The sequence below is a fragment of the Rhodococcus sp. NJ-530 genome, from assembly GCF_003860625.1.
In the GTDB taxonomy this organism is placed as follows: domain Bacteria; phylum Actinomycetota; class Actinomycetes; order Mycobacteriales; family Mycobacteriaceae; genus Rhodococcus_F; species Rhodococcus_F qingshengii.
Window position 1 is genome coordinate 763015 of record NZ_CP034152.1, and the last position, 115343, is coordinate 878357.

At 62.1% G+C, this 115343-nt stretch carries 109 protein-coding genes and 2 pseudogenes (2 of these 111 only partly in view); 60 read left to right on the plus strand and 51 right to left on the minus strand.

Annotation, left to right across the window (positions count from 1 at the left end; all coding sequences use genetic code 11):
• A protein-coding gene (locus tag EHW12_RS03540) for an ABC transporter permease (RefSeq protein ID WP_241199090.1) crosses the window boundary here: on the minus strand, positions 1-54 show its 5' end (the start). Its footprint begins 849 nt before the window's first position; only the first 54 of its 903 coding nucleotides appear in the window; it begins with the start codon at positions 52-54; the stop codon falls past the left edge of the window.
• A 179-nt stretch (positions 55-233) separates the two neighbouring features.
• Here EHW12_RS03540 and EHW12_RS03545 point away from each other — a divergent pair, with 179 nt between their 5' ends.
• Together EHW12_RS03545 and EHW12_RS03550 are read left to right on the plus strand one after the other, a co-directional pair.
• Positions 234-872: a carbonic anhydrase gene (locus EHW12_RS03545; RefSeq protein WP_003945421.1), complete on the plus strand. Its 639-nt coding sequence runs from the start codon at positions 234-236 to the stop codon at positions 870-872.
• 97 nt (positions 873-969) lie between these two features.
• On the plus strand, positions 970-1713 hold the full coding sequence (locus tag EHW12_RS03550) for a DUF4232 domain-containing protein (RefSeq protein ID WP_125050292.1): 744 nt from the start codon (positions 970-972) through the stop codon (positions 1711-1713).
• A 25-nt stretch (positions 1714-1738) separates the two neighbouring features.
• Here EHW12_RS03550 and disA read toward each other — a convergent pair whose 3' ends face one another.
• Positions 1739-2824 carry a DNA integrity scanning diadenylate cyclase DisA gene (gene disA, locus EHW12_RS03555; protein ID WP_024487741.1) on the minus strand — a complete coding sequence of 362 codons (1086 nt, stop codon included), beginning with the start codon at positions 2822-2824 and terminating at the stop codon, positions 1739-1741.
• 96 nt (positions 2825-2920) lie between these two features.
• Between disA and EHW12_RS03560 the strand changes: the two genes are divergently transcribed.
• Positions 2921-3481: a PaaI family thioesterase gene (locus EHW12_RS03560; RefSeq protein WP_003945494.1), complete on the plus strand. Its 561-nt coding sequence runs from the start codon at positions 2921-2923 to the stop codon at positions 3479-3481.
• A 23-nt stretch (positions 3482-3504) separates the two neighbouring features.
• Here EHW12_RS03560 and radA read toward each other — a convergent pair whose 3' ends face one another.
• Both radA and EHW12_RS03570 read right to left on the minus strand, forming a co-directional pair.
• On the minus strand, positions 3505-4938 hold the full coding sequence (radA, locus tag EHW12_RS03565; RefSeq protein WP_003945739.1) for a DNA repair protein RadA: 1434 nt from the start codon (positions 4936-4938) through the stop codon (positions 3505-3507).
• Between the two features lie 98 nt (positions 4939-5036).
• Positions 5037-5672, minus strand: a complete 636-nt coding sequence (locus EHW12_RS03570) for a lipoprotein (protein ID WP_007726888.1) — start codon at positions 5670-5672, stop codon at positions 5037-5039.
• Positions 5673-5937: 265 nt separating this feature from the next.
• On the opposite strand from EHW12_RS03570, the gene carD reads away from it, so the two are divergent.
• The 5 genes from carD to rlmB are packed head-to-tail and all read left to right on the plus strand — an operon-like array spanning position 5938 to position 10004.
• Positions 5938-6426 carry an RNA polymerase-binding transcription factor CarD gene (gene carD, locus EHW12_RS03575; RefSeq protein WP_003945666.1) on the plus strand — a complete coding sequence of 163 codons (489 nt, stop codon included), beginning with the start codon at positions 5938-5940 and terminating at the stop codon, positions 6424-6426.
• A gap of 22 nt (positions 6427-6448) precedes the next feature.
• A complete protein-coding gene (gene ispD, locus EHW12_RS03580; protein ID WP_039972758.1) occupies positions 6449-7147 on the plus strand; it encodes a 2-C-methyl-D-erythritol 4-phosphate cytidylyltransferase in 699 nt (232 codons plus the stop codon).
• The gene (gene ispF / locus EHW12_RS03585) at positions 7148-7624 is read left to right on the plus strand and encodes a 2-C-methyl-D-erythritol 2,4-cyclodiphosphate synthase (RefSeq protein ID WP_047269647.1); all 477 of its coding nucleotides are present in this window, start codon (positions 7148-7150) and stop codon (positions 7622-7624) included.
• 11 nt (positions 7625-7635) lie between these two features.
• Positions 7636-9030 carry a cysteine--tRNA ligase gene (gene cysS / locus EHW12_RS03590; protein WP_003945830.1) on the plus strand — a complete coding sequence of 465 codons (1395 nt, stop codon included), beginning with the start codon at positions 7636-7638 and terminating at the stop codon, positions 9028-9030.
• A 2-nt stretch (positions 9031-9032) separates the two neighbouring features.
• Complete coding sequence (gene rlmB / locus EHW12_RS03595; RefSeq protein ID WP_125050293.1) at positions 9033-10004, plus strand: 23S rRNA (guanosine(2251)-2'-O)-methyltransferase RlmB; 972 nt, start codon at positions 9033-9035, stop codon at positions 10002-10004.
• A 34-nt stretch (positions 10005-10038) separates the two neighbouring features.
• Here rlmB and EHW12_RS03600 read toward each other — a convergent pair whose 3' ends face one another.
• Both EHW12_RS03600 and EHW12_RS03605 read right to left on the minus strand, forming a co-directional pair.
• A complete protein-coding gene (locus EHW12_RS03600) occupies positions 10039-11820 on the minus strand; it encodes an ABC transporter ATP-binding protein (protein WP_058227259.1) in 1782 nt (593 codons plus the stop codon).
• Positions 11817-13445, minus strand: a complete 1629-nt coding sequence (locus EHW12_RS03605) for an ABC transporter ATP-binding protein (protein WP_125050294.1) — start codon at positions 13443-13445, stop codon at positions 11817-11819. The genes EHW12_RS03600 and EHW12_RS03605 overlap by 4 nt, the downstream gene beginning before the upstream one ends.
• Positions 13446-13645: 200 nt before the next feature.
• On the opposite strand from EHW12_RS03605, the gene EHW12_RS03610 reads away from it, so the two are divergent.
• Positions 13646-14635: an iron-siderophore ABC transporter substrate-binding protein gene (locus EHW12_RS03610; protein WP_003945426.1), complete on the plus strand. Its 990-nt coding sequence runs from the start codon at positions 13646-13648 to the stop codon at positions 14633-14635.
• 4 nt (positions 14636-14639) lie between these two features.
• Here EHW12_RS03610 and EHW12_RS03615 read toward each other — a convergent pair whose 3' ends face one another.
• On the minus strand, positions 14640-15437 hold the full coding sequence (locus EHW12_RS03615; RefSeq protein ID WP_125050295.1) for an AraC family transcriptional regulator: 798 nt from the start codon (positions 15435-15437) through the stop codon (positions 14640-14642).
• Between the two features lie 180 nt (positions 15438-15617).
• Positions 15618-16337, minus strand: a complete 720-nt coding sequence (locus EHW12_RS03620) for a hypothetical protein (protein WP_003945935.1) — start codon at positions 16335-16337, stop codon at positions 15618-15620.
• Positions 16338-16702: 365 nt separating this feature from the next.
• Between EHW12_RS03620 and EHW12_RS03625 the strand changes: the two genes are divergently transcribed.
• Positions 16703-17362, plus strand: a complete 660-nt coding sequence (locus EHW12_RS03625) for a hypothetical protein (protein ID WP_125050296.1) — start codon at positions 16703-16705, stop codon at positions 17360-17362.
• A gap of 88 nt (positions 17363-17450) precedes the next feature.
• Here EHW12_RS03625 and EHW12_RS03630 read toward each other — a convergent pair whose 3' ends face one another.
• From EHW12_RS03630 to EHW12_RS03660, 7 genes are all read right to left on the minus strand, one after another.
• Complete coding sequence (locus EHW12_RS03630; protein WP_039973380.1) at positions 17451-18143, minus strand: LpqN/LpqT family lipoprotein; 693 nt, start codon at positions 18141-18143, stop codon at positions 17451-17453.
• Between the two features lie 77 nt (positions 18144-18220).
• On the minus strand, positions 18221-19093 hold the full coding sequence (locus EHW12_RS03635) for a biotin-dependent carboxyltransferase family protein (protein WP_054826809.1): 873 nt from the start codon (positions 19091-19093) through the stop codon (positions 18221-18223).
• A 57-nt stretch (positions 19094-19150) separates the two neighbouring features.
• A complete protein-coding gene (gene pxpB, locus EHW12_RS03640; RefSeq protein WP_125050297.1) occupies positions 19151-19768 on the minus strand; it encodes a 5-oxoprolinase subunit PxpB in 618 nt (205 codons plus the stop codon).
• A complete protein-coding gene (locus EHW12_RS03645; protein ID WP_063315052.1) occupies positions 19765-20526 on the minus strand; it encodes a 5-oxoprolinase subunit PxpA in 762 nt (253 codons plus the stop codon). Before EHW12_RS03645 ends, pxpB begins: the two co-directional genes overlap by 4 nt.
• Before the next feature lie 34 nt (positions 20527-20560).
• The gene (locus EHW12_RS03650; RefSeq protein WP_003945811.1) at positions 20561-21442 is read right to left on the minus strand and encodes a metal ABC transporter permease; all 882 of its coding nucleotides are present in this window, start codon (positions 21440-21442) and stop codon (positions 20561-20563) included.
• Positions 21439-22317, minus strand: coding sequence for a metal ABC transporter ATP-binding protein (locus EHW12_RS03655; RefSeq protein WP_050657006.1), 879 nt, complete (start codon positions 22315-22317; stop codon positions 21439-21441). Before EHW12_RS03655 ends, EHW12_RS03650 begins: the two co-directional genes overlap by 4 nt.
• 102 nt (positions 22318-22419) lie before the next feature.
• A complete protein-coding gene (locus EHW12_RS03660) occupies positions 22420-23370 on the minus strand; it encodes a zinc ABC transporter substrate-binding protein (protein WP_042920537.1) in 951 nt (316 codons plus the stop codon).
• A gap of 139 nt (positions 23371-23509) precedes the next feature.
• On the opposite strand from EHW12_RS03660, the gene EHW12_RS03665 reads away from it, so the two are divergent.
• On the plus strand, positions 23510-24598 hold the full coding sequence (locus tag EHW12_RS03665; protein ID WP_003945452.1) for a LacI family DNA-binding transcriptional regulator: 1089 nt from the start codon (positions 23510-23512) through the stop codon (positions 24596-24598).
• 3 nt (positions 24599-24601) lie between these two features.
• On the opposite strand, the gene otsB is transcribed toward EHW12_RS03665, so the two are convergent.
• Together otsB and kstR are read right to left on the minus strand one after the other, a co-directional pair.
• Positions 24602-27142, minus strand: coding sequence for a trehalose-phosphatase (gene otsB, locus EHW12_RS03670; RefSeq protein ID WP_003945932.1), 2541 nt, complete (start codon positions 27140-27142; stop codon positions 24602-24604).
• Positions 27143-27229: 87 nt separating this feature from the next.
• Complete coding sequence (gene kstR, locus EHW12_RS03675; protein ID WP_003945752.1) at positions 27230-27868, minus strand: cholesterol catabolism transcriptional regulator KstR; 639 nt, start codon at positions 27866-27868, stop codon at positions 27230-27232.
• Positions 27869-27962: 94 nt separating this feature from the next.
• Between kstR and EHW12_RS03680 the strand changes: the two genes are divergently transcribed.
• The 6 genes from EHW12_RS03680 to EHW12_RS03705 all read left to right on the plus strand — a co-directional run bounded on the left by EHW12_RS03680 (position 27963) and on the right by EHW12_RS03705 (position 35003).
• Entirely contained in the window at positions 27963-30125 is a 2163-nt protein-coding gene (locus tag EHW12_RS03680) for an acyl-CoA dehydrogenase (protein ID WP_007734000.1), read from the plus strand.
• Between the two features lie 83 nt (positions 30126-30208).
• A complete protein-coding gene (locus EHW12_RS03685; RefSeq protein ID WP_042920532.1) occupies positions 30209-31249 on the plus strand; it encodes an acyl-CoA dehydrogenase family protein in 1041 nt (346 codons plus the stop codon).
• Positions 31234-32385: an acyl-CoA dehydrogenase family protein gene (locus tag EHW12_RS03690; protein ID WP_058227266.1), complete on the plus strand. Its 1152-nt coding sequence runs from the start codon at positions 31234-31236 to the stop codon at positions 32383-32385. Before EHW12_RS03685 ends, EHW12_RS03690 begins: the two co-directional genes overlap by 16 nt.
• Before the next feature lie 7 nt (positions 32386-32392).
• Positions 32393-33394, plus strand: coding sequence for a bifunctional MaoC family dehydratase N-terminal/OB-fold nucleic acid binding domain-containing protein (locus tag EHW12_RS03695; RefSeq protein ID WP_164490611.1), 1002 nt, complete (start codon positions 32393-32395; stop codon positions 33392-33394).
• 2 nt (positions 33395-33396) lie between these two features.
• Entirely contained in the window at positions 33397-33837 is a 441-nt protein-coding gene (locus EHW12_RS03700; RefSeq protein ID WP_020968404.1) for a MaoC family dehydratase, read from the plus strand.
• Complete coding sequence (locus tag EHW12_RS03705) at positions 33834-35003, plus strand: lipid-transfer protein (RefSeq protein WP_003945661.1); 1170 nt, start codon at positions 33834-33836, stop codon at positions 35001-35003. The genes EHW12_RS03700 and EHW12_RS03705 overlap by 4 nt, the downstream gene beginning before the upstream one ends.
• Before the next feature lie 111 nt (positions 35004-35114).
• Here the strand turns inward: EHW12_RS03705 and EHW12_RS03710 are convergent, their stop codons facing one another.
• On the minus strand, positions 35115-36419 hold the full coding sequence (locus EHW12_RS03710; RefSeq protein ID WP_125050299.1) for an HNH endonuclease signature motif containing protein: 1305 nt from the start codon (positions 36417-36419) through the stop codon (positions 35115-35117).
• Between the two features lie 85 nt (positions 36420-36504).
• Between EHW12_RS03710 and EHW12_RS03715 the strand changes: the two genes are divergently transcribed.
• From EHW12_RS03715 to EHW12_RS03740, 6 genes are all read left to right on the plus strand, one after another.
• Complete coding sequence (locus EHW12_RS03715) at positions 36505-37071, plus strand: GNAT family N-acetyltransferase (RefSeq protein ID WP_125050300.1); 567 nt, start codon at positions 36505-36507, stop codon at positions 37069-37071.
• A 31-nt stretch (positions 37072-37102) separates the two neighbouring features.
• Entirely contained in the window at positions 37103-38104 is a 1002-nt protein-coding gene (locus EHW12_RS03720) for a helix-turn-helix domain-containing protein (protein ID WP_007734026.1), read from the plus strand.
• A gap of 134 nt (positions 38105-38238) precedes the next feature.
• Positions 38239-38649: a VOC family protein gene (locus EHW12_RS03725; protein ID WP_007734029.1), complete on the plus strand. Its 411-nt coding sequence runs from the start codon at positions 38239-38241 to the stop codon at positions 38647-38649.
• 180 nt (positions 38650-38829) lie between these two features.
• On the plus strand, positions 38830-39969 hold the full coding sequence (locus tag EHW12_RS03730; protein WP_180279557.1) for a serine hydrolase domain-containing protein: 1140 nt from the start codon (positions 38830-38832) through the stop codon (positions 39967-39969).
• A 103-nt stretch (positions 39970-40072) separates the two neighbouring features.
• Positions 40073-40921: a mycofactocin-coupled SDR family oxidoreductase gene (locus EHW12_RS03735; protein WP_003945658.1), complete on the plus strand. Its 849-nt coding sequence runs from the start codon at positions 40073-40075 to the stop codon at positions 40919-40921.
• Positions 40918-42378 (plus strand): MFS transporter, encoded by a 1461-nt coding sequence (locus tag EHW12_RS03740; protein WP_007734043.1) that lies wholly within the window; start codon positions 40918-40920, stop codon positions 42376-42378. Before EHW12_RS03735 ends, EHW12_RS03740 begins: the two co-directional genes overlap by 4 nt.
• A gap of 30 nt (positions 42379-42408) precedes the next feature.
• Here EHW12_RS03740 and EHW12_RS03745 read toward each other — a convergent pair.
• A pseudogene (locus EHW12_RS03745) lies at positions 42409-43512 on the minus strand (glycoside hydrolase family 71 protein); the annotation flags it as partial.
• 722 nt (positions 43513-44234) lie between these two features.
• Here EHW12_RS03745 and EHW12_RS03750 point away from each other — a divergent pair.
• From EHW12_RS03750 to EHW12_RS03760, 3 genes are read left to right on the plus strand one after another with little or no spacing between them, the layout of a single operon-like run.
• On the plus strand, positions 44235-45191 hold the full coding sequence (locus tag EHW12_RS03750; protein ID WP_003945489.1) for a daunorubicin resistance protein DrrA family ABC transporter ATP-binding protein: 957 nt from the start codon (positions 44235-44237) through the stop codon (positions 45189-45191).
• Entirely contained in the window at positions 45188-45988 is an 801-nt protein-coding gene (locus EHW12_RS03755) for an ABC transporter permease (RefSeq protein WP_003945537.1), read from the plus strand. The genes EHW12_RS03750 and EHW12_RS03755 overlap by 4 nt, the downstream gene beginning before the upstream one ends.
• Before the next feature lie 30 nt (positions 45989-46018).
• Positions 46019-46648, plus strand: coding sequence for a TetR/AcrR family transcriptional regulator (locus EHW12_RS03760; protein ID WP_042449375.1), 630 nt, complete (start codon positions 46019-46021; stop codon positions 46646-46648).
• On the opposite strand, the gene EHW12_RS03765 is transcribed toward EHW12_RS03760, so the two are convergent.
• A complete protein-coding gene (locus tag EHW12_RS03765; RefSeq protein WP_116057275.1) occupies positions 46639-47433 on the minus strand; it encodes a putative protein N(5)-glutamine methyltransferase in 795 nt (264 codons plus the stop codon). The genes EHW12_RS03760 and EHW12_RS03765 overlap by 10 nt on opposite strands.
• Positions 47434-47642: 209 nt before the next feature.
• Between EHW12_RS03765 and EHW12_RS03770 the strand changes: the two genes are divergently transcribed.
• Positions 47643-48803 (plus strand): lipase family protein, encoded by a 1161-nt coding sequence (locus EHW12_RS03770; RefSeq protein WP_047269627.1) that lies wholly within the window; start codon positions 47643-47645, stop codon positions 48801-48803.
• 10 nt (positions 48804-48813) lie between these two features.
• Here the strand turns inward: EHW12_RS03770 and EHW12_RS03775 are convergent, their stop codons facing one another.
• Positions 48814-49380 carry a TetR family transcriptional regulator gene (locus EHW12_RS03775; RefSeq protein ID WP_007734055.1) on the minus strand — a complete coding sequence of 189 codons (567 nt, stop codon included), beginning with the start codon at positions 49378-49380 and terminating at the stop codon, positions 48814-48816.
• Positions 49381-49491: 111 nt separating this feature from the next.
• Here EHW12_RS03775 and zapE point away from each other — a divergent pair, with 111 nt between their 5' ends.
• On the plus strand, positions 49492-50439 hold the full coding sequence (zapE, locus tag EHW12_RS03780; protein ID WP_116057274.1) for a cell division protein ZapE: 948 nt from the start codon (positions 49492-49494) through the stop codon (positions 50437-50439).
• 9 nt (positions 50440-50448) lie between these two features.
• On the opposite strand, the gene EHW12_RS03785 is transcribed toward zapE, so the two are convergent.
• A complete protein-coding gene (locus EHW12_RS03785; protein WP_125050301.1) occupies positions 50449-51198 on the minus strand; it encodes an AraC family transcriptional regulator in 750 nt (249 codons plus the stop codon).
• On the opposite strand from EHW12_RS03785, the gene EHW12_RS03790 reads away from it, so the two are divergent.
• Positions 51173-52018: an ABC transporter ATP-binding protein gene (locus EHW12_RS03790; RefSeq protein ID WP_019746872.1), complete on the plus strand. Its 846-nt coding sequence runs from the start codon at positions 51173-51175 to the stop codon at positions 52016-52018. The genes EHW12_RS03785 and EHW12_RS03790 overlap by 26 nt on opposite strands.
• Positions 52015-53322 carry an FtsX-like permease family protein gene (locus EHW12_RS03795; RefSeq protein ID WP_125050302.1) on the plus strand — a complete coding sequence of 436 codons (1308 nt, stop codon included), beginning with the start codon at positions 52015-52017 and terminating at the stop codon, positions 53320-53322. Before EHW12_RS03790 ends, EHW12_RS03795 begins: the two co-directional genes overlap by 4 nt.
• Positions 53323-53340: 18 nt before the next feature.
• Here EHW12_RS03795 and EHW12_RS03800 read toward each other — a convergent pair whose 3' ends face one another.
• From EHW12_RS03800 to EHW12_RS03815, 4 genes are all read right to left on the minus strand, one after another.
• On the minus strand, positions 53341-54189 hold the full coding sequence (locus EHW12_RS03800; protein ID WP_070160493.1) for a sterol desaturase family protein: 849 nt from the start codon (positions 54187-54189) through the stop codon (positions 53341-53343).
• An 82-nt stretch (positions 54190-54271) separates the two neighbouring features.
• Positions 54272-55081, minus strand: coding sequence for a PE-PPE domain-containing protein (locus tag EHW12_RS03805; protein WP_125050303.1), 810 nt, complete (start codon positions 55079-55081; stop codon positions 54272-54274).
• 188 nt (positions 55082-55269) lie between these two features.
• Positions 55270-56457 (minus strand): serine hydrolase domain-containing protein, encoded by a 1188-nt coding sequence (locus EHW12_RS03810; protein ID WP_206434817.1) that lies wholly within the window; start codon positions 56455-56457, stop codon positions 55270-55272.
• A gap of 133 nt (positions 56458-56590) precedes the next feature.
• Positions 56591-56878 (minus strand): MerR family transcriptional regulator, encoded by a 288-nt coding sequence (locus tag EHW12_RS03815; protein WP_003945791.1) that lies wholly within the window; start codon positions 56876-56878, stop codon positions 56591-56593.
• Positions 56879-57363: 485 nt separating this feature from the next.
• On the opposite strand from EHW12_RS03815, the gene EHW12_RS03820 reads away from it, so the two are divergent.
• Positions 57364-57600 (plus strand): hypothetical protein, encoded by a 237-nt coding sequence (locus tag EHW12_RS03820; RefSeq protein ID WP_125050305.1) that lies wholly within the window; start codon positions 57364-57366, stop codon positions 57598-57600.
• A 136-nt stretch (positions 57601-57736) separates the two neighbouring features.
• On the opposite strand, the gene EHW12_RS03825 is transcribed toward EHW12_RS03820, so the two are convergent.
• The 5 genes and pseudogenes from EHW12_RS03825 to EHW12_RS35080 all read right to left on the minus strand — a co-directional run bounded on the left by EHW12_RS03825 (position 57737) and on the right by EHW12_RS35080 (position 62139).
• Entirely contained in the window at positions 57737-59500 is a 1764-nt protein-coding gene (locus tag EHW12_RS03825) for a cholesterol oxidase substrate-binding domain-containing protein (protein ID WP_007734073.1), read from the minus strand.
• Positions 59501-59569: 69 nt separating this feature from the next.
• On the minus strand, positions 59570-60427 hold the full coding sequence (locus EHW12_RS03830) for a MaoC/PaaZ C-terminal domain-containing protein (protein ID WP_003945880.1): 858 nt from the start codon (positions 60425-60427) through the stop codon (positions 59570-59572).
• Complete coding sequence (locus EHW12_RS36020) at positions 60417-61007, minus strand: FAD-binding protein (RefSeq protein WP_346774227.1); 591 nt, start codon at positions 61005-61007, stop codon at positions 60417-60419. The genes EHW12_RS03830 and EHW12_RS36020 overlap by 11 nt, the downstream gene beginning before the upstream one ends.
• A gap of 41 nt (positions 61008-61048) precedes the next feature.
• A pseudogene (locus EHW12_RS36025) lies at positions 61049-61618 on the minus strand (FAD-binding protein); the annotation flags it as partial.
• Positions 61618-62139 carry an FAD-dependent oxidoreductase gene (locus EHW12_RS35080; RefSeq protein ID WP_241199092.1) on the minus strand — a complete coding sequence of 174 codons (522 nt, stop codon included), beginning with the start codon at positions 62137-62139 and terminating at the stop codon, positions 61618-61620. The pseudogene EHW12_RS36025 and the gene EHW12_RS35080, both read right to left, overlap by 1 nt.
• A 115-nt stretch (positions 62140-62254) precedes the next feature.
• Between EHW12_RS35080 and EHW12_RS03840 the strand changes: the two genes are divergently transcribed.
• The 6 genes from EHW12_RS03840 to EHW12_RS03865 are packed head-to-tail and all read left to right on the plus strand — an operon-like array spanning position 62255 to position 67834.
• Positions 62255-63853: an FAD-binding protein gene (locus tag EHW12_RS03840; protein WP_125050306.1), complete on the plus strand. Its 1599-nt coding sequence runs from the start codon at positions 62255-62257 to the stop codon at positions 63851-63853.
• 3 nt (positions 63854-63856) lie between these two features.
• Positions 63857-64642 carry a 2-keto-4-pentenoate hydratase gene (locus EHW12_RS03845; RefSeq protein WP_003945480.1) on the plus strand — a complete coding sequence of 262 codons (786 nt, stop codon included), beginning with the start codon at positions 63857-63859 and terminating at the stop codon, positions 64640-64642.
• An 8-nt stretch (positions 64643-64650) separates the two neighbouring features.
• Positions 64651-65553, plus strand: coding sequence for an acetaldehyde dehydrogenase (acetylating) (locus EHW12_RS03850; RefSeq protein ID WP_125050307.1), 903 nt, complete (start codon positions 64651-64653; stop codon positions 65551-65553).
• Entirely contained in the window at positions 65550-66593 is a 1044-nt protein-coding gene (dmpG, locus tag EHW12_RS03855; RefSeq protein WP_007734084.1) for a 4-hydroxy-2-oxovalerate aldolase, read from the plus strand. The genes EHW12_RS03850 and dmpG overlap by 4 nt, the downstream gene beginning before the upstream one ends.
• Positions 66594-66596: 3 nt before the next feature.
• On the plus strand, positions 66597-67349 hold the full coding sequence (locus tag EHW12_RS03860) for an SDR family oxidoreductase (protein ID WP_019746895.1): 753 nt from the start codon (positions 66597-66599) through the stop codon (positions 67347-67349).
• Complete coding sequence (locus tag EHW12_RS03865) at positions 67346-67834, plus strand: VOC family protein (RefSeq protein WP_125050308.1); 489 nt, start codon at positions 67346-67348, stop codon at positions 67832-67834. The genes EHW12_RS03860 and EHW12_RS03865 overlap by 4 nt, the downstream gene beginning before the upstream one ends.
• On the opposite strand, the gene EHW12_RS03870 is transcribed toward EHW12_RS03865, so the two are convergent.
• Positions 67821-69428, minus strand: a complete 1608-nt coding sequence (locus tag EHW12_RS03870; RefSeq protein ID WP_125052522.1) for an FAD-dependent monooxygenase — start codon at positions 69426-69428, stop codon at positions 67821-67823. The two genes, EHW12_RS03865 and EHW12_RS03870, sit on opposite strands and share 14 nt — an antisense overlap.
• 140 nt (positions 69429-69568) lie before the next feature.
• Between EHW12_RS03870 and EHW12_RS03875 the strand changes: the two genes are divergently transcribed.
• The 7 genes from EHW12_RS03875 to EHW12_RS03905 all read left to right on the plus strand — a co-directional run bounded on the left by EHW12_RS03875 (position 69569) and on the right by EHW12_RS03905 (position 74769).
• Positions 69569-70045, plus strand: a complete 477-nt coding sequence (locus EHW12_RS03875; protein ID WP_007734089.1) for an HIT family protein — start codon at positions 69569-69571, stop codon at positions 70043-70045.
• 171 nt (positions 70046-70216) lie between these two features.
• Positions 70217-71392 carry an alkane 1-monooxygenase gene (locus EHW12_RS03880; protein WP_003945652.1) on the plus strand — a complete coding sequence of 392 codons (1176 nt, stop codon included), beginning with the start codon at positions 70217-70219 and terminating at the stop codon, positions 71390-71392.
• Positions 71389-71559, plus strand: coding sequence for a rubredoxin (locus EHW12_RS03885; protein WP_007734092.1), 171 nt, complete (start codon positions 71389-71391; stop codon positions 71557-71559). Before EHW12_RS03880 ends, EHW12_RS03885 begins: the two co-directional genes overlap by 4 nt.
• A 30-nt stretch (positions 71560-71589) precedes the next feature.
• A complete protein-coding gene (locus EHW12_RS03890; RefSeq protein WP_007734094.1) occupies positions 71590-71781 on the plus strand; it encodes a rubredoxin in 192 nt (63 codons plus the stop codon).
• Complete coding sequence (locus tag EHW12_RS03895) at positions 71781-73037, plus strand: FAD-dependent oxidoreductase (RefSeq protein ID WP_007734096.1); 1257 nt, start codon at positions 71781-71783, stop codon at positions 73035-73037. The genes EHW12_RS03890 and EHW12_RS03895 overlap by 1 nt, the downstream gene beginning before the upstream one ends.
• Before the next feature lie 74 nt (positions 73038-73111).
• A complete protein-coding gene (locus EHW12_RS03900) occupies positions 73112-73738 on the plus strand; it encodes a TetR/AcrR family transcriptional regulator (RefSeq protein ID WP_007734097.1) in 627 nt (208 codons plus the stop codon).
• A gap of 197 nt (positions 73739-73935) precedes the next feature.
• Positions 73936-74769 carry a hypothetical protein gene (locus EHW12_RS03905; RefSeq protein WP_003945441.1) on the plus strand — a complete coding sequence of 278 codons (834 nt, stop codon included), beginning with the start codon at positions 73936-73938 and terminating at the stop codon, positions 74767-74769.
• Positions 74770-74839: 70 nt separating this feature from the next.
• Here the strand turns inward: EHW12_RS03905 and EHW12_RS03910 are convergent, their stop codons facing one another.
• Positions 74840-75211, minus strand: a complete 372-nt coding sequence (locus EHW12_RS03910) for a hypothetical protein (protein ID WP_003945499.1) — start codon at positions 75209-75211, stop codon at positions 74840-74842.
• 2 nt (positions 75212-75213) lie between these two features.
• Positions 75214-76374, minus strand: a complete 1161-nt coding sequence (locus EHW12_RS03915) for a Rieske 2Fe-2S domain-containing protein (RefSeq protein WP_003945847.1) — start codon at positions 76372-76374, stop codon at positions 75214-75216.
• Between the two features lie 195 nt (positions 76375-76569).
• Here EHW12_RS03915 and hsaA point away from each other — a divergent pair, with 195 nt between their 5' ends.
• Genes hsaA through hsaB form a run of 4 tightly spaced genes read left to right on the plus strand, consistent with a single transcriptional unit; the run spans position 76570 to position 80117 of the window.
• Positions 76570-77745 (plus strand): 3-hydroxy-9,10-secoandrosta-1,3,5(10)-triene-9,17-dione monooxygenase oxygenase subunit, encoded by a 1176-nt coding sequence (gene hsaA, locus EHW12_RS03920; RefSeq protein WP_039973406.1) that lies wholly within the window; start codon positions 76570-76572, stop codon positions 77743-77745.
• A gap of 10 nt (positions 77746-77755) precedes the next feature.
• Positions 77756-78634 carry a 4,5:9,10-diseco-3-hydroxy-5,9,17-trioxoandrosta-1(10),2-diene-4-oate hydrolase gene (gene hsaD / locus EHW12_RS03925; protein WP_003945808.1) on the plus strand — a complete coding sequence of 293 codons (879 nt, stop codon included), beginning with the start codon at positions 77756-77758 and terminating at the stop codon, positions 78632-78634.
• Entirely contained in the window at positions 78634-79536 is a 903-nt protein-coding gene (gene hsaC, locus EHW12_RS03930; RefSeq protein ID WP_003945585.1) for an iron-dependent extradiol dioxygenase HsaC, read from the plus strand. Before hsaD ends, hsaC begins: the two co-directional genes overlap by 1 nt.
• The gene (gene hsaB, locus EHW12_RS03935; RefSeq protein WP_003945677.1) at positions 79533-80117 is read left to right on the plus strand and encodes a 3-hydroxy-9,10-secoandrosta-1,3,5(10)-triene-9,17-dione monooxygenase reductase subunit; all 585 of its coding nucleotides are present in this window, start codon (positions 79533-79535) and stop codon (positions 80115-80117) included. The genes hsaC and hsaB overlap by 4 nt, the downstream gene beginning before the upstream one ends.
• A gap of 67 nt (positions 80118-80184) precedes the next feature.
• Here hsaB and EHW12_RS35085 read toward each other — a convergent pair whose 3' ends face one another.
• Both EHW12_RS35085 and EHW12_RS03945 read right to left on the minus strand, forming a co-directional pair.
• A complete protein-coding gene (locus tag EHW12_RS35085; protein WP_007734103.1) occupies positions 80185-81009 on the minus strand; it encodes an Abi-alpha family protein in 825 nt (274 codons plus the stop codon).
• Positions 81010-81011: 2 nt separating this feature from the next.
• Positions 81012-82286, minus strand: a complete 1275-nt coding sequence (locus tag EHW12_RS03945; RefSeq protein WP_007734105.1) for a hypothetical protein — start codon at positions 82284-82286, stop codon at positions 81012-81014.
• Between the two features lie 330 nt (positions 82287-82616).
• Between EHW12_RS03945 and thrS the strand changes: the two genes are divergently transcribed.
• Positions 82617-83837, plus strand: coding sequence for a threonine--tRNA ligase (gene thrS / locus EHW12_RS03950; protein WP_054188053.1), 1221 nt, complete (start codon positions 82617-82619; stop codon positions 83835-83837).
• On the opposite strand, the gene EHW12_RS03955 is transcribed toward thrS, so the two are convergent.
• Positions 83834-84280, minus strand: coding sequence for a MarR family transcriptional regulator (locus tag EHW12_RS03955; protein ID WP_003945852.1), 447 nt, complete (start codon positions 84278-84280; stop codon positions 83834-83836). The two genes, thrS and EHW12_RS03955, sit on opposite strands and share 4 nt — an antisense overlap.
• A gap of 143 nt (positions 84281-84423) precedes the next feature.
• Here EHW12_RS03955 and EHW12_RS03960 point away from each other — a divergent pair, with 143 nt between their 5' ends.
• Entirely contained in the window at positions 84424-85620 is a 1197-nt protein-coding gene (locus EHW12_RS03960) for an MFS transporter (protein WP_125050309.1), read from the plus strand.
• A gap of 81 nt (positions 85621-85701) precedes the next feature.
• Here the strand turns inward: EHW12_RS03960 and EHW12_RS03965 are convergent, their stop codons facing one another.
• The 3 genes from EHW12_RS03965 to EHW12_RS03975 all read right to left on the minus strand — a co-directional run bounded on the left by EHW12_RS03965 (position 85702) and on the right by EHW12_RS03975 (position 89440).
• Positions 85702-87759, minus strand: a complete 2058-nt coding sequence (locus EHW12_RS03965; protein ID WP_125050310.1) for a neutral/alkaline ceramidase — start codon at positions 87757-87759, stop codon at positions 85702-85704.
• 95 nt (positions 87760-87854) lie between these two features.
• Positions 87855-88583 (minus strand): acetoacetate decarboxylase family protein, encoded by a 729-nt coding sequence (locus tag EHW12_RS03970; protein ID WP_042920495.1) that lies wholly within the window; start codon positions 88581-88583, stop codon positions 87855-87857.
• Positions 88580-89440: an SDR family oxidoreductase gene (locus EHW12_RS03975; RefSeq protein ID WP_064112429.1), complete on the minus strand. Its 861-nt coding sequence runs from the start codon at positions 89438-89440 to the stop codon at positions 88580-88582. The genes EHW12_RS03970 and EHW12_RS03975 overlap by 4 nt, the downstream gene beginning before the upstream one ends.
• A gap of 139 nt (positions 89441-89579) precedes the next feature.
• On the opposite strand from EHW12_RS03975, the gene EHW12_RS03980 reads away from it, so the two are divergent.
• On the plus strand, positions 89580-90785 hold the full coding sequence (locus tag EHW12_RS03980) for a cytochrome P450 (protein WP_064112430.1): 1206 nt from the start codon (positions 89580-89582) through the stop codon (positions 90783-90785).
• On the opposite strand, the gene EHW12_RS03985 is transcribed toward EHW12_RS03980, so the two are convergent.
• On the minus strand, positions 90774-91208 hold the full coding sequence (locus tag EHW12_RS03985) for a cupin (protein ID WP_003945598.1): 435 nt from the start codon (positions 91206-91208) through the stop codon (positions 90774-90776). The two genes, EHW12_RS03980 and EHW12_RS03985, sit on opposite strands and share 12 nt — an antisense overlap.
• Before the next feature lie 174 nt (positions 91209-91382).
• On the opposite strand from EHW12_RS03985, the gene EHW12_RS03990 reads away from it, so the two are divergent.
• Positions 91383-91688: a hypothetical protein gene (locus EHW12_RS03990; RefSeq protein WP_007734126.1), complete on the plus strand. Its 306-nt coding sequence runs from the start codon at positions 91383-91385 to the stop codon at positions 91686-91688.
• Positions 91689-91705: 17 nt separating this feature from the next.
• Here the strand turns inward: EHW12_RS03990 and EHW12_RS03995 are convergent, their stop codons facing one another.
• Positions 91706-92650 carry an alpha/beta fold hydrolase gene (locus EHW12_RS03995; protein WP_039973382.1) on the minus strand — a complete coding sequence of 315 codons (945 nt, stop codon included), beginning with the start codon at positions 92648-92650 and terminating at the stop codon, positions 91706-91708.
• Between the two features lie 118 nt (positions 92651-92768).
• On the opposite strand from EHW12_RS03995, the gene EHW12_RS04000 reads away from it, so the two are divergent.
• Positions 92769-93368 (plus strand): TetR/AcrR family transcriptional regulator, encoded by a 600-nt coding sequence (locus tag EHW12_RS04000; protein WP_007734129.1) that lies wholly within the window; start codon positions 92769-92771, stop codon positions 93366-93368.
• A gap of 10 nt (positions 93369-93378) precedes the next feature.
• Here the strand turns inward: EHW12_RS04000 and EHW12_RS04005 are convergent, their stop codons facing one another.
• The 4 genes from EHW12_RS04005 to EHW12_RS04020 all read right to left on the minus strand — a co-directional run bounded on the left by EHW12_RS04005 (position 93379) and on the right by EHW12_RS04020 (position 96994).
• Positions 93379-94461, minus strand: a complete 1083-nt coding sequence (locus tag EHW12_RS04005; protein WP_042449795.1) for an ABC transporter substrate-binding protein — start codon at positions 94459-94461, stop codon at positions 93379-93381.
• Positions 94462-94539: 78 nt separating this feature from the next.
• Positions 94540-95337: an ABC transporter permease subunit gene (locus EHW12_RS04010; protein ID WP_042449420.1), complete on the minus strand. Its 798-nt coding sequence runs from the start codon at positions 95335-95337 to the stop codon at positions 94540-94542.
• Entirely contained in the window at positions 95334-96164 is an 831-nt protein-coding gene (locus EHW12_RS04015) for an ABC transporter permease subunit (protein ID WP_003945560.1), read from the minus strand. The genes EHW12_RS04010 and EHW12_RS04015 overlap by 4 nt, the downstream gene beginning before the upstream one ends.
• Complete coding sequence (locus EHW12_RS04020; RefSeq protein ID WP_003945415.1) at positions 96161-96994, minus strand: ABC transporter ATP-binding protein; 834 nt, start codon at positions 96992-96994, stop codon at positions 96161-96163. The genes EHW12_RS04015 and EHW12_RS04020 overlap by 4 nt, the downstream gene beginning before the upstream one ends.
• A gap of 97 nt (positions 96995-97091) precedes the next feature.
• Here EHW12_RS04020 and recC point away from each other — a divergent pair, with 97 nt between their 5' ends.
• Genes recC through recD form a run of 3 tightly spaced genes read left to right on the plus strand, consistent with a single transcriptional unit; the run spans position 97092 to position 105559 of the window.
• Positions 97092-100373 (plus strand): exodeoxyribonuclease V subunit gamma, encoded by a 3282-nt coding sequence (gene recC, locus EHW12_RS04025; protein WP_064112441.1) that lies wholly within the window; start codon positions 97092-97094, stop codon positions 100371-100373.
• A 3-nt stretch (positions 100374-100376) separates the two neighbouring features.
• Positions 100377-103694 carry a UvrD-helicase domain-containing protein gene (locus EHW12_RS04030; RefSeq protein WP_064112442.1) on the plus strand — a complete coding sequence of 1106 codons (3318 nt, stop codon included), beginning with the start codon at positions 100377-100379 and terminating at the stop codon, positions 103692-103694.
• Positions 103691-105559, plus strand: a complete 1869-nt coding sequence (gene recD / locus EHW12_RS04035) for an exodeoxyribonuclease V subunit alpha (protein ID WP_125050311.1) — start codon at positions 103691-103693, stop codon at positions 105557-105559. The genes EHW12_RS04030 and recD overlap by 4 nt, the downstream gene beginning before the upstream one ends.
• Before the next feature lie 26 nt (positions 105560-105585).
• Here the strand turns inward: recD and EHW12_RS04040 are convergent, their stop codons facing one another.
• Together EHW12_RS04040 and EHW12_RS04045 are read right to left on the minus strand one after the other, a co-directional pair.
• Positions 105586-105954 (minus strand): cupin domain-containing protein, encoded by a 369-nt coding sequence (locus EHW12_RS04040; protein ID WP_064112446.1) that lies wholly within the window; start codon positions 105952-105954, stop codon positions 105586-105588.
• 250 nt (positions 105955-106204) lie between these two features.
• Positions 106205-106768, minus strand: a complete 564-nt coding sequence (locus tag EHW12_RS04045) for a TetR/AcrR family transcriptional regulator (protein WP_064112444.1) — start codon at positions 106766-106768, stop codon at positions 106205-106207.
• Positions 106769-106865: 97 nt separating this feature from the next.
• Here EHW12_RS04045 and EHW12_RS04050 point away from each other — a divergent pair, with 97 nt between their 5' ends.
• From EHW12_RS04050 to EHW12_RS04055, 3 genes are read left to right on the plus strand one after another with little or no spacing between them, the layout of a single operon-like run.
• Entirely contained in the window at positions 106866-108092 is a 1227-nt protein-coding gene (locus EHW12_RS04050; RefSeq protein WP_241199093.1) for an amidohydrolase family protein, read from the plus strand.
• Positions 108089-108220, plus strand: coding sequence for a hypothetical protein (locus EHW12_RS35785; protein ID WP_277426205.1), 132 nt, complete (start codon positions 108089-108091; stop codon positions 108218-108220). Before EHW12_RS04050 ends, EHW12_RS35785 begins: the two co-directional genes overlap by 4 nt.
• Entirely contained in the window at positions 108202-108960 is a 759-nt protein-coding gene (locus tag EHW12_RS04055) for an alpha/beta hydrolase-fold protein (protein WP_241199094.1), read from the plus strand. The genes EHW12_RS35785 and EHW12_RS04055 overlap by 19 nt, the downstream gene beginning before the upstream one ends.
• 165 nt (positions 108961-109125) lie before the next feature.
• Here EHW12_RS04055 and EHW12_RS04060 read toward each other — a convergent pair whose 3' ends face one another.
• Both EHW12_RS04060 and EHW12_RS04065 read right to left on the minus strand, forming a co-directional pair.
• Entirely contained in the window at positions 109126-110436 is a 1311-nt protein-coding gene (locus EHW12_RS04060; RefSeq protein ID WP_003945449.1) for an FAD-dependent oxidoreductase, read from the minus strand.
• A 257-nt stretch (positions 110437-110693) separates the two neighbouring features.
• On the minus strand, positions 110694-112034 hold the full coding sequence (locus EHW12_RS04065) for an MFS transporter (protein WP_058039219.1): 1341 nt from the start codon (positions 112032-112034) through the stop codon (positions 110694-110696).
• Between the two features lie 401 nt (positions 112035-112435).
• Here EHW12_RS04065 and EHW12_RS04070 point away from each other — a divergent pair, with 401 nt between their 5' ends.
• Entirely contained in the window at positions 112436-113653 is a 1218-nt protein-coding gene (locus EHW12_RS04070) for a helix-turn-helix domain-containing protein (protein ID WP_041814672.1), read from the plus strand.
• 642 nt (positions 113654-114295) lie between these two features.
• Here the strand turns inward: EHW12_RS04070 and EHW12_RS04075 are convergent.
• Positions 114296-115343: the 3' portion of a PQQ-binding-like beta-propeller repeat protein gene (locus EHW12_RS04075; protein WP_125050312.1), read on the minus strand. The gene runs 377 nt beyond the window's last position; only the last 1048 of its 1425 coding nucleotides appear in the window; its start codon lies off the right edge, out of view — the gene reads right to left on this strand; the stop codon is at positions 114296-114298.

Here is a 115343-nt window from a genome sequence, read left to right on the forward strand (position 1 = left end):
CTCACGCCATCCCCCTCTCCGGCCGAATCGTTCTGGTCGGGTTTCTTCGATCACACTCGGGAGCTCGAAGTGCTCCAGGTCACGTTCGGAGACGGTATCAGGAAACTGACTCTGAAGTAAGTTCCATTTCGGCCACTTCATCACCGGGCGCGAATGTCGACGCGGAACTTTCGTTTGCGTCCACGCAACCTTCCCGGCGAGAGCCCGAAATGCGGCGGGTGCACAATGAGTGAATGCCACGATCAAGCCCCATTTCCGCTTGGAAGTCCCTTCGCGAAGGCAACGAGCGATTTGTCAACGACGCGTCCATTCACCCCAGCCAGGGAATCGCGGACCGCGCGAAACTCGTCGATGGGCAGCACCCCACAGCGGTGCTGTTCGGTTGCGGTGATTCGCGCGTAGCCGCCGAGATCATCTTCGACCAGGGTCTCGGCGACATGTTCGTCGTGCGCACTGCAGGTCACGTGCTCGACGATTCGGTGCTCGGTTCCATCGAGTACGCGGTTCACGTGCTCAACGTGCCGCTCATCGTCGTCCTCGGGCACGACGGTTGCGGTGCCGTGAAGGCAACGCTCGACGCCCTGGACGAGGGCGCAGTTCCCGACGGATTCATCCGCAGTGTGGTCGAGCGTGTTGCTCCGTCCATCCTGATGGGCCGCAACGAGGGCTTGTCCACCGTGGACGAACTCGAAGGCCGTCACGTCGTGGAGACCGGCTCGCTGATCATGCAGAGGTCCCGGATCATCGCCGACAAGGTGGACAAGGGTGCGTGCGCGATCGTCGGCGTCACGTACACGTTGTCCGACGGTCACATGCGAGTTCAGGGCGCAGTCGGCGACATCGGCGAGAGCGTCGAGACCGTCGAGGGTTAGATCTTCCGGGGCAGTGGTACCTGGCAGCAGACAATGGGTACCGACACGCCGCCTCAGCTGACGGTTAGTGGACCCTGCGCCAACTACCGTTGAGTCCGTGTTGGAACCTAATGGACCACTGCCCCCCGAGATCTACTGGCGTCGCCGGGCGCTGGCCATTGGTGCCGCCGTCATTGCGCTGGCGTTGATCATCTGGGCGGCGTCCGCCCTCTTCGGCGATGGAAGTGATACCCCGGAGGCCGATTCGGCCGCTGCGAGTTCCTCGCTGACGACGGACGTCTCCTTCACCCCCAACCCTTCCGGCTCCAACGCGCCGGACGGTGGCGGTGGCTCGGGTGGCGGCGCTGCCGGTGGATCAGGTGGCTCGGGCACGCAGGCTTCGGGATCGTCTTCGTCTTCGTCTTCGTCTTCGACCACCGGGGCTCCGGTCCCGGCCGGTCAGTGCGCCGACTCGTCGCTGGCAGTCAAGGCCACCGCAGACAAGGCGACCTTCGCTCCCGGCGAAGAGCCGTCGTTCACGATCGTCATCACCAACATCGGTTCGGCACCCTGTGATCGAGATCTGGCCGGCGGCCTTCAGCAGGTGCTCGTCTACAGCATCGACGGCAAGACCCGGTTGTGGTCCAACGTCGACTGCTACCCGCAGCCCGCAGCCGACGTACGCAATCTCGCGCCCGGCGAGCAAGCTGCGTTCAAGGTCGCCTGGTCGGCCACGACGTCGACCCCCGAGTGCGCGACCGCGCAGAACCCCGAGCGCAATCCGGTGGGCGCAGGCGCTTACACGGTTGTCGGGCAGCTCGGTGCACTGCGAAGCTCCCCGGAGCCGTTCAACATCGCATGAGCGCGGGCAAGCCTGAACAGGCCCGCTAGTTGAAGGATCCGGTGATCGACGTTTCCGCGAGCCGGGAAAGTCCCTCACGGATGTGACGGGCCCACAGCCCGCCGATGCCCTCGACCGACTGCAGATCGGCAGCCGTAGCGGCCAGCAGCGACTGGAGAGTGCCGAAGGATCCGACCAACCGGTGGATCTGATGGAACTGCAATCGAGGTACACGCATCAGCACGCGATATCCGCGAGGAGTCATCGGAGTGTCGAGGGCTTCGATCGTGCCCGGATAACCGAGAACACGCGCAAGAGTCGTGAGATCGAGTAGATCGGCGTCGGTGACGCGATCGAGTGCGACGAGGACGTTGTCCATCGCCGCGGTGCCGATGGGTTCGGGACCGGCAAGATAGTCCCGAACGATGAGTTGACGTGCAATGTCGTTGTCGCCGACCAGTTCTTCGAGCTGCAGTGCCAACTGGCGACCGTCGGTGCCGAGTTCGAGGACATCCTGTTCGATTTCGATCGACACGCGGCGAACCATTTCGAGGCGCTGTACGACGGTCAACGCGTCGCGCAGAGTCACGAAATCCTCGATCTCGACGACCGACAGTTGCCGTGTCACTTCGTCGAGTCGCGCTTTGTATCGTTCGAGCGTCGCGACGGCCTGGTTGGCGCGCGAAAGTATGGTGGCCGAGCCGTCGATGACGTGCCGGATGCCGCCGACGTACACACTGACGATCGACATCGACTGACTGACCGAGACCACGGGATAGCCGGTCTGAATTGCCGTGCGCTCGGCAGCGCGGTGCCTCGTGCCGGATTCGACGGTGGGAATCTTGTGATCGGGAACCAGCTGGACGTTGGCACGCACGATGCGTGTGCCGTCCGTCGAGAGGACAACCGCGCCGTCCATCTTCGACAGCTCACGCAATCGGGTCGGTGCGAACTCCACGTCGAGGTTGAATCCGCCGTCACACAGCGCTTCCATTTCCTCGTCGTATCCGAGGACGATCAGCGCGCCGGTACGGCCGCGCAGAATTCGTTCGAGCCCGTCTCGCAAAGCGGTACCCGGCGCCAACCTGGCGATGGTCTCTCGCAATGCCGACGACGACTGTGTGTCCGCCATCGCACTGATCATTGAGAAACTCCCTGCTGAGGTCGATGTCACTTCGGTCGGGTCCGATGCCTGCGCCGGACGGATCCCCGTTTAGATTACCTATCCATGAGTAGTACCTGGACCCTGCCTGATGACCTGACTGTCCCGGAGCCGGTCGAATTCTTTCCGGCCGCCGGCGAGAAGCTGCCTCAGCACTGGTCGAAATGCTTCGGCTGCGGCGACGACCAGCCTGCGGGAATGGCGATGAGTTTCAGGGCTGGTAACGGACTGGAAGTGACCGGTCGTCTGGAGGTCGCCAAGAAGTATCAGGGCGGTCCAGGTGTCATTCACGGCGGCATTCTGTCGACGGCATTCGACGAGGCTCAAGGTATGGCATGTATGGCTCTCGGCTCGCCGGTGGTGACGGGGCACCTCGAGATCGACTTCGCCCGGCCGATCCCGTTGGGATCGGTGCTCGAATTCCGGGCTCGCATCGACGGCGTTGTACGCCGCAAGGTCTACACCAGTGCAGAAGCGGTGATCGTCGAAGGTCCGACAGCGGATCCGGACACGGTGGTGGGAACCTCCCGGGGACTGTTCCTGACCATCACCTCGGAACACTTCGCCAAGACCAAGGAGTTCGTGGACGGCGAACCGACGTCCCCGTTCGGCACCTCGTCGGTCTGACGAGGTAGTCGGCCGAACGACGATCACTTCACCGGCGTGAGCTTGGGGCGAGACGGGGCTTGTTTGCCGCCCATCAATCCGGCGTAGGCCAGTGCCTCGGCCAGATTCGCTACTTCGTTGACGCGCATGCCGGGAATGTTCGGGCCGGAATCGACCGGCACGATGGCGCTGGTGAATCCCAGTCGGGCAGCTTCGATCAGCCGTCGGTTCACCCCGGCAACCCGTCGAACCTCCCCGGCGAGTCCGACCTCGCCGAGGATGACGAGCCCCTTGGGGACGGGTTTGGCTTTCACGGCGGAAGCGACCGCAATGGCGAGAGCCAGATCGGCACCCGGCTCGGTCATCCGCATACCGCCGACGGTCGCGGCGTAGACGTCGGCCTTCGAGATCGACACTCCGACGCGGCGCTCCAACACGGCCAGAACCATGGCCACACGGGCGGTGTCGAGCCCGCTGACGGCTCGGCGAGGTGTCGGTAGCGGCGTGGCGGCGACGAGCGCCTGAACTTCACCGAGTAGAGGTCGCTTACCGTCCATCATCACGGTGACGGCAGTGCCTTCCACAGCTTCTTCACGGTGATGCAGGAACAGGCCGGACGGATCGCTGATCTCGTTGATGCCCTGCTCGCTCAGCTCGAAGCATCCGACCTCGTCGGCCGCACCGAATCTGTTCTTCACGCCGCGGACCATGCGCAGGGTGGAGTGCTTGTCACCTTCGAAGTGCAGAACCACGTCCACGAGATGCTCGAGCGAGCGCGGACCGGCGACGGCGCCGTCCTTGGTGACGTGGCCGATCAGAAGCACCGGGATTCCACTGGCCTTGGCCAGGGAGGTCAGGGCGCTGGTGACGGCCTTGACCTGAGTCACGCCGCCGACGACCCCGTCGACGTCGGCAGCAAGCATGGTCTGCACCGAGTCGACGATGACCAGTGTCGGTTTGACCTGCTCGATGTGGCCGAGGATGGTCGCGAGATCGGATTCGGCCGCCAGATACATCCGTTCGTGGACAGAGTTGGTGCGATCTGCCCGAAGCCGAACCTGACCGGCAGACTCCTCGCCCGTGACGTACAACGCTCGATCATCCGCGCTGCGCATCGCCCAGCGGTAGACGACCTCGAGAAGTAGCGTCGATTTTCCGACGCCGGGTTCTCCGGCGAGCAGCACCACCGAACCCGGTACGACGCCACCGCCGAGGACGCGGTCCAACTCACCGATCCCCGTGGGTTTGGCCTGCGTCGAGGTGCTGTCGATCTGTGTCAGCGGCGTGGCCGGCGTCGTAGGCAGCACGGCGCTTGATCCTGCTTTGGCGAGTGAGGCGCCGGCGCGACTGGCGACGGGTGCCACTACGGCGACCTCAGTCATCGAGCCCCACGAATCGCAGTCCGGACATCTACCGACCCACTTGGGCACTACCGACTGGCATTCGGAGCAGCGGTAGTTCGATTTCACTTTGGCCACCGGGACAGACTAGAGGCGGGGTCCGACATGGACCCCGCCTCTAGTGTGATTCTGAAGTTGTTCTGCGAGGCGCATTGTGCGCCTTGATAATTCGAGGCTCAGTGCCCAGCTTCTGCAACGTCGGGCGACTTGTCCGACTCGTTGCGCTCGAGCTGCGGGCCTGCGTCGACAGGTACGTCGACGGTGACCGATCCGGCCTTCTCGAACTTGAAGGTGATCGGGACGGTCAAGCCGGGGCGAACGCCTGCCTTGATGTCCTGCAGAACGACGAGAGAGAGCGCAGCGGGTGCGTCGTCGTTCTCTTCGTTGTTCTTGATCTGGGTCTCGGCCTCGGTCGCGGCGCCTTCGCCTGCGGGCAACTGACCGGCCTGCAGCGACGTCTGCGGCTTGATCGTCAAGCCACCTACCTCTTCACCTGCGATGACGCGTGCTGCGTAATCGGTGGTGATGCTGACGAGCTTGTCCGTGGTCTCGGCGCTGTCGTTCACGACGGTGAACGCGAGCACGGCGTTGCCGCCCGGCTCGATGCTGTACTCCTCGGACGAGGGGTAAGCGATGTGCACGTTGCGCAGTGCGATCTCACCGAGGTCGGCGCTGTTGCCGTTCACGGCGGCCTGCTGGACGGCGGTCTGGCTCACCTGTCCGGAACCGCAAGCGGACAGCGCGATGGCTGCGCCTGCAGCCAGTGCAATGGCGGTAGCGACTCGACGAGTCGGCTTACGGATAGCAGTCACGATTTGTCCTCCACGGCGTCAGGTTCGCACTCCACTAGGCAGAGTAGTAGATAAGGTCCCGCGGGCTGGCCGTCGGGTCGCCACAACGGTTGTCTGCGTGGGCTTTCAGTCCGTTACGCAGGGGTGCTCCAGACCAGTTGAATGCACGTACAACAAGCCCTGTCAACCCCTACGCTCGAGCAAGGATGCCCCTGACCTGCACAGTTGATGAGTGGTCGGTTCTTTCACGTGTTAAACTAGTGGAATCGAAAGGGGCACGGGACACATGATTTTCAAGGTCGGAGACACCGTCGTATACCCCCATCACGGTGCGGCGCTGATCGAAGCTATCGAAACCCGCACCATCAAGGGTGAGCAGAAGGAGTACCTGGTTCTGAAGGTCGCTCAAGGCGATCTCACAGTACGGGTTCCTGCAGACAACGCAGAGTACGTCGGAGTTCGTGACGTGGTCGGCCAAGAGGGCCTCGACAAGGTTTTCCAGGTTCTGCGAGCACCGCACACCGAAGAGCCCACCAACTGGTCTCGTCGATACAAGGCAAATCTCGAGAAGCTTGCCTCAGGTGACGTGAACAAGGTTGCAGAAGTTGTTCGTGACCTGTGGCGTCGTGAGCAGGACCGCGGACTTTCCGCTGGTGAGAAGCGCATGCTCGCCAAGGCTCGTCAGATTCTCGTCGGAGAGCTCGCGCTCGCCGAGGGCACTGACACCGAGAAGGCAGAGACCATTCTCGACGAGGTCCTCGCGGCCGCGTCCTGACTGCAACACAACAAAGCTGACAGTGGCAGTAGTAGCCCTGGTACCTGCCGCAGGTCGGGGAGTGCGATTGGGCGAGAAATTGCCCAAGGCATTTGTCGAACTCGGTGGGTGCACCATGCTTGCACGCGCGGTCGATGGACTCCGGAAATCCGGAGCGATCGACCGCGTTGTTGTCATTGTGCCGCCTGAACTGGTCGAATCCGTCGTAGCCGACCTCGGTCGTGCAGCGGACGTCGACGTCGTCGGCGGTGGTGCCGAAAGAACCGATTCGGTTCGAGCCGGCCTCAGCGCTGCCGGCGACGCAGATTTTGTACTCGTGCACGATGCCGCACGGGCATTGACACCGCCGGCGTTGATCGCGCGCGTCGTCGGAACTCTCCGAGCCGGCAGCTCCGCTGTCATCCCGGTACTTCCGGTTACCGACACGATCAAGTCGGTCGACGTACTCGGCGCAGTCACCGGTACGCCTCTGCGTTCGGAGTTGCGTGCGGTTCAAACTCCCCAAGGATTCTCCACCGACGTCCTGCGCAGTGCGTACGACGCCGGTGACGTCGCCGCGACCGACGACGCCGCTCTGGTCGAGCGTCTCGGTGTTTCGGTGCAGACGATTCCCGGCGACGCTCTCGCCTTCAAGATCACCACTCCGCTCGACCTGGTCCTTGCACGGGCGCTCCTGAGCTCGGAGACAGCGTTGAGTGCGGATTCACAGGACGGAAATTAGATGCGCGTCGGTCTCGGCACGGATGTTCATCCCATCGAGGTCGGTCGTCCTTGCTGGATGGCCGGGTTGCTGTTCGAGGAAGCAGACGGGTGCTCGGGCCATTCGGACGGCGATGTCGCCGTCCACGCGCTGTGTGACGCGTTGCTCTCTGCGGCGGGCCTCGGTGACCTCGGTTCGGTTTTCGGCACCGGCAGGCCCGAATGGGACGGCGTGAGCGGCGCTCGAATGCTTGCCGAGGTTCGCCGACTGCTCGAAGAGAACCAGTTCGCCGTCGGCAACGCCGCGGTGCAGGTCATCGGCAACCGTCCGAAGATCGGGCCACGTCGCGACGAGGCACAGAAGGTGCTCTCGGACATTCTCGGCGCGCCTGTTTCGGTGTCCGCGACCACCACGGACGGCCTCGGCTTGACCGGTCGCGGCGAGGGGATCGCCGCCATGGCCACCGCGTTGGTCATGACAACCGAACACGACAGGTAAGATCGCTGGTCGTGACCCTGCGCCTATACGACACCGGTACGCGGGCCCTTCGGGATTTTGTTCCGTTGGCCCCCGGACATGCATCGGTGTACCTGTGTGGGGCGACAGTTCAGGGCGATCCTCACATCGGACACGTTCGTAGCGGCGTCGCTTTCGACGTGCTGCGTCGCTGGCTGTTGGCGCACGGCAACGACGTTGCCTTCGTGCGCAACGTGACGGACATCGACGACAAGATTCTCAACAAGGCCGCCGGCGCCGGTCGACCTTGGTGGGAGTGGGCGGCGACGTTCGAGCGGTCGTTCACGTGGGCCTACGACCAACTGGGCGTGCTGCCACCGTCCATCGAGCCACGGGCCACGGGCCACGTGACGCAGATGGTCGAGATGATGGAACGTCTGATCGAGAACGGCCACGCGTACGCGGCGGGCGGTGACGTCTACTTCGACGTGCAGAGCTACCCCGAGTACGGCGCACTGTCCGGCCACAAACTCGACGACGTTCATCAGGGCGAGAGTGCGGCCGAGGGCAAGCGCGATCCTCGCGACTTCACCCTCTGGAAGGCCGTCAAGCCCGGTGAGCCCTCGTGGCCGACACCGTGGGGACCCGGCCGTCCGGGCTGGCACCTCGAGTGCTCGGCCATGGCGGAGTTCTATCTCGGGGCGGCATTCGACATCCATTGTGGTGGACGCGATCTCGTCTTCCCGCACCACGAGAACGAAATTGCGCAGGCCAAGTGCGCCGGCGACGATTTCGCTCAGTACTGGTTGCACAACGGCTGGGTCACGATGAGTGGCGAGAAGATGTCCAAGTCGTTGGGCAACGTTCTCTCGGTGCCGAACGTGCTCAAGAAGGTTCGTCCGCAAGAACTTCGGTACTACCTCGGTAGTGCGCACTACCGTTCCAATCTCGAGTACTCGGACGAGGCGTTGGACGAAAGTGCGAAGTCCTACCAGGGGCTCGAGTCGTTCGTCCTGCGCACACACAAGCGTGCGGGCGGCGTCGAACTCGGTACGTGGACCGAAGGTTTCGCGGCGGCTCTCGACAACGACTTGTCGGTGCCGATCGCGTTGGCCGAGATTCACGGCAAGGCGAGCGAGGGTAATTCCGCGCTCGCTGCCGGTGATCTCGACGCGGCTCGGGTGGCTGCCGGCCAGGTGCGGGCCATGCTCGCGATCCTGGGCGTCGACCCACTCGACGAGCATTGGACGCAGTCCGGTGGCGACACCGAGACGGCAATGGAAGCTTTGGACGTGTTGGTGCGGGCCGATCTCGATCGTCGGCAGCAGGCACGTACGGAAAAGAACTGGGCGGTGGCGGACGAGGTCCGCGATCGCCTCATCAAGGCGGGTATCGAAGTAACCGATACTCCCGACGGACCCGAATGGTCCCTTAAGGCAGGGCAGTAACAATGGCTGGAAACTCGAGCAGGCGCGGCGCAGTCCGTAAGGGCGGCACCAAGAAGGGCCAGGTTGCCGGTTCCGGCGGTAAGCACCGTCGCGGTCTCGAAGGGCGTGGCGCTACGCCGCCCGCCGAGGCACGCACCAAGCATCCCGCGGCAAAGCGTGCAGCGCGCGCCGCACGTGCCGACGAGAAGCAGGGCCGCGGTGGCCGTCCGGGTCCGGGCCGCAAGGTTCTCGACGGTCCCGAGACAGTGCTCGGACGCAACCCGGTGGTCGAGTGCCTACGCGCCGGCGTTCCGGCGACTGCACTGTGGGTCGCCGTCGGCACCGAGAGCGACGATCGACTGAAGGAATCCGTTCAGCTCGCTGCGGATGCCGGCATCTCGATCCTCGAGGTCCCCCGCACCGATCTGGATCGCCTCAGCGCCAACGGTCTTCACCAGGGCATCGCCCTGCAGGTTCCGCCGTACCGCTACGCGCACCCGGACGATCTTCTCTCGGAGGCACGCAAGCATGCCGAGCCGCCGCTGCTCGTCGCGCTGGACAACATCACCGATCCCCGCAACCTGGGTGCCGTCGTGCGCTCGGTCGCAGCTTTCGGTGGACACGGCGTCGTGATTCCGGAGCGTCGTAGCGCGAGCGTGAGTGCTGTCGCTTGGCGCACCAGCGCCGGCGCTGCCGCTCGTTTGCCGATTGCTCGGGCAACCAACCTCACCCGCACGCTCAAGGACTGGGCATCGAAGGGTGTTCAGGTCATCGGTCTCGACGCCGAGGGCGACACCACTCTCGACGATTTCGACGGCAGCGGTCCCGTTGTGATCGTGGTCGGTTCCGAGGGCAAGGGCCTTTCGCGCCTCGTCCGCGAGAACTGCGACGCGATCCTGTCGATTCCGATGGCCGGTCCGGTCGAGTCGCTCAACGCCTCGGTTGCCGCCGGAGTCGTCCTGGCGGACATCGCCCGCAGGCGTCGTAGCAGCTGAGTTGTAACGGCTTTCGGGTGAGTCTGGCGGGGTTCTAGCTCCGTACCGACCAGGCTTCCCACAGTGCAGCGTAGGAACCGTCCGCGCCGATCAGTTCGTCATGTGTCCCGCTCTCGACTACGCGGCCACCGCTCATGACGAGTATGCGATCGGCGCGGACTGCTTGGCTCAGCCGGTGTGCGATCACCACGGCGGTCCGGCCGGTGACTGCGAGCTCGGCTGCCTGATCGAGTAGACCGGCTGCGGTGGTTCCGGCTTCGGCAGTCGCCTCGTCGAGGATGACGACGGGAGGATCGAGCAGAGCCAGTCGGACGAGGGCTATGTGCTGTGCCTGCGCCGCCGTCAACTGGTACCCACCGGCCCCGACCCTGGTCTCGAGTCCGTCCGGAAGTTCATGAATCCATTGAGCTTTCATCGTGTCGACGGCTTCGGCGATCTTCGCATCGTCCGAATCTGGTGCACACAACCGGAGATCGTCGGCGATCGTCCCGACGAACACGTGAACTTCCTGGCTGACGAGGACGACTTCGTGCCGAAGTTCGGCATCACTCAGGTCGTCAATCAGTTTGCCGTCGACGGTGATTCGCCCGTCCCCGACGGGAATGATGCCGGCAATCAGTTTGGCGAGCGTGGTCTTTCCGGCGCCGCTGCTTCCGACGACGGCGATTCGTTCCCCCGGTGCGATCGAGATCGAGATCGAATCGATCACCGGGGTGGAGTTGTCGTACGAGTAGGAAACCCGGTCCACCTCGACGCCGATGGGTTCGGACCGAGCCGAGGCAGGAATGCTCGTGGGCCGCCCGGGCATCGCGGTGACTCCGATCAGGCGAGCCAGGCTGGCACCCGCATCCTGCAATTCGTCGATGTTCGAGAGAAATACCGCGATGGGGCTGAACAGACTGTGGAAGTAGAGGGCGGCGGCGGTAGCGGCCCCGATGGACACCGAGCCTGTGGTCACGAGCCAGTAGCCGACGCTCAGGACGGCGGCCAGTCCGAGCAGTTCGGCGCCGTTGAGTTGGGCGAAGAAGTTGGTGCGCAGGCGAACTGCCTGCATGTCGAAGCTGATGGCATGCTCGGAGGTCTCGGCGATTCGGTCGATGTGCTCGTCTGTTCGCCGCAGGGCAGTGACAGTGCCTGCGCCTCCGAGAGTTTCGATGAGCTGTTGTCCCCGCCTGGCCTGCGCAGCGCGAGAGCGTCGGTAGACGGGTCCGGAGCGTCGGAGGAAATGACGAAGAGCGAAATAGTGAATCGGCGCAACGGCAACGATTGCCACGGTGAAGCGCCAATCGATCACTCCCACACCGACAAGCGTCAGTGAAATCATGAACAGGGCAGACACGGTGGCGGGTAGTACTCGCGCGATGACGGTGTTTACCGCTTCGACGTCGCCCGAGACCCGGGAAATCAGATCACCGGTTCCGGCATCCTCGACCAGTGACGAAGGCTGCGCGAGGGTGGCGGCGAACACGTCCTCACGAAGATCGGCCAGCACGTTCTGCGCGACGTTCGCCAGAAGCTGTGTGCTCCACCAGGTCAGCGCAACCCCTGCTGCCGCTGCGCCGAGCATGAACGCGGTGATACGCAGGAGTGAGGCAAACGGTTTGCCCTCCGTGACCGCATCGACCATGAGTCCGAGCAGTGCCGGGGTGGACAGGCCGCAGGCCGTAGCAGAGAGAAGTACGACGGTCGTGAGTGCGAGCGCTCGCTTGCGTGGCCGAAGCAGTGCGATCAATGCGCGGACGGTCTGCTTGGTCGACGCGATCGGCAGGGCAGATACAACCGGAACAGCAGATGCATCCGGAAGGGTATCGGTCACAGCGACTCTCCCTCCCGAACGCCGTGGTCGATCGTGACGACACGGTCACACGAATGGAGCAGGGTCGGGCTCGAGGTGATCACCAGAATGGCCTTGTCGGGGAAGTTTCTCAGGGAGTGTGCAATTCGATGCTCGGTGACAGAGTCCACGGAAGTGGTGGGTTCGTGGAGGACCAGGATCGGCTGGGGTTGATGGAGAGCGCGGGCGAGGAGAAGGCGTTGGCGTTGACCTCCGGAGAGTTTCTTTCCTTGCTCGCCTACCTCGGAGAGGTGGCCGTCGGGCAGATGCGTCAACACGTCGTCGAGCGCAGATGACGTCATTGCCGACGAGTCGACGTTCGGTGCAGCCAGATTGTCGAAGACGGTGCCGGTGAACACGGTTCCTTCATGGGCGGAGACGAACACCTGATCACGAACTCCGTCCGGGCCGAGGTCGGTTGCATCGGTGCCGAATACGAAGTAAGAGTCGGGGGCGAGCGGGGTCTGATAGGCGAGTTGTCGTGCCAGTCGGTCGGCGGAATCGTCAGCGCGCACGCCCACCACTTCTCCGCGGCGAGCTGAGACGACGGTTCCGTTGTCCGCCGAAATCAATAGGGCGTCTTCAGTTCTGGCAGGTTCGGTCGCGGCCGTGGGGGCCAGCGATTCGATCAGGTGTGGCTCGGCCAACAGTTCGGACAGTCTGCGCGCGGAACCTCGCTTGGCAGCGAGTTCGGCACCGAAGAACCCCAGCGTTTCCATCGGACCGGCAATCACTCTGCTCAAGCCGACAACGGTGACGAAGTTGCCCACGGTGATCGTGCCTTGATGCGCCATCCACGCGGCTCCAAGCGCAACCGAAGCCAGCACCAACGCGGAGACCCCGGAATTGAGCGCGGTCAGGCTGGACATTGCTCTGACCGTCCGGATCGCTGCCTTCATCGACTCCCGGCTCGCGTTGACGTATCGCGACAGGGCGGTGGGTTCAGCCCCGAAACCCTTCAGTACCCGCAGTCCCAGCGTGAAATCCGTTGCAAGCATGCCTGCCTCGGCTGCCTTCTTCTGCTCTGCATACACGCGCTCGTCCAACGGACCGCTGATCTTGTGGATGAATATGAGCTGCGCAGCGGTGATGAGTACGACGATCAGTGCGAGCGGCCACGAGACGAAGGCAAGCGAAATCACTGCCGCGGCGAGCCCCGCAAATGCCGAGCCCTGTTCGGCGACAACCCAGGAGAAGCCCGAGACGTGTGAGGCATCCGAGGTAGAGATGGTGAGAACTTCACCGGTCGAACGCTGAGCTTTCATCCCCCTGGCATCGAGTACTCGTCTGGCAGCATTCAGTCGTAGGTCGTGTTCGCCGTAGACGAAGACCTGCGTGTTCAGGCGAACTGCGATGCGCCACGACAGAGCGAGTCCCACGAACAGAGCACACAGCACCGCAAGCCACACGAGAAGTGCTGTGCTGTCGGACTTTCCGATTGCCCGGTCGACGACGGTGCCGATCAGCACCGGGATGAGGGCTTGAGCTACCTGATACGACGCCTGCCCGATGACGGCTGCAACCAGTCGCGGGCCGCGTCCGGCGGAGAATGATCCGACTCGGATCATCTCCATCGGACCGGAACGAGTTTCGGGCAGCGCTGACACTCGTGAAACTCCTCGCCCAGATCTGAACACTCGTTGTGCAGTTCTACGGTAAAGCCGGTGCGAGTGCGGAAAGTGCTCGCAGATGCCAAGGGCTACGCGGCAGCGGACAGATGGAGTATCGACACCCCATTACCGGGATCGGGTCTCGATATACCTGGCTGGTCGAAACAAAGTACGTTTGCGAAGAGAGCTGACAGAAGATGAAGAGCACTACCCGAATAGTGGCTGCGTTGGCCGCGATTGCCCTGCTCGCAGGCTGCCAGAGCAGCACCGAGTCAACAGCGTCGGAGGGCACGACGCAGTTGGCCGAGGCCGGCGCGCTGCCGGTCACCGTTGATCACGCGTACGGGTCGACCACCATCGAGACCGAACCTCAGCGGATCGTGACGATCGGCTGGAACAGCCAGGATTCGGTCCTCGCACTGGGCAAGACACCCGTCGCCATGGAGTCGTTCAGTGGGGCAGGCTTGGAGAACGGCATCCTGCCGTGGGACGAAGAATTGTTGGGCGATGTCGAACCCACGTTGCTCGACAGCACGTCCGGTGTGCCGTTCGAGCAGATCCTGGCGTTGGAGCCGGACGTGATCATCGCAGTGGTCTCGGGAATCACCGAAGACGACTATGCACGTCTTTCCCAGATCGCACCCACCATTCCGTTCAAGGAGACCGCATGGGCGACCACGTGGCAGGAACAGTTGTCGACCATCGGATCAGTACTCGGCCAACCGAAGCGGGCTGCCGAGCTGATCGAGGAAACTGACGATTCCATAGCCGACCTGGCTGCCGGATCCCCGAATCTGAACGGGAAAACCTTGACCTTCCTCTCGGGAAACATCGACGGCCTCACCAATTACTGCGCTGACGACGGCCGAGTCATCCTGATGTCCCAGCTCGGACTGAAGCAGTCGGCCGGAAGCGCAGAGCTGTGCGGCGACACCCAGGGGTCGGTGACTGCATCGCGCGAACAGTACAACGAACTGGACGCGGACGTGATCGTGCTCAACGACGCGAGTGGTCAGGGGCTACCCGGATTGATGGGGGACAAGTTGTTTGCCGACCTGCCGGCAGTCAAGGACGGCAGGCTGATTCAGCAGCTCGGTCTGGCGCGAGTCATGGCCTTGGCGTCACCTACGTCGCTGAGCGTCAAATATGCTTTCGCGGAACTGGTCTCGAAGATGAACGGGTTCTGACCAGTTAGGCTGACAACTCGCACGCGTCCGAGTAGTAGTTCTTCGGTGTGCGTCCGGTGACCTTGCGGAACACGCTGGTGAAGGCGCTGGGGGTTTCGTATCCGACGCGACGGCTTACCGTCGAAACAGGAACGCCCGCAGCGAGATAGGACATCGCAGCGCGGACGCGAACTTGAATTCGCCACTCGGTGAAGGACATCCCCGTGCCTTGAGAGAACACGCGGCTCAGGGTGCGGGGGCTTCCGCCGACCACGTAGGCCCAATCGGCAAGCCCGCGTTGATCGGCGGGGTCGGCGATCAGGCGGCGTGCGACGGCGAGGGCCCGGGGATCGGCGGGCATCGGTACTGCGACATCAGCCGCCTCGATGGGCGCGAGCGTGTCGAAGACTACGGATTCGGCGCGCAAGCGAGCCTCGGTAGGCATATTTCGCTGGTGCAGATGGATGAGCATCGTCTTGACGACGTCGTCGATGCCGATGATCGCGGGTTTTGTCCACGGGTGGGGGAACGACTCGGGCCGGAAATAGGTGAAACGAGCCTCGGTGGATGCGCCGAGCGTGATGCGCCGTGGAGTTCCAGCCGGAATCCACATGCCGACCGTCGGTGGTATCTGCCAACGAACGTCGTCGATGTACGCGCTCATCTCGCCGGAAGCGCCCCAGAGGAGTTCGTGTTCGGGATGGCGGATCTCACGCCACGCGCGCTTCTGATCACGCCCGATGGTGGACGTCGTCATCGAGAAGGGGAGCGGAACGTACCGGCCTGCCGGCACAGCCCAGTACGGAAATCCTGCGGAACTCATCGGTGGATCATACCGCGAATGACTTAGGTAATGCTTTCCTATTTGGTTCTTTGATGCAGGCGCGACGGAGTGTGATCGCCACAAAAGATCGAGGGTGGCACCGAGTCCGAAGACTCGATGCCACCCTCGAACACATTCCCCGACGGAGTGTTTACAGGTGGAGCAGGCGGAGCGAGTGAATCAGCTGCCGTTGGCCAGGACACCGCTGATGATGTCGGAGATGAAGCCGGCCGGGTTGTCGAGGATGGAGGATCCGGCCGAACCGGTTCCGCCCTCGCCGTCAGAAGAGCCGAAGCCCAGATCTGCCGAGCCCGATGCGGCCGCCTCGCCGGGGTTCTTGGCGCGGATCTTGGCGTAGACGCCGCTGATGTTCTGTTCGGTATTGAACGTCGAGATACCGATCGAGCTCGACATTTCCTGGTACGAGCCGATCGGTGCATCGTCGGCGACGAGGTACTGCGCCTCGATCGTCACGGTCTTGCTTCCGGTGGGTGAGATCAGCCAGCCGGTGCTGGGCACATTCACGGTTCGGGCGGCAGTGTCAACCGAAGGCGTGACGGATTCGGTCTTCTGACCGCCGATCAAGTGCCACGCGTTGACCGTTGCCGTGCCCTGGATGTACTTGAACGTGGCGGGGTAGCGGTCGACGAACTGGTCGACGTAACGCTCGGGGTGGCCTGTTGTGGAGATGACCGTGCGCACGGTGACTTTGCCGCCGGGTGCAACTTCGCCGTCGCCCACGATGCTCTTGGTGATTCGGACGTTGGAGGAGTTGACCGTTGCCGCGGACGGGTGGGTGGCATCGGCGCTCGCGGTGCCTGCGGTCATCACGAGTCCGCTGGTGGCAAGTGCAGCGATTGCGATTCCGGTGAGTGTTTTGCGCATTGAAAAACGTGACATGAAATTCTCCGTTCGAGGGGTTCACGCTGACGGCGATGGGATGACTCTTCAAAGGTTGCGCCGCGGTAACCATTGAAACCTATCGGACGCTTGCCTATGTATCAGTTCGGCAGAATTTGCGGAAAAGTCCGAATTAAGAGGACTTTTTCGGTGTCGATTGCCTGCCGTTAACTGATTGTCGACTATTTCGACGAAAAGCTGGGCGAATGTCCAGGTCGGCTGTATCGTACTTCGAGAGTCGGGTTGCAACAAGTTCCAGTAATCAATGAATTCGGTTGTCCTGGAACCACACAGAGTGGAGATTGTTCGTGGCAAAGTTTGGATCCAGGAATCGTAGTCTGTCCACCGTTGGAGCTGGTTTGGGGGTGATTGCTCTTGCTGTGGGCGCAAGCGCGCTGGGTGCGGGAGTCGCGACTGCCGAGACAGCAACTTCCGGTGCCTACACATTTACTCGCACCGTGGACAATGCGTCGCCGAAGATCGGTGACACGATCACCTACACGACAGTGTCGAAGAAGAGCGGAATCGACGGGTATATCAGCAGGTTCACCGAGACGCATGCCGCATGCTTGACCTTTGTCCCGGGCTCGGCGAAGGTCACGAAGTTTCACGTTGGCGGGACGATGACCGAAACCACTGAAACGCCGGAACTGACAGCCACGACGCTCGAGGTGACCAGTGCCGGCTGGATCAACAACGGCAGCAAACCGGTGACCATGAAGACCAGCTACACGGTTACTGCTTCGTGTGCGCCGGGAACCGTGTACGGAAGTGGATTGGCGGTAGGTGCCACGGTGATGGGCAACGGATTCCAGTCGAGTGCGAATTTCGCCAACTTGGGCCCGTCCATCACTGTCCGCGCCGCGGATGTGGTCGATCCGGTTGACCCGGTCGATCCCGTTGATCCGGTTGATCCCGTTGATCCGGTTGATCCCACTGGCCCCGGAACCGGTGGCGGAATCGGATCGCTCGGCTCGTTGAGTGGTGGCCTCGGTTCCCTCAGCGGCCTGTTCGGTTCGAGCTAGGCGAGAGTTGTGAAACGGCGGGCCGAGACTGTCGTAGTCTCGGCCCGCCGCGGTTGTTCGGAGATCGGGTATTCAAACCATCAGGTGCTCAGCCGAATTCGATCGAGGTGTTGATTTCTTCCACCTGGTTGGAGGTCTGCATGTTCGTCGTGTCGGTGAACTGGTTTGCAAAGCTGACCAGGTAGACCGGCGAGTTGTCGTCGGCTTGGTAAGCGACGACCGTCATGACGGCGTAGAGCGGAACGTCCAGGTTTGGGGCGGTCCAGGTTCCGGAGAGGCGGAAACCCTGCTGTCCGTCGACGTCGATCTCGGTGTACTTCACCTCGGTCCACCCGTCGAGAGTGGCGATCGTTTCACGCGCAGCGGCAAGAACCTCGTCTTTTGTTGCGGTGCCCTGGTTTTCGACCGTCACCGTGGTGTTCGGCATGAAACCGCTGGGTTCCTGGCTGTTGCTGGACAACGCGTCCGTAACGCCGGCAGGGATGTTCTCGCCGTGAGTCCAGCTCGGCGGGAGGCTGACGCTGATGCTCGGCGCTTCGGGGTCGTCGCCGGTTTCGATCGTCGTCCGCTCACCGATGAACGGTGTTCCGTCCCGCAAAGTCGGCGTCGCGGCAGCGGCAGACGGCGAGGATGCAGAACTTTCGGAAGCAGTGGTCTCACTGGTGTTGGTATCACTGGAGACGGCGTCGCCGCTTTCCGAACTGCTGCATCCGGACAAGACGAGTGCAGCAGTGATCAGTGACGCTATTCCGAGAGCAAGTGTGCTGCTCTTAGGGCTCATAGTGTGACAGTCCTTCAGGTTTTGGCGACGGCCGAGCGCCGCCGGCAGCATTGCTGGCGCGGCTGAGACTATCAGCGCTACGACGGCCGAGTAGTGGCCTTGAAGGTAATGGTGCTGCCGGGCCGCAGCTGTGCCAGCGACGCAATCCCGGCGTCGGAAACGACGGCGATGACCGGGTATCCGCCGGTCACGGGATGGTCGGCGAGGAACACGACGGGCTGGCCGCCTGGCGGCACCTGGATGGATCCCGTCACGACGCCTTCGCTCGGCAATTCCCCGGTGCGTGAGCGATGCAAAGGCCCTTGGCCCTGTAGCCGGACCCCGACTCGGTTGGTGTGTTCGGTGACTTTCCACGTGGTGCGAAGGAGCGCGTGAACGGATGCGGCGGTGAACCAGGAATTTCGGGGGCCGAGCGTGATCTCGATCGGAACCGCGCCGAGTGCAGGTGCCGGCGGTGGAATCAACTCTTCGGTGGGCCACGTCCCTTCCTCGGCCCCGAGGAGGACTAGATCGCCGGCGGCGAGCGGCGGCGGCCCGAGTCCGGAGAGCGTGTCGGTGGATCTGCTTCCGAGTACCTGCGGGACGTCGACGCCACCGCGTGCAGAGATATACGTTCTCAACCCGGTTGTGCTGTAACCCAATTCGAGAATGCTGCCACTACCCAGATGGATGCTCGCGTAGTCAGGTGCCGGCCGTCCGTCGACGGCCAGCGGCACCCGCGCGCCTGTCGCTGCCACCGTCATCGAACCGACGGCCCGCATAGCGAAACCCCCAGCGGTGACTTCGATGGTTGCTGCTCGAAAAGTGTTGCCTACGAGTCTGTTGGCGCTGTCATGCGAGATCATGTCGACGGCGCCGGATCTTCCGACCCCGAGGGCGCCGTAGCCTCTCCGCCCGCGGTCCTGAACTGTGGCGAGCGGGCCGGTACGCACAACCTCGAGCCAGGCCATGAATCCATTGTCCCGCAACAGCGCGGTGAAGACACCAAAATCATGCTTGCACCAAAATCATGCACGGACAAAGGTGACTGTGGTGCCGGGTAGAAGCAGCGCCGGCGGGCGGCGCTCGGCATCCCACACCGACAGTTCCGTCGTTCCGATCAACTGCCAGCCGCCCGGGGAGCTACGCGGGTAGACGCCCGAGAACGGTCCGGCCAACCCGACTGCACCGGCCGGGACCTGCCTGCGCGGGTCCGATCGACGTGGAACTTCGAGCTTTCTCTCGTTGCTGGTCAGATACGCGAAGCCGGGGGCGAAACCGATGAACGCGACGGTCCACGACGCAGCCGTGTGAGCGTCGATCACACCGTCGACCCCGAGGCCGGTCAGCTTGGCCACCTCTACGAGATCGGGGCCGTCGTAGCGGACCGGAATCTCGACGGCAGGCCGCCCACTCTCGTCAGCTGTGAGTTCGATCGGTACGGCCCCACGTACCCATTTCTCCACCAGTTGGTGCGCGGTGATCGTGTTGTCGTACTCGATCAAGATGGTTCGCGCCGCGGGAATCAGGTCGATCACTCCGGGGATCCGACTGGCGTCGAGAGCCCTGAAGTTGCCCAGCACACTCGGCAGTTCGTCGTACTCGACGAGGACTGCGGATTCACCGGCGGGCAGGATCGCGATCATGTGAACGGCGTGATCTCGACGTCGGAAGATTCGAGGAGAGCGCGGATTGCCACGGCCATGTCGACGGCTGCCGGACTGTCACCGTGCACGCACACCGATGCGGCAGCGACTTTCAACGTGCTCCCGTCGACTGCGTCCAACTCGCCGTCGACGACCATTCGCCGAACCCGCTCTGCAACAAGTGTCGGGTCCTGCAGAACGGCGCCCGACTCGGTGCGGGGGACCAGGGTGCCTTCCGCCGTGTACGCACGATCGGCAAAAGCCTCGGCGACCACGTCGAGACCGGCCTCGCGCGCCTCTTCCAGAAACACCGAACCCGGTAGTCCGAGAACAGGTAGCGAACTGTCATAGGCAACGACGGCGGCGACCACGGCCCGCGCCTGCCGTCGGTGATGGACTATTGCGTTGTAGAGCGCGCCGTGGGGTTTGACGTACGTGACCCGCGATCCGGCGACACGAGCCAAACCGTCGAGTGCCCCTACTTGATAAATGACGTCGGCGGTGAGGTCCTTCGGGGAGACGTCGATGAAGCGTCGGCCGAAACCGGCGAGGTCTCGGTAACCCACCTGCGCGCCGATCCGGACGCCGCGGGTGGCTGCGGATTCGCAAGTCGCCAACAGCGTTGTCGGGTCGCCGGCATGGAATCCGCAGGCGATGTTCGCGCTGGTGACAAGTTCGAGCATGGCGTCGTCGTCGCCCAGGGTCCAGGCTCCGAAGCCCTCGCCGAGGTCGCTGTTCAGATCAACGCTGTAACCCATACCTCGATTCTAGGTAGGTATGGGCTCTCGGTGTTCAGGCGTGCGCCGGAATCCGTCCGGCATTCTTGCGACGTGCGGATCCGAAGAGTCGGCATATCAGGTAGATCACGAACGAGACCGAGGTGACGAAACTCGAGACGGGAACGCCGGGGGCCAGCGAGAGAAGGATGCCGCCGACGGCTGCCAGTTCGGCGAACACGACGGAGAGGATCGTGGCCTTGAGTGGGCTTGCCGTGACGTACGCGGCGGCCGCTGCGGGGGTGATCAGCAGCGACATCACCAGCAGAGCACCGACGATCTGTACGCCGAGTGCTGCGGTGATGCCGACCAACACTGCGAACACGATCGACAGTGCCCGGACCGGAACACCGCGAGCTGCAGCAACTTCGGGGTCGGTGCTTGCGAACAGCAAAGGGCGGTAGATGAATCCGAGTGTGCCGATCACGATGACCGCGCACAGCAGCAGAAGTTCGAGACCGCTGTTTCCCGGCGCCACGATCTGTCCGACCAACAACGAGAAGCTGGTTCCCGTGCGACCGTCGTACGCCCAGAGGAACAACACCGACAGGCCGAGGCCGAAAGCCATGATCACGCCGATCACCGAATCTCGGTCGCGCGCTTTGGCTCCGAGCAGTCCGAACAGCACTGCCGCGACCACGGATCCGACGATGGCACCGAAGCCGACGCCCACACCGACGAGAAGTGCGGCGGATGCGCCCGTCAGTGACAGCTCACTCGTTCCGTGCACCGAGAACGACATCTGACGGCTCACGATCAGCGGCCCGATGATGCCGGCCAACAATCCGAGGATGGCACCGGCAATCAACGCCTGTTGGACGAAGTCGTACTGCAGTAGGTCGACGGTGGCGGACACGTCGAACATCCGCGACATCGCGTCGGTGAACTTGTTACTCACTGGTGGTGATCCTCATCAGAATGGTGAACGCCTTCTCCCGGGCGTAGTCCGCCTGCGCTGCCGAGCGCGTCGATGGCGTCGCCGGTGCCGATCACGACGAGGCGGCCACGAACCTGCAACACTTCGACGTCGGTGTTGTACAGATCCGAGAGAACCTCGGACGTCATCACTTCGGCCGGCGTCCCGATCCGGAATTTGCCGTCCACCAGATAGAGCACTCGATCCACCAACGGCAGGATCGGATTGATCTCGTGCGTCACGAACAGCACCGCGGTGTCATGGCTGCGCCGACGCTTGTCGATCAGCGTCGAGACCAGGTGCTGGTTGGCGAGGTCGAGGCTGAGCAGCGGTTCGTCGCACAACAGGATCCGCGGGTCGCCGACCAAAGCCTGTGCGATTCGCAGTCGCTGCTGCTCACCGCCGGACATGGAACCGATGGGAGCGTCGGCGAACGACTGGGCGCTGACCTGTGCGATGGCGTCGTCGACGATCTTGCGGCGACGACCCCGACGCAGTAGGCCCGTACCCCACTGGTGACCGTCGACGCCGAGGCCGACCAGGTCGCGGCCGCGGAGCGGGAGGCCGTCGTCGATCGATTTCTGCTGCGGGATGTACCCGACGTGTGAGTTCCCGGCCCGTGCCGGCGTGCCGACGATCTGTGCACTACCGCCGCTGAGTTGTAGTTGGCCCAGCAGAATCTTCAGGAGCGAGGTCTTGCCCGACCCGTTCGGCCCGAGTACGGCGATGAACTCACCTGGCTGTACCTCGAGATCGAGCCCGTCCCACAATGTGCGGGCGCCGAAGGACAATCGAGCGTCCTTCAGCGTCACAGCGGGCACGGAGGCCTCTGAAGGCGCGGTGTTACCAGAAGGCACGGTGTTACCAGAAGGCACGGTGTTACCAGGGGGCACAGGAGTATTCGCGGAAGTTTCTGTCACAAGCCGATCGGTTCTTCTCGGAAATGGTGGGGCAAATAATTACTGGGCAGAGAGGGCGTTTGCGAGCGACTCCGCGGTCTGCGTCTGCCACTGAATGTAGTCCAGGCCCTCGGGGAGAGTCTCCGTAACCTCGACGACGGGCACTCCGGCGGTTTCGGCGGTGGTGCGCATGTCCTGGGTCACTTTGTCCTGTGTCTGGATGTTGTAGACCAATGCGCGGGCCTGCTTCTCCGAGAGGAGTTGGCGGGTTGCGGCGATTGCGGCCGGTGACGGATCGTTGCCGTCTTCGATGGCGCTGGTGAACTCCTCGGGAGTTGCGTCCTTCAGTTCAGCTGCGACCAGGAGGTAGTGCGCGATCGGCTCGGTCTGAGCCACCGGTGCGCCTGCGTGGGCAGCGGCGATGGAATCGGTGATCGCTGTGACGCCGGCGAGCTTCTGGCTGTATGCCTTCGCGTTGTCCTCGTAGGTCGCCGCGTTGTCCGGATCGAGAGCGCTCAGCTGATCGGCCACCGAATGTGCGACGGCGTCGACGGTCGGGATGTCGAACCAGACGTGTTCGTTGACTGCGCCGTGGGTGTGACCGTCATGCGATTCGCCCGCGGTTTCGCCGGCGTGGATGCCGCCGTCGAGCAGGTTGTAGGCGTTGACCGTCTTCTGCTCACCCTTGCCCGCGTCGAGGACGTCGGTGATGAACTGGTCGTAGCCGCCGCCGTTGTAGACGACGAGCGATGCGTCGGTGATCTTGGCGGCATCGGCGGGAGTCGCTTCGAACGAGTGCGGGTCCGCGGACGGCTCGTTGATGATCGACGTCACGGTCAGCTTGTCGCCGGCGACGGCCTGCGCGACGTCGCCCCACACGTTCGTCGATGCGACGACGGTGATGCCGTCGTCCTTCGAGGAGGTTGAGCTGCACGCGGTGAGCGCGAATGCTGCGGCGACCGAGACGGCCGCGAGGGCGGTGGCGGTGCGGAATTTCGACGACGAACGCACGTGCTTTTCTCCTGAACAAAGGCTGGGCTAAATGCTATTGGAAACCGTTACCGTTACACATTAGCGCATAGTCGCTGGTAGTTCACCTTCGGTTCAGCCCCAACGCGCCGTCTGCGGGCACTACGGCTAACGTCCGTTTATGCCCCGGTCCCGTCAGCCACGCCGTCAAGCCACTTTGGCGTCGCTTGCCGCCGAGCTCAATGTGTCGAGAACTACAGTCTCGAACGCGTACAACCGACCCGATCAGCTCTCCGTCGAGCTGCGGGATCGAGTGCTCCAAGCGGCCAAGCGACGCGGATACCCCGGACCTGATCCGGTCGCCCGCTCCTTGCGAACTCGCAAAGCCGGTGCCGTCGGTCTTCTGCTCACCGAAGCACTCAGTTATTCGTTCCGTGACCCGGCCGCCATGAGCTTCCTTGCCGGTCTCTCGGAATCGTGTGAGGACGCCGGCCAGGGCTTGCTGCTCATCCCGGCCGGGCCCGGCCGCGACGAGGTGGATGCTGCAGCCGTGGTCCAGCAGGCGGGCGTCGACGGCTTTGTCGTCTACTCCGTGGCCGACGACGATCCGTATCTTGCTGCCGTGCTCGAGCGTCACATTCCGATCGTCGTCTGCGACCAGCCGCGCGAGATTCCCGGTGCATCCCTCGTGGGCATCGACGACCGCGCTGCCATGCGCAAGGTCGCCGACTACCTCATCGGTCTCGGACACCGTGACATCGGCGTGCTCTGCATGAGGCTGGGGCGCGACCGGATGGACGGCGTCGTCAGCCAGGAACGACTCAAGTCCCCACACTTCCACGTCCAGCGTGAGCGGATCGAAGGAGTGCGCGACGCGATGGTGGCGGCCGACATGGACCCACTCTCACTCACCGTGATCGAGCGGTACGTCCACACATCGCAGTCCGGGCACTCGGCGGCGGCGGAAGCTCTCGCGACCAACCCCGAGATCACCGCACTGGTCTGCACCACCGACGTGCTGGCTCTCGGCGCCTTGGACTGGGCGCGCTGGCAGGGCATCGATGTACCTGGCCAACTGTCGATCACCGGATTCGACGGCGTCGACGAGGCGCTGCGCGAATCACTGACAACGGTGCGCCAGCCCCAGGAAGAGAAGGGCCGGCGCGCCGGTGCGCTCCTGATGTCGCCGTCCGGATCCGGCGTTCCGATAGTCGAGATGCTCGACACCGAACTACTGGCCGGGCGAACATCAGGTCGGATCAAGGGGTAGCGCTCACGCCAGGAGTTGGGCGCAGCGCAACAAGCCCAGATGGCTGTACGCCTGGGGGTGGTTGCCCAGTGAGCGTTCCGCGATGGGGTCGTACTCCTCCGCGAGCAGTCCGGTGGGACCCGCTGCCGCGACCAACTGGTCGAACAGCGCCTCTGCTTGCAGGCGTTGCCCGATCAGTAGGTATGCCTCGACGAGCCAGGCGGCACAGAGATGGAATCCACCTTCTATGCCGGGCAGGCCGTCGTCGTGATGGTAGCGGTATACCGTTGAGCCGCTGCGTAGTTCGGCCTCGGTGGCTACGACGGTTGCAGCAAAGCGCGGATCCGTCGGATCGATCAGCCCCGACAGTCCGATGTGCAGAGTCGCCGCGTCGAGATCGGTACCGTCGTAGGCCGCGGTGTACGACTGGACGTCGTCCTTCCAGCCTTTGTGTCGTACTTCGTCGGCGATCTGGTCACGCAGTTCCGCCCACTCGGGCAGGGCCTCGCGAGAAAAGCGGGTCGCAAGATCGACGGCGCGGTCGACGGTGACCCAGCCCATAACCTTGGAATAGACGTGGTGGCGCGGGTTGTCGCGAATTTCCCATATGCCGTGATCGGGTTCGAACCAGCGCCGCTGCACTGCTTCGACCATGGCGCACACCAGTTCCCAGTCGCGGTCGCTCAAAGGATCGGGATCACCGGCCTTTTCGCGTGCATTCGCCAGTTCGACGATGAGCTCGACGATCGGGCCGAACACGTCCAGTTGAACCTGCTGATTCGCGGCGTTTCCGACGCGGACCGGCCGGGAGCCGGCGTATCCGGGGAGTGAATCGATGACGGCCTCTGGCGGTAGCGAAGTCCCGTAGAGCGTGTAGAGGGGGTGCAGGCGCTCGGGTCCCGGCAGTGTTTCGAGCACGCGGTGGACCCAGTCCAGGTAGTTCTCGGCCTCGTCGGTGGATCCGACGCTCACGAGAGCTGTTGCGGTGAGGGCGGCGTCGCGCAACCAGCAATAGCGGTAGTCCCAGTTGCGGACTCCGCCGATCTCTTCCGGCAGGGACGTCGTCGCGGCAGCCATGATGGAACCGGAATCGGCGTGGACCAGCCCGCGCAAGGTCAGTGCAGAGCGTTTCATCAAGTCCGGCTTCAGCTTCGGGAGTTCGAGCGTCTTGGCCCAATCGGACCAGTAGGCCTCCGAGGTCGCTCGACGCTCGAGCTCCGGAACGTCGGACGGGCCGATTTCTTCTGTTCCGCAGCGCAATTCGAGGACGACGTCACCCTTGGACGGCTCGACGATGGCGTGGGCGGTCTGCTGGTTTCCGTCGGTGGCGATGTTCCACAGCACACCGGGGGAGCGGAGCACGTACGGCTCGTTGGTGCCGAGGACCCGAATGCCCTCGTCGACGACCTCGAGCGTGACCTGACCCTGGCCGAACTCGGGACGGGGTGCAAACGAGACGATCGCGTCGGCCTGACCGGAAATGATGCGGGTCAGGTCGGTTCGTCCCTGTGGGACGTCGTGGGGGAGGTAGTCGGTGACGGACAGGCTCGCCCAGCGGGTCTGAACTGTCATCGTGCTGTCGATGTACTTCTGGCTCAGCGGCAAGGCTGTGCGTCGAGGCCCGACCGAGAAGTGGCCGGCCCCGGTTCCGCCGAGAAGGTGTGCGAAGACGGCCGCTGAATCCGGTTCCGGGTGACACAACCAGGTCAGCGTCGCATCCGGGGTCACCAAAGCGACGGTGCGCGGACTGGCGAGCATCGAGAGCCGCTCGATGGGCGGAGCGTCGGCGCCGGAAAGCCACGTACGACGCTCGTCGAGCAGGAACGCCAGAGCAGCAGCGACGTCCTCGGTGCTGTCGACGCGATAGTCGGCGACGGTGTCCCCGCTGCCGACCTTGATTCCGATGTCCGGCCCCTGAAGCCTGCTGAACGCCTTTTCGTCGGTCACGTCGTCGCCGATGAAGACGGCAGCGGTTGCGCCGTCCTGATGGCGAATCAAGTCGAGTGCGTGCCCCTTGTCGGTGGCGATGACAGCCAACTCGACCACCGATTTGCCCTCGGTGACCTGAACGCCTGGCCAGAGTGCCGATTCGGTGCGGACGGCGATGAGCGCCTTCTCGGCGTCGTCGGCACTGGTGTTGCGTACGTGCAGTGCAACGCTGGCGGGCTTCTTCTCCACCGTTGCCCCAGGGGTGTCGGCGGCGATTCGGCCCAACTCGGTGACGATCTCGTCGAGCAGTTTCCTGGCGTCGGCGTCGATCGCGTGAACGAATCCGATGTCGAACTCGGAGCCGTGGCTGCCGACCAATTGCACTTCGGCGGGAAGTCGGGACAGCGCAGCCAGATCCTTGAGGGCGCGGCCCGAGATCACGGCAGCCGTCGTCGACGCGAGGCTGGCGAGAGAGCGAAGCGCACGCACCGTTTCCGCCCGGGGATACGCCTTGTCCGGGTTGGCGACGATGGGTGCCATCGTCCCGTCGTAGTCGGAGGCTACGAGCAGACGCGGCGTGCGTGCCACGCCTGACAGCGCTCGGCGGAGTTCGATGGACAGATCTTGTGCGCTCACCTCTTCAAATCTAGGTGATGCAGCGACTCCTGGCTCGATACGTTTCCGGCCGATCAGTGCAAAAATGACAGATGCGACAAAGGATGTCTATTCGGGTTTCCGAGTTCCGTCACCGAGCAGCAGTTCAACCGTCAATTCCAGTCGATTGGCGACATCGGTAGCCGAAGAGCGTCGCGTGAGCCATGCCACCAAATTGGACAGCCACACATCGGAGATCACGCGCGCGATCGCCAACTGCTCTTCGGTTGGCTCCTCTTCGGTCATCGCTCGTGCGAAGAGGCGGTCCATCAACTGGCCCACCTGATCGACCTCGGCCGCTGCGGAGGCGTCGGCGAACATGAACGCGCGAGTCATCGCTTCGGTGAGGAGCGGATCGCGCTGCATCGCGCGGGTGATGAGGCTGAGGATCAGCTGCATCCGCTCGAGCGGACTGGTTCCAGGCGGGATCTTGCCCTTGGAATCGATCTTCTCGAATTCGCGTGCCAGGGCGGACACCAGTAGGTGAACCTTGGACGGGAAGTAGCGATAGAGCGTTCCGACTGCGACGTCGGCACGCTCGGCCACGGCGCGCATCTGAACAGCCTCGTAGCCCCCCTTGGACGCCAAGGCGAGTGTTGCGTCGAGAATCCGCTTGCGGCGTTCACGTTGCGCGTTGGAGCTGAGATCGTCGTCCCCGAGCGTTGCAGAAGCAACCGCGTTGGAGCGGGATCGGGATGTTGTGGTCATCGACAAATTCCTTCGCGCCTTGACTCTTGGCCAGGTGTCATATTAGAACACGTTCTAAACAATTGTGTCACTTATCGAGAGGCGGGAACCAGTTGTGACAATCGCCACGACCGATGAACAGCGGGCGGTCCAGGAATCGATAGAGGCCTGGGCTCGCTCGGCCACGCCGATGGACATGGTACGCCGTGGACCAGCAGTTTCGTGGCGGGAGAAATGGTCCGAGTTCGCGTCTCTCGGGATATTTTCGGTCGCCGTTCCCGAAGCGGTAGGCGGAGCCGGGGCCGAAATCGTCGATCTCGCAGCAATGCTCGAGCAGGCGGCAATCGAACTCGTGCCGGGTCCTGTTCTCACGACTGCACTCGCAGCTCTGGTGGTGGGGCGTAGTTCGTCGCCCGCTGCCAAGCGATGGTCCGAAACGCTCGCCGACGGTGCGCTGCCGTGTGCCGTCGTATTGGACGAAAGTCCAGTTGCGGCAACGGCGAATGCGTCCGGCGGCATCGAGCTTCATGGCGAAGGAGGTTACGCCTGGGGCGGCGATTCGGGCGTATCGGTACTCGTGTCGGCGGGCGTCGTGTCCGAAGACGAAGGCTCGCGTGTCGTCTGGGCTCTCGTCGACGGAGACAGCGAAGGCGTGACCTACGAAGCGGTCGACACCATCGACAAGTCGCGACCACTGGCGCGAGTCTCCTTCGATCGAGTGACGGTCGACGCCGACCGAATCCTCGATGACATTGCGCCAGGATCGGTTTCCGATCTCGCGGCGGTACTGGGGGCAGCCGAAGCTGCCGGAATCGCGGCGTGGAGCCTGCGTACTGCGGTGGAGTACGCGAAGATTCGCGAACAATTCGGAAAGCCCATCGGCTCGTTCCAGGCGATCAAACACATCTGCGCCGAAATGCTCTGTCGCGTAGAGAATGCCGGAGCCGTCGCCTGGGATGGTGCAGTCGCTGCCGAGTCGGGCGACGAACTTCCGATCGCCGCAGCAGTGGCCGCCGCGGTGTCTCTGGATGCCGCTGTCGACACGGCAAAAGACTGCATTCAAGTGCTCGGCGGCATCGGATTCACCTGGGAGCACGAGGCGCACTTCTACCTTCGTCGAGCACTGTCGCTCCGGCAGATTCTGGGCGGATCGTCTCATTGGCGCGCACGCGTCGCGGAATTGACGATCGGCGGCGCACGGCGTCACCTTCAGATCGACTTGAGTGAGCTCGAATCCGACCGGTCCGAAATTCGCGAAGAGGTAGCGCAATTGGTGACGCTGCCCGAATCCGAGCAGCGCAACGCGTTGGCCGAATCGGGCTACCTTGCGCCGCACTGGCCCAAGCCGTACGGCCGGGGCGCCAAGGCCGCGCAACAGATTCTGATCGAAGAGGAATTGGCGGCCGTCGGTATCGGCCGACCCGATCTGGTGATCGGCTGGTGGGCAGTGCCGACCATCCTCGAGCACGGCAGTGCGGAGCAGATCGAAAGATTTGCGACTCCGACGCTCAAGGGCGAGATCACCTGGTGCCAGCTCTTCAGTGAACCCGGCGCAGGTTCGGATCTTGCGGCACTGCGCACGACCGCGGAAAAGGTCGACGGCGGTTGGAAGCTGAACGGCCAGAAAGTCTGGACTTCGCTTGCGCGTGAAGCTGACTGGGCCATCTGCCTCGCCAGGACCGATCGCGAGGTTCCCAAACACAAGGGCATCACGTACTTCCTTCTCGACATGAAGACGGCTGGGATTCGGATCTCGCCGCTGCGCGAGATCACCGGAGATGCCCTGTTCAACGAAGTCTTCCTCGACGACGTCTTCGTCCCGGACGAGTGCGTCGTCGGCCAGCTCGGTGGAGGCTGGAAACTGGCCCGAACGACCCTCGCCAACGAGCGGGTCGCAATGAGCGGTGGCTCTTCGCTCGGCGGTGCGATGGAGGAATTGCTCGAGCTGGCCGGCGACCCCGATCCTGTGGTGGCAGACAAGCTCGGTGGGCTGATCGGAACCGCCATGGTGGGCTCACTGCTGGAATTGCGCACGACACTGCGGCAATTGGACGGTCAGGATCCGGGTCCGGCGTCGAGCGTCCGCAAGCTGGTGGGCGTGCGCCAGCGTCAGAATGTCGCGGAGTTCGCCATGGAATTGGGTGGTACTGCCGGGTGGGTGGAGGGCCCGCTTTCGCGTGAGTTCCTCAACACGCGATGCCTGTCGATTGCCGGCGGAACCACGCAGATTCTGTTGACCGTCGCCGCGGAGAGAATTCTGGGCCTGCCCCGTGATTAGACGGCGTGAGTAGAGGCCTTTAGAAATGTCCACGTTGGTGATACAACTAGAACACGTTCTACATCAGAGACAGGATTGCCAGCGTGGACTTCACTCCCGATGAAACCCAGGAAGCGGTAGCCGAGGTGGCTACCGCGCTCCTTGCCCGCGAACTGGAGCCGGACGCGCTCTGGGCGGCATTCGCCGATGCCGACCTGCTCACGTTGGCCCTGCCCGAGCGTCTGGGCGGCGAGGGACTCTCCGTCGCCGACGTCGGTTCCCTCCTCGTCGAGGTCGGCCGGGCCGCCGCTCCAATTCCGGCTCTCGCAACCCTCGGCTTCGGTGTACTCCCCATAGTCGCTCTGGGGACCGACGCTCAACAGGAAGAATTGCTCACCGGAGTCGGCGCCGGACGGGTGTTCACCGCGGCGCTCGGTGAGCCGGGTCAGCAGTTCCCGGCACAGCCGTCGACCACCGCGCAGCAGTCGGGCGACTGGTATCGCGTCAGCGGGACGGTGCTTGCCGTTCCCTTCGCGGCGAGCGCACACAGAATTCTTGTGCCCACCGACGCCGGAGTCGTTCTCGTCGATCCGACCGCCGCCGGCGTCGCATTGACGCCGACTCCCAGTGCGTCCGGCAGTCCGGAGTTCGCAGTCACCATGGACGAGGCAGTCGGTGAACTTCTCGGTGCCGGCGAGGAAGCCGTCCAGACGCTGTACCGGATCGCCACGGCAAGCATCGGAGCCGTTGCAGATGGTTTGGTGTCCGGTGCCGTCGATCTCACTGCGGCGCATGTCGGCTCGCGTGAGCAATTCGGTAAGCCGCTCGCCACGTTCCAGGCAGTCTCACAACAGATAGCCGACGCGTACGTCACCTCTCGGACCCTTCACGTCGCGGCGTTGTCGGCGTCCTGGCGCGTGTCGGAGGGCCTGGACGCCCAGTCGGACCTCGACGTCATGGCGTACTGGATCGCCCAAGAAGTGCCTGCCACGATGCAGGTGCTTCACCACCTGCACGGCGGTCTGGGCGTCGACGTCACGTATCCACTTCATCGTTACTACTCGACTGCAAAAGACCTGGCACGCCTGCTCGGCGGTGCTTCGCAGCGACTCGACCTCGTGGGGGCCCGGTGTTCATCGATCTGACCGACAGTCAGCGCGCATTGCAAGCTGAACTTCGACGCTACTTCTCGACGCTGATCTCGCCCGAAGAGGCCAAGATCATGCGCGTGGAGCGGCATGGCCCTACCTATCGCGAGGTCATCCGTCGTATGGGCAAGGACGGCTGGCTCGGCGTCGGCTGGCCGGTTGAGTTCGGCGGACGTGGGTTCGGTGAAGTCGAGCAGCAGATTTTTGTCAACGAGGCTGTGCGGGCGGATGTCCCACTGCCTTCGGTGACTTTGCAGACCGTCGGTCCGACCCTGCAGAAGTACGGCAGCGAGGAGCAGAAGCAGAAATTCCTGCCCGCGATCCTCGCCGGTGAAGTGCACTTCGCGATCGGCTACACCGAACCGGAAGCCGGCACCGACCTTGCAGCACTGCGCACTTCGGCGGCACGAAATGGTGACGAGTACGTCGTCAACGGCCAGAAGATTTTCACCACCGGCGGGCATGACGCCGATTACGTGTGGCTCGCCGTGCGGACAGGGTCTGCCGATTCAAGGCACCGCGGCATCTCCATCCTGATCATGGACACCAAAGATCCCGGCTACACCTGGACCCCGATCATCACCTGCGACGGTGCGCATCACGTCAACGCCACCTACTACGAGGACGTTCGCGTTCCGGCGAACATGCTTGTGGGTGAGGAGAATCAGGGCTGGCGCTTGATCACGACGCAGCTCAACCACGAGCGCGTCATGCTCGGTCCGGCAGGTCGTGTCGCAGGGATTTACGACCACGTCTTCGATTGGGCCAAGCGTGAAAACCTGCTCGATCACGTTGACGTACGGCGCGCGCTCGGCGAAATACATGCGACGTACCGCCTCAACGAACTGCTCAACTGGCAAGTGGCGTCGAGTGATTCGGAGTCGGTGGATATCGCCGACGCTTCGGCAACCAAAGTGTTTGCGACCGAGCGTATCCAGCGGGTCGGTCGACTGGCGGAAGAGATCGTCGGGCGGTACGGAAATCCGATCGATCCCGAAACTGCTGATCTCATGGAGTGGCTGGACATGCAGATCAAGCGCAACCTGGTGATCACCTTCGGCGGTGGAGTCAACGAGGTGATGCGCGAATTGATCGCTACCGCCGGCCTGAAGCTTCCCCGCGTTCCGAGATAGGAAACAAATCGTGTCAGATCCCATTCTCACTGCTACCGAGCGGGTTCGAGAGGACGGGCCAAGCGCTCCTCGCGCCGGCCGGGACCCCGTGAACGTGCCGATGATCCGCAACTGGGTCGAGGCGATCGGTGACGAGAACCCGATCTATGTCGACGAATCGGCCGCCCGCGCCGCCGGACACGACGGAATAGTCGCACCGCCGGCGATGGCGCAGGTATGGACGATGCGCGGTCTGGGGGCAATTCGAGAAGCCGACGACCCGTTGGGCCGGATGACGGACATCCTCGACGAGGCCGGATTCACCTCCGTCGTCGCGACCAACTGCGATCAGATCTACCACCGCTACTTGAAGCCGGGTGAAGAAGTCACCATCTCCTCGGTGTTGGAAGACGTAGTGGGACCCAAGAAGACAGGTCTTGGTGAAGGATGGTTCTTCACTACTCGCAGCTTCTGGCGGGTCGGCGAAGAACTGGTCTCGGAGATGATGTTCCGGATCTTGAAGTTCGCGCCGCCAGTCAGCGAGAGTTCCTCCACTGACGTGCCTGCGGACCTGGACGCATCTCGAATGCTGCGTCCGACAGCATCCCTCGACACGCAGTTCTTCTGGGACGGTGTCGCCGCACACGAGTTACGTATTCAACTGCGTGCGGACGGGTCGGTACAGCACCCGCCGGTGCCCGCGATCTGGAAACACAAGTCGGAGCAGACCGACTACGTGGTGGCGTCAGGTCGGGGAACGGTCTTCAGCTTTGTCGTTCACCACGCCCCCAAGGTTCCTGGTCGGTCGTTGCCGTTCGTCGTTGCCCTGGTCGAACTGCCTGAGGGTGTGCGGATGCTCGGCGAATTGCGCGGCGTCGATCCGTCGAGTGTGTCGATCGGAATGGAGGTGGAGGCGATCTACCTCGACTTCCCCGGAGACGACGAGACCGGGGGAACTCCCTGGACTCTGTACGCCTGGCAGCCGGTTTCTGTGTCTGCGGTGTCTGCGGTTTCTGCGGTGAAGGAGTGACGATGACTTTGACGACGGATATCACTGTGGGAGAGGTTCTTCCGCAGCTTTCGATTTACGGCGACCCGACGTTTGTGGTCTCGGCGGCGCTCGCTACCCGCGATTTTCAAGATGTTCACCACGACCGCGATCTCGCACAGAAACGCGGCTCGAAAGACATTTTCGTCAACATCCTCACCGACACCGGCTTGGTGCAGCGATTCGTGACCGATTGGGCCGGACCGCGGGCTGTACTCACGTCGATCAAACTCCGCCTCGGAGTCCCCTGGTACGCCTACGACACCTTGACGCTCTCCGGAACGGTGACCTCCTACGACGAGGATCTCGTGTCGCTCGCGGTGGTCGGCAAGAACAGCCTGGGAGATCACATCACCGCACAGGTCACACTGGCATTTCCGGCGTCGGGCTCGAATGGAGACATTGAAAACGGAGACATTGAATGAGCGCATTGTCCGGCAAGGCAGCGATCGTCGGAATCGGAGCCACGGATTTCTCGAAGGACTCCGGTCGCAGTGAACTGCGACTGGCCGCCGAGGCTGTTCAAGCCGCGTTGGACGACGCCGGTCTGACACCCGCCGACGTCGACGGTCTTACCTCGTTCACCATGGACACCAACACCGAAGTGGCAGTAGCTCGTTCGGTGGGGATTCCGAACCTCAAGTTCTTCAGCCGCATTCACTACGGTGGTGGTGCCGCTGCGGCGACGATTCAGCAGGCCGCCATGGCTGTTGCCACCGGCGTCGCAGACGTCGTCGTCGCTTACCGCGCGTTCAACGAGCGATCGGGTGCCCGTTTCGGGCAGGTGAACTCCGGCCTTGTGGCGCAGGTCAATTCGTCGGGCACGGATAACGCTTTTTCCTATCCTCACGGATTGGGTACTCCCGCATCCTTTGTCGCGATGGTCGCGCAGCGATACATGCACGTATACGGAGCGTCCAGCGAGGACTTCGGTCGAATCGCCGTCGCGGACCGTAAGCATGCAGCCACCAATCCGAAGGCGTTCTTCTACGGAAAACCGATTACCCTCGAGGACCATCAGAATTCGCGATTCATCGCCGAACCTTTGCATCTTCTCGATTGCTGCCAGGAGTCCGACGGCGGCATCGCGATCGTCGTCACCTCGGCAGAACGAGCCAAAGATCTGAAGAACACCCCAGCCGTTATCGCAGCGGCCGCACAGGGCAGCGGGGCAGATCAATACATCATGACCAGCTATTACCGCGACGGTTTGACCGGCTTACCGGAGATGGGCCTTGTCGGCGATCAGCTCTGGTCACAAAGTGGGCTGCGCCCGTCGGACATGCAGACGGCGATCTTCTACGACCACTTCACGCCCTATGTTCTGATGCAGCTCGAGGAACTCGGTTTCTGTGGCAGGGGAGAGGCCAAGGACTTCATCGCCGGTGGCGCAATCGAACTCGGCGGCAAGCTTCCGATCAACACCCATGGTGGACAGCTCGGCGAGGCATACATTCACGGGATGAACGGTATCGCCGAGGGTGTTCGGCAGATCCGCGGTACTTCGGTCAACCAGGTCGACTCCGTCGAGAATGTACTGGTGACTGCGGGAACGGGCGTTCCGACATCGGGGCTTGTGCTGACTCGCTGATTATCGTGGGCACAGCTTCATCAAGCGTCACGGCCGGTTGGCACCGCATCGAGGTCTCCTTCGATGCGGTGCTCGGTCCGTGTTCTGTTGTCGCCAAAGAGGTTTGACCTCTCAGGTTTTGAAGGTGGTGTTCGCCGGCCTGGGTTGCTGTCCGGGGTCGATCGAGGGCGGCGGGATGAACCAGGGCTTGTTGTCGACACCGATCCGGATTTCCCATTTCCCGACGAACCCGGATTTTCGGTGCATCAACCGGTGATGTGAACGGCACAGCAGGACCAGGTTGTTCATCACCGTCGGGCCACCGTTGGCCCAGTGCCGGATATGGTGCGCATCAGTCCACGCGGGCACGCATGTGCAGCCCGGGAACGCGCAGCCTCTGTCTCGGGCAATCAACGCCACTCGCTGTTCGGCGGTGACCAACCGTTTTCCTGGTTGCGCATCGAGCGGTGCCCCATGATCGTCGAGCAGAACGGTCGACAGGAAACAATCACACCCGAGAAGCCTTGTCTGCGACACGGACAGCGGTCCGAGCCAGGGCATGTGCCCGACATCAAGATCAGACACAGCCACTCCACCATCAGCCATGGAGGGTGTTGCGGCGCAGTCCCGATGCTCGGCCAGATCCCGAGCATTGATGTGCACATTCACGTGCGGACGCTGACCACCATCGATTCCGGTCTTGGCGCAATCGAGATAGCGGCGGATCAGTTCGGTGAACCCGTCGGCCGTGCGTTTCGCCGCCGACCGGGCATCGGGGGTTCCGTCCGGTGCCGGGGTCGGCATCGTCAGATTCGACAGGGCCGAGAGCAGCATTTCTCCGGTGAGGGCGTCGAAATCCCCACGCACCACCACCCGACCGTTCAATGTCGACGCGATCCGCAACTCGTTCCGGTCGACGTCTTCGGCGGGTGGAATTTCATCGGATTCGAAGATTCGCTCCAAGGTCGCGATCACGTTCCGCACTTTCGTGGTCGTCGCTTCCACGCCCGACGCAGCCGCAAGCAGTAGGTCGATACAGCGAGGGAGCGCGGCGTCTGGCATGCCTTTCGGTGGTGATTCGCAGAACGCCACGATCAACACCGCATGCTCGAAGGAGCAGTCCCCGCCATCGAACCGAGCAGCCACCGCCGGAAACGGCCGCAAAGCTGCACCCAGGGCGGCGATCTTCTTCCCGTCCCGAACCTGCAGCATCGTATTCGCCGCCAACCACGCACCCACCCCGCGGCTGGCAATCACCTGATCATCCGGGCGCGTCGACAACTCGTCCACCACGGCCACACGCACAGCTTCGAGACGAAGAATCTCCGCACTCGCTTCGACAGCAGCAGCGCGCAACTCGGCAGCAGTCAACCGCCACAGACGTCCGCGTAACCCCACCGCAGAACCAGACACCACGTCCGACAACAAGACACTCATTGAATCCCCCGATCCCCTCCCCAAAGGATACTCGAACATGCGTTCGAGTCAAGAGGTGCTTTTGGGCTCGCTCTAGGATCGCTGGATGTTCACGTTGACTACGGAACGCCTTGTTCTTCGAGATTTCACTGCCGCGGATGAAGGTGCCGTCCATCAGTACGCGTCCGACCCTGCCGTCTGTAGATATGTTGATTGGGGGCCGAACACCCCCGCGGTGACCAGGGCATTCCTGGCTGACGCGGCACTCGAAGCTGGGCTCGTCGAACGTCGCACGTTCACCCTGGCCATCACGTCGAAGGCCGATGGAACGGTCATCGGTTCGGTAGCTGTGTGGGAAGTATCCGCCGTGCACAGGCGGGCGGAACTCGGTTTTGTCGTGGACCCGAAGTTTCAAGGGCGAGGCTATGCGTCGGAGGCGGGGCGCGCGGTTCTGGAATTCGCCTTTGCTCGCTTCGGAGCGCAGCGAGTGCAAGCAACGTGTCGTCCCGAGAACTCGGCGTCGGCGTCGGTGCTCACCAAAATCGGAATGGAGGAGGAGGGGCGAATGAGGGCACACATGGTGATCCGGGGGACCGCGGTGGATTCGCTGCTTTTTGCTGCAACACGACCCGCCGCCGTACAGCCAGAGATCACGTCATCTCAGTTCGCGTGACCTTCCCGGGCCCTGGTGCGATACTCGAACCATGTTCGAGGATGCCTTGCTCATCGACGCGGCCGGCCGGCCCACTATGCAGCATCACCAGGCCTTTTCTCGGGACTGGGACCGCATCAAGGAGTGGTCCGACAACATCTACATGCCGTATACGGTCACGCCGATCGGAAGTCGGTTGAAGCCGGCTTCGGACATGTACTCCGCGGCAGTCGGCAAGATCGACGTCACCAGATTCTGTTACGGGATTCCGGTCTCCGTCGGTGAATGTTCGCCTGAGGCCGGAAACATTCTGGTTCTGACGACTATCAGAGGCAACGGTCGACATGCCCTCGGCGGAGGAACTGCGGTGAATACTGCCGTGGGGGAGACCTTTGTCGCCGACTGTAGCCGGACCGACTACTTCGTCGAATTCGACGAAGATCATCTGCAGCTGAATCTCACTGTGCCGCATCAGCTTGTCGCCGATCACGCCATGCAATGGTTCGGGTCGGTTCCCGACGACCGTCTGTGGCGGCACAAGTGCACCATCGGCGGGCGGGGCTCGAGTTGGCTGGCATTGATGGACTACGTCGTTCGCGCAATTGCAGAGTCGCCTGAGGCGATGTCGAGCGAAAGGCTGGGTGCCAGGGTTCAAGAACTCATCGCGGCTCAGCTTCTCGACGAGTGGGCGACGCAGGCCGGGCTGCAACTCGGCGTCGACGTCGCCTCCGCCGAACCTGCCTACGTGCGATCGGCAGAGGAGTACATCGATACGTTTGCTCGCTCGGTGCCGACGGCATCGGAGATCGCGGCTGCGGTGGGTGTCAGTGTCCGGGCGCTCACTGCAGGATTTCGACGGTACCGAGACACCACGCCGGGGCAACGATTGCGCGCGCGTCGGTTGGAGGGTGTACGCGGCGAACTGTTGCGTTCCGACGGGAGAACCGTCTCCGAAATCGCCAACGCCTGGGGCTACGTCAATCTGGGTATGTTTGCGGCCACATACCGGAAACGGTTCGGAGAGTTGCCTTCCGAGACCCGGAATCGACTCTGAGGACAGTTGTTTGAACGGTCATGACGATCGTTTTACGCACTCGATGAACTGCCGTGATCCGTTGTTTCGTGTCGGAGCGTTCTGCAAGGATTGAAATCGAACGTGACAGCAATCCCACGAGCTAGGAGTACGTCATGGCAACTCGACTCAATCCGTACATCAGCTTCAACGGCAATGCCCGTGAGGCGTTGGAGTTCTACAAAGAAATCTTTGGTGGCACGCTGGCGCTGAGCACGTTCGGTGAGTTCGGCAATCCCGGTGAAGGCGGCGACAAGATCATGCACGGAATGCTCGAAACCGATCAGGGATACACCCTGATGGGTGCCGACACTCCGCCCGGCATGCCGTACAACCCCGGCGACAACATCACGGTCAGCCTCAGCGGCGACGAAGGCGACGTGCTGCGCGGGTACTGGGAGCAGTTGTCGGGAACAGGTACGGTCAGCGTTCCGCTCGAGAAGCAGATGTGGGGCGACGAATTCGGCGCCTGTACAGACAAATTCGGCATTTCCTGGCTGGTGAATATCGGAGCGCCCCAGAGCTGACTCCAAGCTCTGCCCGGTTCTGCCGAAACGAGACAGTTTTCCTGCCGTTTCGAGGCAGAACCGGGTATGTGATCGCCGTTACATTCTGTTCGACAAGACAAGTTGCAAGTCGGATGGAGAAATGCAGTGACGATCGAAGATATTGCGCGGAAGCCCCTTTCGAAGCAGCACCTCGACGACGTGCTGGCGCGAGCAACTCAGCGGGCTGACCGAGTCCCGGGTGTCGTCGCGATGATCACGGATCGAGAAGGCAACATCTACGAGGGTGCAGCCGGTGAGCGGGCTCTCGGTCACGGCGAACCGATGACCCTCGATACAACCTTTGCGCTCTTCTCCACCACCAAGGCGATTACCGGTACCGCTGTCCTGCAATGTGTGGAGGAGGGGTTGCTCGATCTCGATGCACCTGCAGCGACCTATGTTCCCGACATCGGTGAGCTGAAGGTCCTGGACGGTTTCGACGCCGGCGGAAACCCCGTTCTTCGGGAACCCAAGCGTGACATCACCACTCGCATGCTGCTCCTTCACACTGCAGGGTTCGGCTACGACTTCTTCAACGAGTCGTACAACCGGCTCTCGCAGGAACATGGGCAGCCCAGCGTGATCACGTGTAGCAAAGCGGCGCTCACGACACCGCTGCTCTTCGACCCGGGTGAGAAGTGGGAGTACGGCACCAACATCGACTGGGCCGGACAGGTCGTCGAGTCGATTCGAGGTCATCGACTCGGCGATGTCATGCGTGAGCGCATCTTCGAACCTCTCGAGATGGCCGATACGGCATTCACGATGAGCCCGTCGATGAAGGATCGACTTGCGCCGATCCATCAGCGTGAGAGCGACGGAAGCCTCACTCCGCTCATCGGATTCGAGCTTCCGGCCGAACCCGAGGTGCACATGGGTGGTCACGGTTTGCACGGCACTGTCGGCGACTACATGAAGTTCATTCGTATGTGGCTCAACGACGGCGCGGGCACATCCGGTCGCGTGTTGTCGCCGGAGACGGTAGCTGCAGCCGTTCAGAACGGGCTCGAAGGCCAGCACGTGGGGTTGTTGCCCGGAGTTCTCCCGACGCTGTCCAACGATGCGGAATTCTTCCCCGGTGTACCCAAGGGATGGGCATACTCCTTCATGACAAATGAAGAGGTGGCACCCACCGGTAGGCCGGCCGGATCGCTGGCTTGGGCGGGTCTTGCCAACCTCTATTACTGGATCGACCGGCAGACCGGCGTCGGCGGGTTCTGGGCAACGCAGATTCTGCCGTTCGCGGACCCTGGATCCATCAACGGATACCTGGAATTCGAGACCGCCGTTTACCAGTAACCGGCTGGATTCCCGCTGTCCGGGATCGACTGTTTCTTTCGGGCGGGTTCGGAGTACGCATGCAGTACAGCGCACGCTTGCATACGACGAACTAGGAGACGGCATGAACAGCCTCGAAGGCAGCTTCGAAGGAAAAGTTGCACTGATCACCGGCGCCGCACGCGGTCAGGGGCGCGCCCACGCTGTCGCATTCGCGGAGCGTGGCGCGGACATCGTGATCTGCGACCGGTGCGAGAACAGTGATGTCGTCGCCTACCCCCTCGCAAACGAGGAGGATCTGAAGGAAACCGTTCGTTTGGTGGAAGCCACCGGTCGTCGGTGCATTGCCGTCAAGGCAGACACTGCTGATCGCGACGCAATGGACGCGCTCGTTGCCCGCGCTGAAGCCGAGTTCGGCCGTGTCGACATCGCCGTCGCGAATGCCGGTGTGTCCGTGCCCGCTCCGATCACGTCGATGACGTCGGCGCAGTGGAACGAAGTCATCTCGTCGAACCTGACCGGTGTGTTCAACACCGTTGCGGCCGTGTCAGGTGGAATGGCGGAACGTGGTTACGGTCGCATCATCACGATTTCCTCGATGATGGGTCGCTCCGGTGGCACCCAGATGGCTGCGTACGGCGCCTCCAAGTGGGGCGTCATCGGTTTGACGAAGAGTGTGTCGCTCGAACTGGCAAACTCGGGTGTGACCGTGAATGCTATTGCACCGGGGAACATCTCGACGCCGATGATTCATAACGACATGATGTACGCGATGATGCGGCCTGACCTCGAATCGCCGACGGCAGACGACGTCGAACCCGTGTACGCGACTCTGCATGCGCAGCCGGTCGGTTGGCTGGATCCCTTCGAGATCACGCGAGTAGTCCTGTTCCTCGCCGCCGACGCGAGTGCCCACATGAGTGGCATCGTGGTTCCTGTCGACGCCGGAGTCGCCGCTCGCTCGAACGCTTGACGGACAAGACCGTTCGCGCGAAAGCGCGGACCGGGTGGGTCGTCGGCGTCCTGAGTCTGAGCGGCGTGGTGGTCGCGCTGCAACAGACCTTGGTGGTGCCGGTGCTGCCCGAGTTCGCGACGGCATCGGGAGTATCGTCGGCCACCGCTTCGTGGCTGGTGACCTCGACATTGCTGACCGGTGCCGTCGCGACCCCTCTCATCGGCAGACTCGCCGACATGTTCGGAAAGCGCGCGATGATGCTCGTCTGCCTTGCCGTGATGATCGTCGGCTGCATGGTTGCTGCGCTCAGCCAGAGTTTCTGGTTACTGATCCTCGGACGCTCGTTGCAGGGGTTCGCGACGGCACTTCTGCCCGTCGGAATCAGCATCATGCGCGATGTCCTTCCTCCGGAAAAGCTCAGTGGTGCAGTAGCTCTCATGAGTGCGACGTTGGGGATCGGCGGCATGTTCGGTATGCCGATGGCGGGGGTGATCTCGGCGCACTGGGGGCTACCCGCGCTTTTCTGGGTCACCGGTGGATTCGGGGTCGTACTGATAGTCGTCTTGCCTCTGGTGGTGCCGGAATCGGCTGTGAAGAGTCGCGGACGCTTCGACTTTCTGGGAGCCACAGTCCTCACGCTCGCTATGACTGCACTGCTGCTGGCCGTTTCGAAAGGAACCGAATGGGGCTGGGCAAGCCCCGAGGTTCTGGTTCTGATCGCGTCCGGCGTGGTCTTGCTCTGTGGATGGATTCCGTGGGAACTGCACACGCCGGCACCGCTGGTCGATCTGCGGACTTCCCTTCGCGCTCCGATTCTGGTTTCGAACGTCTGCGCAGTATTACTCGGTTTTGCCATGTTCATCAGCGCGTTGGCGGCAACGCAGGAACTTCAGTTGCCCCTGGCGTCGGCGGACGGTCTCGGACTCTCGGCTGCCGAAGCCGGACTGGCGATGATGCCGGGCGGAGTCCTGATGATCGGATTGGCGCCGGTGTCGTCGAAGGTGACGAGGCGATGGGGAGCGAAGGCTACGTTGGCGTCGGGTGCGATCGTCATTGCAATCGGCTATGTCTTGCGTGTGCTGTTGGCGCCGACGTTGGTCAATATCGTGATCGGCGCTGCCGTGGTATCGGCCGGTGTGGCATTTTCCCTGGCAGCCATGCCGACGCTGATCACCGAATCTGCACCGATCCATCAGACTGCCTCGGCCAACGGATTCAACAGCCTGCTCCGTTCGGTCGGTACCTCCACCGGAAGCGCCGTTGCGGCAGCGGTATTGGCCGGTTCGACGGTGGTGATCGGTGCGAGCACTGTGCCGACCCTGCATTCGTTCGCGGTTTTGTACTGGATCGGAGCGGGCGTATCGGCACTGGCGGCCGCGGTGACCTTGGCAGTGAGGGTGGAGCGGACGGGGGCGGTATCGCGGCCCGAGTTACCAATTGCAGCCGAAACCGATGGCGCAACGAAGATCGGGTGAGTCGACGGACTCACCCGATCTTCGTCACCGTTATCTCCGACTGGAATCGACCAGGTACTCGAGATTCTGGTTGTACGGTGTGGCCGTCACCGCCGCGTGCGAACTCACCCGAGACACCTCGGTAGTGCCGCGAACGACAGAGGCCTTGATGGAACCTACTTTCAACGGGGCGATGCAGCTGCTCATCCCGGCCGGGGCATTGCAGGTGGTTGTCGTGGTTCCAACAGTCACTTTGACGACTGCGGGAGCGGTCAAGAAGGTGAGAACCTCGACGGTATCGCGAGCGGGGGATGACCATTGGCGCAGTGACATCGGGGGTGTCGAAGGGTTGGCCGGAACTGCGGAAACTTTCTGCGTTCGATAACTCAGATAAGCAGTATCGCGGACGATCGTCGGCATGACCCCTGACCGGAACCAGTACAGACCATAGGCGTTGATGTCCAGCAGGGAGCGTCCGTGCCCCGCGCTGGGAGCAAAGGAAGTCCCCTCGCTGTAATCGTTCCAGGTTGTCAGTTGGACCCATTCGCTGCCTGAATCGAGCGCGATCTGCCAGGTATTGCGAAGATTCTGCGTGTTTTCCGCTTCGTCGTAGATGGCCTGGTTCGGTCTGACGTCTTGGAAGGAGACCGATTGCATCCAGATCTTTCCCAACGCATGAGCCGCGGCAGCCAAATCAAGCGGAGTATTTGGGCTGTTTACCACTGGGTTTCCCGCCGGATTCCGGTTTCCCCAACTCGACATGCCATAGCTGATGGAGGCAAACGCATTGCGGTTTGCCGCTGCGTCTAAAAATACCGGAATTAATGCGACATTTATCCCATAGGACTGACTCATCAGGGTTATGAACTGCGACCACCATGTTGGACTTTTGGCTTCTGCAAGAAATGGGGAAATCACGAGGCGCCCGTCCCCAAGTTTGAATACGGACGGTTTTGTCGCATATGGTGCCATTTCTGCGGCGAGCTCTGCGGGGGTCATGTTATTGAAGGAAGCGCTCATATCGGGCATGAGCATTACTTTGAAATTCGGATCTACTGTGGCTGCGGCTTGCATGAGCGCGCCGGGAATGATTGAACCCCACCAACTGGTGTCCGTTGCCTTGGCCATGATGTCTACAGAGAACCCGTCGAGCCCAGCAGCGACCGCCTAACGAACTTCAGTTTCGAGATCTCTCTGACGCCACTGGGGATCTGCGATCGGAGGGCGTGGAGCAGGCCGATCGCGTATGAATCCAGCTGAGTTGACGTGTGCATTGTTCTCTCCGTGCACTGTCATGTACTGAGTTGTGTAGAAGTCGCTGTTCGGGGTCGCGTTGTCGATAGATACCGGGTACGGCGGAAAATAATGTCCGAATACCTTCCTCCCGTTCAGCGTTGTCCGGTCCGGAATGTCGAAGGGGAGAGCAGCAGATTCCGGATTGACAGAAAGAGTGGTGGGGGCAAACGTAGGTGATTCTGTGTGCCCTTGCCCCTGATAGGAATAGGCAAACGTGAGGGATAGCGCGATTGCTGTCGAGAGACATAGGACTCGGATTGTTTTCGGCAGGATCGCGTACCGCTGAATGCGGACTAAACGCATGGGAGTTATCTTCCAGGTCGTATTTCTCGGCTGTAGAGACGTTTGTCTGGGAAGTGTTTGTGAGGCGCGAGTCGTGCGACGTTAACATGAACTGGATTTCGGGGCACTTTTTATCTGCTTGGATACGCGAGCGAGCCCAATTGTGAGGATTCTGGACGGTTGACTCATGTCAATGGCCCCATGTGCAGCGCCCTTGCGGAAAATTTCCTGGAATGTGTCGGCCTCCTGGGTCACACTGGGGAACGGACTACCGACGGATTACCGATGCGGGAGGGCTCATGACCGAAGCGATTGTGGCCGAGGGGCTGGTCAAGAAGTACGGCGACGTCACGGCATTGGACGGCATCGACCTGGAAGTGCGCGAGGGTTCGGTGATGGCTCTGTTGGGCCCCAACGGCGCCGGAAAAACCACTGCGGTAAGGATATTCACGACGCTGCTCATTCCGGACGGTGGACGCGCCAAGGTTGCCGGGCTGGACGTGGTCGAGGATGCGCGGGCGTTGCGATCCAAGATCGGTGCTTCGGGTCAGTACGCCGCGGTCGACGAGTACCTGACGGGCTATGAGAACTTGGACATGGTCGGGAGGCTGTATCACCTCGGCGCCCGAAGCAGTAAGGCCCGAGCGCGTGAATTGCTCGAGCAGTTCGATCTCGTCGAGGCTGGAGATCGGCCGGTCAAGGGCTATTCCGGTGGAATGCGGCGACGTCTCGATCTCGCCGGCGCATTGGTTGCTCGGCCACAGGTGTTGTTTCTCGACGAGCCGACCACCGGCCTCGATCCTCGGGCGCGACTCGGTCTCTGGGACGTCATCGAAGGGTTGGTGGCTCAGGGGACCACGCTGTTGCTCACGACGCAATACATGGAGGAAGCCGAGAGGTTGGCCGACCAGATCGCCGTCATCGACCGCGGCTCGGTCATCGCGCGCGGTACTGCAGATCAGTTGAAGGCGCGGGTCGGGGGTGAGCGCATTGAACTGAGTGTGCACGAGGTCGAGCATCTCGACATCGTCCGCGAGGAATTGCGCTCGCTTGCCGTGGGGGACATTCAGGTTCAAGAGAATGTCCGTCGCGTCACCGTTCCTGTCGACGACGGCACCGACGCGTTGGTCGCGGCGCTGAATCTTCTGTCGGCACGAGGCATCCGCGTATTCGACGTCGGCCTGCGCAGACCCACTCTCGACGATGTCTTCCTCACACTGACCGGGCACCAGGCTGAACTGGAGGATCAGAAATGACCGTGCAGATGGCGCTCGAAGACGGTTTGACCATCGCCAGGCGAAACTTGATCAAGATCAAGCGCGTTCCGGACCTGTTGGTGTTCACCACTTTGTCGCCGATCATGTTCGTGCTCTTGTTCGCGTATGTGTTCGGCAGTGCGATCTCGGTCCCGGGCACGTCGTATCGAGAATTCCTGATCGCCGGAATCTTCACGCAGACGGTCATATTCGGTGCTACCTGGACTGGTTTGGGGATGGTCGAAGACATTCAGAAAGGAATCATCGACAGATTTCGATCGCTGCCCATGGCTCCGTCTGCCGTGCTGACCGGCCGAACATCGAGTGACGTGTTGATCAACGTCATCAGTTTGGTGGTCATGTCGTTGACCGGTCTTCTGGTCGGGTGGCGGATTCACTCCAGTTTCCTCGAAGCGGTGGCGGGTTATGCGCTGCTTCTGTTCTTCGCGTACGCGTTGTCGTGGGTCATGGCTGTTGTCGGGCTTTGGATCCGGACGCCTGAGGTATTCAACAACGCGAGCTTCATCGTCATCTTTCCGCTGTCGTTCATCGCGAACACTTTTGTCGAGACCACCAATCTTCCCGGCCCGCTCAAAGTGATCGCCGAATGGAATCCGGTGTCGGCGGTTACCCAGGCGGTGCGTGAATTGTTCGGCAATACCAATCCTGCGATGACGGTTCCAGATGCGTGGCCACTGCAGAATCCGGTCATTGCGTCGTTGTTGTGGACTTTCGGTTTGCTGATCGTCTTCGTGCCGTTCGCTATTCGTCGGTATCAGAAGGCAGTCAGCCGCTGACCTGGTGATTCCGGCCGGTAGGGTGGATATGTGCCGGAGCCCGAACGCATCGACAAACGCAGCCTGAGATACGCCGGGCGACGTGAGGAGTTGCTCGACGCGCTGACCCGCTACGTCATCGACAACGGTGTCGGGGAATTGACGGTGAGGCAGCTCGCCAAGGCCGTGGGTGTGTCGCATGCGTCGTTGCTCAACCATTTCGATAGCAAGGAGAATCTGCTCTCCGAGGTCATCGAGAACATGCGTGGTGAGTCCATTCCGATTGCGGTGCCGATGAAACCGGGGGTCGATCCGGCGACAGTGCTGACTGCGTGGTGGACCGAACGTACGACGCCGGAGGTCCTGCCGCGGTTCCGGGTGATGGTCGAGATCTACGCCCTCGCGCTCGGCGACCGCGACCGCTACGGACGGTTCCTGGACCGTTTTGTGGGCGATTGGATCGAGGCACTGGAAGCCGGTCTACGACAAGCGGGTTGCCCCGAGGACGATGTTGCCTCTGTCGCTACTCTGTTGCTCTCGCAAATGCGGGGTCTGTCGATGGATCTTCTGGCCACCGGGGACCGGGCCCGCGTCGATCGTGCGTTCGGGCTTTTTGTCGACGGCTTTGCCGCCCGCGCTCGGGAGTGGTCCACGCCAAGATCCGATCGCCTTCAACGCTGACCGATCACCACGGTCGACGCGGTCTCGCTGTAGGTTGCCACCCGAGTGAGAAACCCTCCCCGAGTGAATGTTTCAACAGTCATTTCGACCTGCTCCGTACTCGTCTCGACGAGAAGACAGCCACCCGGTCGTAGCCACGGCGCGGCGTCCGCGATGATGCGACGCTGCAGATCCAGTCCGTCGGTACCGCCGTCCAACGAGACCAGCGGTTCGTGAAGACGGGCTTCGGGCGGCATCAGCCTGATCGATTCGGTGGGGACGTAAGGTGCATTGGCGACGACGACATCCACGCGACCGAGTAATTTCGTCGGCAGTGGTTCGAATAAATCGCCTTCGAGTACACGCTCGGGCGGTGTGATGTTTCGGCGAGCGCACCGCACTGCGGCCGGTTCCACGTCTACCGCGTACAAATCGACGGCGTCGAGCGTCGACTGCAGGACAGCACCGACAGCTCCTGAGCCGCAACACATGTCGACGACGACGCTTCCTGGGGTGACAAGTGAGCAGGCCTGCCAGACGAGGAACTCGGTGCGCCGGCGTGGGACGAAGACTCCGGAGTCGATGTGAATGCGCAAGCCGCAGAACTCGGCCCATCCGAGGACGGGCTCGAGTGGTTCGCCGGCAACTCGTCGGTCGACCATCGCGTCGAGTTCATCGCGAGAGCGTGCGGTGTGAAGAAGTAGGCGAGCCTCGTCTTCGGCGAAGACGCAACCTGCTGCTCGGAGGATCGCGGCCACCGACTTCTGCTGCGAAGCAGGGAAGGTCGGGAGATCAGGTGCTGACATGAGAGAGCCTTTCGGCCTCCTGATCTCGCGGGGGACCTGCACGTATCGAACACCGCCACCCTACCCGAGCAGGCGTGTCACGACGGTCGATGCGGAGCGGAAATTTAGGTTGACCAAATGGTAAGGCTGTTCTATGGTCTGAACTCGATCAGCTGATGTGGGGCCGATCACCACATATGCACCGTCACCGCAATCGGTAGGAGAAGTACGTGAGTAAGCGACTGTGTAGGACGCTCGTCGGACTGAGTGCGAGTGCGTTGGTGGCGTTGACAGTTGCGGCGCCGGCCGGAGCGGAACCGAACGATGCTCCGGGTGCTGTCGTGAGTCAGGAGTTGCTCGGTCCCGACCGGGTGATCCCGGGTGCCGTGAGCGCAACGAAGGTGACGTACTGGTCGACGGGCCCGAAGGATGCGCCGATGACGAGTACCGGTGTGGTGTATCGCCCAGAGGGAGCTCCGCCCGAGGGTGGTTGGCCGGTCATCTCCTACGCGCACGGGACGGTGGGTGTCGCGGATCAGTGTGCGCCGAGCAGCAGTGTTCCACTCGAACGGACCGCGACGCATCTGGGTCACTGGCTGGAGCAGGGATACGCGGTCGTGACCACCGACTACGTGGGGCTCGGAACACCCGGTGTTCACCCGTATCTCGACGGTCGTTCCGCTGCACACAGCGTTGTGGACATGGTGCGTGCCGCTCGTGCGGTCGACGACGACCTGTCGAGCGCATGGGTTGCGATGGGGCAGTCGCAGGGCGGGCAGGCGACTATGTTCACCGCTTCGCTTGCCACTGCTTACGCGCCGGAGTTGGACTACCGCGGCGCTGTCGCCACTGGCGTCCCCTCGAACATCGAGAATCTTCTACCGCTCGGTGGTCCGGCTTTTCCGGCGCTTCCGCTCAAGGGTACGACGGTCTACATCGCGAACGTTCTTGACGGACTGCGTGCTTCGCGGCCGGATATCGACATCGACTCGTATCTGACCCCGCTCGGCAAGACCATCCTCGATGACGTCGAGAACAACATGTGCTACACCGAGGCGCGCACGAAGTACGGAACCGTCACACTCGGGCAGGTGCTGACGAAGTCGCTGGACAATCCAGTATTCATGGAGGCTGCGCGTGACCTGCTCACTGTGCCGACCGCAGGATACGACCGCCCGTTCTTCATCGGTCAGGGGTTGTCGGACATCGATGTTCCGGCACCGCTGACACTGAAGTTCGCGGCCGACCTTACTGCCAACGGTGTCGACTTTGCATTCCATACCTATCCCACTGATCATCTGGGAACCGTTCCGGCTTCGGTTCCAGACAGCACCCCGTTTGTCGCGGCACTGTTCTCTGGTCAACGGCCCTGCACCGGAAGCCTCTGCTGACCAACATCTTTCAGGCGGCACCAACTCCGCGCAGATAGATGTCGATCGGGATCCGAAGTTGCCGAACGGTTTCGGAGGAGCGGGGATCTCGGCTACGCGCTCCGAGGCAGTAGTCGAAGATCAAGCCCTCCAGAAGGCTCAGAAAATTTTCGGCGGCGACGTCAGGATCGTCAACGCCAATGATGTCGAAGACAGGCCTTGCCTTCTCCCGTGAAAACAGGCTGTCTTCGAGGAGTTGGTGCAATGCCGAATCTCGGGGAGTTTCCAAGAGCAGTGCATATCTCGCGATCAATTCGTGTCTGCGGTGCGAAAGAAGATCATCGAGATACTCGGCCGTCAGGGCAGCAGGATCGCTGGGCCTCTCGCGGAGTTCGTCGAATATCGAACGTGACCGGTGCACGATGTGCAATGCGGTTGCTTCGAGTAGTGCCTCGCGAGTGCGGAAATAGTACGACGTCGAACCGGCAGGAAGTTCCAGGGACTGATCAACCGCCCGATGGGTGAGTGCACGCGGGCCCTGCTCGGCGATGATCGTGACGGCGGATGCCGCGATGAGGGCTCTGCGATCAGGCTTCATGTCGTTCCTTGTTGTCGATGTTGCATGCTGCAGATGGTGCGTCGTGAGGGTCACATTGACTCGATTTGCCTTCGATCACTAGCCTCGACTCTACAGACGTAGAGGAGTCTTATGCTACTGGACGAAGAGCAGTTGGCGGCACGCGAAGCCCTCGACGCACTGCAGGCCCGGATCTCGGGCGGTGAGGTCGGGGGTGGGATCTATCTCTGGGGTAGCGTCGGCCGCGGGAAGACGATGCTCATGGACGAGTTCTACGACGGGCTCCCGGTCGGCAAGCGGCGCATTCACTTTCATCGGTTCTTTGCAGATCTGCACTCTCGGGCGCATGAACTCGGCTCGATGGGCGTGGCACTGGATCACGTCGTCGATGGAATCCGTGTGCTCTGTTTCGACGAGTTCCACATCGACGACGTCGCCGACGCCATGTTCATGGCAAGGGTTCTCGACACAATCGTCGCGAAAGGCGTGACTGTTGTCGTCACGTCCAATGTTCCGCCGACCGATCTTCTTCCCAATCCGCTTTTTCACGAGCAGTTCGTTCCGTCGATCGAGTTGATCGAACGGACTCTCGAGGTGATCGAGTTGGGTGGCTCCGTCGACTATCGGACGGCGGGACAGCCAGGTGCCGGGGACTACCGATTTGCGACAGGGGAATTCCTCGTCGGCTCGGGAATTACGCGGCCTTCGGGCGAAAGTGTCGAATTGACGATAGGCACACGCACATTGGAGTGCTCGGCGATTCGAGACGGTGTCGTCTGGTTCGACTTCGAGGTGCTGTGCACTGGTTCGACCTCGGCTGCCGATTACCTCGCGCTCGCCGCCCGCTTCGACGACTGGGTGATCTTCGGAGTGCCGGTGCTCGCCGAGGCGTCGGAATTTGCCCTTCGCCGTTTCGCGAATGTCGTCGATGTTCTCTATGACGTCGATGCGCGGCTGACGATCTACGCCGACGCTTACGTCGAAGAAGTGGCAGGCAGCCTCCGGGACGTGCCGGGGTTGGCGCGCCTCTACAGTCGTCTGTCGCTACTGGCGAGGTCGGCGGTGGGCAGCATCAGTTGAGGAGCAGCGTCAATTCCAGGTGAGATCGCCGGTCGCGGCGCTGGGCGTGAGTCCGAACATGCTGTGGCAGATCCGGTTGAGATGGGCGCTGTCGGTGAAGCCGGCCTCGTGGGCACTGGTTGTCAGGCTTGCGCCACTGCTCATCACTTCCATGGCGCGTCGTAGCCGCAACCAACGAATGTAGGTCGAAAAACTCATCTGCAGTTGATCGTTGAAGATTCTTCCCAATCGGCCGGGCGAGATGGAGACCAGCGCGGCGGTGTCCGTCACCGTTATCGGCCCCGAAAGTCGCTCGGGCAGTATCGTCAGAGCATGCTCGAGTGCAGGGTGAAGAGCGCGTACGTTCGACGGCTGCTTGCTTTCGGACAGTGAATCGATCAGCCTCGCTGCGTATTCCAGATCCGAATCAGCGCCACGGTCCGTCATCGCTACTGCGGTCCGCCCACGGTCCGACCAGTCGGCCACACCACCGTGCTCGGATACAGGCGGCCTGATGCGCCGGCCCATTCCCGTGGTGGAGTCCACGTAAATCGCTCGTCCCCGCGCGCCCTCGGAGGCGGACAACGCGTGGACCGCCCCGGATGGAATGACCACGGACCGCACGACTTCACTGTGGCCGTCCCCGTCCGTGACCGTGACGTCCCCGTCGTCGATGATCATGATCTGAACAGCGGCGTGCGAATGCATGTGCGCGGATCCCACTGCGCCGGTGAACATGAGAATTCCGGGCTGCATGTGGACGGCGCCGGACCAGGTCATGTCGGAAATCATAGTGACGACCCTGACAGAGCTCGGGGTCCGGTCATCCTCCGGTAGGACCGAGCTCAGTCCGAAGATCGTGCGCTGGGCCGATGTGTTCGCGAAGGGTTCACGAGAAGGTGGAATCATGAACAACGCACAAGCACCCGCAGTCCTGTCGGTCCACGCGCTGGGCAAGTCGTACGGCGACGTTCCGGTGCTCCGAGGTGTATCGCTGGAAGTGCGCGCCGGTACTGCCACGGCCATCATGGGTCCTTCAGGATCGGGGAAGTCGACACTGCTGCATTGCATGTCAGGAATCGTCAAGCCCGACTCGGGAGCAATCTTGCTGAGCGGCAGGCATATCGAGAACCTCGGTGAGAACGACCGCAGCCGGCTCCGACGGGAGTCGTACGGGTTCGTTTTTCAATCGGGCCAACTGTTACCGGAGCTTCCGGCGATCGAGAACGTCGCTTTGCCCTTGGTGCTCAACGGGTTGTCTATCGCCGAAGCCAAGCGGACGGCGCACGGCTTCTTCGCGCCATTGGGACTGGACGGTCTGCAGGACCGTCGCCCGGGTCAGATGTCGGGTGGTCAGTCGCAACGTGTGGCGATTGCGCGAGCGTTGGTGACCAAACCCGCCGTTCTCTTCGCAGACGAGCCGACCGGTGCCCTCGACGCGCAGACGAGTTGGGAAGTGATGAGGGTGTTGCGTGATTCGGCTCAACAGATCGGTTCTGCGTTGGTCGTCGTCACTCACGATGCCGAAGTCGCTCGGTGGTGTGATCGCACGATGATGATGCAGGCCGGTTCGCTCGTCGGGACACAGGTGGCGGCATGAAGGCCACAGCGCGCGTTGCATTGATGACGGTGCGAGGTGAAGGCCGAAAGGCCTTGAGTACCTTCGCGCTTCCCGTAACGGCCTTTGCCGCCTCGACGACGTTGTTGCTGACGGTGCTCGGCGGCTACGGTGCATTTGCGGGCAGATCGAGCGAACCCGAAGCCGAGGCGTACCTAGCACTCGCAGGGGTTGCTTCGGTGTTGATGATCGTTCCAGCCGTCACTCTCGGCCTGGCGGCGGCCCGCTTGGGCGCGCACCGTCGCGACGAACGACTTGCCTCGCTGCGACTCATCGGATCCACCCCTCGCCAGATCGTTGCGCTGTGCGCTGCGGAATCGGGTATCCAGGGCTTGGCCGGTGCGTTGATCGGTGTGGTGGGATACCTCCTCGCGTTGCCGCTCGTAGCTCTCTTGAGATTTCAAGGTCGGACATTCGAGTGGAGTGAGCTTTGGGTAGGCGCACTTCCGCTGGTGGGCATCGTATTCGGAATGACCATCCTGGCTGCTTTGACGTCGATGCTCGGGATGCGCCAGGTGTTCGTGAGCCCGTTGGGCGTCACGGCGGGCAATCCCAGCGCCGCACCGAAGATGATCTTCGCGGTGGCTGGGGTGGGGGTTCTTGTGGGATGGAGTGCATTCGGGGGCTCCGCGGCAAGCATCGCGGCAATCCTGGTGGGCCTTGGTCTCTGCTTCGGCGTTGTTGCGTTGGTCGGTCCGTTCGTCATTTCGCTGCTTGGACGGATCATGCTCAAATGCGCCAAAGACGGTGCTTCGCTGATTGCGGCGCGTCGGGTCTTGGATAATCCGAAGGCTGTGTGGCGCACGGTCAGCGGTGTGACGATGGCCAGCTTTGTTGCCGCAGGCACATCTCTCCTCGCCGCGATCGGCAACGGGGAAGGGCAGGATTTGCAGCCAGGGCAGGAGTTCCTGTTCGCGGACATGAGAACCGGGGTGTTGTTCACTCTCGGAGCAACATTCACTTTGGCGGCAATCTCGTCTGCGCTCACCCAGGTATCCGGGATCCTCGACAACCGTGAGCTGTATCGGAGTCTGACTCTGGCCGGTACACCTGTCGAGGTGATGGACAGCGCCCGCATGCGGCACGTTCGCACTCCCGTGGTGGTGATGGCACTGGCCGGCGCCGGCGCTGCACTGCTGTTCCTCTTCCCGCTGGCAGGGGCAGCCGTATTGACCACTCCGATGGCGCTGGTTCAGTTGGGCGTCACCCTGGCTGTGGGGATCGCGTTGGTGTTGGCCAGTGCGTTTGCAGCCAAGCCCGTCATGCGACGGGTACTCGCGGGCTGAATCTCCACCGATCGTCCGTCAGTTCTGTCTCCGGAACGGTTCGGCCAACTGGCCGAGGTAGTCGTTCGGGTAGTCGGGCTTGGCCGCCATTCCGAGATCGTCACTGCTGAATCGCTTTTCCGGATCGAAAGAATAAGTGCGGAACAGGTGATCCCAGATCAGAGTGAACAAACCGAAATTGACGTCACCGATTCCCGCCCACTTCAGGTGATGGAATCGGTGGCCGGCGTTGAGGGCGAGTATCGGGCGCAGGGGGCCGATGCGGTAGTCGGCATTCGAATGCTGAAGCAGGAGTTGGACAGCGACACAAACCGCGAGCGCCGAGGCAACTGGAACGGGCATCCCGAGGAGGATCAGTGGCAGGACGCCACCGGCGGTTTCGAAAGTCTGATGTACGGGGTGCTTCATCAGTCCGTTCATACCGTAGAACCGTTCGAGGCTGTGATGAACCGCGTGGAAACGCCACAACCATCCAACCTTGTGGCTGATCAAATGCACGACGGTGATGCCGAAATCGGCAACCAACACTGCGAAGACGACCTGAACGACAAACGGAAGACCGATCGGCCACAGCCCGTCGAACGGAATCACCGCTGCCATCAACGGGATGACCGCGACGCTGACCAGGATGAGAGATTCGTTGACAAACGCATGGACCGCGTCGCGAAACCTGTCCGGTCCGGGGGCATTCCACGAAGATTCGTAGGGAAGCGTCCGTTCGGCCGCGAAAGAGCAGACCACTGCGAAGAGAATCAATGCCACCAGTGACCATTTCGGCGCGCCGGATGCCGCCAGCGCGATTGCGGCTCCGTTGATTCCCAAGAGCATGAACGGGACGTACCCGTATCTGACGATGAAGGTGAGCATGTATTCGATGGTGCACGGCGCGGGTGGTCCTCGACTTGTACGAATCGGTCGACTTTCAGTCAGCCGAACAAGCGGTGTCGCGTTACTTCGTCAGCACGGTGGCGAGTGCAGCGCTCAGATACGGAGTGATGTTCTCGACGACCCGTGTCACGATCGCAGTGGCGACGTCAGCCGGTTGCAGTGGCACCGACGGTGTCTGCGGCAGCGCCGGGGGAGCAGGCGGAGCGGGCTCGGACATCATCGGCGTGTAGGTGTTGTGCTTCGTGAAGTAGCCGAAGACCGAATCCACGAACACCTCGGGCGCATCACGCGGCTTGGGCATGTTGCAGATGCCGTCACCCTCGATGCAGACTTCCTGCACTGCGATGTCTCCGAATCCGCCGCGTGCTCCGGACATCGTCGCTCCCGGAACGACATTGGGCACTACGGTTTCGATGCCCCCGGCCGAGTTGCGAGGGTCGGCGTAGAGGACGCCTTCGACTTGCGATTGGGGAATGGATCCGTCACGTGCGATGTCACCGAGAACGTCGCCGGCAATCCGTGCTCCCTGTGAGTATCCGGTGACGACGATCTCGCTGCCCGGGCACTGAGCGTGGAAAGCGTTGACTTCGGTGCGAAGCGTCTGGGCGCCGGCGGCAACGCTCTGGTCGTACGTCTGATCGCCGAGCGGCCAGAAGCTGGCGGGGTAGGTCACCGGCTTGGAGGCGTAACCCTGGGCCACGTAGCGATCGGTGACGGGTTGCGTCGTTTGTCCCGTCGGATCCCACGTTCCGCCGACCGCGAATACCGCACCGGCCGGGCACGACCCACCGTCATTCGGGTCCGCTCCGGCAGGTACCGACATCACAAGAGTCACCCCCGCTGTGACTGCAACCGTGCATGCCACTGACATCGCGTATTTCCTCATCGGGCCTGTCCCCATCTATCTACGTTCTCGTTCACTGGCGAGACAACCCGCGGTCCGACGCGTTTCGTTCGGTACTGAAGAGAATGGTGATGGGGCGATAAGTCCTGGAGGTAATCCGTGCGTAAACAGGAAGTTGCCGACCGGCGCTGTTTACTACCAGCGTGTGTGGGGCGTCACGGCGTCGGTACCTGCGGCGGGTGATCCGGCTCGAGGAGGGTTCCGATCTCCTTCCCCATCGACACGGCGTTGTTGAGGTCCGCGTTGGTTGTCGGCCCGAGTGTGGCGTAGACGACGATCGTCGTCTTCGAGTCGGGGTAGTAGAGCGCGAGACCGTTGTAACCGCCGTACGACGGGTTCATCACCAGCCAGCCGTCGAGGTGCCCGGTCCCGAAGGAAAAGAACTTGTCCGCCGTCATACTTCCCAAGCCCGCAGTCGTCGGCGCCATCTGCTGCTCGAAAGCCTTGTCGGATAGTAACTCTCCCGTTCCCAGCGCGCGCACCCACTTTCCGACGTCGGCGACAGGCGCGTTCATGTTTCCGCTGTGCAGGAACGCCGTCGGATTCCAGAAAGTGGAGTCTTCGAATACTCCACGTTCATTGGTGTAACCGTGCAGGATCGGTTCGTCCATCTGCGACGTGAGTACAACGCTGCTGTGATCCATCCCGAGTGGATCGAAGACGCGCTGCTGAAGTAGTTCGCCCAGCGGTTTTCCAGTCGCTTTCTCCATGACGTCGCCGAGCAGCGTCAGGTCGCTGTGCGCGTACGCCCAACTGGTGCCGGGTTCGAACAACGGCGAGCGGGAGTTGGCAAGATCCAGGATCTCTCGAGAAGTCCAGCCCTTCATCGGGTTGTCCGTGAAGAGTTTGAGGAACTGTGGATCGGTCACGTAGTCGGAGATGCCCGACGTGCTGTTGGCCAGCATTCGCGGAGTGATGGTGTCTGCGCGTGGAAAGTTCGGTTCCCACTTCGCGATCGGTTGATCGAGGGGAAGCGTTCCCTCTTCGTCGAGTTGCAGCAGGACTGTCGAGAGCATCGGTTCCATCGGTTGGCCGACGCGCAACTGCATGTCGGTTGTCGCCAGAACTCCGACAGGGGACTCTCCGACGGCGCCGAGAGCAACTTCGTCGTCGCCTCGCCACACCCCGAACACAGCGGCACTGAGGCCCAAGTCGGCCACTTGGCGGCGGACGATGTCCGTGATCTCGGTGGATTCCCGACTGCTCGAGGTGCTGGGAGAGGCGCTGCCCGTGTTTGTTGCGGAGTCATCGTCGGAACTGCACGCAGCGGTTGCAATGGCAACGGTCAAGGCGATCGACAGAGCAGACAGCCGCACCCGAGCGCGGTGGTGGGAGGAAGTCATGCCTGCGATCCCTTCGATGTGGAAATCGAGCAACCGACGCCGAGCAATGTCCCAATTGGCCGAATTTACCGCAGTTGGAAGGAGGAGGGGTCAGATCGACCGTATAGGCGCAACTGCTGTTCCAGTGCAGTCCTCATTCGGGTGCCGCGTCCGGTTCCTCTCGCAGGTCCTGCGCTTGCTGAAGCTCGGCGTTGATGCGACGGGCTTCGGTGAGTTGGTCTTCGAGGATGATGATGCGGCAAGCCGCGTCGAGCGCCGTGCCGTTGGCTACGAGTTCGTGCGCGCGGGCTGCGATGCGCAGCTGGTAGCGGGAGTAGCGGCGATGTCCGCCCTCAGAGCGTTGTGGGGTAAGCAGTTTCGCGGCATCGAGGCTACGAAGGAAAGCTTGCCTGACACCGAGGATCTCGGCCGCATGTCCCATGCTGTACGCAGGATAGTTCTCGTCGTCGAATCTGCCGGAGGGGTCCCCCGGTGGTGTATCTGCCGGAATGGCTCGCTTCTTTCGCTGAACGGACGGGGCCCCCGGCGCGAGGAGCGCCGGGGGCCGGATGGGGTTGAACTTACTTACATAACTGCATTCTTTCGAACTTCCGGACTCGCACAAGACATCCGGTAGCCGCTTTGAAAGGGGGGTGCCGGGTCCGACTACACACTCACACACGAATTCGGCCCCGGCACGTCCCTGCCCTGCGGTACTGCTTGCGGGTAGTTCATCTCTCCCGCATCTCTTGACTCGTTCCTTGCTACGAGAAAAAAGATACAACAGCCTCGCGAGAATGTCTACCCTGACCGCTGTAGATATTTTGTTGCGAACATTCTAGGTGTTGATATTCAGGAACGGCCTGGTCGCCGGGGGTGAGAGCGCTCCATGTGAGTCATAGGAGATGGATCTGGGACAATGCTCCGATGCGAAATACCCCGAAGTCCGAGTCGTTGTTGCGCGCCCGCGCGGAGAGGGAAGAGCGCACCGGCTCCTCCGAGCATCCAGCTGATGGCGCGCCGAACCCCGGAGAGGACTCGTCGTCGTCCGAGCCGGGGGCACGCAGCGACAGCGCCACGATTCGGTCGGCTCGGTCCGAGCTCTCAACTCACGCCAGGGCAGTGGAAAGTATGCACGAGGCGATCCATCCTGATCGCGATTGAGGCAGCTGCCTCGTCGGGATGCGGGGGGACTCCTTCATCCCGCTCACTGCAACGCACGACGGCCGCCGCACTCCCGAAAGTAAGGGGAGTGGCGACGACCGTCGAGTTGTCAGAGTGTGCGCTCAGTACTTGAACCCTAAGGCAGCAACTGGTCCAGGAAGGTGTTGCTGAAGACCTTGTGCGGATCCAACGCGTTGAATGCGGCGTTGGCGGTGTCCCAGTTGTCGCTCGATGGGACGCCGTCGCGGTAGGTCTGGGGGAGGCCCTGGGTGATGATCGGGGTGTCGGTGTACGGCTTGTCGGGGCCGAACGCCCAGCCCTTGGACCACTCGGGGCGGAAGGTGGCGTCGTTGTTGTTGTAGTGATTACGCATCCACTGTTCCATTTCGCGGTAGAACGCGAACATGCCGGGGGTTCCGGGGACGCCGAGGACGTTGAGCCAGATGGCGGTGTCCCATTCCGGATGGTCGGGGCGAGGGCGCATGGCCGAGATGGTGGGGGCGCCTGCCGAGTCGACCTCGACATCCGACGGTTGATCGAGGCCGCAGCAACGGATTTCGACGGGCCCGTTGAGGGGGAACTGTCCGATGGAGCGGTAGTACTCCATGCGGCCGTTGAACCACTGGGTGAAGTCGTGGATGACCTGGCCGATGTTGGCGCGAGAGGTGATGACGGCTCCGCCGCCCTCGGTCAGGCGCAGGGTGGTGGCCCGGATGTAGAACTGGACGTCCTTGGACCATCCCCACAGGTCGTTGGAGAACGTCGCGGCGAGTCCGGCAACGGTGGTGGCGTACATGATCTGCCCGAATGCCGGTGCGATGCCCGGGTTTCCGGAGTTGATCTGGCCGATCATGTCGGTGACCGGCTCCGGGAGGTTGTCGGAGAAGATGTAGTTGTACGGTCCGGTCACCTCACGCGAGAACGGCGGCTTGGTGGGGGCAAGTGACCACACCTTCATCCACGGGCGTTCGGTGAAGGGGTACCAGATTGCTTCTGCGCGACCGTTTTCGCGGACGAACTTCTCGAAGGTGCGTCCGGACGCTCCGCGGGCGCCGAAGAGTTCCTGCCAACCGATGTCGGTGTGGCTGACGCAGCGCATGCGGTAGTTGGGGGCGGCCTGCAAGGTGACGGAGGTGAGGAAGGTGCGTCCGAGGTGAGTCAGCAGCGGCTTGATCGCCGCGTCGCTACGCGCGTACGTCTTCAGTGCGTACTCGCTGCCGTTCCAGACCACTGCGGTCAGGGAGGTGACGAGGTTGGAGAGTGAGCCGAAAGTCTGTCCGGGAACGTGTGCTTCGCCTTCGGCGGGGAGAGCTGCGCCGTGAGCGTCGACGGCGAGGCAGCCGGCAATGGTCAACACACCCGGCGCCGGCAGGTTCGCGAACCCGAGGCCCTGTGCCTGCAGTGCGGTGGTGATGGCGTCGAGGGTCGCGCCGGGTCCTGCGGTGACGGTGGCTGGGCTGCCACCGGCGTTGACGGAGACTCCGGTGAGGTGGACCGTGGTGTCGGCGAGGATGACCTTGTCGACCGGCGCACCGTTGACGATGGTCAGCGGCGTCCAGCCGTGCATGGCGCCGCGGGGACGAATGGTGTAGCCGTTGGCATGACCCCAGTTAGCGAGGCGGACTACGTCTTCGGGCGTCTTGGGCGAACAGGTCCAGATCGCGTCGAGCATGATCTCCTTGGACCAGTTCTGATATGCCTGCTGGTACAGCGCGATGCCTTCGGGGAAGGCAGGCGGCGGCGTGAGGGTGGACACGGGACCACCCGCGGAGCCGGAAGAGCCGGCGGGGACGGCGTAGGCCGGCGTCCAGCCGGCGAATGCGGTCGCTGCCACGGCGCCGGCTCCAGCGGCCATGAAACCTCGTCGGGACAGTCGGAACTTTTCGTCTTGTGCCGTCATCTTCGGGCTACTCCATCGGGTTCGAGAACTACGGTGAGTTCTAACAGGTGGGTATCAGACAGGTTGGTATCAGACAAGAGTGAGAACTACGTCAGCCAGGGCAGGAGCTTCGCGCTCCAGTACGGAAGCTGAGATCAGGAGTCGCCCATTGTCTTTCCAGATCTGGATACTCAAGTTCTCGCCGGGAAATACGACCCCGGCAAAGCGGGCCCGAAATCCGGCTACCCGACTGCTGTCGCCGTCGAGCATGGTATCCACTGCGGTCTTGCAGACCATTCCGTAAGTACACAGTCCATGCAGGATAGGCGCTGGAAAGCCTGCCGCGGAGGCGAATTGCGGATCCGAGTGCAACGGATTCCGATCACCACACATCCGGTACAGCAAAGCCTGCTGTGGAAGCACAGGCGTCACCACTGTCTCATCTGCTTCGCGATCCGGAAGCGTAATCGACTCCGACGGACCACGTTCACCCCCGAAACCACCCTCGCCGCGGGCGAAAATGGACGAGCGAGCTGTCCACAGCGGGTTGCCCTCGGCGTCGACCGTGACGGATTCCTGCACGATCACCGCGGCCTTGCCCTTGTCCCAGACCTCGGCGATTCGAGTTGTGGTGCGGCCACTTCCACTTGCCGGGATCGGCTGATGGACAGTGACTTCCTGGCTCCCGTGGACTACCTTCGCCAGATCGATTTCGACGCCGGGGAACGACACCTTCGGTGCTTCGGTGGCGTGGAAGTTGGCGGCGACGGTGGCAAAGGTGGGTAGTACCTGAGGCTTTTCGTCGTCGAGGTATCGAAGCTCGTTCGGATCAAGCGGACGAGCACCTGCCCCCAGGGCCAAGTGGTAGTGCTGTACGTCCGACGGGGTCCACGAGAACTCTTGTGGCGCAAGCTCGGCGCCGAGTGCGATCTTCGGATCAATTGGCATGGTCGACCGCCGTCTTTTCAGCTGCAGGTGCTTCGGTTGTCTCGGCCTTCTTCGCACGCTCGACGATGTCGAGTACGGCCAAGTAACCGAAAGTCATTGCGGGACCGATGGTCGCGCCTGGTCCGGCGTAGGTGTGGCCCATGACCGGAGCGCTCGCGTTGCCAGCCGCGTAGAGGCCGTCGATGACGCTTCCGTCTTCGCGTAGTGCTCGGCCGTTGACGTCGGTGCAGATACCACCCTTGGTGCCGAGGTCACCCGGAACCATCTTGATGGCGTAGAACGGAGCCTTGCTGATTTCGGCGAGGCTGGGGTTCTTCAGTCGGGGATCGCCGTAGTACGCGTCGTAACCACTGTCACCGCGTCCGAAGTCCTCGTCCTTGCCGTTGCGCGCGAAGCCGTTGAACCGATCGACGGTTTCGGTCAGCGATGCGACGGGAAGCCCTGTCTTCTCTGCCAATTCGGCGATGGTTCCCGCCTTGACCACGATGCCGGCCTTGAGCCAGCGGCCGGGAAGGGGGAGCGGGGAGTGATACCGGCAAACGTGTAGCGGTTGCGGTAGCGCTGATCGAGAATCATCCACGTCGGGATGTTCTCGCCGGGGCCCTCGCCCTGACCGTACTCACCGCCGTACATCGCATGGGTCGCCTCGACGTACGGAGCAGCCTCGTTGCCGAAGCGCTTGCCCGACATGTTGACCATCATGCAGCCCGGGAGGGTGCGCTCGGAGAGAGCGAACCACGGTCCGCCGGTCAGCGGAATGGACGGGCCCCACCAGGCGTCGTCCATGAAATCGACTGCAGCGCCCACTTCTTGGCCTGCGCGGATACCGTCGCCGGTGTTTGCCTTCGCGCCGACGGTCCATTCGGTGCCGATAGGTGCGCGCTGGTACTTCTCACGCATTTCCTTGTTGTGCTCGAATCCGCCGGATCCCAACACGACTCCGTGGCGAGCGCGGATGACCTGCTCCTCGCCGTCGACGATGACGTTGACGCCGCGAACAGCGCCGTCTTCGGTGTACAGGGAGGTCAGCGGGGTGTTCAGCAGGATGGGTACTCCGGCGGACTGAAGTCCGAGTCGAATACCGGCGACCAGTGCCTGGCCGCGAACCAGTAGATCCTTCTTGGTGGCCTTCGCTGCGAGGAATCGCATGCCGACCTTCATGGCGCGCAGGGGTCCGCGAGGATTGCGCATCAGCAGGTTGAGCCACTTGTAGTCGGCCTGGGTGATGACGAAGTTCTTGGGGCCTTGACGTAGTCGGGCTCGAGGTTCTTGCGGTCGGCGCCCAACTTGTTGCCGTCGAACGGGGTGGGCTCGACACTGCGGCCACCGAGGCGTCCGCCGGGTGCTTCCGGGTAGTAGTCGGAGTAGCCGGGAACCCACTGCAGCTCGAGCGGGCTGTTCTTCAACACGAACGAGAGCATCTCGGGACCGCGCTCGAGATAGGTGTCGATGCGTTCGGGAGCGACAACGTCGCCGATGATGCTGTGCAGGTAGGAACGTGCGGCCTCCGGTGTATCGGTGACACCGTCCGCTTGAAGTGCCTCGTTGTTGGGGATCCAGACCCCACCACCGGAACGGGCGGTCGATCCGCCGTAGTGGGCGGCTTTCTCCACGATGACCACACTCAAGCCCTGGTGGGCTGCGGTCAAGGCCGCTGTCATACCTGCGGCACCACTGCCGACGACGACGATGTCGTATTCCTGCTTGCTCATGTAGAACACGTTATAGAATGATGGGGGTGTCAGTCCATGCTTTCTGCCAGGAAGTATTTCCGGACGTTGTCATTGATAACGAAACACGTTGCAGTGAGATTGAGGATGGTGCGGTGTGACCTGGGATACTTCGGTTGACGTCCTTGTGGTCGGGTTCGGTGTGGCGGGCGCCAGTGCGGCGCTCGAAGCGGTAGCGGCCGGTTCGTCGGTTTTGGCGATCGACCGAGCGCTCGGCGGTGGGGCCAGCACGATTTCCGGAGGAATCTACTACGCCGGCGGCGGCACCGTGATTCAAAAGGAAGCCGGTGTCGAGGACAGTCCCGAAGCCATGCTCGCCTACCTGAACCGCGAGGTCGGTGACGCGGTGACGCTGCAGACTCTGCGCCGGTTCGTCGACGAGAGCCCGGCGTCGATCGACTGGCTGCGCAGTCACGGCGTGCCGTTCGAGGCCTCACTCTGTCCGTACAAGACGTCGTACCCGAGCAACAAGCACTACCTCTACTTCTCGGGTAGCGAATCGGCCGGCGGGTTCCGTGACATCGCAAAACCTGCTCCGCGTGGTCATCGCGCCAAGGGGCGTGGCACGTCGGGAAAGATGCTGTACGGCCCGCTCGCGAAGTCCGCGGAGGCGAAGGGCGTCCAGTTGCTCGGCCAGACGCGAGCGGACCGGCTGATCATCGAGGACGGCCGGGTGATCGGCGTCGAAGCACTGACGCTGCGTGACGCACCTGCCGGAGTTCGTCGCCGTCACGCGACGCTCGGCTCCCTGTCCTCCAAGCCCGGCGTCTACGCGCCGCAGTTGCGCACGATTCTCGACGCACTCATCGCGAAGATCGAGAAGAAGCACGCCAAGCGGATTCGCATCCAGGCGCGCGGCGGCGTGATCCTGAGCGCCGGCGGCTTCGTGTCCAATCGCGAGATGATGCGCACCCATGCCCCCGCCTACAAGGGCGGTATCCCGCTCGGCACGTCCGGGGACGACGGCAAAGGCATCAACCTCGGTATCGAAGCCGGGGGAGCCACCGACAAGCTCGGCAATGTGTCCGCCTGGCGATTCATCGTCCCGCCGAGTGCTTTTCTCGGTTCCATTTTGGTGGGTGAATCCGGTGCGCGAATCGTCGACGAGTCCCGTTACGGTGCCGCTCTCGGTCAGGCGATGGCGGAGAAGAGCAGCGGAATCGGTTGGCTGCTGGCAGATTCCGAACTCGTTCGCGAAGCGAAATCGCAGATAGGTGACCAGTCGATGTGGTTCCAGCGGGTGCAGACCACCGGAATGATGCGTACTGCAGTGCGTGGCAACACCATTGCCGAGGTCGCCCGCAAAGCGGGGATAGACGTCGCCGGCCTTCAAGCCACCGTCGACGCGCACAACTCCGCTGCCGCTGCCGGACAACCTGATCCGATGGGTAAACCGTCGGACTTCGTCAGGCCGATACTGTCTGCGCCGTTCACGATGTACGACGTCTCGATCAAGCCCAACATGATGAATCCGTGCCCGATGCTCACGCTCGGTGGATTGGTGGTCGACGAATCGTCCGGCATGGTGAAAAACGAGGCCGGGGAGGGTATCCCTGGTCTGTACGCCGCCGGCCGTACCGCGGTCGGTATCTGTTCCAACTCGTATGTGAGCGGCTTGTCGCTCGCCGACTGCGTGTTCTCCGGACGACGAGCCGGTCAGCACGCAGCCGCATTCTCTACAGTCGGAAAGGCCTGAACGATGCTCTCGACGCAGATCCGCGGCGAACTTGCCGACCATCTTGATTCGGCGGAACGGGATCGCGCTCCGATCAGCCCGCTGATCGCCACGTATCCGGACATCGACGTCGTCGACGCCTACGAGATCCAGCTCATCAACATCAGGCGTCGTGTTGCCGGTGGCGCAAAGGTAGTCGGACACAAGGTCGGACTCTCGTCACTGGCGATGCAGCAGATGATGGGCGTCGACGAGCCAGATTACGGTCACCTGCTCGCCGAGATGGAAGAGTTCGAGGACCGTCCGGTCGACACGTCGCGCTTCTGCTTCCCCCGCGTCGAGGTGGAGGTCGCCTTCATTCTAGGAGCAGATCTGCCGGGCGCCGGGTGCACCGAACAAGACGTCATCGACGCCACTGTCGCCTATGCGCCGTCCATCGAGTTGATCGACAGCCGGATCAAGGACTGGAAGATCGGCCTCTCGGACACCATCGCGGACAATGCGTCCTCCGCTGGGTTCATTCTCGGCAAGGAACGAGTTCGCCCGTCGGACATCGACATCAAGGCGATCGACGCGGTGCTGACCTGCAACGGCGAGCGGATTGCGGAGGGGCGCAGCGATGCGGTTCTCGGTAACCCGGTCACCGCTGTCGCGTGGTTGGCGCAGAAGGTCGACACGTTCGGAGTTCGGCTCAAGGCCGGCGACATCGTTCTGCCGGGTTCGTGCACGCGAGCGATCGACGCTCATCCAGGCGACAACTTCCGAGCCGAGTTCAGCGGCCTCGGTTCCGTCTCTCTTCAGTTCACGTAGGAGTAGTCATGACCAAGGCAAGTGTGGCGATCGTCGGATCGGGAAACATCAGTACCGATCTGTTGTACAAACTGCAGCGTTCCGAGTTGCTCGAACCGCGATGGATGATCGGAATCGATCCCGAGAGTGAAGGATTGGCGCGCGCCCGCAAGATGGGACTCGAGACCTCCGCCGAGGGCGTCGACTGGTTGCTCAGCCAGGCGGAGAAACCGGACCTGGTCTTCGAGGCGACGTCGGCATACGTGCACCGCGAGGCAGCACCACGCTACGAGGCCGCCGGTATCCGTGCCGTCGACCTGACTCCGGCCGCGGTCGGCCCGGCTGTGGTTCCGCCCGCGAACCTGCGTGAGCACCTGGACGCGCCCAACGTCAACATGATCACCTGCGGTGGGCAGGCAACCATTCCGATCGTCTACGCGGTGTCGCGTGTCGTCGACGTGGCGTACGCCGAGATCGTCGCCTCCGTTGCATCATTGTCCGCCGGCCCGGGAACTCGCGCGAACATCGATGAGTTCACCAAGACCACCAGCCGCGGTATCGAGACCATCGGCGGCGCACAGCGCGGCAAGGCGATCATCATCCTCAACCCCGCGGACCCGCCGATGATCATGCGCGACACAATCTTCTGCGCTATCCCCGAAGACGCCGATCAGGCCGCGATCACCGACTCCATTCACCGCGTCGTCAAGGACATCCAGCAGTACGTGCCCGGCTACCGGTTGCTCAACGAACCGCAGTTCGACAAACCGAGCGTCGTTTCCGGTGGCTATGCAACGGTCACCACGTTCGTCGAGGTCGAAGGCGCAGGCGATTTCCTGCCGCCGTACGCGGGCAACCTCGACATCATGACGGCAGCAGCCACCAAGGTGGGCGAGGAAATCGCCCAGAAGCTTCTGAGTGTGAAGGCATGAGCGACATGATTCATTTCGATTCGAGCTGGGACATCCGCGTCACCGACACATCGCTGCGCGACGGCTCCCACCACAAGCGTCATCAGTTCACCGTCGACGAAGTACGAGCCATCGTCGGTGCCCTCGACGGAGCCGGAGTGCCGGTCATCGAGGTCACTCACGGCGACGGTCTCGGCGGATCCTCCTTCAACTACGGCTTCTCGAAGACTCCCGAGCAGGAACTGATCAAAGCTGCAGTCGAGACGGCGACCAACGCGAAGATCGCCTTCCTGATGCTGCCCGGGTTGGGCATCAAGGACGACATCGTCATCGCACAGGACAACGGTGCGTCCATCTGCCGCATTGCAACTCACTGCACCGAGGCCGACGTATCCATCCAGCACTTCGGCCTCGCGCGTGAGCGTGGACTCGAAACAGTCGGATTCCTCATGATGGCTCACTCGATTCCGCCGGAGAAGCTGGCCAAGCAGGCTCGCATCATGGCCGACGCGGGTTGCCAGTGTGTGTACGTGGTCGACTCGGCCGGCGCGCTGGTACTCGAGCAGGTATCCGATCGCGTCGAGGCGCTGGTTCAGGAACTCGGCAACGACGCTCAGGTCGGCTTCCACGGCCACGAGAACCTGGGCCTGGGCGTCGCCAATTCCATTGCGGCAGTTCGTGCGGGAGCCAAGCAGATCGACGGTAGTACCCGTCGGTTCGGTGCCGGCGCCGGCAACGCCCCGGTCGAGGCCTTCGTCGGTGTTTGCGACAAGATCGGCGTCAAGACCGGTATCGACTTCTTCGCCATCGCCGATGCAGCCGAAGATGTTGTGCGCCCGGCAATGCCGCAGGAATGCCTGCTCGATCGTCAAGCGCTGATGATGGGCTACGCCGGCGTGTACTCGAGCTTCCTCAAGCATGCCGAGCGTCAGGCCGAGCGGTACGGAGTGTCGTCCGCGGAACTGTTGGTGCGCGCAGGTAAGCGCAAGTTGGTCGGCGGACAGGAAGATCAGTTGATCGACATTGCGCTGGAACTCCAGCGCGAAGCAGCGGCTTCCTAGCCCATGGCAGACGTACTGGCCGGAAAAGTGGCCTTGGTAACCGGCGCGTCCTCAGGGTTGGGGCGCGCCGTCACCGAGATTCTCCACCGCAGGGGCGCACAGGTTTTCGGTATCGCCCGCGACAAGGAAAAGCTGCGACAGTCGATGGTCGAGGTGGTTGGCGCGGATGGAGAGCGTCGTTTCGCGGCGACGGACGTCTCGGATTCCGCTCAGTGTGATGCGGCCGTGCAAGCGTGTGTCGACGAACTCGGTGGTATCGACATCCTCGTCAACGTGGCGGGATCGCACTCGCTTCGTCATACGGCGGATATTGCGGATTCCGAATGGGCACATGACCTTGCGGTCAATCTGAACGGACCGTTCTTCCTTTCCCGAGCAGCGCTGCCGCACTTGCTGGAACGGGGCGGCAACATCGTGAACGTCTCCTCGATCGCGGGGCTGGAAGGGCAGGCGTACTCGGCTGGATACTGCGCTGCCAAGCACGGACTCATCGGACTGACCCGAGCGATGGCGATGGAGTTCACCGGAAAGTCTCTGCGTGTCAACGCAATCTGCCCCGGCGGCATGATGACTCCTCAAGTCACCGGATTCACCTTCCCCGACGGAGTCGACTTCGACCTCGTCATGAAGGTTGCCTCGCCGCGTGGCTTGATGGAAGCCGAGGACGTTGCGAAGATGGTGGCTTTCGTTGCCTCCGACGACGCCTCGGCGATACACGGGGCCGTCTACTCGGTGGACAACGGAAAAATGGCATGACCCCGTTGGTCTCGGGACCGATCTTCCAAATCTGCTGGGTGGTCGAGGACATCGAGGCCGCCGAACAGGAGTTCACTCGGCAGTGGGGAGTGGAGCGATGGCTACGTATGCCAGACATCGCCTTTGGTCCCGAGAGCACAACGTATCGAGGTGAGCCCGCGGACTATGTCGTTCACGTGTCGATCGGATATGCGGGCAGCCAACAGCTCGAGTTGATCCAACCAGTGTCCGGACGCAACCTGTACACGGAGTTCCTGGAGACTCACGGCGTCGGAGTTCATCACATGGCTTGGGTTCCAGGCGATTACGAGGCGACGTTGCTCGAGGCCGAGCGTCGCGGAATGTCGGTGGTGCAACAAGGTCGGGTAGAGGGCGCCGGCATGGAGTTCTCCTACCTCGATGCCGGGCCGTTGGGTGGATACGTCGAGTTGATGAAGCTCTCGCCCGAGATTCGGTTGATGTTCGCTTCGCTCATTCCTGATTGACGGCAAACACTTTCGTGAAGTAATCGGAAACGTTCTCCGGGTGACCACGGAATCCGAGGTAACCGTCGGGGCGAATGACCAGCGCCGCCGTACCTTCGACCCCATACGCGGCGCACAGGTGCGAGGCGTTGTCCTCGATGATCGGCACCAGCGAGTCGACGGTCACGGTTCCCGGTGGCACTATCGCGTAGACGTCCAGCAAGCCGTGCGCTGATCGAATTGCGGCGTCGGCGACCTTCTCCAAGCTGTTGATGCTCTCCGCGGATCCGTCCGAAGTCAGCAGTAACGTGTGGTCGACTCCTGACAGCAAGTCGAACAACCGAATTGGATACTGCACACCGTCTCGGCGCATTCCGCGTGCATCGGGTGCACGCTCGCCCGGTTGAACGTGTGGACTCGAAGAATTACGCCCGGTGTTCAGCGGACTCTCCGAGTAGTCGATCAACAATTGAGCCTGGCGCCGCATTGCCGTGTCGATGGAAGACTCTCCCGAACCGATTCCTTCTCGAGCATTTCGGACGGTCATCCCGACGACTTCTTCACCGACCGGCCGTCTTTCGGCATCGTAGGTCTCGAGAAGATCCGCTTTCGCAACACCTTTGACGGCGAGCGCTATCTTCCACGCAAGATTGTGGGCGTCCTGGATCCCGGTGTTCATGCCCTGCGCGCCAGTCGGGGGATGGATGTGCGCGGCGTCGCCGGCGACAAAAACCCGTCCGCGACCGTAAGCGTCGACGATGCGGTGGCTGATGCGGAAGACCGAGGACCATCGCAGCATCGAGGCGGTTGTCGGTTCTGGGGACAGTCTGTCGAGCACAGCCTGGATGTGATGGAGTTCAGGTGTCTTGCCGGTTGAAAAACCGTGTTGTACAGCGGCTTTGTTCGACGATTCGTCCGGCATCAACTCGTCCGGAACGAGCATCGACATGCGGTACCGCTTGTGTCCGGGAAGTGGGATGCAGACGAGTAGGTCGTCGGTGGTTCCGTCGTCGGCGGTGTGGTTGGCGCGGACGGAGTAGCCGCTGGGTATCGACCAGTCGACTTCGACGTCGCCGAGCATGTAGCTCTCGGCAAACGCGCCGCCCTCGAAGCTCAGGCCCAGCCCTTTGCGGACCACGCTGTGCGCGCCGTCGGAACCCACCAGGTACCGGGCTGTCACAGTGCTGCCGTCGCTGAGGGTGCAGGTGACGGCGTCGTCGGACTGTTCGAATGCAGTGAGGCCGACTCCGCGTTCGACGGTTGTTCCCAATTCGGCGAGGCGCTCGGTGAGGATGCGCTCCGTCGAGTACTGAGGCAGGCAGAGAAACCAGTAAGGAACGTCGTCGGGGAGGGTGAGGTCGACGCGGCCGACCTCGACGCCGTTCGTGTACATGATCTGACCGCGCATCAATGTCGAGGCGTCGAGTGCCTGGCGGAGCACCCCCATGTTCTCGAAGAGTTCGAGAGTGCGTGGCTGAATCCCGACGGCTTTCGCGTATTGCCGCGGTTCGTCGAGGGGGTCGACTATTCGACAGGAGATACCGCGTCTGCGCAGCTCGATCGCGGTGGTCAATCCGATCGGGCCGGCGCCCGCTACCAATACGTCGGTATCCATGAGGACCCACTCACGTCGGGGACAGTCGGTCATTTCAGTATGGGTACGCGAACTTTTGTTTTGGGGAAATTCGCGCAGATCGGGCATTTTGGGGCTTTCCGCACGGGTTGCAGACGTTGAGGTCGTGGGAAGATCGCGACGTGAAGGCAGGCGAGTTGCATCATGAGCCGCCGGGGTACCGGTGCCCGTTCTGTCGCTTCGCGCTGGGCGAGTTCGACGAGCACAACTCGTCGACCGACCTGGTTGCTCGAACCGACCACGCAATCGCTCGGATTTCCCCGAAGTGGTGGCCGGGCAACCCCGGCCACGTACTTGTGTCGCCGATCGAGCACTTCGAGAATCTCTACACTTTGCCCACGAGCGTCGGGCACTCGGTTTTCGACCTGGTTCAGGCCGTGGCTGTTGCAATTCGTGAAGCCTACGGCTGCGACGGCGTCTCGACCCGGCAGCACAACGAACCGGCGGGCAACCAGGACGTCTGGCACCACCACGTCCACGTATTTCCGCGATACGAGGACGACCACCTGTATTCCCGGCATGGCGAGGCGGCCTACGTTCCGCCTGAGGCGCGAGCGCCTTTCGGCGCACTTTTGCGCCCTCGATTCCTTGAACGCTGATCTGCCGCCACATCCAAGTGATGTACAAATCTGCGTGTTTGTAAAACTTTTACCTCAAAAATCGTTGACAAAACGCTATCATTTGTCCACTCTCTATACATAGATGTTGTTCGTGTCGCGGATTACCGCGCAGGACGCACTCACTGATCCGAACGAGAACTGGAGAATTCGATGGCGGCGTTGGTGTACACCGAGCCAGATGGTCGGCTCGCAACTTGGAGAGACCGGAAACGCTACTTGTGGCTGCTGGCGCTGATTCCGTCATCGGCAACTTTCATCGCCGTGGGGCTTGTTACCGCCACCGGATGGAATGTCTTCTGGTGGACCGGCCCACTGATCGCGTTTGCTCTCATTCCCGTCATCGACATCCTGGCGGGTGAGGACGGGAAGAATCCGCCCGACGAGGTGATCGACGAACTCGAGAACGACCGCTTCTACCGGTGGTGCACCTACGCCTATCTGCCGCTGCAGTACACGGCCTTCTTCCTGTCCTGCTACATCTGGGCGCGTTGGGATTTGAGCGTTCTCTCCAATATCGGACTCGCAGTGACGATCGGTGTGACGGCCGGAATCGGCATCAACACAGCCCATGAACTCGGGCACAAGAAGGAGAGCGTCGAGCGCTGGTTGTCCAAAATCGTTCTCGCACAGAGTGCTTACGGTCACTTCTACCTCGAGCACAACCGTGGCCACCATGTGCGAGTGTCGACTCCGGAAGATCCGGCGACCTCGCGCTTCGGTGAGACCCTCTACGGTTTCTGGCCGCGCAGCGTCGGCGGGGGATTGAAGTCGGCGTGGCATCTCGAGAAGACCCGCTTCGAGCGTTTGGGCACCACGCACTGGAGCATCAAGAACGACGTGCTCAACGCCTGGCTCATGTCGGTTGTTCTGTTCGGTGTCGCGCTTGCAGTGTTCGGGATCGGCATCGCGCCGTACCTCGTGATCCAGGCGTTCATCGGGTTTTCGCTGCTCGAAGCGATCAACTACCTCGAGCACTACGGACTCCTACGTCAGAAAACCGCAAGCGGACGGTACGAGCGATGCACGCCGGCGCACAGCTGGAACAGTGATCGCATCTGCACCAACGTCTTCCTTTATCACTTGCAGCGGCACAGCGATCATCATGCGAATCCGACACGGCGCTACCAAGCGCTTCGCAGTATGGAAGAGGCCCCTCAGCTCCCGAGCGGCTACGCCAGCATGATCATGCTCGCAACAGTCCCGCCCCTGTGGCGCAAGGTGATGGACCACCGCGTTCTCGAGCACTACCGAGGTGACATCACCCAGGTCAACATCGCGCCGAAGAAGCGGGCCAAGATCCTCGCAGCCTACGGGGTGAACGCATGAACGCCTACATCTGCCCGATCTGCGACTACACGTACACCGAATCGACAGGCGCTGCGCGAGAAGGCTTTCCGCCCGGCACGCCGTGGTCGAGTATTCCGGACGACTGGTGCTGCCCCGACTGCGGCGTCCGCGAGAAGGTCGACTTCACCCTCGTCACGCAATCCTGATCGAAATACCCACCGGTGAAAGGAAAACCGATGTCCGAGACTGCCACTGCTTACAAATTGTTCCGCTGCCTCCAGTGCGGGTTCGAATACGACGAAGCGATCGGCTGGCCCGACGACGGTATCGAGCCGGGTACTCGCTGGGACGAGATTCCCGAAGACTGGTCCTGCCCTGATTGTGGTGCCGCCAAAGTCGATTTCGAAATGGTGGAGGTGGACCGCTGATGACAGCGGTCAGCGAGCCCGACACACGCACCGTCGTGATCGTGGGCACGGGCATCGCCGGTTCCGGTGCCGCGCAGGCCCTGCGCAAGGAAGGGTTCGGCGGCAGCATCATCCTGATCGGAAGCGAACCTGAGGAGCCGTACCGCCGCCCAGCGCTGTCGAAGGAGCTACTGTCCGGGAAAGCGTCGTTCGATCGGGTTCGGTTGCGGCCGTCGACTTTCTGGAACGAGCAGGGTATCGATCTTCGGATCGGCGCAACTGTCACGAGTATCGACACAGATTCCCGCACAGTACTTTTAGCCGACGGTGACAGCATCGACTACGACGTTCTGATTCTTGCCACGGGTGGACGGTCCCGACGGTTGGCCGCGGAAGATTCCGAGCGCGTTCACTATCTTCGGGATATCGCAGACATGCGACGCTTGCAATCCCAGCTGATCGAAGGATCCTCGCTATTGGTGGTCGGCGGTGGCTTGATCGGATCGGAGGTGGCGTCAACGGCACGCGACTTGGGTTGCAGTGTGCAGGTTCTCGAAGCGCAACCGGTGCCCCTGTCCAGGCTGCTTCCACCGTCGATAGCGGAGAAGATCGCCGCGCTGCACGTCTCGGCGGGCGTCGCCTTGCAGACGGGGGTCGACCTCGAGACGCTCACGACGGGTGCCGACGGCGTCACCGCACGTGCGCGTGACGGACGCGAGTGGACAGCGGAGTTGGCCGTCGTCGCAATCGGATCCTTGCCCGATACCGATGTGGCTGCTGCTGCGGGTATTGCGGTGGACAACGGGATTTCGGTAGACCGATACCTCCGGACCTCCGTCGACAATGTGTACGCGATCGGCGATGTGGCCAACGTGCCCAACGGTTTTCTCGGCGGCATGCACCGTGGTGAGCACTGGAACACTGCGCAGGACCACGCAGTTGCAGTTGCCAAGACCATCGTCGGGAAGGAAGAACCCTTCGAATCCGTCCCTTGGAGTTGGTCGAACCAATTCGGCCGCAACATTCAAGTAGCGGGTTGGCCAGGCGCGGACGACACCGTGATTGTTCGAGGAGACTTGGACTCCTATGACTTCACTGCGATCTGCATGCGCGACGGAAATATCGTCGGTGCTGTGAGCGTGGGCCGGCCGAAGGACATTCGTGCCGTCCGAACCCTTATCGAACGCTCCCCGGACATCAGCGCCGACGTACTCGCCGATACAAACAGGGATCTGACCGAACTTGCGGCGGGTCTTGTCGCCTCACCGGTGCTCTGAGTGCACTCGTGACTTCTGTGGCTTGCGTGTCCACCGTTTTGACACCGAGCACGGGCGATGGAAATCTTCCCGATATGTCCACCGCTCGTGCCCGTGTCCCGTACCACGAGGCAGCTCGTCAACTCCTCCGTGCGTCAGCGCTCGACGCCACACGCGAACTCTTGACCGAGAAATCGTGGAACGACATCACGATGGCGCATATCGCGGAAGCTGCGGGTATGAGCCGGCAGACGTTGTACAAGGAGTTCACGTCTCGCCAGGGATTGGCGTCCGGATACCTCATCCGGTTTGTCGACGAGTTTCTCGAAGAAGTGGAACGCGAAGTAACGCTGCATCATTCGGATCCGCGTGGCGCGGTCTCGGCTGCATTTCGTGCCTTCTTCGACGCCGGTGCCCGGGATCCGATGGTGGTCAGCATTGTCGGTCCCCGGCCGCAGCACGACCTGCTGAGCTTGGTCACCACTGACGGGACTCCGCTGCTCGAACATGCGAGCGCGAGGTTGGCCGAGATCTTCATGACCAGTTGGGCGAACGTCGACCGCATCCATGCCGAGATGTTCGGCAGCACGATAGTGCGTCTGGCGATCAGTCACGTGACGTTGTCTTTCGGTACCCCCGATCAGATCGCCGAGAACCTGGGGGAGATGTTCGGGCCGTTCCTCGATCAGGTCATCGGTTCGGGCACAGTCGAACCGAACTGAGCCGACAGGATCGATACGGTTTCCGGGCTAGGACGGAAGTTCGATCGAGCGTGATCGCCGTAGTTCTTTGGTGGGAAATATCGTCGTTATGTGTGAATCCGCGTCTCACTTCTCGGTAGCGTGCCGGGCGTAGATCGAGGTGCGATCCGCAGGGGGTGGCTCTCGTGAATTTCCGTCAACGGTGGAGGAATTCGAAGATGAAGAGCCGCAACAAATCTCGAGTGATGTCGACAGTCGCGCTAGTTGCAACATTTGTCATGGCCGGTGCAGGTGTGGCAATTGCCGACGAATCATCGTCAGGGTCTTCCGGCAGCGGATCGCTCGGTTCCTCCGGTGCGGCAGCGGTTGATCCGTTGACCTTCGACGGTTGGGGCACGTGCCCGATCGAGGATCTCGAGGTGACGACGTGCGCCAGCGTCGTAGTTCGCGGAGGGACCATGAAATTGGGCGCACTTTCGGTGCCGATCCCGGACGGAAGCCTCAAGGTTGCGGGCGGAGTGAAATACGCGACCCAGCCGGACAACAGTTTCATCGAGACGTTCGTCGCCAAGCAGGACGGGTCCAACGGGGTCTATTCCAATCCGATTTCGGTACCGGGAGGTGCTCTCGGGATCGATACTCCGCTGGGACTGACTCAGATCAGCGCGACGGTGGAATCGGTGGGAGTGCCGGATCTGAAGGTTCTCGAGCAGGAACTCACCATGCCTGTTCGATTGAAACTGTCTAATCCCTTGCTCGGTGACGATTGCTACATCGGTTCGGTTTCGAATCCGATCAACCTTCACCTGACCACAACCGGAAACCCTCCGTCGGAACCTATCGGTGAGTTCCCCGGTGCAGTGTTCCCGGCAGTCCCACATTCGGATGCGGTGTTTGCGGCGCCGGGAGCCAGCGGGTGTGGACCGCTGGGTGCGCTCAACTGGGCCGTGAATCTACGCGGGGGAGTGCCGGCGGCCAGCGGAAAGAACTCTCTCACCACGTCGAGCGACGTCTACGCGGTGGCTGCACGAAAGGTGCGACCGCCTGCCTGACGGACGCGCGGGCGCTGGAACGTAAAACGAGGGCCGACCCGTGGGTCGGCCCTCGTTCTACACAATCAGGTCAGCTGACCTCGGGATCACGCACCGTGATGGTGCCGTCCCTAACCGCGTCGGCGATGCTGTCGTGCAGTTTCGGGCATCCGTCTTTCAATGCCGACGACTGCCCGGAAGCAATTGCCTCTTTGAAGGTGTGGCAACGCAGCGCCGGGTCGGAAGTCCACTGAACGCTGGTGTGTTTGTACGTGTTCTTGCGAACCAGTACGCACGCGCCGCATGCCTTGCAGTCGACTTCCTGCAGACCCGAGTCGAGGTATTCGTGCTTGTCCTCGATCGTCTGGGCCGCGATCGCCTCGAGCCGTTCCGTTTGCCCGGCAAAGTCCGGTGCCTTGGCCCAACGAGCCCACCGTGCGTCGGTTCCGATCGAGGCGCTCACGACTAGACCTCTGCTTCCTTCTTTGCCGCTTCTGCTGCAGCTTCCTTCTCGGCCTTCTGGCGTGCGAGGTTTTCCTCGACCTCGGCGTGCCAGGCTTCGTTTGCCTTGGTGGTGTCCACCTCGAACTCGAAGCGCTGCGTCATCTTCTCGGTGACGTCGGCCTTGTCCACGTAGAACTGCTCGTACCAGCGTCGTAGCTGGTAGACGGGGCCGTCTTCTTCGCAGAGAAGGGGATTCTCGATCTTGGTCTTGTTCTTCCAGATCGCGACGTCCTGCAGGAATCCCTCGCTGATGCCCTCGGTGAACTTGCCGGCCAACTTGTCGGCCATCTCGTCGGAGACACCCGTCGGCTTCTTCACCGTCACGCCCCACTGCAGCACGAACGAGTCCGGGCTGATCGGGTAGTGGCAGTTGATCAGAACACTCTCGACCTCGTATCCGCTGTAGCTGTTCCACAGGGGATTGACCATGTACGACGGTCCGTAATACGCAGCTTCGGAGCGAAGCAGCGTGTCGCCGCCGTACTGGGAGGCCATTCCGATGTCGGGACGGCCCGTGGTGTTGAGGTACTGAGTGGCGATCTCACCTTCGAAGACGTTCTTGAAGTACGTCGGGAAGGCGTAGTGGATGTAGTAGAAGTGCGCCATGTCGACCACGTTGTCGATGATCTCGCGGCAGTTGGACCCCTCGATGACCATGGAGTTCCAGGTCCAGTCGGTCCATTCGTCGCTGTACGCGCCCTCGATACGAGGAATCACGATCTCTTCGGGCGGCGGATTGCCCTCGGGGTCGTTCCAGACGAAGAGCTGACCGTTCTGCTCGAGGGTCGTCCACGCGCGGGTGCGTGCGAGCGGAGGCACGCGGCGGGCATAAGGAATGCCGGTGCACTTGCCGTTGCCGCCCCAGCGCCAGTCGTGGAAGGGGCAGGCGATGGAATCGCCCTTGACCTCGCCTTGTGTGAGGTCACCACCCATATGACGGCAGTATCCGTCGAGAACTTTGATGTCGCCCTTGCTGTCGGCGAACACCACGAGCTTCGTACCGAAAGCCTCGATCGCGTGCGGTTTGCCGTCCTTGAAGGTCTTCAGTAGACCCAGGCAGTGCCAACCGCGGGCGAAACGAGTTTGCACCGTTCCGACGTCGATCTCGCGAATCTGCGCCATTGTGACCTCACATCCCTTCTAGCTGTTAGTAGAACACGTTATAGAACTCGATCCGGTTCCGCCAGATTTTGGGGGCACTTGTTACAGCATTGCGGCCACAAACGGGACCTTTGTCAGCGTCTCGACAGAAAAGAGAACGTGTTCTAGTCTCAAGTGTAAGTGAACCAACCGATCGAGGAAGACGGGAGCGTCGAAGTGGGTAACCATGACAGCCACGAGGTGATGCAGAGGCTCGACGCACTACTGCCGGCACTGCGCGAGCGCGCACAGGAGACCGAGGATCTGCGTCGTATCCCCGACGAGTCCATCAAGGCTCTTCAGGAAACAGGTTTCTTCCGCTTGCTGCAGCCGAAGCAGTGGGGCGGATACGAAGCCGATCCGGTGCTGTTCTACTCCGCGGTCAAGAAGATCGCCAGCGCGTGTGGTTCCACAGGGTGGGTCTCCTCGATCATCGGGGTACACAACTGGCACCTCGCCCTCTTCTCTCAGCAGGCACAGGAAGACGTGTGGGGCAACGACACTGACGTTCGCATCTCGTCCTCTTACGCCCCGATGGGTATGGGTGAAGTAGTCGAGGGTGGATACAAAGTCAACGGTGCGTGGGCGTGGTCTTCGGGTTGTGACCACGCCAGCTGGGCCGTTCTCGGTGGTCCGGTGTTCAAGGACGGCCGCGCAGTCGATTTCGTGAGCTACCTGATTCCTCGCGAGGACTACCAGATCGACGACGTGTGGAATGTGGTCGGTCTGCGTGGAACCGGCTCCAATACCGTTGTGGTCAAGGATGTTTTTGTTCCCAAGCATCGCGTTCTGAGCTTCCGGGCGATGAGCGAACTGACCGCCCCGGGCCTCGAGAACAACACCGCGCCGGTCTACAAGATGCCGTGGGGAACCATTCACCCCACGACGATCTCGGCACCGATCGTCGGAATGGCTTACGGAGCTTACGAAGCGCACGTCGAGCACCAGGGCAAGCGTGTGCGCGCTGCGTTCGCCGGCGAGAAGTCGAAGGACGATCCGTTTGCCAAGGTGCGCATCGCCGAGGCGTCCAGCGACATCGACGCCGCGTGGCGTCAGCTCTCCGGCAACGTCGCCGACGAGTACGCGTTGATCCTTGCGGGCGAAGAGGTTCCGATGGAACTGCGGCTGCGCGCTCGACGTGACCAGGTGCGCGCCACGGGCCGCGCGATCGCCTCGATCGACAAGCTCTTCGAGAACTCCGGCGCCACGGCGCTGCAGAACGGCACTCCTATCCAGCGTTTCTGGCGCGATGCTCACGCTGGTCGCGTCCACGCCGCCAACGATCCCGAACGCGCCTACGTCATGTTCGGAACCGGCGAATTCGGTCTGCCGATCACCGACACGATGGTCTAGAGGAGGCTCAGTGACAACCACCGAAGAAGCCCTCACCTACGAGTCCACTTCACGGTTCGCGCAAGTGCGCCCCGATCTGAAACTGCACTTCCACGAGGCGGGCGTCGGAAACGACAAGACCATCGTGCTGCTGCACGGCGGTGGCCCAGGCGCGTCGTCGTGGTCTAACTTCGCCCGCAACATTCCGGTGTTGGCGAAGAGCTTTCACGTCATCGCGGTCGATCAGCCCGGTTACGGGCAGTCCGACAAGCCGACGGAGCATCCGCAGTACTTCGTGCACAGTGCGTCGGCGCTCAATGATCTCCTGGACACGCTCGAGATCACCGGTCGCGTTGATCTGCTGGGCAATTCGCTCGGTGGTGGCGCTGCTGTTCGCTTTGCGCTCGACTACCCGGACCGTGCGGGTCGCCTCGTTCTGATGGGCCCCGGCGGTCTGAGTGTCAACCTGTTTGCGCCGGACCCCACCGAGGGCGTCAAGAACCTCGGAAAGTTCAGCTACCAGCCCACCCGAGAAAACCTCGAAGCATTCCTGCGGATCATGGTCTTCGATCAGAAGCTGATCACGCCGGAACTCGTCGACGAACGTTTTGCTGCCGCCAGCACTCCCGAGTCGCTGGCTGCGGCCAAGGCGATGGGTAAGTCCTTCTCCAGCGGTGACTTCGAGCTCGGCATGCTCTGGCGCGAGGCGTACAAGCTTCGTCAGCGTGTGTTGCTGATCTGGGGCCGTGAGGATCGGGTCAACCCTCTCGACGGCGCACTGGTCGCGCTCAAGATGATCCCGCGCGCGCAGCTCCACGTCTTCGGCGGTTGCGGTCACTGGGCGCAGCTCGAGAAGTTCGACGAATTCAACCGGCTCGCAACCGACTTCCTGCTCGACGGAGGTAAATGATGGGTATTCGATCTCTGGCGTACATGCGCATCGGGGCCACCGACATGGCTGCGTGGCGCGAATACGGACTCAAGATCCTCGGAATGATCGAGGGCAAGGGCGTCGACGCGGAATCGCTGTATCTGCGTATGGACGACTTCCCGGCGCGTCTTGTCATCGTTCCGAACGACACGGACCGTCTGCTCGTCTCGGGTTGGGAAACCGCGAATGCCGCTGAGCTGCAGGATATCCGTGACAGGTTGTCGGCAGCCGGTGTTCCGTTCAAGGAAGGCACGGCGGAGCAGCTCAAGGACCGTCGCGTCGTCGAGATGATCGCGTTCGAGGACACCTCGGGCAACTCCCTCGAGGTGTTCCACGGAGCTGCTCTCGAACACCGCCGGATCGTGAGCCCGTACGGGCACAGGTTCGTGACGGGTGAGCAGGGCCTCGGCCACGTCGTGCTCACCACCGATGACGACGATGCTTCGCTGCGGTTCTACCGCGACGTACTCGGATTCAAGCTTCGCGACTCGATGCGTCTGCCTCCGCAGATGGTCGGCCGGCCCGCGGACGGCGACCCGGCGTGGCTGAGGTTCCTCGGCTGCAACCCGCGTCACCACAGCTTGGCGTTCCTGCCGTTGCCCAACCCGACGGGCATCGTGCACCTGATGCTCGAAGTGGAGAACTCCGACGACGTCGGACTGTGCCTCGACCGGGCACTGCGCAAGAAGGTCAAGATGTCGGCGACTCTCGGTCGCCACGTCAACGACGAGATGCTCTCGTTCTACATGAAGACTCCAGGCGGGTTCGACATCGAATTCGGTTGTGAGGGGCTAGAGGTCGAGGACGAAAACTGGATCGCGAGGGAAAGCACGGCCGTGAGCCTGTGGGGTCACGACTTCACGGTGGGAATGAAGCCGTGAGTTCGCCCGACGCGTCGGTGAGTGCGGAGCAGGCGATCGATCCACGCCAGTTCCGCACGGTTCTCGGGCAATTCTGCACGGGTATCACCATCATCACGACAGTCGACGACGGTGAGCCTGTCGGGTTCGCATGTCAGTCTTTCGCGGCCCTGTCACTCGACCCGCCTTTGGTGTTGTTCTGCCCCACCAAGGGTTCTCGGTCGTGGGCGGCAATCGAGCGGACCGGTAAGTTCGCCGTCAACGTGTTGGCGGAGGAACAGCAGGCGGTGTGTGCTCGTTTCGGGTCACGTGAGCCGGACAAGTTCGCCGGCATCGATTGGACGCCATCGCCTCTGGGCTCGCCGATCATCGACAAGTCCCTTGCACACATCGACTGCACGGTGGAAACCGTCCACGACGGCGGCGATCACTACGTCGTCTTCGGTCGGGTGTCGTCGATGAGTGAGATCAAGACCGAACGCCCGCTGCTCTTCTATCGCGGGCAGTACACGGGCATCGAGCCGGACAAGACTGTTCCGGCTACCTGGCGTGACGATCTGGAAGCGTTCCTGACGACCACGACAGAAGATACCTGGCTGTAGGGGGCAAGCCCCCTGTGCGCCTTTTTGGTAGTGGTAACTACCAAAAAGGCGCACAGGGCCGGAGGCCCTACAGAGAAAAACAGGTATGACAGAAGTCGTCACCGAACGGCGTCAACAGGATGCTACGACGCACTATCTTGTTCGATCGGCCGGCGCGCTTGACCGCCTCGATCACCGATGGCTGCACCTCGACCACCTGGTACCGGTCGGCCTCGACGGGCTCGCGTGAGAACGCCACCAAACCGAGCCGATGCAGGTTGTTCAGGTACGCGCTGATGCGGTCCAGATGTCGACAGCCCGCCAGTTCTCCGATCATCGACAGACCCTCGTCGATCATCTCCGAGCCGACACCGAACGGCCGCGCCGTGCGTACGTCCACGCTCGGTTGCGCACCGGAGGTGGCCAACAACCGAAGAATTCGAGCTTCGTCGGGTGCGATCTCGTCGAGGATCCGGTCGTAGGCCGGGTGCAGATCGTCACGATCGGTCACGTCCGCGGAACGGTCCAGCAACCTGTCGCCACGTGCCCGCAGCGCCGCGAGAGTGGCCTCCACGCTCTGCTTGCGATTGGTACGAGTTGCCATTGCTGCCCGCAGGTTCTCCGTCCGCGAGCCGTCTCCGTTGGTGTTCTCGGCCCGACGTTCGGATTGCACGTTGGCGGATTCTGCAGCCTCTGCCGCGGCTTCGGCGGCGGCCTGAACGATCTGCCGCGTCGCCTCCTTCGCCGTTCCGAAAGCCCAACCCGTCAGCTTGATCGACGTGAGCGTCGTCGTGGCGGTAAGCCCGACAAGGCTACGGATCAGACGCTTTTCGACGGATTCGACCGGCGCGATGTCCGCAGCCCAGTCGTACGATTCCGCTTCGACGATCATGCGATGGTCGTGCTCACTCATGCTCATACTCCGAATATTGCGAGGTGTAGGAAACCGGCAAACGAGCCCAGCACGGCCCCGTGTACGAACAACAGCCACTCGTCCTGCTTGACGGCTGAGCGTAGTAGTTCGCTGAAATCTTCCGGTGAAAGGATGCTCATGCGTTCGGTGACGAAGACACGAATCTTCTCCGACTGGTTCTCGGCGAACTCCGCATCCTCGAAGACCCGGGGGTACAGGTCGAGCACTTCGGTGGTGGCCAGTCCAGGCAGACGCTTGTAGCTCTGCGAACCGACGGTCATCTTGACCACCGACTTTGCCCAGCCGGCTGCGTCGTCGACGGATTCGCGCAGTACCTGATCGAGCATCCGCCGCGTTCGGTCCGAGCGGGGACCTTCGAGGAGTTCGGTGCCGATGTTCTCGAGCGTCACGACGTGATCGGCGAGGGTTTTTGCGTACCCGGCGATGATCTCGGTGCGGCGTTTCAGGAACAGTCCCTGCCGCCACGGCACCCAACGGCTGGGGGTGATCGGTTCGAAGATCATCGTGATTCCGAGGTAGTTCACGATGTACCCGATGATCACGCCACCGATGGGAAGCACCCACCACTGCGGAACCAGATGGAGGATTCCGACGAGCACGAAGCCCATCGGGAACCCGAAGTAGAAGCCGAAGTTCTGCATGAACCTGAGCTCTTTGTTGCCCATCGTGCGGAAGATGTCGTTGAGCAGTTTGGGGTGCGAGGAGAGGTAGCGGATCACCATCAGCTTCGCGTCGATGAACTCGTCGATGTCCTCTTCGATGCGGTCGGTGATCATGCGCACGCTGGCCGGCAGATCGTCCTCCACCTTGCGGAAGACGGCTTCCTTCACCGACGTCGGAAGGTTGTGCCAGAGCTGAGGATTCTCGGCCGTCATGATTCTGGTGACCACGCCGCGCACTTCACTGCGAGAAATGTTCACCAAGTGCTCGGCGATGCTGTCCGGGTCCAGGACGCGATAGAAATCGGCGATGCTGCCGACTTTCGCGAGGGATTTGTCGACGGCGATCGACGCCATCTTCTCCGCCCGCGAGGGGACGATGCCTTGCCAACCGAATCTGCCGTCGCTGGTGATCGCGGGGATCACCTGAACGCGCCGGGGGAGGAACGGGAAGAGCAGTTTGAGGCCGGGCACTTTGATCCCGTGGAAGTTGATCGGCGCAAAAAGCATCAGGACGCCCGACCAATTGGTGATGTACCCGATGATTCCCGTGAACAAAGGAATGGTGATCAACTGTTCGAGCAAGTGGTCCGGCACCGTCGCACATCCTCCTCATATCCGAGAACCTCACGTTCGGACATGATTGCCGAAACTTCGCTCTTCGTGGGTGTTTCGTTGGCTACTGCTGCGCCTTCCCAGTTGCGTCAGCATAGAGGCCCGACAATTCGGGCTGTAGGTGGGTCGGAAGTTGATGTAACCTCACGTACATGGTCAGTATTGCGCACAACACGACGACGCCGGTTCTCTTCCGGCGCATCGTTTAGCAACTGCTGACCGAACCCTTTCAGCCCCGGGAGTTATCGCCCCGGGGCTTTCCTGTTTCGTCGCTCCGTGTGCGTCTCCCCTTGAACGATTTGGAGAGCTCTCATGAGCGTTGACCACCGCGAACTCGGGCGCGACCTGGAGTTTTTCGCCACCACCCCCACCGTCGGGGCCGGCCTCCCACTCTGGTTACCGGACGGCGCGATCATCAGGAACGAACTCGAAAAGCTCGCCGCCGAACAAGCAGCGCGATCCGGATGCCGGGGTGTCTATACCCCCGTTATGGCGAAGAAAGAGTTGTACGAGAGATCTGGGCATTGGTCCAAGTTCTCGGACGACATGTTTCCCGAAATGAAGATAGGCGGAGAGTCATTTCTCCTTCGTCCGGCTAACTGTCCTCATCACGCTCAGGTATTCGCCGCTCGCGGTCGTAGTTATCGCGAGCTACCTTTCCGCGTTCGTGAACTCGGCTCGATGTTCCGTAGCGAACTCTCCGGTGTTCTCAGCGGATTGAGTCGAGTCCGGCAGATCAATCTCGACGACGCACATGTCTTCTGTAGTCGTGAACAAGTGCAAGCGGAAGTGATCGTCGCGCTCGACGCGATCGAGCGCTGCTACTCGACTCTGGGGATTGCCGAACGGAAGTACCGCCTCTCGATCAGAGGGGGAGAGGGGCAGTACCTCGGCACCGACGAGCAGTGGGCGGACGCCGAGGATCACCTTCGCGGGGCGCTGAATGCACGCTCGATCGAGTACGTGGAAGCGAAGGGGGAGGCAGCGTTCTACGGTCCCAAGATCGACGTCCAGGTGCGAGACGCGCACGGCCGCGAGGAAACACTCTCGACCGTGCAACTCGACTTCAATCAACCGGAGCGGTTCGACCTCGAGTACACCGCTGAGGACGGATCCAAGGCTCGCCCCGTCATGATCCATCGGGGCTTGCTCGGGTCGATGGAACGCATGACTGCGCTTTTGATCGAAAGGTTCGAAGGGCGGATGCCGCCGTGGCTGGCACCCAACCAAGTCTCGATTCTGCCCGTCGGCGACCGGCATCAGGTTGAGGCCGAGCGTTTGCGGGCCGATCTCGAGGCTCGCGATGTTCGAGTGGCGATCGCGCCTGACGGATCGTTGGGACGTCGCATCCGCGAGGCACGCACTCACCGTGACCCGTACATCGCGGTGATCGGGGACAACGAGGTGCACGGCGGCACCGTCGACGTTCTGGTCCCCGCGCGTGGTGGGCGGGTGGTCGTCGATGCGAGTGTGTTTGTCGCTCAGGTGGTCTCGGGCATCAAAGAGCGTGCCCTGCTTCCGGCAGACTTCTAGCCGACGGGAAGCTCGTGGAGGGCGCGCACCAGTGGCGCGAGTTCGGGTGTCTTGCATGCCTCGTCGAGCGCCGCCTCGAGGGTGGCGTCGTGCGTCGGCCGTGCGCTTTCGAGAAGCTCGCGGCCGGCCGGCGTCAGTTCGGTGTAGATGCCTCGACGGTCGTCGGCGCACAGGATGCGCGTCAATAGTCCTCGATCTTCGAGTCGATTGACCAAGCGCGTCGTGGCGCTGCTGCTCAGTGCGGCAGCGCGAGCCAACTGAGCCATCCGCATGTGCCAGCCATCCTGGCGGCTCAGTGCGTCGAGCACGGTGTATTCGACGACGGACAGTTTGTGCTCACGCTGGAGCGCGCGTTCCAGTTCGGTGTCGAGAGCGCCGTGCAGTGCTGCGAGCGTGCGCCACCCTTGCGAACGGATTTCGACGGCGTCGTCGGCGATCCCCATGTGATTCTCCTTGTCCGTTTCCTGCGACTCCAGGTTACCAGCTTGCGCATGTAGCGCGCGCGTGCAACTATTTATAGCGCGCCTGCAACTAATGCACACGCCCGCTAACGGCTTACGCGTAAATCTGTGAAAGGAACATCGAGATGCCATTGGGTCTCATTGCCCTCGCTATGGGCGGGTTCGGGATCGGCCTCACCGAATTTGTCATCATGGGCCTCCTGCCCGAGGTCTCGGCTGATTTCGAGGTCACCGAGTCCGTCGCGGGCTACCTGATCTCGGGCTACGCACTGTCGGTGGCGATCGGCGCGATCCTCCTGACCGCTGCCGTCACCCGCTTCGAGCGCAAGAAGGTCCTTCTCTCGCTCATGGTGCTGTTCATCATCGGCAACCTGATGTCCGCGCTCGCTCCCTCCTACGAGGTCATGATGGGCGGACGCATCGTCGCGGCGCTGTGCCACGGTGCGTTCTTCGGAATCGGCTCGGTGGTTGCCGCCGACATGGTCGCGCCCAACAAGCGCGCCGGCGCCATCGCGATGATGTTCGCGGGCCTGACCATCGCCAACGTTCTGGGCGTTCCGTTCGGCACGCTGCTGGGCCAGCAACTCGGATGGCGCTCGACGTTCTGGGCCATCACCGTCATCGGCGTCATCGCACTGATCGGAATTGCAGCACTCGTCCCGACGACGCCCGCCAGCACGACCGGTGGCGGATTGCGCGGAGAGTTGGGGGCATTCCGCAACAAGCAGGTATGGCTCTCGATCATCGTCACCATCCTCGGCTACGGCGGAATGTTCGGAGCCTTCACCTACATCGCCTTCACCCTCACCGAGGTCACCGGCTTCGCGACGTCCAGCGTTCCGTGGCTGCTCATCCTCTTCGGCTCGGGCCTGTTCGTCGGCAACTTCCTCGGCGCCAAGGCGGCCGACCGTTCGCTCACGAAGGCGCTGGTCTGGATTCTCGCGATCCTGACCGTCGTTCTGATCGTGTTCGCCGCCACCGCGGAGAGCAAGGTCATGACTGTGATCTCGCTGTTCTTCATGGGCGCCTTCGGTTTTGCGACGGTTCCCGGTCTGCAGATGCGGATCATGAACTACGCGTCGGCAGCACCGACCATGGCATCGGGTGCCAACATCGCCGCCTTCAACGTCGGCAACGCACTCGGGGCATGGCTGGGCGGAATCACCATCGCCGCGGGACTCGGCTTCACCTCCCCGATCTGGATGGGGGCGGCGGTCACCGTCGCCGGTCTGCTGGTCCTGATCGTCGCGGCGAAGATCGACCGCCCGGCAGCGTCAGAGCAGTCGACGTCGAGCACCTCGCTGCACCCGACCGCCGCCTGAACCTGTCCACTGCGCTCTGACCCCATCGCGTGAACGTATCGCTCCCCTTGTCCAACAAGGGGAGCGATACGTTCACGCGGGTCAGGTGAGGCGGAATTCGGCGGTCACCCCGGAGAAAGGCGTGATCGCGCCGCTACCCCGAGCCCTCGACGCACCGAAGTGTTGGACTCGATACGTACCCGCCGGAGTATCGGCCGGAACATCCCACGTGATGCGCACGACGGAACCGTTGCTCCCGACCCGGCGCCAGTGCAGTTTGGTGGACCAGTCGTTGTCGTCGGCGACCCGTGTCCAGGATCCGCCGGTATTGCGCTGGATCTCGTAGAAGGTCCCGTTTCGGTGAGTGTCGTTCTTGGGGTGGCCGGTGACGAACTCGACGGCAACCTGCCCACCCGGTGAGGTGTCGCCGGGTTGGACGGTTGCGTCGCCGAATTGTGTTCCCGGCAAGGGCTCGTCGAAGTCGACGCCAGGTCCGAAGCTGGGTTGGAACCCGGACAGGTCGGCCGGAGCGGGGCCGCGAGGAGGTTCGGTGCCGTCGCGCATCGCAGCTGCAAGGGCGGCATACCCCTGCTGATAGGCCGGCAGTGTGTAACGACCGAACATCGTCGAACCGCCCTCGTACTGCTGCGAATCGTATTCCTGTGGTGTGGTGCAGTAGCTCGAGTACGAGTTCGCGTATCCCTGGAAGATGACGTTCTCGAGGGGAACCCCAAGCTCCTCGGCGACGGTTCGACGCACTCGTAATCCGGAGACGATGGTGAATTCCGCAGGGCCACCGACGATGTAGAACTGACCGATCCGCAGGATCTGGATCTTGAGTACGTTCGGCACCCATCCTCCCGGTGGCAGCAGGCCGACCGGAACGACTACGAGTTTGGGCGCCTGTGCGTCCTGAAGCCATTGAGGCACAGGAGCATCCATACCGCCCAGGGCGTCGATCATGGGGTTTCGGGTGCCCTCGGGGAAGATCGGGATTGCCGGTCCGTCCTCGACGCTTCCGGCGCTCATTGCCGCGCCGATCGCGGCCGGAGCGGTGCGGTGCTCGCGTCCGTCGGGGGTGAATCTTCCGCTCACCACCTGATTTGCCATGTCCAGGTACATGATCCGACTGTCGACGCCACCGGTGACGGTGTCGGACGCCGCGTCGAAGGCAGTTCGAGCTGCCGCTACCTGGCGCAGCCCGATGATGCGTGCGTTCTCGAATTCGTCTTCGGTCGGTCCGCGTCCGGGCTCGAGGAAGAGGTTGGGTGACATGTCGCCGCTGTTGGTCTGCGGAAACGCAGCAATGAAGCTGGTGTCGCCGTCGAGGTAGCGCACGCCCTGGTCGTCGTGCTCCCAGAAGTACGCCGCGGCGCCCTTGTTGTCCCCGGAGATGAGATGGTTCTCGTTCGTGAGCGAGGCGCAGTGGGTGGCGAACCAGTTGATCGCTCCGATGTCCTTGCTGCCCCGACTGATCCGCATGACACGCATGTGGTGGTCGTTGCCACCGGGGTAGTAGGCCTTGTCCTCTTCGGGATTGAGGTCGAACGCCACTCGCGATCGGTTGACGCTGGCATCGGTGAGATCGGACCGCCCGAAACGGACCGTGCCTGGCGCCAGGTTCTCGTGCGCAGCGCTGATCGCCTCGACCATGCCGTTGACCTCGGCTTCGAACACCTGCAGTTCGAAGCCGAGAACTGCGAGGTTGTACGCGTAGTTGTGCGAGGCCCCACCACATGCCGCGTGTGAATGGATGGCCGTCAACATGACGTTGCGTTCGGTGTAGATGTCACCGAACCTCCCGGCCAGTCGGCGCAGGACCTCGTCATGAACGGACTGGAAGATTATGCAGTTGTCGACGCACACGTAGGCGACCCGCGACCCGCCGGACTCGAAGATGAAGGCGCGTGCGCGCATTCGCTGGTGCAGGCCTTCGGCGCGTTGATCGAAGCTCGAGTAGCCCATCATGCCGACTTCGGCGACCGGTCCGGTCACGTCGGAAATTCCGACGCCCACCTGCAGTGACGCCGACGACTTGTCGGTGCGTGCGGGTGAAACGGTGCGTGCCGGCGAAGCTGCGACGGCCTGGTTCGTCGACAGAGCGGCGAGCGCAGGTGCGGCGGCAGCGCCTGCCAGTACGGTGCGTCGGGTGATCTGCACGAGTGTCCTTTCGGGCGGTCTGACGCGAGTTGGTCAACCGTCCAGGAGTGTAGCCCGAGTCACACGTGACCGAAAGGGGTGCCGTCGGCCGACACTCAGATTGTTGTGGCCTCCCCGAACGTCATCGCCAGGTTCTTGATGGTCGTGGTCATCAGGGCCCGGCGGGGGAGTCCCAGTTTCCGAAGCTCCGCCGCCATCGGGTGACTGCCCAGTTGAACCTCGGCTCCACCAGGGCGCGATTTGACGCCGGTCGGTGCCATGTCCCACGACGTGCACCTGGTGGCGCCGTCGAGATGTGAGTACGCGGCCAACGACATGTTGGCTCCGCCGCCCGGCACGCTGACGCCGGATTTCACACTCAACTGTGTGATGAGTTTGCCGTCGCGCGAGACCGATCCGCGCTTGACCGAGCCGACGTGCTCGGTGTCGAACTCGGCGAGCACCTTCGGGAATCCCCAGATTTCCCGGCCGGCGGCCTTGGTGAACTCGCCGTCCACCGGCAACTCGTGAATGAGTGCCCCTGCAGTTCCGGCAGCGAGCGAACGTAGATCTCCCAGCACCGAGGTTTCGGGAGGCGCAGTGTGGCTGCGCACCATGTACGTCACTCCGAATTCGTTGTACGGCCCCAGATCCCCGTCGATGTAGTCGACAAAAACCAGGCCGCACAGCGCCCGGCCGGGGCGGTACTGGAGCACGGTCAAGCCGGTGTAGTCGATGATCGACTGCGCGGTTGTGCTCGGTACCGAGTACAACGCCATGAAGGCCGACGCGGTGCGAACTTCGACGGGCATCTCGACCCTCTTGCCCAGAATCGTGTAGCTCATGGCGCTACCACCCCACGGAGTCCGTCGGAGCCGTAGACGGGTTCGAGCATCGAGCGGAAATCCGGTCCGCGGCGCAGCATTTGGCCTCCGTCGACGTTGATGATCTGCCCGGTGATCCAGGTGGATTGCGGTCCGAGTAGGAAAGAAGCGAGTCCGGCGACGTCCTCGACCTCGCCGACGCGTTCGAGCGGCGTGTTGGCCAGGTAGTCGTCCAGGATGGGGCCACCGTCGGTGATGAGCGCGACCAGATCCGTTCGGGTCAGACCCGGCCGGATCGCATTGACACGAATGTTGCTGGCGCCCAGTTCGTCTGCCGCCAATTGCACCAGGTGGTCGACGCCGGACTTCGAGACGCCGTACGCGCCGAACCAGCGATGTGTGTTGCTGCTGGCGATCGACGAGATCGCGACGATGGATCCACCGCCTCCTGCCACCAGTGCCCGCGCGCCGTGCTTGATCGTCAGCATGGTCCCCGTGACGTTGAGGTCGACGGTGCGGCGCCAGGCGTCGACGTCGAGTTGCGTGACCGGTGCGATGGTTTCGTTCCCGCCGGCGCAGGCCACGACTCCGTCGAGCTTTCCGGTGACGGACACCGCCGCGGCGACGGCGGCGACGACGTCTGTCTCGATCGTGACGTCGGCGGGGGAGACGCTGACCGATCCTTCCGGACTCGACTGCCGGATCGATTCGGCGGCAGCATCGAGTTTCTCCTTGTTGCGTCCGCAGATCGTGACGTGAGCGCCGGACCCAACCAGCGAACGAGCGATGCCCAGGCCGATGCCACTACCGCCGCCGGTCACCAGTATCGATGTGCCGGTGAAAGTGGGTATGCCCGCTGAGGCGGTGTCGTCGTCCATGCGTGTCTCCTGGTCGTTGCTCCGGCGGGCTCGCGTGCTGCTTCTGGAGGTTTTCCGGTCCGGCTTCGGTGAAAACGCCCCACGCTATATAGGAACAGGTTCTACTTATTGAGGCAAGGGTTGTGCGAGAGGTGGAGTGATGGCTACCAGACCGACCTTCGATTTGATCGACGGACGCTTCTACAGCGGAGACCTCGGGAATGTGCGCGACGCATACGCCTGGATGCGTGATCACGAGCCCGTGTACCGAGACGACGCCAACGGAATCACCGCGGCCGCGAGTTACGACGCCGTCGTCGCAGCCGAGCGGGATCCCGAACTGTTCTCCAACGCCGGTGGCATCCGCCCCGAAACCGGTCCATTGCCGCAGATGATCGACATGGACGACCCGCAGCACCTCACACGTCGACGCTTGGTCAATGCGGGTTTCACACGTAAGAAGGTCGAAGCCAAGGCCGGCCGTATCCGGGAGATCTGCGATCAACTGATCGACGCCGTCTGTGAGAAAGGAGAAGCCGACTTCGTCGCAGACCTGGCGGCACCGCTGCCGATGGCCGTCATCGGCGACATGTTGGGTGTCCGTCCGGAGGAACGCGCGTTGTTTCTGCGGTGGTCGGAGGATCTGGTGAAGGCATTGGGAAGCAACGCTTCCCAGGATCAACTGCAGGCCATGATGGTTGCGTACGTCGATTTCACCGCGTACATGATGCGAACCATCGCCGAGCGGAGGAGCGACCCGGCCGACGATTTGGTGAGCACGTTGATTCACAGTGCGGTCGACGGCGAAGCCCTCTCCGATCAGGAAATCGTCAACGAATCCCTGCTGATCCTGATCGGCGGTGACGAGACCACACGGCACGTGCTCAGCGGCGGCATGGAACAGCTACTGCGCCATCCGGACCAGCGCCGGGAGCTAGTCGACGATCCCGATGCCATTCCCTTGGCAATGGAGGAGATGCTGCGGTGGTCCTCGCCGATCAAGAACATGGCTCGAACCCTGACCCGTGACACCGATTTCTTCGGCGCGCAGCTGAAGGCAGGTGAGAAGATGCTGCTGCTCTTCGAATCGGCAAATTTCGACGAGTCCGTGTTCCTGAACGCCGAACGGTTCGATGTCGGCCGCACACCGAATCCGCACGTGGCCTTCGGCTTCGGAACTCATTTCTGTCTGGGCAATCAGCTGGCCAGGTTGGAGGGACGGATCATGTTCGAGCAACTCTTCGCCAGGCTGCCGGACATGGAACTTGCCACCGACGCGCCGTTGCAGCGGCGTGCGGCCAACTTCGTGTCCGGGCTCGAATCGATGCCGGTGCGGTTTAACTCTTCTGCCCCGTCAGCCGGGTAGTTGGCAGTTAGGAGGCGCAGCATCTTCGGAGAGGGGGCTGCCCGCCGGATTGACGTAGACGACCTCGAGCACCAATGGTGTTGTCTGCGAGTTGTTTCCGATGTGCACATGATCTGAACCGCTCGGTTCGATCAAAGTATTTCCGGCGCTGTAGATCCCGTCGACGGAGCAATCGGATCGGTAGTGGCTCAACGTGCCCTGCGCGATCAGCGCGTAGAGCGTCCCGTCGTGGAAGTGCCAACCGGTGGAACCGCCGGGGTCGATGGTGATCTGGCGCAGGATGTAGTCCTTGCCGTCGAAAGTCACCTGCCCGAGGATTTCTCCGTGTACTCCCGTGCTCGGTGTTGCCGACGCATTGATCGGCGTCAGCGACAGTCCGATCGCTGCGGACACTGCAAGCAGAACCTGATGGCGTTTACGCATGAGCGGCCCTCCCAGACGGATGTGCTCCTGAGTGTCCTCCGACAGTGTCCGATTTATCCCGGTTTTCGTGGATCTTGCAGGGTGACGGCAGAGGTATGCCCTTGAGAGGCGGTTACGCTCGTGTCATGCAGCAAGTCGCGACGAGGCGCCGGAGCCAGCCGCCGCCTGCGCTTCATGTTCGAGGCATTGATCGATCCGTACCGCCAGCCCGCCCGGCACTGGCTGGAACTTCTCGAGAGCGAGATCGCACCGGAGATCGTCAGGGCTGAAGAACCGGAGTTGGTGATCTGGTCGTCGATCTGGCCGGACCGACCCGACGCCGTCATCCGATTCGACATCGAGGCGGTCGGAAACAGCACGATGCTGCGTTGGACGCTCTTCTTGGACGATCCGATACCGCCCGAGGCAGAGGTTGTCAGCATGCGAAAGCGGCTCAACACCTTGATAAATGCGAATCTCAGGTTCAACTTCGGCCAATAAGTTGGATCACTGCCGCATTACTTGGTGTCGACTCGGCCGATCGGGTCGGCGTTGTCGCTGAATGCGGCCCGGGCCGCTGGCCAGCTGGTCTCATCGATGCGCAACGCGGTCCGAAGGTAGGCAGTACTCATCCGTTGGATGGCGGCGACCCGCTCTGGGTTCTCGTCAGTGGTCTCGGCGACTTCGTATCCGACGATTCCACCGAGTGCGTGCTCGGCACCGTAGAAGGTCAGGAGGTCGGTGGCTCCGGGGCTGTGCGTGTAGGCGTCGGTGAACCAGTCGGGTCCGCGGCTGGACATCTTGGACTGGTCGTGGTCGCCCGCGACGACGAGTGTCGGCGTCGTCAGTTCCTGGAACGAGGGTCGCATGAACGGGAAGTTCGCCTGCGCGAACGGATGCAGGTTCTCGCCGCCGAGACCGGTTGCCGCGAACAGGATTCCCGCGGTGACGCGACTGTCGGACATGTCCTGGCCGACCTGGCCGGCCTCGTCGAAGATCCTTGCTCCGAGGAGCGACTGAGCGGTTTGCCCGCCCCAGGAGTGACCAGTGGCGGCAACTCGACTGCGGTCGATGCGGCCGGCAAGCCCGGGCACGGCAAATTCGATGGTGTCGAGCTGATCAAGGATGCGTGTGAGATCCGCGATCCTCTCGGTCCAGATCGTCGGGAAAACCGGGTGGTCGAACCCGAAACCGTTCCGGCGCGAGTCCAGATGTGTCGGCTGGATCACCACGAATCCGTGGGATGCCCAGAATGCCGTGAGTGGCGAGTATCCATCGAGGTTCCAGCCGTTGCCGTGGGAGAACACCACAACGGGGAGGTTCGTGCCTGCTGCCGGAGCAGACACACGTACTTCCAGCGGGACAGGTCGATCGGGGGCGAACAACTCGACGGGGGCAACGGAGACGACCGGGGCGCCGGCGCCGATGATGCCGTTCAGAGTGTCGATCATTGATGAGGTCATGGCAAGTTCCTTGCTGAGGCTGCACCCTGCGATACTGTTTATCGGAGCGTCGCTCCGCAACATTACGGAGCGTTGTTCCGTAATGCAAACATATGTTGTGAGTCAGCGAGGAGTGCACATGGCTGATGCCCAGGACGAGCAGTCGCGCGTCGCCTCTCCCAAGCAAGTCGGTCGCCCACGTCGAAGCGAGCAGGCGCTGCTCGACGCGGCGGCAGCAGTGTTCGTGGAGTCCGGAGTCGACGCTCCGGTGCGGGAGATTGCGGCGAAGGCCGGCGTCGGCATGGGGACGATCTACCGCCACTTCCCGACGCGTCCCGAGTTGGTGGTCGCCGTATACCGACACCAAGTCGAGGCGTGTGCGGACGCGGGCCCACAGATGCTCGCGGAGAGTGCAACGCCCGAGGCGGCTTTGCGGGCATGGGTGGCTTTGTTCGTGGAGTTCCTGGTAACCAAGCATGGGCTCGCCGGTGCACTGCAAGGAGACAGCGCCGGGTCCGACGCTCTGCATATCTACTTCGTCGACCGCCTCGTTCCGGTATGTGACTCCCTCCTCGCGGCAGCGCTCGAGTCCGTTGGCACTGCTTCGCGGGTCGATGCGTACAACGTGCTCAAAGGCATCGGGAACCTTTGTATCGGTGCTGGGTCCGATGACCGGTACAAGGCCGAGGTCCTTGTACAGCTATTCATCTCGGGCGTACTCGCGCGGGAGGTTCGCTGACGCTCGGCAGTCAGATCAGCTCCGGATTCTCCGCGTACACCTCTTCGAGGATCGACATGTCGAACAGTTGGTCCGCTGTAATCTCCAGCCCAGCTTTCGACAGTGCCGCGATGTTCTGTTCGATCAGTTGTGGTGTCATCGTGAACAACCCGTTGGCTTTGGTATCTGCCGACACCACCAGATCGTTCTGTGCGGTGGCTTCCTTGATCTGCTCTTCGAGTTCGAGGTTCTGGTCCTTGCCGTAGACCTCGACGGCAAGCCGTGCCGACTCTGCCGGATCGGCGACCGCATCCTTCCATCCTTGGATCTCGGCCTTCAGGAATGCCTTGAGTTTGTCCCTCTCGTTGTCGATGGTGGACTGGAGAACCGTGAACGATTCGGCGACCAACGGCAGGTTGTAGTCCGCGAAGAGGAAGTGGGCGTTGGGGAAACCTTTGGCGGCCAGTGTGATCGGCTCGTTGGTCACGTAGGAGACCCAGCCGTCCACCTCGCCGTTCGCCAAGGGGCTCGGATCGAACTGCGCGGGCACGATCGTCATCTGGCTTTCGGTCAGGCCGTTTGCTGCCAGGAGAGCTCCGAAGACGAGCTGATTGGAATCCTGGACGCCGATCTTCTTGCCGATCATGTCCTGTGGTGAGTTGATCGGTGCCGCAGCGGAACTGACAATCGCAAACGGATTCTTCTGGAATGTCGCACCGACGATCTTTGCCTCCAGTCCGTCGAGTACGGCGGGGGCTGTGAGCTGCGGTGCGGACATTCCGATCCACACCTTGCCGGTGTCCAGGCCGGCTTCGACGCCGGTGCCGGCTGCGCCACCTGCCACCAGGTCTACACTCCCGAACCCTGCATCCTTGTAGTACCCCTTGTCGAGAGCGAAGTACTCACCGGCGAACTCGATGTTCTTGATCCAGGACAACTGCACTGCAACTGTTCCGAATTCGGAACCGTCGTCCGTGGTTCCGCCACTCGAACTGCTGGAGTCACTGCTACACGCGAGCAATGACGCACTACCGGCGACTGCGATGCCGGTCAGCGCGGAGTAGCGGAAGAAGGCCCTGCGGTCCAGCTGGCGGACGGGCTTGAATGGCGTCATGAATCGGAACACTAGGGCCAGTCGGTTTCGTTCAGTTTGCTTGGGAGAGAGAGTTTGTTGAGGTCGTGTTAACAGATGTCACGACTTGCCCGCCGAAGGACCGAAACGAGACAGAGCGATGCTTTCGAAGATCCCGACCACGGCGTAGAGGACGATCGACACCACGGTGATCACCACGATAGATGCCCACAATTCGTTGTACTGGTAGCGCGGAATGGCTTTGATCATGCTCGAACCCAAGCCTTGGCCGCTACCGAGCCATTCGCCGATCAGTGCTCCGATCAAGGCGCCGGGTACGGATACTCGTGCAGCGGCGAACACAGCCGGAAGTGCGGACGGCACGGACACCATTCGCAATGCGGTCCAACGACTCCCGCCGTAGGCAGCGATGAGGTCTTGTGCCTGAGCCGGAGCGGCACGTAGACCGACCATGATCATGACGAGGGCTGGGAAGAACACCACTATCGCAACCATGACTGTCACACCCACGATTCCGCGGCCGAATATCAGGACGATGATCGGGGTCATCGCAACGAGAGGAACAGATCGTAGAAGCATTGCAACGGGCATGAAAGTCTGTTCGACAGTGCGGGAAACGACGAAGATCGATGCCACCACGAGCGCGGCAGTCATTCCGACGGCAAAGCCGACACCGGCGTCGCGCAGAGTGATGAACAGGTTGTCGATGATGCCCGAACGAGCGTCGGCGGATTTTGGGCCGGAGAACAGGTACTCCCAGACGTCGGCCGGCGTCTTTCCCACACGCGGGCCGACCTGGGGGAAGGCGTTGAGGAAGACCACCCAGATGACAAGCAACAGCGCCGAGGCGATGGCAATCGGGGCGAGGAATCTCAATGTTCCTCGTACCGAGGTCATTTCTGTGCTCCCGGAGCGCTGGTCCACGGCGTGACGAGCCGGGCGATCGCTGCGACGACGGCGTACCCCAGACCGGCGAGCAAGGCGGCGGCGATAGCCATTCCCCACGTTCGCGGGACGTTGTACGACGTCTGAGCGGCTGTGAGTGCGACGCCGATCCCGCTGTCCACCCCGCCGAGATACTCACCGAGAATTGCACCCAGCACGGCCGAAGGTGCAGCAATCTTGAGGGCAGCAAAGGTGCTCGGAAGTGCGCTCACAAGTTGAACTTTGGTGAACTTCTGCCAACGCCCACCGCCGTAAGCGGCGACGAGATCGAGGCTCGTCTTGTCGGCCGATCTCAGGCCGGCGAGTGTGCCGACCATCGTGGTGAAGAAGCAGTACATTGCGGCGAGAAAGATTGTGGGGGTCCGGCCGCCGAAGACGACCAGGATGATTGGGCCAAGCGCCAACAGCGGTGTGCAGTAGCTCAGGATCGCCAGTTGTGTGGCCAATCCCTCGATGGGCGGAATGAGAACGACAAGCACGGCAAGCGTGATCGCCAGCAGGTTTCCCCAGAGAAAGCCCTGCAGCGCACCGGAAGCCGTGACGGTGAAATTGGGTCCGTACAGCGACCAACCGTCGTCGAACATCGTCGAGACAACCACCCACGGCGTCGGAATCGTGCCTCCCGCAACACCGGCCGCCGCCAGAATCCACCAGAGAGCGATCAGTCCGCAGATGCCGACTGCACCGCCGAACCACGTTGGACGCTTCAATCGGATCCGGCGCGGCACAGATGGCTGCGCCGCCGCGGTCGCGACGTTCTCGATATCGGTAATTGTCATGCGACGCCTGCTTTTCCGAAGAGCAGTCCGGAGAGGTAGTCGTGGATCTCGTGGAACTCGGGTGTACGCATCATCTCGGGTGTACGCGGGCGCGGCAGGTCGATCGGCACGACTTCGAGGACGCGTCCGGGCCGCGGCGTCATGACGGCGACGACGTCGGAGAGGAACACGGCTTCGGCGATTCCGTGAGTCACCATCAACGTGGTCGCCGGTTTCTCGGTCCAGATCCTGAGCAATTCGATGTTGAGCCGTTGACGGGTCATGTCGTCCAGCGCGCCGAAGGGTTCGTCGAGTAGGAGGACACTCGGCTTGACCACGAGCGATCGTGCGATCGACACACGCTGACGCATACCGCCGGACAATTGGGCGGGCTTGGCCTTCTCGAATCCTTCGAGGCCGACGAGCGCGATCAGGTCGGCTATCAGGTCGGGGTCGGGATCGATGCCGGCAACCTGAAGGGGCAGTTTGATGTTGGAGGCCACTGTTCGCCACGGCAGCAAAGCCGAATCCTGGAAGGCGATTCCGAGTTCGCGGCGCTTGCGTAACTCGGCCGGCGACTGTCCGTTGACAAGGGCCGTTCCCGACGTCGGACTATCGAGGCCCGCAAGGATGCGGAGAACGGTGGACTTCCCACATCCGGACGGCCCGAGCAGAGACAGGAAAGAGCCTTCGCTGGTTTGAAGGGACACGTCGGTCAGCGCGGTCACCGACCGACGACCCATCTCGAAGGTCTTGCCGAGGCCGGAGATGTCGAGACCGGTTCCAGCGGGGCGAGGTGTGGTGACGGGACTGGTCATTCCCGCACAGTACGAACGTCCGGTTGCGGTCATGTTGCCTGCGCGTCACCGCTGCGTGAGGCTGGTTCGGCGTCTCCTGTCACAGCGCCGTGGTGAGATGGACGTCTGGACGGAGTGAGGGGAGCGAAGATTGCTGAAGTTGTACCGGGCCGAGCGTTCGGACACCTTGGTCTCGGCGTTGGCCACGGTCCTCCGTACCCCGCTGTCGGATCCATTCGCCCGGGAAACTGTTGCGGTGCCGGCCAAGGGCGTCGAGCGTTGGCTCAATCAGCGGCTGTCCTCCCAGCTAGGCACGTCCGGACCGTCAGCAGTGGACGGAATTTCTGCGAACATCGCGTTTCCTTCACCCGCGCGCCTGGTCGCGGAGTCCGTGGCCGCGGTCAGTGGAATCACGGCTGACGACGACCCATGGTCGCCGACGCGATTGGTGTGGACGGTTCTCGATGTGATCGACGAGTCCCTCGGCGAGCCCTGGTGCGGAGTCCTGGCGAAACATCTCGAAGGCCATCGTGAAGGTCGACGGTTTGCCTCCGCCACACATGTCACCGAACTCTTCCGCAGTTATGCCGCGCAACGCCCGCAGATGCTGATCGACTGGGCCGCCGGGCGGTTGACCGACGGACACGGATTGGCGCTGTCGGAGGATTTCGAATGGCAGGCACGTCTGTGGTGCATCGTCGCGGACAAGATCGACGTTCCGGGGCCCGCAGAGCGACTGGGGCAAGTGAGCCGCGCACTGGTCGAGGACCCGGCCTTGGTCGACCTACCGGAACGCCTGTCGGTCTTCGGGCCGACACGGCTGCCGGTCGATCAGCGAATGATCTTGAGCGCACTCAGTGCGAATCGGGACGTGCACATCTGGCTCCCGCATCCCAGCCCCGCGCTGTGGACCAAGATGAGCTCGCGCATACCGCCTCGAAGTGAGAGCACGATCCGACGTTCGGAAGACGGGTCAGCGCTGATATCCGCCAATCCGTTGCTGTCGAGTCTTGCTCGCGACGTTCGTGAACTTCAGATCAGCCTCGGTGCCGCCGAGTTCGAGTCGGTGCATCTTCCCGAACCAGCCGGCCCGAAATCTCTCCTGGCGACGGTCAAGGCCGATGTCATCGCAGATCGTGCTCCCAGGGTTGCAGCGGAACCGGATGGGACAGTTCAGGTCCACGCTTGCCACGGGCCGGCACGGCAGGTCGAGGTGCTCCGCGAATGTCTGCTCCGATTGTTCGAGGACGACCCGACATTGCAGCCGCGCGACGTACTCGTGATGTGCCCGGACGTCGAAACGTACGCACCTTTGGTTCGTGCTGCATTCGGGCAAGGCGTCCATGGCCACCCGGGGCATCTCCTTCGAGTAAGGCTGGCAGACCGCGGATTACGTCAGACCAATCCTGTCCTGGCCGTTCTCGGCTCTCTCCTCGAATTGGCCGACGGCCGGGCCACAGCCAGTGAGGTTCTCGACCTGGCCGCGACCGAGCCTGTCCGCACACGTTTTTCGTGGGGCGACGACGAGTTGGAAAGACTGCGGGAATGGACGACGGAAGCGGGTGCTCGCTGGGGAATCGGTAGTCGGCAGCGTGCCACGTTCGGCCTCGACGCATTTCCGCAGAACACCTTCAACACCGCCATGGACCGAATCTTGTTGGGGGTCAGCGCGGACGAATCGGAAAATGCCTGGTTGGATCTCGCGCTACCACTCGATGACGTGGACGGCACAGACATCGACCTGACTGGACGTTTCGCAGAGTTCGTCGATCGCCTGGCCGTCTCGCTTCGCGATCTTGCCGGCCCACATTCACCGGCCGAATGGCTTCGTGTGCTGATGCGGGCCCTGGATCTGCTGACCGACACAGCGCCCGCAGATTCCTGGCAGAGCGCGGGGGCCCACCGCGAACTGGTAGCTGCTGTCGAATTCGGCGGAGAGACGGTGTTACGTCTGGCCGATGTTCGCGCGATGCTCTCGCGCAGCCTCGCGGGCAGACCGACGCGTGCCAACTTCCGAACCGGCGAACTGACGGTGTGCACGATGGTTCCGATGCGTTCGGTACCGCATCGCGTGGTCGTGCTGATCGGACTCGACGACGAGGTGTTCCCTCGAACCGGTGGAGTCGACGGCGACGACATCTTGTCACGTGATCCCGTTGTGGGGGAGCGTGATCTGCGCAGTGAAGACCGGCAACTGCTTCTCGATGCCGTGATGTCTGCGGGCGAACATCTGATTCTGTTGTATACCGGTGCCGATCCGGTCACCGGTGTCGTCAGACCACCGGCGATCCCCCTCAGTGGCCTTCTCGACGTACTCAGTGCGACGGTGGGTCCGGAAGCGATCAACGGAGTGCTGACACGGCATCCGTTGCAATCGTTCGACAATCGAAACTTCGCGCCGAACAAGCCGTTCAGCTTCGACACGGCAGCGCTGGCCGGTGCGAGGGCTGCCTCCGGAACACCGGTCGAATTGCCGACAGTCTTGTCGGCCGAGCTACCCGAGGTGCATCCGAAGGAAGTTAACATCGCCGACTTGGTGAACTTCCTGGTACATCCCGCGCGTGGTTTTCTGCGCCAACGCCTCGGCGTCCGGGTACCGGAACTCGACGACGACATCGCGGATTCGCTGGCAACCGAGCTCGATCCACTGTCCACCTGGGCTCTGGGTGACCGAATGCTTCTCTCGCGCTTGGCTGGACGCAGCTCTGCGGATTTTCGTGCAGCCGAGTGGCGCCGCGGCACTCTGCCGCCCTACAACCTGGGCGCTACGGTTCTGGGCAACGTCGAATGGGTGGTCGATCAGATTGCCGGACTTGCCTTGCCGCACTTCGACGGAGACTCCGAAGCTGTCGACGTCGACATAGACCTCGGTAACGGGCGTCGTCTCACCGGAACGGTAACCGGTGTGCACGGCAATTCAGTGGTGCGAGCGTCGTATTCCTCACTGGCGCCTAAACATCGGATGACGGCCTGGATCAATCTCCTCGCCTTGAAATCACACGGACGACCCGGTCCGCTCGATGCAGTCTCGATCGGACGGGGTCGGGGAAAGACAGCAGCGGCACGGTCGGTGCTCGATGCGCCGGGCAATGCGGTCGAGATACTGCAGCAATTGGTGGACCTACGGGAGCGGGGGCTGCAGCGCCCGTTGCCGATGTGGGCCGCGACTTCAGCCGAATATGCGCGCCGACGCTTTGGTGGGGAGTCGGTCGACGATGCGACAAACGGTGCGGACACCCAGTGGACCGGGCAGTACGGCGAGATGATCGATCCGAGCAACACTTACGTTTTCGGAGAGGCTCGAACACTTGCGGAGTTGGCTGCGGATCCGCCGTCGGACGACGAGTTCGTCTGGGCCGAGGAACCGACTCGGTTCGGAGTTCTCGCCCGACGACTGTGGGATCCGTTGCTGACCAACGAAAGAGCGGAGTAACCCGTGGACTTCGATCTTCTGGGGCCACTGCCGACCGGCACCACGGTGTTGGAAGCGAGCGCCGGAACTGGCAAGACCTACGCGATCGTCGGACTCGCGACCCGTTGTGTTGCCGAAGGCCTCGCTGACATTTCGCAAGTTCTGCTGGTGACATTCAGTAGGGCCGCCACTCAGGAACTTCGTGAGCGTGCCAGGGAGAGGTTCGCGGGAGTGTCCGCCGCTCTGGTCGACCCGGAGGCGGCGAGGCGGTCGGATGATGATCTGGTGGCGTACCTCGCCACAGCTGACGACGAGGAGATCGGCGTGCGGCGTCGTCGACTCCTGCGCGCTCTCGCGGAGTTCGACGCCGGCACCATCACGACCACCCACAGTTTCTGTCAGAGGATGCTCGACGGACTCGGCATCGCCGGGGAACGCGAACCGGACACAACTTTTGTGGAGTCGGTCGACGACCTGATCAGTGAGGTCGTCTCGGATTTGTACCTCAGCCGCTACAGCCGGACGGACTCGTCTCCACCGTTCTCCACGAAGGACGCGCTGGCCATCGCCCGAAGCGCAGTCGGTGATGGTCAGGCAATTCTCGAACCCGACGGCGAGGAGGAGACCGCACCCGGTCAGCGCGTCCTCTTCGCGGCTGCTGCTCGTGTCGAGGTCGAACGACGTAAGCGGACCAAAGGAATTCGCGACTTCAACGATCTGCTGACGCTGTTGCACGGTGTATTGACGGATCCGGAATACGGTCCCGTCGCGTGTCGTCGGGTGCGCGAAAAGTTCAAGGTTGTGTTGATCGACGAGTTCCAGGACACCGATCCGTTGCAGTGGGACATTCTGCGGTTGGCCTTCCACGGTCACACCACCCTGGTCCTGGTCGGTGATCCCAAACAAGCCATCTATGCGTTCCGCGGGGCAGAAGTCCTGAGTTATCTCGATGCGGTCGATCAGGCGGATGCGCACCAGGAGTTGACCACCAATTGGCGTAGCGACCCAGGGTTGTTGGCGGCACTCGAACACCTCTACGGTGGTGCCGCACTCGGCAACGAAGGCATCGTCGCGCATCCGGTGGAGGCTTCGCACAAGAAGTCTCGGTTGTTCGGCCCGGTGCCGATGCGTGTGCGCCATCTGCCCCGTACCGGAGCCGGACCGCTCAATCGTTCGGGATTTCCGGCCGTAGGCAGACTTCGCAGTCGCGTCGCGGACGACGTCGCAGCAGACGTGGTCGCGCTCCTGGGCGGCGATGCCCGCTTGGCAGTCGACGGTGATCCACGCCCGGTCGAACCGGGAGACGTCGCGGTGTTGGTGCGCACCCACAAGCACGTGGCGATGATCCGCGATGCTCTCGATGCCGTCGGTGTACCTTCCGTATTGACCGGAGGGTCCAGTGTTTTCGCGACACCCAGTGCGACCCAGTGGCTGTGGCTGTTGCAGGCGATCGAGCAGCCCCATCGCTCCGATCGTGTCCGGTTGACGGCCCTCTCGCCGATTTTCGGGCGCACCTCCGAAGAACTGGACAAGGACGGCGACAACGTCGTTGCAGAACTTGCAGGTCAACTGCGCTCCTATTCCGGGCTGTTCGCACGCGTCGGGTTTGCGGCTGTGTTCGAAAGAATCTCTGCCGAAACAAATCTGGAGAAGCGTGTACTCGCGGCCCCGTCCGGCGAACGAGATTTCACCGATTTGCGGCACGTCGCACAACTCCTCGGTCGCGTCGCCACCGAGGAAGCGTTCGGGTTGAGCGCACTGGTTCGCTGGCTTTCCGACCGAATCAAGGATCCGACGTCCGGGAGCGCGACCGACAGAAGCCGTCGCCTCGACAGTGACGCTGCCGCAGTGCAAATCGCTACGGTGCATGCCACCAAAGGGCTCGAGTTCCCGATCGTCTACGTCCCGTTCAGTTGGGAGAGCGTTGGCGGCTTCAACTCGCCGACGCAGCTGTTGCACGACCCGGAGGGACGCCGCATCCTCGACGTCGGCGGGCAGGAAGGCCCGGGGTACAACGCCAGAAAGACTGTTGCGGAGGCCGAAGAAGCGGGCGAAGAACTGCGGTTGCTGTACGTGGCGCTGACCCGGGCGCAGTGCCAACTCGTGCTCTGGTGGGCACCCAGCTACGGGACCTCCCGCTCGCCGCTGCACCGGTTGATGCTCGGACGTACACCCGGCATCGCCGAACCTGCTCGGGTAGTGAAGGTGCTCGACGACGGTACAACCGCAGCACGGCTCGCAACCTGGCCGGCAGCAGCTTCCGACGTGATCTCGGTGGAACCTGTTGGTCCCCATCCGCCCTCGCCCGTCCACTGGTCCAGAGCGGCTGCGGACGTGACCGAACTGGCCGCGGCGCGTTTCGATCGAGACCTGGACACTCTGTGGCGTCGTACGTCGTACTCGGCACTCACCGCCGGAGCGCACCACGCGGTCACGACCACGGGCAGCGAGGTCGAGGATCCCGAAAAAGACGACGAGCCAGAGGATTCCGTAGACCTCGGGAGCATTACCCCCTCGCCCCTGGAGGCGTTCCCTTCACCCATGAACGGACTTCCCGCGGGCGCCGCATTCGGCACGCTGGTGCATGAGGTGCTCGAGGTGGTGGACACGGCTGTGGCAGATCTGAGAGCGGAACTCGGGATGCGTTGCGCCGAGGCGGTCTCGGTACGGGCGGCCGAGGTCGACTCCGAAGCACTCGCGGATGCGCTGTATCTGGTGATGCAGACTCCCTTGGGATTCGGAACCTTGGCCACGATCGCGCCGAAAGATCGTCTTCCCGAACTCGATTTCGAACTCCCACTGGCCGGTGGCGACGATCCGGTGTCGATGAGTGTCACACTCCGCGGAGTATCGGAACTGTTGAGGCGCCACCTTTCCTCCGACGACATTCTGGCGTCGTACGCCGACTATCTGGACCGTGTCGAGACGTCACCGATGCGCGGATTCCTGACGGGCAGTATCGACGCAGTCTTGCGGATCCCGGGCCCGTCGTTCGTGATCGTCGATTACAAGACCAACCGGATCGGTCGCGGCGATCTGACGGCTGCCAACTACACGCGTGAACTCATGGCGACGGAGATGATGCGCTCGCACTATCCGCTGCAGGCACTGCTGTATTCGGTTGCACTGCATCGGTATCTGCGGTGGCGCCTGCCCGACTACGATCCGCACCGTCATCTCGGGGGCGCGCAGTATCAATTCGTGCGTGGGATGCTCGGCCCGGACAGCCCGCCGGAATGCGGTGTCTTCGAATGGAAACCGCCTGCTCAGCTGACGGTTGAACTATCGGATCTGCTGGCCGGTCTTGATGCGTCCCACACAGTAGGGGAGAAGATTCGATGACCGAGGCGCAATTGGCGCAGCGCGCCAAAGGGATCGTGCGAATCTTCAACGAAGCCGGGGTTCTGGTTGCCGCCGATGTTCATGTCGCGACGAGAGTGTGCAGCCTGGGCGGTGAAACTTCCGAAGAAGTGATGCTGGCCGCGGCGTTGGCAGTTCGGGCCGTGCGATCAGGTTCGGTGTGCCTCGATCTACGACGGATGCGTGATGTGAGCGTCGACAATGCGACGGAGGAGGAACTTACGTCGTTGCCGTGGCCCGAACCGTCGGAGATCGTTGCCGCCCTTCGGCTGAGCCCTCTGGTGATCGGCGGAAACGCCGGACCTCTCAGACCGCTCCGGTTGATCGACACGGACGACGGTGAACTCCTCTACCTCGATCGATATTTTCTGCAGGAGCAGACGATTCGGCGAGTGCTCGACGAGCGGGCGTCCACGTGGCCGCCCGCCGACCTGAAAGCGGCCCGAACGCGGCTGGATTCGCTGTTCGTCGACGAGAACGGGCCGACCATCGCGCCGGATCGTCAACGGATAGCAGCTGCTCTCGCCGCGACACAGTGGACCACCGTCATCGCCGGTGGGCCCGGAACCGGCAAAACCCATACGGTCGCACGTATTCTCGCTCTCCTGTCGGAGGAATTGGGTTCGAATGCTCGCATCGGTCTGGCCGCACCGACGGGTAAAGCCGCAGCACGGCTGCAGGAGTCCGTACGTGAGCAGACCGCGAGCCTTGGCCTTCCCGAAGAACTCGCGGCCATGACCCTGCACCGCCTACTCGGTTGGCAGCGGGGGAGTTCGAGTCGTTTCAAATACAATGCGACCAACAGACTTCCCTACGATGTGGTCGTCGTCGACGAGACGTCGATGGTCTCCCTCACGTTGATGGCGCGCCTGCTCGAAGCCGTTCGCCCCGATGCCCGGCTACTGCTCGTCGGCGATCCCGATCAGTTGACCTCAGTCGACGCGGGCGCTGTTCTTGCTGATCTTGTCGCCCGCCCGGTAAAGGTCAGTGGAAATCCGACGCTGACACAGTTGGTGGGTGACGATCTCACGGCCACTGGTTCCGAAGAGGCATTGAGTGCGGATGAGCAGGATCGTCTGCGGGGCGGGATCATTCAACTCTCACGCGGGCGCCGCTTCGACGGAACCATCGCGTCGTTGGCCAGGGCAGTTCGAGCGGGAGATTCCGGTGAGGTTCTGCGTATCCTGCGCAGCGGTGATCCAGCCGTCTCCTTCCATTCGCCCGAGGATGTTGACGCATTGCGCGCCGACATCGTTGCGAGTTCAGAGGTGGTGACGGCGTCGGCCGAGGTGGGTGATGCGATCGGCGCGCTGAAAGGCTTGGAATCGCACCGCCTTCTGTGCGCCCACCGTGACGGACCGTACGGTGTCGGGAGGTGGGCGCAGCAGGCGATGGAGTGGGTCGGCACGGCATCAGGGCAGTTTCTTGACCCGACGCGGTGGTATCCGGGCCAACCCCTGTTGGTGACGGCCAACGACTACGAGGCGAAGATCTACAACGGGGATGCCGGGGTGATCGTGCAGCGTGAGGATGGCGTGCCTATTGCCGCATTCCAGCGGGGCAGTGATGCGTTTCTGATTCACCCGAGCCAACTCTCGTCGGTGCAGACGGTTTACGCGATGACGATTCACCGGAGCCAGGGCAGCCAGTACGACACCGTATCGGTGATGTTGCCGGCCGAGGCGTCGTCACTGCTGACTCGGGAGTTGTTGTACACGGCGATCACTCGCGCCAGAAACCATGTGAGAGTAATCGGCACCGAGGATTCCGTGAGGGCGGGAGTGCAGCGACAGGTACTCAGGGCAAGTGGGCTGCGTCGGGAGATCCGTCCGTACGACGGGCCGTGAAAGTCGGATGTTGCGGATTCTCTTGGTCATTCGTTGTATACGACGAACACCTTGCGTACGGTCTCGGTGACCGTCCACGTACCCTTCCATCCGATTGGGAAGATTGCACTCGTACCGGCAACGAGATGTACGGGATCGCCGTCGTCCTCCTCGACGGTCATGGCGCCGGAGACGATGGTGATGATCTCGCCGCGGGTGAGGAACTCCCACCGCGACTTTCCCGGTTCGCTCTCCCAGACTCCGGATTGAATGCGGCCGTCGTCACTGGTGAACTCGACATCTGCACGAGTGATGATGTCTCCGCCGAGTGGCTCTGCACTGGGTTGGCCCAGCAGTGCTTGTTGGAAGATCCCACTTGCGCTGTTCAACTCTGCGGCGCGGAAGGTAACGGTCACAATTCGATCCTGACTTTCGAAACTCGTGTGAATCATCGGACTTGTCGATGATGTCGTGTGTCTGCTGAGCCGGGATACATTCACTTGTCGCATCTTTCGGCGTTTCGCTCGTACAGATGTCGAAAGGGTGATCGACCATCATTCAACCGGGGCTCAGGGAACCGTCTCACGCCGAAATATGCCCGAGCCCAGGGAAAACGCCCCCGCGCCGGTGATCTCGAACGGGGGTGATCGGTTGTGTATGAGGGGTTTACGTGGTGGACGCTGTCAACGAGGTGATGAAGCGCTCGGCTGCCGCGTCGACCTCGGCGTCGGGGGTGAGCAACCTCTGCAGCAACAGTCCTCGCAGACATGCGGTTGCGATGATGCTCTGCTGCTTTGCATCCACCACTGTGAATCCTTCGCGAAGGGCCGCCGCTTCGAGGAGGTGCGCCAAATCGTCGAGGTCGGCGGCGAAATCTTGAAATGCTTTGTGCTCGTACACCGCAAGTCCGGCCAGGTGAAAAAAGGTGCGGCTTCGATCTTCGTGCTCGGCGTTCGAGTAGAAGCTCCAGATCGCCGTGCACAGGGCTGCGAACCCGAGATCTTTGCCCATCGCGGCGATGACGAGGTTGTCACGGCGGCGAGCTTCCGACAGTACGGCGCTGAGGAGACCCGGTCGTGATCCGAAGTGATAGGTCAGCAGCGTGTGGTGCACTCCGAGTCGCTCCGCTACTTGTCGCATCGACAGCTTCGGGCTTGGGCCGGTTTCACCGAACTCGTCGAACAGTGCCTGTAACAGTCGCTCTCGACCCTCCCCAACCGGCGATCTCACGCTACCTCCATTGACGGGTTCACCACTGTTGAGTACGGTACCGCATATCGAATTCACCAGTGTTTAGGAGAGTGGTTTCCAATGCTCGGAGGTCCCTTTGACTGACGTATGGTTTGCCGGCGGCATGGTCGCGGATGGATCGGGCACCGACCCGGTCGAAGTCGACGTGTGCGTGAGTGGCGGCATTGTCACCCCGATCGGACAGGCGCCGTCGGGTTCGACGACAGTTGACTTGGACGGCATGCTTCTGACTCCGGGGCTGATCGATGCTCATGTCCACCTGGGTATTTCGAGTCCGATCCGAAGGCAATTCGGGTTTGAGCTCTCGGCAGCCGAACTGGCTGCGGGCATCTTCGCCACCGCGGGCGATGCCCTCGACGCGGGCTTCACCACGGTGCGAGACGTCGGTGGCATCGACGGCGGAGTCGTCGACGTTATTGCGAGCGGCAAGGTGCGTGGTCCGCGTGTCCTCTCGTGTGGTCCTGTGCAGTGCCAGACCGGTGGACACGGCTACTACGGGGCCGCATGGGAGCCGACCGAGCTGTGGAACATGCACCACATTCCAGGGCTCTGCGCCTTGTCCTTGATGTCGGGCAATGCCGACGAGCTACGACGCAACGTGCGCGAATCGTTCCGCCGAGGCGCAACATTTCTGAAACTGTGCGTCACCGGCGGTGTCGTCGGAGGCCATGACAGCCTCACCGACACACAGTTCACCGTCGAGGAAATCTCCGTGGCAGTGGAAGAAGCAGCGTCGCGCGGCACCTACGTCACGGTCCACGCCCACAACAATGCGGGCATTCGCAACGCGGTGCGGGCCGGCGTCCGGTGCGTGGAACACGGCACCGACATCGATGCGGAGACGGCCCAGCTGATGCGGGAACATGACGTGGCACTTGTCCCCACCTTCGCCGTGGTCGAGCAGTTGGCGGACACCGAAAGCATGGACCTGGACCCGGCAATACGAGAGCGTGCAGCCGGAGTGCGTCAACGCATGGCCAGAGCGCTCGAGGCCTCTCGCGCAGCAGGCCTGAGGATCGGCCTGGGCTCGGACCTCATCGGGCCGCACCAAAAGCGCCGAGGTGAGGAGTTGCACTTGCGCGCGGAGTTGGAGTCGCCGATGCATGCACTTGTTTCGGCCACCAGCGTCAATGCCGACATTCTCGGTATCGGGGAAAGCGTCGGGACGATCCGCGTCGGTATGCAGGCGGACATGGTTGCCTGGCAGCAAGACCCACTCCGAGACGCAAAGGTCTTCGCCGATCCGGACATGGCTGTTCTCGTCGTGAAGTCCGGAAATATCGTCAAGGGAGACGTTCGATGAGCGCAATGCTGCACGGATGCTTTGCAGACACGGAGTACTTCGAAATCACGGCGAAGTCGGGACACAGCTACGGCGTCTGGGTGACCACACCCCCGGCTACGCGGACTCCATGGATCCCTTACCGCTGATCTACGTGATGGACGGCAACTGGGCTGTAGGTCTTACCGCCCCGCTCATCGTCACGCAGGCAGACCCGTACCTGACGGTCGCCCCGTACATCCAGGTCAGCGTCGGATATGCCGGTGAGGAAGCTGCCAACTGGGCACGGCTCCGCAACCGCGATCTCGTGCCGCCTGGGGAACCGGTAGGCGAAGAAATGATGGCTACTCTCGCCGCTGCTCGCGACTCGGGTGCAATGACCCAGGAGTACGTGGACGCCTACCTCGAGGAGCTGGCAGACACCCACGGGGACGTCTTCCTCGACTTCCTGACCAACGAACTCCACCCTCGCCTGTACTCGTCGGAGCTACGTGTCAGCGAGTCCGGGCACGGACTCTTCGGGTACTCGTACGGAGGCCTTTTCGCCCTCTACGCATGGCTGCGCGACGCGCCCCCATTCGCGACCTTCGGTGCGGGTAGTCCCGGAGTTGTGAACGCCGACAGCCAGATCCACACGCTGGTCGAGGCACTGCCCGAGCGTGGCGTGGGCTCAGTTGTTCCGCAGCTGCACGTCACGCTGAACGAAGCCGAACTGACTGGACCCATTCCGATCTATCGCGGACTGTCACGCAACGTTCTCGCCGTCGTGGAGCAGTTGCATGGCAAGGGACGGTCGCAGGATGTTTCGACCGCGTTGTTGCACGAGACGCACGTAACCGGGCTGCAGGCATCGTTCCTGAGCTACTTGAAAAAATGCCATGCACGGTAGCTGTTCGTCCCGGCGACGATGTGCACGCTGACACGTTCGACGGGCGATTTTCCGTAGACGCCGTTGAAGGAGAAGTCGGCTGTGGGTGTCCACCACGTGGTGGACACCCACAGCCGTGTCTATTCAGTTGTCGCGGCTATCGATTCTCCAAGCCGGACAACACTTCTAACCCATGACGGTCCCGGTCGACTCGGCATTGGGTGCCCGAAGGCGGGAGAATGCGCCGAGGTCGATTTCGAGCCCGGTGTGCATCCCGACATAGGTCAGGGGATCAGCGTCGTGATCGTGTCCAGCTTCCACCTGGTCGATGATCCTGGACATGAGGCGCCCAGCGATAGGGGCATTCTTGAATTGGTTCCCGCTGGTGCCCATGGCGACGTAGAAACCTTGCCTGTCTGTCTTGTCATAGATCGGGGTCCAGTCGGATGCTGCGTCGTACACGCCGGCAATACCTTTCGGTTGTGACGGGACCTCCAGGGTGGGGAAACGCCTGGCGGCGCGGAAAACCTGCGCTTCGAACCGGGCAACAGTGCGATTCGGGTTGGCGGTATCAGGATCGTCGATCCACTCGAGCGGATCGCAATCCGGTTCGGTTCCGCCGACAAGGAATCCGTTTCCAGGTTCGGCTCGCATGTAGGTTCCGAGATCCAAATCGGCGATCATCGGGCCGAGGATCTCGTCGTCGTTGTAGCCAGTGGGTGCGGTGACGTGATGAACTTCCTGGCGCAAGGGCCGAACCGAAACCTTGAAGTCGGCCCCGACGTTCGACAGCTTGTTGAACGCTCCTGACCAGGGGCCGGCGGCATTGACGACAATCTTGGATTTCACACTTTCCCCGTCGTCGAGCCCTAGCTGCCAGATGCCGTCAGGCAACTGCTCGACTGCCACTACACGCGTGTTGTATGCGAAAACTGCACCGTGCGAACGTGCTGCCGCAGCAAGATTCGCGGCAGCCAGTTGCGGGTCGTCGACGAACCCCGCCTGAGGTGTGTACAGCGCGCCGAGCGTGGTTTCGGCATCTGCGAAGAAGGACTCCGAGTCGACTGGCTTCGGAGGATAGTATTTGCCGGCGTCGATACCGGGAATCTTCTCGACGAGTGTCGTTGCGTCCCAAAGCTGGTAATCGATTCCTATCTTCTCGAATAATCCGATCGTGCGCGCGTGGGGCGCGACGTCGACATCGAGCAGTGCCATCCCGCATTGCCGAAACTTCGCAAGCGCGCCGTCGACTGTCGCGTTGAGATGCTCGTTCCAGTTTTGCCAGCAATGCAGCGACTCCCAAGCCGCAGCCATACCGTCGAATGTGGAGTAGTTGAACCGGATAACCGCACTGGATGCACTGGTCGAGCCGTAGCCCGGACCACCAGACTTGTCGATGACCAGGACTTCGTAGCCTCGAGCGGCCAGTTCGTAGGCGATGGAGCTGCCGATCACTCCAGCTCCGACCACAACTGCATCGGTCTTGTCGGTAGGCACTTTCGGCCTCTCTTTCTACTGATGGCTTCGCCGGATCGAAAGCACAGCTGTTCGATCCGGCAAGCTTGGGTTCTGGTAATTCCGACGCCGTCGACTTCCTCTGGAGAGCTTCATCCCGACTTCTCGGATTCGGCTCTGTCTTAATGAATTTGGCACCTGAAAGTCCAGAGGTGTTCGTCGTCCTCAACTCTCTCGTGGCGGCCATCGGAACGCTATCGACAGCTGCGCAAAAAATCACAGCCGTGGCGCGTCCGTTGTCAGAAATGTTTCGTCGGGCTGCCCTGCGTGGCAGACCAGTTTTTCGTTTCCGGAATCCCTCGCCACAGAATGGGAAGCGCGATCAAAGCGATGGCGGTCGCATAGAAGGCAGGCGACAGATCGCTTCCAGTGGCGTTGACCAGTGCTGCGCACACCAGAGGAGCGGTCCCTGCAAAAAGTGCATATGCGATGTTGTAGGGGATTGCCGTGCCGGTGAATCGCGCATGCGTCGGCATCATTTCGAGAATTACGAGCAAAGCGGACGCGAGTAAGGAAAGCGCGAGGACCAGAGAAGCCAGTGCAACGGCAATCGCGAAAATGTTTCCGGTACCGATGAGCATGTAGCTGGGCACCGAGACGAAAACTGACATCACCATGCCGATTCTGACGAGTGGCCTCCGGCCGATTCGGTCGACTGTGGCGCCGAAGAAGATGAACAGCGGTACTGCGAGAACCAAAGCGCCGGTTGTCATCAGCAGTGCCACCGTGCTCGGAACATCGGCTGAGAGAACCAGAAATGTCGGCATGTAGCCGAGCAGCATATGAGTAACGACACCGAGCGAGGCGAAGTACACGAAGGACGTGAGCAGAGTCCGCCAGTGATTGCGGAACAGATCTGCGAGTGGGCGGGTTGGAAGGGAATCGTTTTCTTGCATTTCCTTGAACGCCGGAGTCTCCTCGACGGCAAGCCTCATGAACAGGCCCACCATGGCGACAACGCCTCCGATGATGAACGGCCAACGCCATCCTCCGTCGGCGAAGTGCTCAGCGCCGACCGAGCTGAATGACAAGACTGTGACCGTGGCCAAGATGCTGCCGACAAATGACGAAGAGCTGATTATCCCTGCGTACAAGCCTCGGCGGTGGGACGGCGCATGCTCGACGACGAAGGTGGCAGCTCCGGTGTATTCGCCCCCGGCCGAGAATCCTTGAACCAATCGGCACAGCAGCAGCAACAGCGGTGCGGCAACACCGATCGAAGCGTACGTCGGTAGGAGACCGATTGCCGCCGTCGAGCAGCCCATGAGCGTAATTGCCAGGGACAGTGACCTCCGTCGGCCGAGGCGGTCACCAAGCCGTCCGAAGAATATGCCGCCGGCAGGTCTGGCCAAGAAGGCGACTCCGTAAAGAGCGAAGGTGGCAAGCAGTGCGCCACTGCCGAACTCCGGAGGGAAGAACACTGTCGCGAGAACTGCGGCAGTGAAACCGTAGATCGTGAAATCGAACCATTCGACGATGTTGCCTGTCGCCCCGGCGATCAGGGCCCTACGGCGCGCCGATCGACGTCCAGGTGGAGTCTCGGTTTGATGCCCTGCAGGAGCATTCGCTGTGCCGGTCATGATGATTCCTCTCGGGATATGCTGAATGGCAACGGCTTTGCGACATCACGGTCACCGATGTCATTCGAGGTATTCGACATTGAAAGAGGTCGGTGGGATTCGATGTTGAACTGGCGAACGAAGGTCGTTTGTCGATTTCGGGTCGGAGGCGACCTCGTCTGAGGGAGATCGTGCCGGCCGGCCTCGCGCCCCACTATGCAAATCCCACGGCTGCAACAGCTCTCGTCGCTGCCACTTCTGCCGGTTTGTGGACCGAGTGAAGACGTCACGGGTCTCGAGTGCTTGGCATGAAGCGAGCCTATGGCGCAAAAGTTAGTTGCATCACTGTCATGTGTTCAATTTTCTACGTAGAAATTTGGGCATATGTTGCAAACCGGAGAGGGGGCTCGTACAGTTCGACCATGGTCGGAGAACTACAGCATTTGGTGGACACTACCGGGCGCCGACTGGACCGTTCCGTTGCGATCGATGATGTACAGATTCGTCTGCTCGCGTACAACTCGCATGACAGTGCCGTCGATTCAGTCAGAATGAATTCCGTTCTACAGCGGAATGTTTCACGCGAGATCGTAGACTTCATCTACGCGAGTGGAGGCCGTGAAGCCCTCGATCTCTTCACTGTTCCCGTCAACGAAGAACTAGGGCTGACCCTTGGCCGGGTCGGGATGCCGATCCGGTACCGCAATGCGCTGCTGGGCTTCGTCTGGCTGTTGACTTCGGAGGGCGAAGTTGACGAGGATCAAGCCGAGGTCTTGAGGCGCACGGCTGATGCGGCAGCGATGATCCTCCACCGCGAACAGTTGCTGGACGAGTTGTCCCGAAGTCGGGAGCGGGAACTTACTCGAGACGTCCTGTCGGGCGAGCGGTCGCTGCGCGAGGACGCGGCAAACAGGTTGGCCGAGGAGGGCTTGTTGGCTGCGGGTCCAGCAGTCGTGGTCACTGTGTTGCTCCGTCCTGGCGACCAGTCGACATTGACCGAAAGAGATCGTCTGAGTGTTGCCGTCGGCGTCGATCAGCTTCGTCGGAGGCTCCCGCGGAACAGTGCAATCCAACTCGACCGCCCCGACCACAGTCTGTTGATCGTATCGGTGGCCGAACGCTCGACTCAAACCCATCTGGACTCGCTGATCGTGGCAGCCCGGGAGCGAGTCTTGTCTGAAAGTGGGCGCCAGAACATCGAATGTTGGGTCGGTATCGGTGAACCGCGAACCTCGGTTGCGGATGTGCGCGAATCCTACGAAGAGTCCAGACGTTCCGCAGATGTGGCCCAGGTCGTCAAGGTGCTCGGAAATGTTGTGCGTTATCGGGATCTCGGCGTCTACGGACTTCTGGCCGAACTGTCGGAGGATCGACTCGAGAACAGTATTCACTCAGGTTTGCAGTCCTTGCTCAGCCATGAGGACTCGAAAAGTGAGGCTCTTCTCGCGACGCTGGAGAGCTTTTTGGACAATGCCGGTGACGTAAAGCGAACGTCAGAGGCGCTCTGTGTGCATCGAGGGAGCTTGTACTATCGCTTGCGGCGAATTCAGGAGATAACACGAGCAGACTTGGCAAACGGCGACGACCGGTTGGCCTTGCATTTGAGCCTGAAAGTCGCGCGGCTGTTGGATCTCCGATGATCCCGATCCGAGAAGAGGGGACTGCGGAAGAATCCAGCGGCTGAACGTAGTTGGCGGCTTTCGATCGTCAAGCATGATGGTTCTGGGGTGGGAAAGGAAGCGCGTCGTACATCGGCCGGGGTGGGTTGGCTTGACCTGCTGAGACGTTCATACGTTTGATCGGGCACCTTCTATCCTCCTGTCGGCAGATGCGGCGGAGTGCAACTTTTTCGGGCATTGAAAGTGCAGAATCGTCCAGATGGGTGTCGAGCTGCGTGAAGAACGCGCGTTTTTGCAAACCGAAATGACGACGAATTTGGTCTGAGTTCGGTCCCCCGGTACGCAGATGTTCGCGCGCGAACTGGACTATTTGTTGCCGACTGCAAATTGGGGATTTCGCATCCATTCCCGTTGGCTCCCTTTATCGTTGGATTGGATCAGATACCTGAGTCGGTGCGATTCGTATGCACCCCTTCACCGCAGGTCTGGTCTGATCTTTCCGAAGTCGGAGTCGCGGAGATACATGCAGTTGTTCGAGATCGTTCCCCCGAAATTGAACAAACGCGCCAGACTGGATTGTGGCCATCGAGGCTGTACGTCTATCCATTTGCTGGTTGCTGAGCCGGCTGGTCAGTACGACACTGAACCGGTGATGTTGCCGGCCTATCGCCAAACGGTGAAGTGGTTTTGCCAGGAGAACGACACGTTTTTGCCGGCATTCGAGACGACGACTCCGCGCGGATCGACCTCTGGCGGAAGGGGGACCGACCACATCATCTTTCCGTCGCGAGCCCTGATCGAATGCATGCCGGTGTAGTCGCTGAAGACGAAGTGATCGCCATCAGTCGCACCGCTTCGAACCCAGTACGCGTCTTGCCAGGGCGTTTGCCACAGTTGTCGGCCACTCTCGACGTCGAGACCCGAGATTGTGCGAGTCTCGGGAGACGTGACCAGGATTGTTTTTCCTACCACCGCGGCGATGGCGCTTCCCGTCCCGGCCATCGCGGTGTTGACGATTTGTGAACTGCGCCAAAGTTCGTCACCCGACTCCGGATCGTAGGCGCCGTCGCCGAGAAACATCGGCACCGCCGTCGAAGGCTTACTTGGGTAGGACGACGATGAGTACGAGGGAATCGGTATCGCACGAATCGTGGATCCGTCGGAAGCCAAGAGGTTTTGGGTTCCGGCATATCCCGACCGGCCGCCGACACTGGTGAGGAACAATCCGTTCCCGGTAGGGACAAGCGAATCGCCCTCGAATCGGAATCGTTCGGCGCCGGACTGCAGATCGTAGATTCGATAGCGGTACTGCGGGTCCCCGCCGTCGCCCTGTTCCATCGCAATGACAGTGTCGGTGTGAGGGACCGTGTAGACGGCTCCGAACTTCTCACTTGGTTCGAAGGTACGCACGAAGTTGGCAGTCAAATTGGTTGTGGTGCCGCTGGCAAGAATTCGTGTTCGAACCGTTCCGTCCATCCTTTCGCCGGACGTGTACACGGTGTCTCCGGCGATGGTGGCGCCATTGAGATCGAAGTCGGTTCCGAGGTCGGACATCAGAGTTCCGGTCGCGGTATCGACAAAGATCATCCGTCGATCGCCCCAGCACGCGATGATCGTGGATTCGTTCTGCTGACTGCACTGGCCGATGGCTCCGCCGATTCGCGTTTTCCACAGCGCACTTCCGTCGTCGGGATTCACCCCGACGAGTGTG

Excerpts from the sequence above, each read along its gene's own strand:
- EHW12_RS03545 (WP_003945421.1), top strand. The coding sequence starts at position 234 with ATGCCACGATCAAGCCCCATTTCCGCTTGGAAGTCCCTTCGCGAAGGC.
- disA (WP_024487741.1), bottom strand. The coding sequence starts at position 2,824 with ATGGCGGACACACAGTCGTCGTCGGCATTGCGAGAGACCATCGCCAGG.
- EHW12_RS03560 (WP_003945494.1), top strand. The coding sequence starts at position 2,921 with ATGAGTAGTACCTGGACCCTGCCTGATGACCTGACTGTCCCGGAGCCG.
- carD (WP_003945666.1), top strand. The coding sequence starts at position 5,938 with ATGATTTTCAAGGTCGGAGACACCGTCGTATACCCCCATCACGGTGCG.
- ispF (WP_047269647.1), top strand. The coding sequence starts at position 7,148 with ATGCGCGTCGGTCTCGGCACGGATGTTCATCCCATCGAGGTCGGTCGT.
- rlmB (WP_125050293.1), top strand. The coding sequence starts at position 9,033 with ATGGCTGGAAACTCGAGCAGGCGCGGCGCAGTCCGTAAGGGCGGCACC.
- EHW12_RS03610 (WP_003945426.1), top strand. The coding sequence starts at position 13,646 with ATGAAGAGCACTACCCGAATAGTGGCTGCGTTGGCCGCGATTGCCCTG.
- EHW12_RS03615 (WP_125050295.1), bottom strand. The coding sequence starts at position 15,437 with ATGAGTTCCGCAGGATTTCCGTACTGGGCTGTGCCGGCAGGCCGGTAC.
- EHW12_RS03620 (WP_003945935.1), bottom strand. The coding sequence starts at position 16,337 with ATGTCACGTTTTTCAATGCGCAAAACACTCACCGGAATCGCAATCGCT.
- EHW12_RS03630 (WP_039973380.1), bottom strand. The coding sequence starts at position 18,143 with ATGAGCCCTAAGAGCAGCACACTTGCTCTCGGAATAGCGTCACTGATC.
- EHW12_RS03635 (WP_054826809.1), bottom strand. The coding sequence starts at position 19,093 with ATGGCCTGGCTCGAGGTTGTGCGTACCGGCCCGCTCGCCACAGTTCAG.
- pxpB (WP_125050297.1), bottom strand. The coding sequence starts at position 19,768 with ATGATCGCGATCCTGCCCGCCGGTGAATCCGCAGTCCTCGTCGAGTAC.
- EHW12_RS03645 (WP_063315052.1), bottom strand. The coding sequence starts at position 20,526 with ATGGGTTACAGCGTTGATCTGAACAGCGACCTCGGCGAGGGCTTCGGA.
- EHW12_RS03665 (WP_003945452.1), top strand. The coding sequence starts at position 23,510 with ATGCCCCGGTCCCGTCAGCCACGCCGTCAAGCCACTTTGGCGTCGCTT.
- kstR (WP_003945752.1), bottom strand. The coding sequence starts at position 27,868 with ATGACCACAACATCCCGATCCCGCTCCAACGCGGTTGCTTCTGCAACG.
- EHW12_RS03700 (WP_020968404.1), top strand. The coding sequence starts at position 33,397 with ATGACTTTGACGACGGATATCACTGTGGGAGAGGTTCTTCCGCAGCTT.
- EHW12_RS03705 (WP_003945661.1), top strand. The coding sequence starts at position 33,834 with ATGAGCGCATTGTCCGGCAAGGCAGCGATCGTCGGAATCGGAGCCACG.
- EHW12_RS03710 (WP_125050299.1), bottom strand. The coding sequence starts at position 36,419 with ATGAGTGTCTTGTTGTCGGACGTGGTGTCTGGTTCTGCGGTGGGGTTA.
- EHW12_RS03715 (WP_125050300.1), top strand. The coding sequence starts at position 36,505 with ATGTTCACGTTGACTACGGAACGCCTTGTTCTTCGAGATTTCACTGCC.
- EHW12_RS03720 (WP_007734026.1), top strand. The coding sequence starts at position 37,103 with ATGTTCGAGGATGCCTTGCTCATCGACGCGGCCGGCCGGCCCACTATG.
- EHW12_RS03725 (WP_007734029.1), top strand. The coding sequence starts at position 38,239 with ATGGCAACTCGACTCAATCCGTACATCAGCTTCAACGGCAATGCCCGT.
- EHW12_RS03735 (WP_003945658.1), top strand. The coding sequence starts at position 40,073 with ATGAACAGCCTCGAAGGCAGCTTCGAAGGAAAAGTTGCACTGATCACC.
- EHW12_RS03750 (WP_003945489.1), top strand. The coding sequence starts at position 44,235 with ATGACCGAAGCGATTGTGGCCGAGGGGCTGGTCAAGAAGTACGGCGAC.
- EHW12_RS03755 (WP_003945537.1), top strand. The coding sequence starts at position 45,188 with ATGACCGTGCAGATGGCGCTCGAAGACGGTTTGACCATCGCCAGGCGA.
- EHW12_RS03765 (WP_116057275.1), bottom strand. The coding sequence starts at position 47,433 with ATGTCAGCACCTGATCTCCCGACCTTCCCTGCTTCGCAGCAGAAGTCG.
- EHW12_RS03775 (WP_007734055.1), bottom strand. The coding sequence starts at position 49,380 with ATGAAGCCTGATCGCAGAGCCCTCATCGCGGCATCCGCCGTCACGATC.
- zapE (WP_116057274.1), top strand. The coding sequence starts at position 49,492 with ATGCTACTGGACGAAGAGCAGTTGGCGGCACGCGAAGCCCTCGACGCA.
- EHW12_RS03790 (WP_019746872.1), top strand. The coding sequence starts at position 51,173 with ATGTGGACGGCGCCGGACCAGGTCATGTCGGAAATCATAGTGACGACC.
- EHW12_RS03785 (WP_125050301.1), bottom strand. The coding sequence starts at position 51,198 with ATGACCTGGTCCGGCGCCGTCCACATGCAGCCCGGAATTCTCATGTTC.
- EHW12_RS03795 (WP_125050302.1), top strand. The coding sequence starts at position 52,015 with ATGAAGGCCACAGCGCGCGTTGCATTGATGACGGTGCGAGGTGAAGGC.
- EHW12_RS03800 (WP_070160493.1), bottom strand. The coding sequence starts at position 54,189 with ATGCTCACCTTCATCGTCAGATACGGGTACGTCCCGTTCATGCTCTTG.
- EHW12_RS03805 (WP_125050303.1), bottom strand. The coding sequence starts at position 55,081 with ATGTCAGTGGCATGCACGGTTGCAGTCACAGCGGGGGTGACTCTTGTG.
- EHW12_RS03810 (WP_206434817.1), bottom strand. The coding sequence starts at position 56,457 with ATGACTTCCTCCCACCACCGCGCTCGGGTGCGGCTGTCTGCTCTGTCG.
- EHW12_RS03815 (WP_003945791.1), bottom strand. The coding sequence starts at position 56,878 with ATGGGACATGCGGCCGAGATCCTCGGTGTCAGGCAAGCTTTCCTTCGT.
- EHW12_RS03820 (WP_125050305.1), top strand. The coding sequence starts at position 57,364 with ATGCGAAATACCCCGAAGTCCGAGTCGTTGTTGCGCGCCCGCGCGGAG.
- EHW12_RS03825 (WP_007734073.1), bottom strand. The coding sequence starts at position 59,500 with ATGACGGCACAAGACGAAAAGTTCCGACTGTCCCGACGAGGTTTCATG.
- EHW12_RS03830 (WP_003945880.1), bottom strand. The coding sequence starts at position 60,427 with ATGCCAATTGATCCGAAGATCGCACTCGGCGCCGAGCTTGCGCCACAA.
- EHW12_RS35080 (WP_241199092.1), bottom strand. The coding sequence starts at position 62,139 with ATGAGCAAGCAGGAATACGACATCGTCGTCGTCGGCAGTGGTGCCGCA.
- EHW12_RS03845 (WP_003945480.1), top strand. The coding sequence starts at position 63,857 with ATGCTCTCGACGCAGATCCGCGGCGAACTTGCCGACCATCTTGATTCG.
- EHW12_RS03850 (WP_125050307.1), top strand. The coding sequence starts at position 64,651 with ATGACCAAGGCAAGTGTGGCGATCGTCGGATCGGGAAACATCAGTACC.
- dmpG (WP_007734084.1), top strand. The coding sequence starts at position 65,550 with ATGAGCGACATGATTCATTTCGATTCGAGCTGGGACATCCGCGTCACC.
- EHW12_RS03860 (WP_019746895.1), top strand. The coding sequence starts at position 66,597 with ATGGCAGACGTACTGGCCGGAAAAGTGGCCTTGGTAACCGGCGCGTCC.
- EHW12_RS03865 (WP_125050308.1), top strand. The coding sequence starts at position 67,346 with ATGACCCCGTTGGTCTCGGGACCGATCTTCCAAATCTGCTGGGTGGTC.
- EHW12_RS03870 (WP_125052522.1), bottom strand. The coding sequence starts at position 69,428 with ATGGATACCGACGTATTGGTAGCGGGCGCCGGCCCGATCGGATTGACC.
- EHW12_RS03880 (WP_003945652.1), top strand. The coding sequence starts at position 70,217 with ATGGCGGCGTTGGTGTACACCGAGCCAGATGGTCGGCTCGCAACTTGG.
- EHW12_RS03885 (WP_007734092.1), top strand. The coding sequence starts at position 71,389 with ATGAACGCCTACATCTGCCCGATCTGCGACTACACGTACACCGAATCG.
- EHW12_RS03890 (WP_007734094.1), top strand. The coding sequence starts at position 71,590 with ATGTCCGAGACTGCCACTGCTTACAAATTGTTCCGCTGCCTCCAGTGC.
- EHW12_RS03895 (WP_007734096.1), top strand. The coding sequence starts at position 71,781 with ATGACAGCGGTCAGCGAGCCCGACACACGCACCGTCGTGATCGTGGGC.
- EHW12_RS03900 (WP_007734097.1), top strand. The coding sequence starts at position 73,112 with ATGTCCACCGCTCGTGCCCGTGTCCCGTACCACGAGGCAGCTCGTCAA.
- EHW12_RS03905 (WP_003945441.1), top strand. The coding sequence starts at position 73,936 with ATGAAGAGCCGCAACAAATCTCGAGTGATGTCGACAGTCGCGCTAGTT.
- EHW12_RS03915 (WP_003945847.1), bottom strand. The coding sequence starts at position 76,374 with ATGGCGCAGATTCGCGAGATCGACGTCGGAACGGTGCAAACTCGTTTC.
- hsaC (WP_003945585.1), top strand. The coding sequence starts at position 78,634 with ATGGGTATTCGATCTCTGGCGTACATGCGCATCGGGGCCACCGACATG.
- EHW12_RS35085 (WP_007734103.1), bottom strand. The coding sequence starts at position 81,009 with ATGAGTGAGCACGACCATCGCATGATCGTCGAAGCGGAATCGTACGAC.
- thrS (WP_054188053.1), top strand. The coding sequence starts at position 82,617 with ATGAGCGTTGACCACCGCGAACTCGGGCGCGACCTGGAGTTTTTCGCC.
- EHW12_RS03955 (WP_003945852.1), bottom strand. The coding sequence starts at position 84,280 with ATGGGGATCGCCGACGACGCCGTCGAAATCCGTTCGCAAGGGTGGCGC.
- EHW12_RS03960 (WP_125050309.1), top strand. The coding sequence starts at position 84,424 with ATGCCATTGGGTCTCATTGCCCTCGCTATGGGCGGGTTCGGGATCGGC.
- EHW12_RS03970 (WP_042920495.1), bottom strand. The coding sequence starts at position 88,583 with ATGAGCTACACGATTCTGGGCAAGAGGGTCGAGATGCCCGTCGAAGTT.
- EHW12_RS03975 (WP_064112429.1), bottom strand. The coding sequence starts at position 89,440 with ATGGACGACGACACCGCCTCAGCGGGCATACCCACTTTCACCGGCACA.
- EHW12_RS03980 (WP_064112430.1), top strand. The coding sequence starts at position 89,580 with ATGGCTACCAGACCGACCTTCGATTTGATCGACGGACGCTTCTACAGC.
- EHW12_RS03985 (WP_003945598.1), bottom strand. The coding sequence starts at position 91,208 with ATGCGTAAACGCCATCAGGTTCTGCTTGCAGTGTCCGCAGCGATCGGA.
- EHW12_RS03990 (WP_007734126.1), top strand. The coding sequence starts at position 91,383 with ATGTTCGAGGCATTGATCGATCCGTACCGCCAGCCCGCCCGGCACTGG.
- EHW12_RS03995 (WP_039973382.1), bottom strand. The coding sequence starts at position 92,650 with ATGACCTCATCAATGATCGACACTCTGAACGGCATCATCGGCGCCGGC.
- EHW12_RS04000 (WP_007734129.1), top strand. The coding sequence starts at position 92,769 with ATGGCTGATGCCCAGGACGAGCAGTCGCGCGTCGCCTCTCCCAAGCAA.
- EHW12_RS04005 (WP_042449795.1), bottom strand. The coding sequence starts at position 94,461 with ATGACGCCATTCAAGCCCGTCCGCCAGCTGGACCGCAGGGCCTTCTTC.
- EHW12_RS04010 (WP_042449420.1), bottom strand. The coding sequence starts at position 95,337 with ATGACCTCGGTACGAGGAACATTGAGATTCCTCGCCCCGATTGCCATC.
- EHW12_RS04015 (WP_003945560.1), bottom strand. The coding sequence starts at position 96,164 with ATGACAATTACCGATATCGAGAACGTCGCGACCGCGGCGGCGCAGCCA.
- EHW12_RS04020 (WP_003945415.1), bottom strand. The coding sequence starts at position 96,994 with ATGACCGCAACCGGACGTTCGTACTGTGCGGGAATGACCAGTCCCGTC.
- recD (WP_125050311.1), top strand. The coding sequence starts at position 103,691 with ATGACCGAGGCGCAATTGGCGCAGCGCGCCAAAGGGATCGTGCGAATC.
- EHW12_RS35785 (WP_277426205.1), top strand. The coding sequence starts at position 108,089 with ATGAGCGCAATGCTGCACGGATGCTTTGCAGACACGGAGTACTTCGAA.
- EHW12_RS04055 (WP_241199094.1), top strand. The coding sequence starts at position 108,202 with ATGGATCCCTTACCGCTGATCTACGTGATGGACGGCAACTGGGCTGTA.
- EHW12_RS04065 (WP_058039219.1), bottom strand. The coding sequence starts at position 112,034 with ATGACCGGCACAGCGAATGCTCCTGCAGGGCATCAAACCGAGACTCCA.
- EHW12_RS04070 (WP_041814672.1), top strand. The coding sequence starts at position 112,436 with ATGGTCGGAGAACTACAGCATTTGGTGGACACTACCGGGCGCCGACTG.